The organism is Actinomadura sp. NAK00032 (genome assembly GCF_013364275.1).
Lineage (GTDB): Bacteria > Actinomycetota > Actinomycetes > Streptosporangiales > Streptosporangiaceae > Spirillospora.
Genome location: NZ_CP054932.1, coordinates 4124459 through 4239801, shown reverse-complemented (window position 1 = coordinate 4239801; position 115343 = coordinate 4124459). Strand labels below are relative to the sequence as shown.

The 115343-nt window shown below is 74.2% G+C and carries 89 protein-coding genes (2 of these 89 running past the window's edge); 40 read left to right on the top strand and 49 right to left on the bottom strand.

Going from position 1 to position 115343, the window contains the following annotated elements; all coding sequences use genetic code 11:
• The 3 genes from HUT06_RS19675 to HUT06_RS19665 form a co-directional block, all read left to right on the top strand.
• Positions 1-948: the 3' portion of an MFS transporter gene (locus HUT06_RS19675; RefSeq protein WP_176197078.1), read on the top strand. It extends 735 nt beyond the left edge of the window; 948 of the gene's 1683 nt are visible here — the last part of the coding sequence; its start codon lies beyond the left edge, outside the window; the stop codon is at positions 946-948.
• A 192-nt stretch (positions 949-1140) separates the two neighbouring features.
• The gene (locus HUT06_RS19670) at positions 1141-2418 is read left to right on the top strand and encodes an MFS transporter (RefSeq protein WP_254715278.1); all 1278 of its coding nucleotides are present in this window, start codon (positions 1141-1143) and stop codon (positions 2416-2418) included.
• Between the two features lie 98 nt (positions 2419-2516).
• Complete coding sequence (locus tag HUT06_RS19665; protein WP_176197077.1) at positions 2517-3380, top strand: PHB depolymerase family esterase; 864 nt, start codon at positions 2517-2519, stop codon at positions 3378-3380.
• A gap of 61 nt (positions 3381-3441) precedes the next feature.
• On the opposite strand, the gene HUT06_RS19660 is transcribed toward HUT06_RS19665, so the two are convergent.
• The 4 genes from HUT06_RS19660 to HUT06_RS19645 form a co-directional block, all read right to left on the bottom strand.
• On the bottom strand, positions 3442-3639 hold the full coding sequence (locus tag HUT06_RS19660) for an MbtH family protein (RefSeq protein ID WP_089328070.1): 198 nt from the start codon (positions 3637-3639) through the stop codon (positions 3442-3444).
• A gap of 20 nt (positions 3640-3659) precedes the next feature.
• Positions 3660-4946, bottom strand: a complete 1287-nt coding sequence (locus HUT06_RS19655; protein ID WP_254715277.1) for a lysine N(6)-hydroxylase/L-ornithine N(5)-oxygenase family protein — start codon at positions 4944-4946, stop codon at positions 3660-3662.
• Between the two features lie 14 nt (positions 4947-4960).
• The gene (locus HUT06_RS19650; protein WP_217711348.1) at positions 4961-5980 is read right to left on the bottom strand and encodes an iron-siderophore ABC transporter substrate-binding protein; all 1020 of its coding nucleotides are present in this window, start codon (positions 5978-5980) and stop codon (positions 4961-4963) included.
• A gap of 100 nt (positions 5981-6080) precedes the next feature.
• On the bottom strand, positions 6081-18038 hold the full coding sequence (locus HUT06_RS19645; protein ID WP_176197075.1) for a non-ribosomal peptide synthetase: 11958 nt from the start codon (positions 18036-18038) through the stop codon (positions 6081-6083).
• Positions 18039-18154: 116 nt separating this feature from the next.
• Here HUT06_RS19645 and HUT06_RS19640 point away from each other — a divergent pair, with 116 nt between their 5' ends.
• On the top strand, positions 18155-19450 hold the full coding sequence (locus HUT06_RS19640; protein WP_254715276.1) for a salicylate synthase: 1296 nt from the start codon (positions 18155-18157) through the stop codon (positions 19448-19450).
• A 256-nt stretch (positions 19451-19706) separates the two neighbouring features.
• Here HUT06_RS19640 and HUT06_RS19635 read toward each other — a convergent pair whose 3' ends face one another.
• A complete protein-coding gene (locus tag HUT06_RS19635) occupies positions 19707-20123 on the bottom strand; it encodes an SRPBCC domain-containing protein (protein WP_176197074.1) in 417 nt (138 codons plus the stop codon).
• A gap of 245 nt (positions 20124-20368) precedes the next feature.
• On the opposite strand from HUT06_RS19635, the gene HUT06_RS19630 reads away from it, so the two are divergent.
• Positions 20369-20965 carry an exonuclease gene (locus HUT06_RS19630; RefSeq protein WP_176197073.1) on the top strand — a complete coding sequence of 199 codons (597 nt, stop codon included), beginning with the start codon at positions 20369-20371 and terminating at the stop codon, positions 20963-20965.
• Between the two features lie 313 nt (positions 20966-21278).
• On the opposite strand, the gene HUT06_RS19625 is transcribed toward HUT06_RS19630, so the two are convergent.
• The gene (locus tag HUT06_RS19625) at positions 21279-21779 is read right to left on the bottom strand and encodes a hypothetical protein (RefSeq protein WP_176197072.1); all 501 of its coding nucleotides are present in this window, start codon (positions 21777-21779) and stop codon (positions 21279-21281) included.
• 50 nt (positions 21780-21829) lie between these two features.
• Between HUT06_RS19625 and HUT06_RS19620 the strand changes: the two genes are divergently transcribed.
• The 6 genes from HUT06_RS19620 (at position 21830) to HUT06_RS19595 (ending at position 28829) form a co-directional block, all read left to right on the top strand.
• Complete coding sequence (locus HUT06_RS19620) at positions 21830-22903, top strand: hypothetical protein (protein WP_176197071.1); 1074 nt, start codon at positions 21830-21832, stop codon at positions 22901-22903.
• A gap of 18 nt (positions 22904-22921) precedes the next feature.
• A complete protein-coding gene (locus tag HUT06_RS19615) occupies positions 22922-23368 on the top strand; it encodes a YbaB/EbfC family nucleoid-associated protein (RefSeq protein ID WP_176197070.1) in 447 nt (148 codons plus the stop codon).
• A gap of 427 nt (positions 23369-23795) precedes the next feature.
• Positions 23796-25532: a carbohydrate ABC transporter permease gene (locus tag HUT06_RS19610; RefSeq protein WP_176197069.1), complete on the top strand. Its 1737-nt coding sequence runs from the start codon at positions 23796-23798 to the stop codon at positions 25530-25532.
• A gap of 72 nt (positions 25533-25604) precedes the next feature.
• Complete coding sequence (locus HUT06_RS19605; RefSeq protein WP_176197068.1) at positions 25605-26585, top strand: DUF418 domain-containing protein; 981 nt, start codon at positions 25605-25607, stop codon at positions 26583-26585.
• A 528-nt stretch (positions 26586-27113) separates the two neighbouring features.
• A complete protein-coding gene (locus HUT06_RS19600; protein ID WP_176197067.1) occupies positions 27114-28268 on the top strand; it encodes an RDD family protein in 1155 nt (384 codons plus the stop codon).
• Positions 28269-28286: 18 nt separating this feature from the next.
• Positions 28287-28829 carry a hypothetical protein gene (locus HUT06_RS19595; RefSeq protein ID WP_176197066.1) on the top strand — a complete coding sequence of 181 codons (543 nt, stop codon included), beginning with the start codon at positions 28287-28289 and terminating at the stop codon, positions 28827-28829.
• A gap of 10 nt (positions 28830-28839) precedes the next feature.
• Here the strand turns inward: HUT06_RS19595 and HUT06_RS19590 are convergent, their stop codons facing one another.
• Positions 28840-30414, bottom strand: a complete 1575-nt coding sequence (locus tag HUT06_RS19590; protein WP_176197065.1) for a (2,3-dihydroxybenzoyl)adenylate synthase — start codon at positions 30412-30414, stop codon at positions 28840-28842.
• A 2-nt stretch (positions 30415-30416) separates the two neighbouring features.
• Complete coding sequence (gene panD, locus HUT06_RS19585) at positions 30417-30824, bottom strand: aspartate 1-decarboxylase (protein ID WP_176197064.1); 408 nt, start codon at positions 30822-30824, stop codon at positions 30417-30419.
• 77 nt (positions 30825-30901) lie between these two features.
• Here panD and entS point away from each other — a divergent pair, with 77 nt between their 5' ends.
• Entirely contained in the window at positions 30902-32152 is a 1251-nt protein-coding gene (entS, locus tag HUT06_RS19580; protein WP_176197063.1) for an enterobactin transporter EntS, read from the top strand.
• Here the strand turns inward: entS and HUT06_RS19575 are convergent, their stop codons facing one another.
• The 13 genes from HUT06_RS19575 to HUT06_RS19515 all read right to left on the bottom strand — a co-directional run bounded on the left by HUT06_RS19575 (position 32153) and on the right by HUT06_RS19515 (position 46711).
• Positions 32153-35548 (bottom strand): non-ribosomal peptide synthetase, encoded by a 3396-nt coding sequence (locus HUT06_RS19575; protein WP_176197062.1) that lies wholly within the window; start codon positions 35546-35548, stop codon positions 32153-32155. It lies immediately after the preceding gene.
• A 36-nt stretch (positions 35549-35584) separates the two neighbouring features.
• Positions 35585-36388: an ABC transporter ATP-binding protein gene (locus HUT06_RS19570; RefSeq protein ID WP_176197061.1), complete on the bottom strand. Its 804-nt coding sequence runs from the start codon at positions 36386-36388 to the stop codon at positions 35585-35587.
• Positions 36385-37410 (bottom strand): iron chelate uptake ABC transporter family permease subunit, encoded by a 1026-nt coding sequence (locus tag HUT06_RS19565; RefSeq protein ID WP_176197060.1) that lies wholly within the window; start codon positions 37408-37410, stop codon positions 36385-36387. Before HUT06_RS19565 ends, HUT06_RS19570 begins: the two co-directional genes overlap by 4 nt.
• Entirely contained in the window at positions 37407-38456 is a 1050-nt protein-coding gene (locus tag HUT06_RS19560; protein ID WP_217711347.1) for an iron ABC transporter permease, read from the bottom strand. The genes HUT06_RS19565 and HUT06_RS19560 overlap by 4 nt, the downstream gene beginning before the upstream one ends.
• 89 nt (positions 38457-38545) lie before the next feature.
• Entirely contained in the window at positions 38546-38704 is a 159-nt protein-coding gene (locus HUT06_RS19555; RefSeq protein ID WP_176197059.1) for a hypothetical protein, read from the bottom strand.
• Entirely contained in the window at positions 38701-39720 is a 1020-nt protein-coding gene (locus HUT06_RS19550; protein WP_176197058.1) for an aromatic ring-hydroxylating dioxygenase subunit alpha, read from the bottom strand. Before HUT06_RS19550 ends, HUT06_RS19555 begins: the two co-directional genes overlap by 4 nt.
• A gap of 115 nt (positions 39721-39835) precedes the next feature.
• Positions 39836-40666 (bottom strand): IclR family transcriptional regulator, encoded by an 831-nt coding sequence (locus HUT06_RS19545; protein WP_176197057.1) that lies wholly within the window; start codon positions 40664-40666, stop codon positions 39836-39838.
• Entirely contained in the window at positions 40663-42165 is a 1503-nt protein-coding gene (locus HUT06_RS19540; RefSeq protein ID WP_176197056.1) for a long-chain fatty acid--CoA ligase, read from the bottom strand. Before HUT06_RS19540 ends, HUT06_RS19545 begins: the two co-directional genes overlap by 4 nt.
• A 5-nt stretch (positions 42166-42170) precedes the next feature.
• On the bottom strand, positions 42171-43214 hold the full coding sequence (locus HUT06_RS19535) for a branched-chain amino acid ABC transporter permease (protein WP_176197055.1): 1044 nt from the start codon (positions 43212-43214) through the stop codon (positions 42171-42173).
• Positions 43211-44074 carry a branched-chain amino acid ABC transporter permease gene (locus HUT06_RS19530; RefSeq protein WP_176197054.1) on the bottom strand — a complete coding sequence of 288 codons (864 nt, stop codon included), beginning with the start codon at positions 44072-44074 and terminating at the stop codon, positions 43211-43213. The genes HUT06_RS19535 and HUT06_RS19530 overlap by 4 nt, the downstream gene beginning before the upstream one ends.
• Positions 44071-44766: an ABC transporter ATP-binding protein gene (locus HUT06_RS19525; protein ID WP_254715275.1), complete on the bottom strand. Its 696-nt coding sequence runs from the start codon at positions 44764-44766 to the stop codon at positions 44071-44073. Before HUT06_RS19525 ends, HUT06_RS19530 begins: the two co-directional genes overlap by 4 nt.
• Positions 44763-45530: an ABC transporter ATP-binding protein gene (locus HUT06_RS19520; protein WP_176197053.1), complete on the bottom strand. Its 768-nt coding sequence runs from the start codon at positions 45528-45530 to the stop codon at positions 44763-44765. Before HUT06_RS19520 ends, HUT06_RS19525 begins: the two co-directional genes overlap by 4 nt.
• Positions 45527-46711, bottom strand: coding sequence for an ABC transporter substrate-binding protein (locus tag HUT06_RS19515; RefSeq protein ID WP_176197052.1), 1185 nt, complete (start codon positions 46709-46711; stop codon positions 45527-45529). The genes HUT06_RS19520 and HUT06_RS19515 overlap by 4 nt, the downstream gene beginning before the upstream one ends.
• A 123-nt stretch (positions 46712-46834) precedes the next feature.
• On the opposite strand from HUT06_RS19515, the gene HUT06_RS19510 reads away from it, so the two are divergent.
• The 4 genes from HUT06_RS19510 (at position 46835) to HUT06_RS19495 (ending at position 49818) form a co-directional block, all read left to right on the top strand.
• Positions 46835-47725: a PaaX family transcriptional regulator C-terminal domain-containing protein gene (locus HUT06_RS19510; RefSeq protein ID WP_254715274.1), complete on the top strand. Its 891-nt coding sequence runs from the start codon at positions 46835-46837 to the stop codon at positions 47723-47725.
• Positions 47726-47779: 54 nt separating this feature from the next.
• On the top strand, positions 47780-48175 hold the full coding sequence (locus HUT06_RS19505; RefSeq protein ID WP_176197051.1) for an STAS domain-containing protein: 396 nt from the start codon (positions 47780-47782) through the stop codon (positions 48173-48175).
• Positions 48176-48242: 67 nt separating this feature from the next.
• Positions 48243-49160, top strand: coding sequence for an oxygenase MpaB family protein (locus HUT06_RS19500; protein ID WP_176197050.1), 918 nt, complete (start codon positions 48243-48245; stop codon positions 49158-49160).
• A gap of 13 nt (positions 49161-49173) precedes the next feature.
• Positions 49174-49818, top strand: a complete 645-nt coding sequence (locus HUT06_RS19495; protein WP_176197049.1) for a TetR/AcrR family transcriptional regulator — start codon at positions 49174-49176, stop codon at positions 49816-49818.
• Here HUT06_RS19495 and HUT06_RS19490 read toward each other — a convergent pair.
• The 3 genes from HUT06_RS19490 to HUT06_RS19480 all read right to left on the bottom strand — a co-directional run bounded on the left by HUT06_RS19490 (position 49815) and on the right by HUT06_RS19480 (position 54305).
• Positions 49815-51572 carry an ATP-binding protein gene (locus tag HUT06_RS19490; RefSeq protein WP_176197048.1) on the bottom strand — a complete coding sequence of 586 codons (1758 nt, stop codon included), beginning with the start codon at positions 51570-51572 and terminating at the stop codon, positions 49815-49817. The two genes, HUT06_RS19495 and HUT06_RS19490, sit on opposite strands and share 4 nt — an antisense overlap.
• Before the next feature lie 253 nt (positions 51573-51825).
• A complete protein-coding gene (locus HUT06_RS19485; RefSeq protein WP_176197047.1) occupies positions 51826-52500 on the bottom strand; it encodes a response regulator transcription factor in 675 nt (224 codons plus the stop codon).
• On the bottom strand, positions 52491-54305 hold the full coding sequence (locus HUT06_RS19480) for a sensor histidine kinase (protein ID WP_176197046.1): 1815 nt from the start codon (positions 54303-54305) through the stop codon (positions 52491-52493). Before HUT06_RS19480 ends, HUT06_RS19485 begins: the two co-directional genes overlap by 10 nt.
• A gap of 425 nt (positions 54306-54730) precedes the next feature.
• Here HUT06_RS19480 and HUT06_RS19475 point away from each other — a divergent pair, with 425 nt between their 5' ends.
• The gene (locus HUT06_RS19475; protein WP_176197045.1) at positions 54731-55543 is read left to right on the top strand and encodes a hypothetical protein; all 813 of its coding nucleotides are present in this window, start codon (positions 54731-54733) and stop codon (positions 55541-55543) included.
• Here the strand turns inward: HUT06_RS19475 and HUT06_RS19470 are convergent.
• From HUT06_RS19470 to HUT06_RS19455, 4 genes are all read right to left on the bottom strand, one after another.
• Complete coding sequence (locus HUT06_RS19470) at positions 55512-56312, bottom strand: SAM-dependent methyltransferase (RefSeq protein ID WP_176197044.1); 801 nt, start codon at positions 56310-56312, stop codon at positions 55512-55514. The genes HUT06_RS19475 and HUT06_RS19470 overlap by 32 nt on opposite strands.
• Positions 56313-56413: 101 nt before the next feature.
• Positions 56414-57589: a DNA polymerase IV gene (gene dinB / locus HUT06_RS19465; RefSeq protein ID WP_217711346.1), complete on the bottom strand. Its 1176-nt coding sequence runs from the start codon at positions 57587-57589 to the stop codon at positions 56414-56416.
• Positions 57590-57863: 274 nt separating this feature from the next.
• The gene (locus tag HUT06_RS19460; protein ID WP_254715273.1) at positions 57864-60788 is read right to left on the bottom strand and encodes a glycoside hydrolase family 48 protein; all 2925 of its coding nucleotides are present in this window, start codon (positions 60786-60788) and stop codon (positions 57864-57866) included.
• A gap of 121 nt (positions 60789-60909) precedes the next feature.
• Complete coding sequence (locus tag HUT06_RS19455; RefSeq protein WP_176197041.1) at positions 60910-61944, bottom strand: LacI family DNA-binding transcriptional regulator; 1035 nt, start codon at positions 61942-61944, stop codon at positions 60910-60912.
• Positions 61945-62236: 292 nt separating this feature from the next.
• Here HUT06_RS19455 and HUT06_RS19450 point away from each other — a divergent pair, with 292 nt between their 5' ends.
• Together HUT06_RS19450 and HUT06_RS19445 are read left to right on the top strand one after the other, a co-directional pair.
• On the top strand, positions 62237-63736 hold the full coding sequence (locus tag HUT06_RS19450; RefSeq protein ID WP_176197040.1) for a cellulase family glycosylhydrolase: 1500 nt from the start codon (positions 62237-62239) through the stop codon (positions 63734-63736).
• 49 nt (positions 63737-63785) lie between these two features.
• Entirely contained in the window at positions 63786-65522 is a 1737-nt protein-coding gene (locus HUT06_RS19445; RefSeq protein ID WP_176197039.1) for a glycoside hydrolase family 6 protein, read from the top strand.
• A gap of 206 nt (positions 65523-65728) precedes the next feature.
• Here the strand turns inward: HUT06_RS19445 and HUT06_RS19440 are convergent, their stop codons facing one another.
• The 4 genes from HUT06_RS19440 to HUT06_RS19425 all read right to left on the bottom strand — a co-directional run bounded on the left by HUT06_RS19440 (position 65729) and on the right by HUT06_RS19425 (position 70088).
• On the bottom strand, positions 65729-66805 hold the full coding sequence (locus HUT06_RS19440) for a lytic polysaccharide monooxygenase (protein WP_176197038.1): 1077 nt from the start codon (positions 66803-66805) through the stop codon (positions 65729-65731).
• A 159-nt stretch (positions 66806-66964) separates the two neighbouring features.
• Positions 66965-67807, bottom strand: coding sequence for a carbohydrate ABC transporter permease (locus HUT06_RS19435; RefSeq protein ID WP_176197037.1), 843 nt, complete (start codon positions 67805-67807; stop codon positions 66965-66967).
• Positions 67804-68796, bottom strand: coding sequence for a carbohydrate ABC transporter permease (locus tag HUT06_RS19430; protein WP_176197036.1), 993 nt, complete (start codon positions 68794-68796; stop codon positions 67804-67806). Before HUT06_RS19430 ends, HUT06_RS19435 begins: the two co-directional genes overlap by 4 nt.
• Positions 68793-70088 carry an extracellular solute-binding protein gene (locus tag HUT06_RS19425; protein WP_176197035.1) on the bottom strand — a complete coding sequence of 432 codons (1296 nt, stop codon included), beginning with the start codon at positions 70086-70088 and terminating at the stop codon, positions 68793-68795. Before HUT06_RS19425 ends, HUT06_RS19430 begins: the two co-directional genes overlap by 4 nt.
• Positions 70089-70360: 272 nt before the next feature.
• Between HUT06_RS19425 and HUT06_RS19420 the strand changes: the two genes are divergently transcribed.
• From HUT06_RS19420 to HUT06_RS19410, 3 genes are read left to right on the top strand one after another with little or no spacing between them, the layout of a single operon-like run.
• Positions 70361-71407: a LacI family DNA-binding transcriptional regulator gene (locus tag HUT06_RS19420; protein WP_176201471.1), complete on the top strand. Its 1047-nt coding sequence runs from the start codon at positions 70361-70363 to the stop codon at positions 71405-71407.
• Complete coding sequence (locus HUT06_RS19415) at positions 71404-73725, top strand: beta-glucosidase (RefSeq protein WP_176197034.1); 2322 nt, start codon at positions 71404-71406, stop codon at positions 73723-73725. The genes HUT06_RS19420 and HUT06_RS19415 overlap by 4 nt, the downstream gene beginning before the upstream one ends.
• Entirely contained in the window at positions 73722-75257 is a 1536-nt protein-coding gene (locus tag HUT06_RS19410) for a glycoside hydrolase family 43 protein (RefSeq protein ID WP_176197033.1), read from the top strand. The genes HUT06_RS19415 and HUT06_RS19410 overlap by 4 nt, the downstream gene beginning before the upstream one ends.
• Here the strand turns inward: HUT06_RS19410 and HUT06_RS19405 are convergent.
• Entirely contained in the window at positions 75254-76459 is a 1206-nt protein-coding gene (locus HUT06_RS19405; RefSeq protein WP_176197032.1) for an ROK family transcriptional regulator, read from the bottom strand. The two genes, HUT06_RS19410 and HUT06_RS19405, sit on opposite strands and share 4 nt — an antisense overlap.
• Before the next feature lie 89 nt (positions 76460-76548).
• Between HUT06_RS19405 and xylB the strand changes: the two genes are divergently transcribed.
• The 3 genes from xylB (at position 76549) to HUT06_RS19390 (ending at position 80373) form a co-directional block, all read left to right on the top strand.
• The gene (xylB, locus tag HUT06_RS19400) at positions 76549-77931 is read left to right on the top strand and encodes a xylulokinase (protein ID WP_176197031.1); all 1383 of its coding nucleotides are present in this window, start codon (positions 76549-76551) and stop codon (positions 77929-77931) included.
• A gap of 10 nt (positions 77932-77941) precedes the next feature.
• On the top strand, positions 77942-79102 hold the full coding sequence (gene xylA / locus HUT06_RS19395; protein WP_176197030.1) for a xylose isomerase: 1161 nt from the start codon (positions 77942-77944) through the stop codon (positions 79100-79102).
• Positions 79103-79239: 137 nt separating this feature from the next.
• Positions 79240-80373 (top strand): NAD(P)/FAD-dependent oxidoreductase, encoded by a 1134-nt coding sequence (locus tag HUT06_RS19390; protein ID WP_176197029.1) that lies wholly within the window; start codon positions 79240-79242, stop codon positions 80371-80373.
• Here the strand turns inward: HUT06_RS19390 and HUT06_RS19385 are convergent, their stop codons facing one another.
• The 4 genes from HUT06_RS19385 to HUT06_RS19370 are packed head-to-tail and all read right to left on the bottom strand — an operon-like array spanning position 80374 to position 83823.
• Positions 80374-81573, bottom strand: coding sequence for an ABC transporter permease (locus tag HUT06_RS19385; protein WP_176197028.1), 1200 nt, complete (start codon positions 81571-81573; stop codon positions 80374-80376). It abuts the gene before it with no gap.
• Complete coding sequence (locus HUT06_RS19380) at positions 81570-82259, bottom strand: ABC transporter ATP-binding protein (RefSeq protein ID WP_176197027.1); 690 nt, start codon at positions 82257-82259, stop codon at positions 81570-81572. Before HUT06_RS19380 ends, HUT06_RS19385 begins: the two co-directional genes overlap by 4 nt.
• The gene (locus HUT06_RS19375) at positions 82256-83344 is read right to left on the bottom strand and encodes a peptidoglycan-binding protein (protein WP_176197026.1); all 1089 of its coding nucleotides are present in this window, start codon (positions 83342-83344) and stop codon (positions 82256-82258) included. Before HUT06_RS19375 ends, HUT06_RS19380 begins: the two co-directional genes overlap by 4 nt.
• Positions 83296-83823, bottom strand: coding sequence for a hypothetical protein (locus tag HUT06_RS19370; protein WP_176197025.1), 528 nt, complete (start codon positions 83821-83823; stop codon positions 83296-83298). Before HUT06_RS19370 ends, HUT06_RS19375 begins: the two co-directional genes overlap by 49 nt.
• A 178-nt stretch (positions 83824-84001) precedes the next feature.
• Between HUT06_RS19370 and HUT06_RS19365 the strand changes: the two genes are divergently transcribed.
• From HUT06_RS19365 to HUT06_RS19355, 3 genes are read left to right on the top strand one after another with little or no spacing between them, the layout of a single operon-like run.
• Complete coding sequence (locus HUT06_RS19365) at positions 84002-84658, top strand: response regulator transcription factor (RefSeq protein ID WP_176197024.1); 657 nt, start codon at positions 84002-84004, stop codon at positions 84656-84658.
• Positions 84655-85905, top strand: coding sequence for a HAMP domain-containing sensor histidine kinase (locus HUT06_RS19360; protein ID WP_176197023.1), 1251 nt, complete (start codon positions 84655-84657; stop codon positions 85903-85905). Before HUT06_RS19365 ends, HUT06_RS19360 begins: the two co-directional genes overlap by 4 nt.
• Positions 85906-85915: 10 nt before the next feature.
• On the top strand, positions 85916-86425 hold the full coding sequence (locus HUT06_RS19355) for a DUF664 domain-containing protein (protein ID WP_176197022.1): 510 nt from the start codon (positions 85916-85918) through the stop codon (positions 86423-86425).
• A gap of 32 nt (positions 86426-86457) precedes the next feature.
• Here the strand turns inward: HUT06_RS19355 and HUT06_RS19350 are convergent, their stop codons facing one another.
• From HUT06_RS19350 to HUT06_RS19325, 6 genes are all read right to left on the bottom strand, one after another.
• On the bottom strand, positions 86458-88176 hold the full coding sequence (locus HUT06_RS19350) for a GAF domain-containing sensor histidine kinase (RefSeq protein WP_217711906.1): 1719 nt from the start codon (positions 88174-88176) through the stop codon (positions 86458-86460).
• Positions 88169-89518, bottom strand: a complete 1350-nt coding sequence (locus HUT06_RS19345; RefSeq protein WP_254715272.1) for a glycosyltransferase family 4 protein — start codon at positions 89516-89518, stop codon at positions 88169-88171. Before HUT06_RS19345 ends, HUT06_RS19350 begins: the two co-directional genes overlap by 8 nt.
• 127 nt (positions 89519-89645) lie before the next feature.
• On the bottom strand, positions 89646-90779 hold the full coding sequence (locus HUT06_RS19340; RefSeq protein WP_254715271.1) for an Ig-like domain-containing protein: 1134 nt from the start codon (positions 90777-90779) through the stop codon (positions 89646-89648).
• Between the two features lie 269 nt (positions 90780-91048).
• Positions 91049-92218: an Ig-like domain-containing protein gene (locus tag HUT06_RS19335; RefSeq protein ID WP_176197020.1), complete on the bottom strand. Its 1170-nt coding sequence runs from the start codon at positions 92216-92218 to the stop codon at positions 91049-91051.
• Positions 92219-92325: 107 nt separating this feature from the next.
• On the bottom strand, positions 92326-93051 hold the full coding sequence (locus HUT06_RS19330; protein ID WP_254715270.1) for a VC0807 family protein: 726 nt from the start codon (positions 93049-93051) through the stop codon (positions 92326-92328).
• Between the two features lie 183 nt (positions 93052-93234).
• Complete coding sequence (locus HUT06_RS19325) at positions 93235-94158, bottom strand: LysR family transcriptional regulator (protein WP_176197019.1); 924 nt, start codon at positions 94156-94158, stop codon at positions 93235-93237.
• 158 nt (positions 94159-94316) lie between these two features.
• Here HUT06_RS19325 and HUT06_RS19320 point away from each other — a divergent pair, with 158 nt between their 5' ends.
• Positions 94317-95654 carry a pyridoxal phosphate-dependent aminotransferase gene (locus HUT06_RS19320; RefSeq protein WP_176197018.1) on the top strand — a complete coding sequence of 446 codons (1338 nt, stop codon included), beginning with the start codon at positions 94317-94319 and terminating at the stop codon, positions 95652-95654.
• A 300-nt stretch (positions 95655-95954) separates the two neighbouring features.
• Positions 95955-96527 carry a hypothetical protein gene (locus HUT06_RS19315; RefSeq protein ID WP_176197017.1) on the top strand — a complete coding sequence of 191 codons (573 nt, stop codon included), beginning with the start codon at positions 95955-95957 and terminating at the stop codon, positions 96525-96527.
• A 28-nt stretch (positions 96528-96555) separates the two neighbouring features.
• Here the strand turns inward: HUT06_RS19315 and HUT06_RS19310 are convergent, their stop codons facing one another.
• Complete coding sequence (locus HUT06_RS19310) at positions 96556-98142, bottom strand: Na+/H+ antiporter (protein WP_176197016.1); 1587 nt, start codon at positions 98140-98142, stop codon at positions 96556-96558.
• 222 nt (positions 98143-98364) lie between these two features.
• Here HUT06_RS19310 and HUT06_RS19305 point away from each other — a divergent pair, with 222 nt between their 5' ends.
• Positions 98365-98922 (top strand): CGNR zinc finger domain-containing protein, encoded by a 558-nt coding sequence (locus HUT06_RS19305; RefSeq protein WP_176197015.1) that lies wholly within the window; start codon positions 98365-98367, stop codon positions 98920-98922.
• A gap of 18 nt (positions 98923-98940) precedes the next feature.
• Here the strand turns inward: HUT06_RS19305 and folP are convergent, their stop codons facing one another.
• A complete protein-coding gene (gene folP, locus HUT06_RS19300; RefSeq protein ID WP_176197014.1) occupies positions 98941-99789 on the bottom strand; it encodes a dihydropteroate synthase in 849 nt (282 codons plus the stop codon).
• A 179-nt stretch (positions 99790-99968) separates the two neighbouring features.
• On the opposite strand from folP, the gene HUT06_RS19295 reads away from it, so the two are divergent.
• From HUT06_RS19295 to HUT06_RS19275, 5 genes are all read left to right on the top strand, one after another.
• Positions 99969-101003, top strand: a complete 1035-nt coding sequence (locus tag HUT06_RS19295) for a GDP-mannose 4,6-dehydratase (protein ID WP_176201468.1) — start codon at positions 99969-99971, stop codon at positions 101001-101003.
• A gap of 67 nt (positions 101004-101070) precedes the next feature.
• Positions 101071-101298, top strand: a complete 228-nt coding sequence (locus HUT06_RS19290; RefSeq protein WP_254715269.1) for a UBP-type zinc finger domain-containing protein — start codon at positions 101071-101073, stop codon at positions 101296-101298.
• Positions 101298-102869: an MFS transporter gene (locus tag HUT06_RS19285; protein ID WP_176197012.1), complete on the top strand. Its 1572-nt coding sequence runs from the start codon at positions 101298-101300 to the stop codon at positions 102867-102869. Before HUT06_RS19290 ends, HUT06_RS19285 begins: the two co-directional genes overlap by 1 nt.
• A 72-nt stretch (positions 102870-102941) precedes the next feature.
• Positions 102942-103817, top strand: a complete 876-nt coding sequence (locus HUT06_RS19280) for a LysR family transcriptional regulator (RefSeq protein ID WP_176197011.1) — start codon at positions 102942-102944, stop codon at positions 103815-103817.
• Between the two features lie 65 nt (positions 103818-103882).
• Positions 103883-105475, top strand: coding sequence for a Na+/H+ antiporter (locus tag HUT06_RS19275; RefSeq protein ID WP_254715268.1), 1593 nt, complete (start codon positions 103883-103885; stop codon positions 105473-105475).
• A gap of 63 nt (positions 105476-105538) precedes the next feature.
• On the opposite strand, the gene HUT06_RS19270 is transcribed toward HUT06_RS19275, so the two are convergent.
• Positions 105539-106453, bottom strand: coding sequence for an Lrp/AsnC family transcriptional regulator (locus tag HUT06_RS19270; protein ID WP_176197009.1), 915 nt, complete (start codon positions 106451-106453; stop codon positions 105539-105541).
• Between the two features lie 818 nt (positions 106454-107271).
• On the opposite strand from HUT06_RS19270, the gene HUT06_RS19265 reads away from it, so the two are divergent.
• From HUT06_RS19265 to HUT06_RS19250, 4 genes are all read left to right on the top strand, one after another.
• Positions 107272-108708: a GuaB1 family IMP dehydrogenase-related protein gene (locus HUT06_RS19265; RefSeq protein WP_302931813.1), complete on the top strand. Its 1437-nt coding sequence runs from the start codon at positions 107272-107274 to the stop codon at positions 108706-108708.
• A gap of 189 nt (positions 108709-108897) precedes the next feature.
• The gene (locus HUT06_RS19260) at positions 108898-110388 is read left to right on the top strand and encodes an LCP family protein (RefSeq protein WP_176197007.1); all 1491 of its coding nucleotides are present in this window, start codon (positions 108898-108900) and stop codon (positions 110386-110388) included.
• 62 nt (positions 110389-110450) lie between these two features.
• On the top strand, positions 110451-111509 hold the full coding sequence (locus tag HUT06_RS19255; protein WP_176197006.1) for an enolase C-terminal domain-like protein: 1059 nt from the start codon (positions 110451-110453) through the stop codon (positions 111507-111509).
• A gap of 41 nt (positions 111510-111550) precedes the next feature.
• Complete coding sequence (locus tag HUT06_RS19250) at positions 111551-112141, top strand: AAA family ATPase (protein ID WP_176197005.1); 591 nt, start codon at positions 111551-111553, stop codon at positions 112139-112141.
• Positions 112142-112235: 94 nt separating this feature from the next.
• Here the strand turns inward: HUT06_RS19250 and HUT06_RS19245 are convergent, their stop codons facing one another.
• The 3 genes from HUT06_RS19245 to HUT06_RS19235 form a co-directional block, all read right to left on the bottom strand.
• Positions 112236-112433: a hypothetical protein gene (locus HUT06_RS19245; RefSeq protein WP_176197004.1), complete on the bottom strand. Its 198-nt coding sequence runs from the start codon at positions 112431-112433 to the stop codon at positions 112236-112238.
• Between the two features lie 119 nt (positions 112434-112552).
• Positions 112553-113725: an acyl-CoA dehydrogenase family protein gene (locus tag HUT06_RS19240; protein ID WP_176197003.1), complete on the bottom strand. Its 1173-nt coding sequence runs from the start codon at positions 113723-113725 to the stop codon at positions 112553-112555.
• Positions 113722-115343, bottom strand: partial view of a biotin carboxylase N-terminal domain-containing protein gene (locus HUT06_RS19235; RefSeq protein ID WP_176197002.1) — the 3' portion only. The gene runs 364 nt beyond the window's last position; only the last 1622 of its 1986 coding nucleotides appear in the window; its start codon lies off the right edge, out of view — the gene reads right to left on this strand; the stop codon is at positions 113722-113724. The genes HUT06_RS19240 and HUT06_RS19235 overlap by 4 nt, the downstream gene beginning before the upstream one ends.

The following is a 115343-nucleotide window of genomic DNA, read 5'->3' as shown; positions in this document are numbered from 1 at the left end:
CAGCAGGCGTCGGGCCACTGGCGGGCGATGATGCGGCTGGACGTCGTCGGGTCCGCCTTCGCGATCAGCGTCTACCTGCTGCTGTACTACGCGGCGGTCGGCAACTTCGTCATCTACTTCTCCGCCACGTTCGGCTACAGCGAGCAGCGCACCAACGGGCTCGCGAACTGGTATTGGGCGGCCAACGCCGTCGCGCTGGTGGTGGCGGGGCTGCTGTCGGACAGGCTCGGCGTCCGCAAGCCGCTGATGCTGGTGGGCGGCATCGGCTCGGTCGCCGCCACGGCCTGGTTCGCGCAGCTGGCCGTCCACCCCGACACCGGCTACTACACCTTCGCGTGGCTGTTCATCGCGATCGGCGTGTTCGGCGGCCTGGCGTACGCGCCGTGGATGGCGGGCTTCACCGAGACCGTCGAGAAGCACAACCCGGCGGCGACCGCGACCGGGCTCGCCGTGTGGGGCTGGATCCTGCGGCTCGTCGTGGCGGGGTCGGCGGCGTTCGTCCCGCTCGTGGTGACGTCGGTGACGCCGCTGGTGGAGCACGGGCACGAGGTGCAGGCCGCGTCCAAGGAGGCGGCGCCGGCGCTGGCGATCGTGAACCGGCACCCGCAGCTGTTCGCCGAGCTGGGCAGGTACCCCTCCGGCCAGGCGCCGCCGGAGCTGCAGGCGCGCGCGGCCAAGGAGGTCGGCCTGCCCGGCCTCGCCACCGTGCAGAAGGCGCAGCCGCAGCTGGCGGTGCTCAAGGAGCACGGCGCCGACGTGCGGAAGGCGTCCGAGGAGGGCCCGGGCCAGTGGCGGACGTGGTGGTACGTCTGCCTGGGCGGCCAGCTGGTCTTCCTGCCGTTCATCTTCATCATGACCGGGCGCTGGAGCCCCAAGCGCGCCCGCGAGGACGCCGAGGAGCACCAGCGCGCGATCGAGAAGGAGCTGGCGGCGCTCGCCAAGGAGTGAGCGCCGCCCGCGGGACCACCGCGGAACACGAGCCCCCGGCCGGGTCCTCCCCCCGGCCGGGGGCTCGCCGCGTTCCGGCCGCGTTCCGGCCGACCGACGGCCGCAAGATACTTAGTTTGACTAACATATAAGCCGGTGATAGACCGGACGGCGGTGTCCCCCGCAAACCCGACCGACCACCAGAGAGCACGAATGAAACCAGCCATGCAGGGCGGGGCGGGCGCGCAGAGCCCGTTCCGCCAGCCGAAGGCCGTCTGGGCCGTCGCGTTCGCCTGCGTCATCTCCTTCATGGGCATCGGGCTCGTCGATCCGATCCTGCCCGCGATCTCCGAGGACCTGAACGCCTCCCCCAGCCAGGTCACCCTGCTGTTCACCAGCTACCTGGTGGTGACGGCGGTCGCGATGCTGGTGACCGGCTTCGTGTCCAGCCGCATCGGCGCCAAGCGCACCCTCATCGCGGGCCTGGCCCTGATCGTGGTGTTCAGCGCCCTCGCCGGGACGTCCGGCAGCATCTCCGGGATCATCGGGTTCCGGGCCGGCTGGGGGCTCGGCAACGCGCTGTTCATCGCCACCTCCCTCGCCGTCATCGTGGCGTCGGCGAGCGGCGGGCTCGGCGGCGCGATCATCGCCTACGAGTCCGCGCTCGGCCTCGGCATCGCCGTCGGCCCGCTGCTCGGCGGGGTCCTCGGCGACATCAGCTGGCGCGGCCCGTTCTACGGCGTCGCCGCGCTGATGGCCGCCGCGCTCATCGCCACCCTCGTCCTGGTCGAACCGCAGCCGAGACCGGCGCGCAGGACCTCGATCGCCGATCCGATCAAGGCGCTCCGGCACCGCGGCCTGCTGATCATGAGCCTGACCGCGCTCTGCTACAACTGGGGCTTCTTCACCGTCCTCGGGTACGCGCCGTTCCCGATGGAGCTGAGCGCGATGAGGCTCGGCCTGGTCTTCACCGGCTGGGGGCTGCTCGTCGCGGTGTTCGCGGTGTTCGGCGCACCCCTGCTGCAGCGCAGGTTCGGCCTCGCCCGCACCCTCTACGGCAACCTGGCGCTGTTCGCGGTGAACGTCGCCGTGATCGCGGTCTTCGTGGACTCGCAGTCGGTGCTGATCGTCGCGGTGATCGTCGCGGGGATCTTCATCGGCGTGAACAACACGGTGACCACGCAGGCCGTCATGATGATCGCGCCGGTGGAGCGGCCCGTGGCTTCGGCCGCCTACGGGTTCGTCCGGTTCATCGGCGGCGGCCTCGCGCCCTACGCGGCGGGACGGCTCGTCGAGCACACCAACATCCACGTCCCGTTCGCCATCGGCGCGGGCGTGGTCGCGCTCGGCATCGGGGTCCTCGCCCTGGGGCACCGCGACCTCGCGGCGGCCGAGCGCGGCCAGGCCGGGGTCGACGCGGACGCCGCCCGGGGCGAGGCCGGCGCGGAGATCACCGAGGCAGCGGAGACGGGCTCGGGGTCCGGTTCGTAGCACGGCCGCCCACTACGCACCCGCGCACCAAAAAACGCCGATCCTTTCTGCGCGCGGGTGCGTAGCGGCGCGCGCGCACCGGGCGTTGGATCGAGGCCATGAAGATCGCCGCGCGGGCGGCGACGATCGTGGCAGTGCTCGCCGCGCTCGTCGCCCACCCCCTGCCCGCCGGGGCCTCCGAGGACGCCCCAGGAACATCGGAGCACACCATCGCCATGGGCGGCTGGGACCGCCCCTACCTGCTGCACCTCCCGCCCGGCCGGCCGGCCGGGAAGCCGCTGCCCCTGATCGTGGCGCTGCACGGCGGCCTGAACGACCCCGAGTACGTCCGCAGGCAGAGCGGCCTCGACGCGGTCGCCGACGCGCAGGGCTACGCCGTCGCCTACCCCGAGGGGTTCCTCGGCACCTGGAACGCCGGGGCGTGCTGCTCGTTCGCCCGGTGGGCGGGCATCGACGACATGTCCTTCCTCGACACGCTGATCGGGACGCTGGTGAAGCAGGGCGTCGCCGATCCGCGGCGGGTGTTCATGACCGGCTTCTCCAACGGCGGCGGCATGGCCTACCGGTACGCCTGCCAGCGGGCGGAGCGGCTCGCCGGGATCGCCGTCGTGTCGGGCGCCCTCGCCATCGGCTGCACCCCGGCCAAGCCGGTGTCGGTGCTGGCGTTCCACGGGACGCTCGACCCGTCCGTCCCGTACACGGGCGGCGGGAACATGGACGCCGACGTCCACTTCCCGTTCTTCGCCGTGCAGGTCGTCATGGAGTTCTGGCGCTGGGTGGACAAGCTGCCCGCGCTGTCGTGGCCGGTCCCGGGCGGGCCGGACGGCTGCGTCGGCACCGGGCCCGGCCCGCAGGTGGTCGCGCTGTGCACCGAGCAGGGCGGCGGCCACGAGTGGCCGTCCTACGCGAGCCGGATGATCGGCGAGTTCTTCGCGGCCCGGCCGTCCCTGCCCGCCGGCTGACGGGACGCGGGACCGGCGGGACGCAGGGGCGGGCGGCGCGGGGGACGCCGCCCGCCCCGGGTCAGCCGGCCAGGCTCCGCGGCCGGATGTCCTTCCAGTTGGCCGTGACGTAGCCGATGCACTCCGACCGCGACTCGGGCCCGAAGACCGTCGTCCAGCCGGCCGGCACGTCGGCGAACGCCGGCCACAGCGAGTGCTGGCCCTCGGCGTTGGCGAGGACGCGGAACGTCCCGTCGGGGTCGTCGAACGGATTGGTCATCGCGCCTTCCTCTCTCTCCTTCAGACGGCCGGGGTGACGCCGGCCGAGCGCCGGGCGATGGACCGGACGATCTCCCCGGTGCGGACCGCGGTCATGGACAGCAGCGACGAGGCGATCCCGTGGGTGTGCTCGGTCGCGCCCTGCAGGTAGACGCCCCAGGAGCGGCCGGGGGCGGTGGCGACGCGGTAGTCGCGCTCCACGACGGGCCGCCCGTCCGGGCCGGTGCGGCAGTCGCCGCCCGCCTCGCCGAGCAGGTCGAACGGGTCCCGCTCGCGGTAGCCGGTGGCGTAGACGAGCGCGTCGGCGTCGAGGTCGGCGGCCTCGCCGGTGGGCAGGAAGCCCACCCTGACGCGCACCGCGCCGCCGTCGTCCCGGACGTCCAGCACGCGGGAGGCGTTGAGGATGCGCAGCCGCTCGGCGCCCGCGACCTTCTCGGCGTAGGCGCGCCGGTACAGCTCGTCGATGAGGTCGAGGTCGACCACCGAGTAGTTGGTGTTGCGCGAGTACTCGAACAGCATCCGCTTCACGTCGTCGGGCGCGGCGTAGTAGTGGTCGACGGCGGCGGGGTCGAAGATGCGGTTGGCGAACGCGCTGTCGTCGGCGGGCGAGTACCCGTAGCGGGCGAAGACCGCGCAGACCTCCGTCTGCGGGTAGCTGCGGTGCAGGTACTCGACGGCCTCGGCGGCGCTCTGCCCCGCGCCGACCACGACGACGCGGCGCGGGTTCCAGCCGTCGCGCTCGCCCAGCCGGGTCAGCAGGTCCTCGGTGTGCCAGATCCGCTCCCCCGCCCGGACGCCCTCCGGCAGCACGGGTTCGAGCCCGGCGCCGATGACCACGTTGCGGGCCAGGTGCGTCTCCAGCCGGTCGTCGCGGCGCACCACGACCTCCAGGACCTCGTCGTCGTGCGGGCGGAGCGCGACGACCTCCGTCCCGTAGCGGACGCGGTCGGCGAACGCGGCGGCCGTCCATTCGAGGTAGTCGTGGAACTCCACCCGGGTCGGGAACATCGTCTTGTGGTTGACGAAGTCGACCAGCCGGCCGCGGGCGTGCAGGTAGGCGAGGAAGGAGTACCGGCTCGCGGGGTTGCGCAGCGACACCAGGTCCTTGAGGAAGTGGACCTGCATGGTGGCGCCGTCGATCAGCATCCCCCGGTGCCAGCCGAACCCCGGCTGCTTCTCGAAGAACACCGCGTCCACGCCGGGGCGGTCCGCGTCCCGCCGCTCGTCCTCCTCGGCGAGCGCGACGGCGAGGGCGAGGTTGGACGGGCCGAAGCCGATCCCGACCACGTCGTGGACACGGGGCTGCATGCGCTCCTCCTGCATCAGGCGGACTTCACCTTGCCGGCGGCCTCGGCGATCTTCGGGACGACGTTGTCGACGACGTACGGGACGGCGAGCGGGGTCGGGGTCCGCAGCGGCCAGAACGCCTTCAGGTCGAGCGGCACGTAGGAACCGCGCCTGACGACGGCGAGGTCGGCGAACAGCTTGCCGCCCTCGATCTTCCGCTGCGTCGCGGCGTCGTCGTTGTAGTGGCTGAGCAGGACGTCCACGTCCAGGACGGAGATCTTCTCCATGCTCAGCTCGGCGGCGAAGCCCTCGCCGGGCAGCTTCGCGATCCGCTCGGGCAGCGTCATGCCGAACTGCTCCAGCAGCTTCACGCTGGTGTCGTCCTTGGACTTCATCACGCCGATGTTGCCGTTGGGGAAGACGCTGGTGAACGCGAAGCCCTTGCCGTTCAGCTCGGGGTGCTCGGTCTTCACCGAGGCGATCTTCGCCTCGACGTCGGCGACGAGCTTCCTGCCGTCGGCCTCGCGCCCGACGGCCTTGGCGGTCTGCAGGGTGATCTGCTGCCAGGTGTCCTCGGCCGGGCCGGTCTGGTAGGCGACGGTCGGCGCGAGCTTGGAGAGCTTCTCGTACTCCTTGTCGATGTAGAAGTCGCCGCCCGCGAGGATGAGGTCGGGCCGCAGCGCCGCGATCTCCTCCAGGTTGAACCCGGCCTCGCCCGCCTTCAGCAGCTTCGGCTTGGCACCGGTCAGCTTGGGCGCGGTCCAGGGCGCGAGGCCGTCGGGCTGGACGCCGGTCAGCTCCGCCATGCCCGCGGGGGTGACGCCGAGCGCGAGGAGCGCGTCCTGGTCGACCTCGCCGAGCGCGACGATCCGCTTCGGCGCGGACTCGACCTTCGCGGTCCCGAGCTTGTGGGTGAGGGTGACCGGGAACGCCCCGGCGGGCCCGCCGCCGGAGGAGCCGCCGGCGGGCTCGTCGTCGCCGCCGCACGCCGCGACCGTGCCGACGCTCAGCACGAGCGCGGCGGTGGCGGCCAGGCGCCGCATCATGGTGCGCATAGAGGACCGGTGTCCTTCCAGGTTCTTCGGGGGAATACTGATCAGGGATCTTAGGTTAGGCTCACCTAACCATGCAATGGGCACGCCGGTATGAGGCGCCTCACCCCGGCCCGGCCGGGCCGAGCCGGGCCAGCAGCCCCGCGACGGTCGGCGCCGCCATCAGCGCCGCGACCTTGAGGTCCGCGCAGCCGGGCTCCCTCCTGATCCGCCGGACGAGCCGCATCGCGAGCAGCGAGTGGCCGCCGAGGTCGAAGAAGTCGTCGTCCGGGCCGACCTCCGGGACGCCGAGCTCCGCGGCGAAGATCGCGCACAGCGCCGCCTCCCGGTCGTCGGCCCCCCGCGCCGCCGCCGGGGCGGCCTCCGCCGTCACGGCGCGGGCGGTGAGCACGGCGGGCAGCGCGCCGACCCGCACGCCGGGGTCGGCGGCGACGGCCTCCAGCAGCGCGATCAGCCCGCCCGCCAGCGCCGCGACCGTGCCGCGGTCGAACAGGTCGGCGGAGTAGTCGACGATGAGCCGCAGCCCCTCGCCGTCCTCGCGGAAGATGAAGTCCAGGTCGAACTTGGCCGCGCCCGGCCCGAACAGCGCCTCGCGCTGCTCCAGGCCGGGGAACCGCACGTCGCCGACGCCCTGGTTCTCGTAGCCGACCATCACCTGGAACAGCGGGTTGCGGCCGGGCACGCGGCGCGGGCGCAGCGCCTCCACGACCGCCTCGAACGGCAGGTCCTGGTGGGCGAGCCCGGCGAGGTCGGCCTCCCGGACGCGGGCGAGCAGCTCCGCGAACGACGGGTCGCCGGACACGTCCGCGCGCAGCACGAGCGTGTTGACGAAGAAGCCGACGAGGTCGCGCGCGGCGTCCTCGGTGCGCCCGGCGACGGGGCTGCCGAGCGGGATGTCGTCGCCCGCGCCGGTGCGGTGCAGCAGCGCGGCGACGGCGGCCTGGCAGACCATGAACATGCTGGCGTTCGCGTCCCGCGCGGCCTCGCGCAGCCGGCCGGCCAGGCCGGGCGGCAGCTCGGCGGCGAGGGTGCCGCCGCGCTGCCCGACGGTGCCGGGGCGGGGCCGGTCCACCGGCAGCGGGATCTCCTCGGGCAGGTCCGCGAGCGCGCGGGCCCAGTGGTCGAGCTGCCGCGCGTGGACGCTGCCGGGGTCGAGGGGGTCGCCGAGCAGTTCCCGCTGCCACAGCGCGTGGTCGGCGTACTGGACGGGCGGCGGCTCCCATGCCGGGGCCCTCCCGTCCAGCCGGGCGGCGTACGCCTCGGCGACGTCGCGGGCGAACGGCCCGAACGACCACTCGTCGAAGGCGATGTGGTGGAAGACGGCGAGCAGCAGGTGCTCGCGCTCCCCCTCCGGGAACACCGCGACGCGCAGCGGGATGTCCCTGGACAGGTCGAACGGGCGGGCGATCACGTCCTCCGGCGCGCAGCCGGCGACCTCCAGCACGGGCCGCGCCTCATCCGGCGGAAGGATCCGCTGGTAGGGGGTGCCGTCGTGCTCGGTGAAGACGGTGCGGAGGCTCTCGTGCCGGGCGGTGACGTCCCCGATCGCCGCCTCCAGCGCCGCGCGGTCGAGGTCGCCGCGCAGCCGCACGGCGAGCGGCAGGTGGTAGGCGCCGCGCGGCCCGTCGTCCTCGCGCAGCAGCTGGTCGAGCAGCCACAGGCGGCGCTGCGCGGACGACAGCGGGATCCGCTCGGGCCGTTCCCTCGGCGCCAGCGCGGGCCGGGGCTCCGCGCCGGCGTCGCGGTGCACCCGCTCCGCCAGCTCGGCGACGGTCGGCGCCTCGAACAGGTCGCGGATCGCCAGTTCGGCGCCGAGCACCGCGCGGGCGCGGCCGACGAGCCGCGTCGCGAGCAGCGAGTGGCCGCCGAGGTCGAAGAAGCCGTCGTCGATCCCGGCGCCGGGGGCGTCCAGCACCTCGGCGAACAGCGTGCACAGCAGCCGCTCGACGGGGGTGCGCGGCGGCCTGCCCGCCTTGCGCGGCCCGCCCTGCCCGGGGTCGGGCAGGGCGCGCCGGTCGAGCTTGCCGTTGACGGTGAGCGGGAGCGCGTCCAGCGTCATGACCGCGCTCGGCACCATGTAGCCGGGCAGCCGCGCCTTGAGGCCCTCCCGGACGCGGGCGGCGAGCACGCCGTGGTCGCGCGCCGCGACCGGGTTGTTCGCGTACGACTCGGGGGTTCGGCCCGGCTCCGCCGGGAGGTGCGCCGCTCCCCCGCCGAACACGGCGTCGTAGCGGCCGGGCCGGTCGGAGGGGGTGAGCACGACGTCCGGGAAGAGCGCGTGGAGGGTCTCCGGCTCGATCCCGTCGCGGACGGTCAGCGCCTGCCCGGCCTCGTCCGCCGTTCCGCCGTCGCGGAGCGTCCGCCACGCGGCGGCCTCGCCCGACAGCCGCGGGTCGGGGATCCCCCGCACCCGCAGCGGGCCCTCCGGCCCGGCCTTGAGGTCGTCGAGGGTCGTCCAGTCGATGGCCGGGGTCTGCGGGGCGGCCGGGGCGTCCTTGTACAGGACGACGTCGTAGCGGTGGCGGGTCAGCTCGTTGTGGTGCGTGCCGCGCTTGGTGAGGACGTCGACGCGGGCGGGGCCGTCCAGCGCGGCGAAGAAGGCGGGGTCGAGGAGGAGTTCCTTCTCCATGCGGACGGCGCGTTCGACGGCGTCGAGGTCGCCGCCGCCGCGGCCGAGCTGGATCGCGGCGTGCAGGCAGTGGACGGTCCGCAGGTCGCGGACGTCGCCGACGAACAGCGCCCCGCCGGGGGCGAGGAGCCGCATCGCCTTGGCGATGACGTCCGCGAGGTAGCCGGCGCCGGGGAAGTACTGCACCACCGAGTTGATCACGATGGTGTCGAAGTGCGCCTCGGGGAGGCCGGCGGTGTCGTGGGCGGGCCGGCAGCTCAGCCGGACGCCCGAGTCGTCACCGAGGTCGTGCCTGAGCTTGGCGATGACGGGCTCGGAGAAGTCGGTCCCCCAGTACTCCTCGCTCTCGGGCGCGAGGCGGGTGAGCAGGAGGCCGGCTCCGACGCCGATCTCCAGGACGCGGCGGGGCCGCAGCGCGCGGATGCGGTCGACGGTCGTCTCCCGCCATTCGCGCATGTCGTCGAGCGGGATGGGGGCGCCGTCGTAGCTGCTGTCCCAGCCCGCGAACTCCTCGGTGTGGACGACCGTGCCGACCTCGGTGTACTCGGCGTCGTAGAGCTGCCGCCACTCGGCTAGCTGCTCGTCGGCGGCGCCCTCGCGGGAGCCGTCGGGGACGATGTAGCCGATGAGCCGCTTCACACCGGCCACGCCGGTTTCGGCGGCGACGACCGCCGCCTGGCCGACGCCGGGCTCGGCGGCGAGCGCGGTCTCGATCTCCTCCAGCTCGACCCGGTAGCCGCGGATCTTCACCTGGTCGTCGGTGCGGCCGAGGAAGTCGATGTTGCCGTCGGCGCGGACCCGGACGAGGTCGCCCGTCCGGTACATGCGGCCCCCCGCCGAGGCGTCGGCGTGGAAGGGGTCGGCGACGAAGCGCTCGGCGGTCAGGTCGGCGCGGCCGAGGTACCCGCGCGCCAGGCCGTCGCCCGCGATGTACAGCTCGCCGGGCGCGCCCGGCGGGACGGGCCGCAGCCACGCGTCCAGGACGTAGCCGCGGGTGTTCCAGATCGGCTTGCCGACGGTCGGGGTGGCGCTGTCCTCGGTGCCGCCGCCGAGCGTGTTGATGGTGTACTCGGTCGGCCCGTACAGGTTGTAGCCGAGCACGCCGTCGGCCCGCGCGAGCCGGTCCCACACGGAGGCGGGGACGGCCTCGCCGCCGAGGAGGACGAGCGGCGGGCGGTGCCCGCCGTCCAGGAGCCCCTCGTCGAGGAGCTGCTGGGCGTAGGTCGGGGTCACGTTGATGACGTCGACGCGGTGCCGGCGCAGGTAGGCGGTGAGCGCCTCGGCGTCGCGGCGCAGGTCCTCGTCGCAGACGTGCACCTCGTGGCCCTCGATGAGCCAGAGCAGCTCCTCCCACGACATGTCGAAGGAGAACGAGACGGTGTGCGCGATGCGCAGCCGCCGCCCGGCGGAGGCGACGACGGGGTCGAAGATGCGGGCGCGGTGGTTGAACTGCATGTTGGTGAGGCCGCGGTACGGCGTCACCACGCCCTTGGGGCGTCCGGTGGACCCGGAGGTGTAGATGACGTAGGCGGGGTGGTCGAGCCGTCCGGGGGTGCCGGGGGCGAAGCCGGGCAGCTCGTCCGGGGACGGGTCGGTGCCGGGCAGGGCGGCGAGGGCGCGGGCGGTCCCGGGGTCGTCCAGCGCGAGGGTCGTGCCGGAGAAGGCGAGGCCGGCGGCGATCTCGCGGTGCGAGACCAGGCAGGCGGGGGCGGCGTCGCGCAGCATGAAGTCGAGCCGGTCGGCCGGGTAGTCGAGTTCGAGCGGCAGGTAGGCGGCGCCCGTGCGCAGGACGGCGAACAGCGCGACCACCATCTGCGCGGAGCGCGGCAGCGCGAGCGCGACGACCTTCTCCGGGCCCGCGCCGCTCGCGAGCAGCAGGCGCGCGAGGCGGTTGACCTCGGCGTTCAGCTCCCCGTAGGTGAGGCGGACGTCCGGGAGGGAGACGAGAGCGAGGTCGTCCGGCTGCTCGGCGGCGCGTGCGGCGAGCAGTTCCGCGACCGTCCGCTCGGGGACGGGGTGCCGTGCGTCGTCCCAGTCGCGGCGGAGCCGGTCGTGCTCGTGGGGAAGGAGCAGGTCGAGCCGGTGGCACGGGGTCTGCGGGGCGTCGGCGAGGCGCTGGAGCACCGACACGTACCGGTCGGTGATGCGTTCGGCCTCCGCCTCGGTGAACGCGTCGCCCCGGTACATGACGCGGAGCCCGGCGCCGGGCTCGACGACCATCGTGATCGGGTAGTGGGTGGCGTCGCGGACCTCGCGGCCGAGGACGCGCAGGTCCCCGTCCGGGCCGAAGCCGCGGTCGGTCGGCATGCCGGGGAAGTTCTGGAAGACGAACAGCGTGTCGAACAGCGAGCCGAGGCCGGTGGCGCGCTGGACGTCGGCGAGCGCGACGTAGGAGTGGTCGAACAGCTCGGACTGCGCCGCCTGGACGCGGTCGAGCACGGCGGCGAGCGCGTCCGCCGGGCCCGCCTGCACCCGGACGGGGATGGTGTTGAACAGCAGCCCGACCATGGACTCGACGCCGTCGACGTCCGGGTGGCGGCCGGAGACGGACGCGCCGAAGACGACGTCGTCCCGCCCCGTGAGGCCCATCAGGACCAGGCCCCACGCGGTCTCGAAGAGGGTGCCCGGGGTGACGCCCCGGTCGCGGGCGGCGGCGTCCAGGCGTCCGGCGAGGCCGGGCGGCAGCGGCCGGTGCAGCTCCCCGGCGGCCGACGGGTCGGCGGGCTCGCCGGCCAGCCCGGGGCGGACGAGCGCGGGCTCGTCGAAGCCGTCGAGCGCGCGGCGCCAGGCGTCCACGGCGGCGTCCTTGTCGCGGGTGCCGACCCAGTCGAGGAACGCGCGGAACGGCGCGACGGGACGCGCCCGCTCGGCGGCGGCGTCGGTGTAGGAGTCGAGCAGCGAGGTGACGAGCAGGCCGCCGGACCAGCCGTCCAGCAGGATCAGCTCGGAGGTCAGGACGAGGCGGTGGTCGTCCTCCGCCAGGCTGGCGAGCGCGAACCGGATCAGCGGCGGGCTGCCGGGGTCGAACGGCTCGGCGCGCTGCGCGTCGATGAACGCCTCCAGGCCGTCGCGCGGCACGGCGGCGTGCGTCCACGGCACGTCGAAGCCGTCGGGGACGAACTGCACGGCGCGGTCGCCGTCCGTCCGGAACCCGGCGCGGAGGTTGGGGAACTTGTCCAGCACGGCGCGCGCCGCGTCCGCCATCCGGCCGGGGTCGACGGGCCCGGACAGCGTCACCACGGCCTGCTGGACGTAGATGTCGCGGCCCTCGCCGGCGAGCATCAGGTGGAAGAGCAGCCCTTCCTGGAGCGGCGACAGCGGCAGCTCCCCGGCCGGTTCGGCCGGAAGGCCGGGCGCGGCGCCGGCGGTGGTCCCGGCCGCCCGGGCCAGGGCCTCGACCGTCCGGAGGCGGAACACGTCGCGGACGGTGAACGACAGCCCGGCGCGGCGGGCGCGGGCGACGAGGAGCGCCGCGCTGATGCTGTCGCCGCCGGTGCGGAAGAAGTCGTCGTCGGCGCCGGCGGCGTCGCGGCCGAGGACGCTCGCGGCGAGCCGCGCGAGGACGCGTTCCGGCTCGGTCGCGGGCGCGCGGCCGGCCGCCGGGCGCCCCGGCTCGGGGAGGGCGCGCCGGTCGACCTTGCCGTTCGGGTTGAGGGGCAGCTCGTCCAGGACGACCAGCTCGGACGGGACGAGGTGGCCCGGCAGCAGCCCGCGCAGCGCCGCCCGCACGTCCTCGGGGTCGGCGTCGCCGGTGATGTACCCGACGAGGCGGGAGCCGTGCGCGGCGACGGCGGCCCGCCGCACGCCCGGCCGGGCGGCGAGCGCGGCCTCGACCTCGCCCGGCTCGATCCGGAACCCGCGGATCTTCAGCTGCGCGTCGGCGCGGCCGAGGAAGTCGAGCCGGCCGTCCGGGCGGCGCCGGACGCGGTCGCCGGTCCGGTAGAGGCGGGAGCCGGGCGGGCCGAACGGGTTCGCGACGAACCGCTCGGCGGTGCGGGCCGGGTCGCCGAGGTAGCCGCGCGCCAGCCCGTCGCCCGCCAGGTACAGCTCCCCGGCGGGGACCTCGCGGAGCGCGGCGTCGAGCACGTACGCGCGGGTGTTGGCGATCGGGGCCAGCCCGCCGCCTTCACCGGGCAGGGCGATGAGGCTGTCGCCGGCCGCCTCCGAGCACCCGTACAGGTCGATGACGCGGGCCGGGATCTTCGCGGCGAGCGCGGCGGGCAGCGCCTCGCCGCTGCTGATCCAGGTGGTGACGGACGGGGGCGGCCCCTGCTCCGCGAACGCGGCGAGCAGGCTCGGGACGAGCGTGACGAGCCGGACGCCGTGCCGTTCGACGAACTCCGCCAGCGCGACGGCGTCGGACGCGGTGGCGTCGTCGGCGATGGCGACCGTGTCCCCGGCGGCGAGGCCGCCGAGCAGCTCGGTCGTCCCGTCGATGAACGCGGGCGAGGACTTGGCGACGCGGACGCCCGGCGCGGCGAGGCCCGCGCCCCAGGCGAGCCGGTTGGCGAGGGCGCGCTGGGTGCCGGCGACGGCCTTCGGCGTCCCCGTCGACCCGGACGTGAAGACCACGTACGCGGGGTGGTCGGGGTGCGGGTCCGGCCGGGCGCGGCGGGGCGCGTCGCCCGGCGGCTCGTCGCGGCCGAGGACGAGCAGGGGCCGCACGGCGTCCAGCATCGCCTCGATGCGGGCGGGCGGGTAGGACAGGTCGAGCGGCAGGTAGGCGGCGCCCGTCTTGAGCACGGCGAGCAGCGCGACGGCGAAGTCGTCCGAGCGGGGCAGGGCGAGCGCGACGACCCGCTCGGGACCGGCGCCGGCGGCGGCGAGCCGGTCGGCGAGCGCCTCGGCGCGGCGGTCGAGATCGGCGTAGGTGAGGGCGGTGCCGCCGAAGACGACGGCGGTCCGGTCGGGGGTGCGCGCCGCCTGCTCCTCGATGAGCGCGGCGACCGTCTTCACCGGGAAGTCGCGGGCCGTGTCGGGGTGCTCGACGGGCGCGCCGAGGGTGGACAGCCGCCGTCCGGGGTCCGCGGTGACCTGGTCGATCAGGTCTTCCAGGCCGTCCAGGAGCCCCTCGATGGTGGCGGCGTCGAACAGGTCGGCGGCGAACGCCGCGAACCCCTGGACCTCGTCGTCGCCCTCGGCGAAGTACAGGTCGAGGTCGAACTTCACGCCGCCGGTCTCGGGCAGGAACGGCTCGGCGCGCACGCCCGGCAGCGCGAGCCGCACGTCGTCGAGGCGCTGGTGGACGATCATCACCTGGAACAGCGGGCTGCGGGCCAGCGAGCGCTCCGGTGCGAGCCTGTCCACGACCCGCTCGAACGGGACGTCGGCGCGGGAGAACGCGGCGAGGTCGGCGGCGCGCACCCGCTCCAGCAGTTCGGCGAACGCCGGGTCGCCGGACAGGTCGGTGCGCAGCACGAGCGGGTTGACGAACACCCCGACGAGGCCGGCGAGGTCCTCGTCGGCGCGGCCGGCGATGGGCGAGCCGAGCGCGATGTCGTCGCCGGCGCCGGACCGCTGGAGCAGCGCGGCGACGGCGGCGTGCAGCACCATGAACACGCTGGTCCCGGTGTCGCGGGCGAGCCGCCGCACCCCGGCGGCGGGGAGCCGGAACGGGACGAGCCCGCCCCGGTGGCTCGCCTCCGCCGGGCGCGGCCGGTCGAACGGCAGGACGGTCTCCTCGGGCAGGCCCGCGAGGGTCTGCGCCCAGAAGTCGAGTTGCGGCGCCGCGTCGGGCGCGGCCTCGCGCTGCCAGGCCGCGTAGTCGGCGTACTGGACGGGCAGCGGCTCCCAGGCGGGCGCGCGCCCGTCCCGCCGGGCCTCGTAGGCGTGCGCCAGGTCGGCCAGCAGCGGCGTGAACGACCATTCGTCGGCGGCGGCGTGGTGCAGCAGCAGGATCAGCGACCAGTCGTCCTCGCCGGTCCGGACGAGGGTGCCGCGGACGGGCAGGTCGCGGCCGATGTCGAAGGCGTGCGCGGTGGCGTCCCGCTCGATGGCGGCGAGGCGCTCGGGGGGCTCGCCGCGCGCGTCGACGCGGGCGAGGCGCACGGCGGTGCCCGGTTCGAGGACGCGCTGGACGGGCAGGCCGTCCGGCCCCTCGACGAGCAGCGTGCGCAGCGCCTCGTGGCGGGCGACGACATCGGCCAGCGCCGCGCCCAGCGCGCCGGCGTCCACGGGGCCGTGCAGGCGCAGGCCCAGCGGCAGCGCGTACGACGCGGACGGGCCGCGCAGCCGCTCCTCCAGCCACAGCCCGCGCTGCGCCGCCGACGCCGGCACGACCGCGGGCCGCTCGACGTCGCGGACGCGGACCGCGTCGGTCGCGGTGAGCCGGGGCGCGAGCGCGGCGACGGTCGGGGCCTCGAACACGTCCGCGATGGACAGTTCGGCGCCGAGCACGGCGCGCGCCCTGGCGGCGACGCGGGTGGCGAGCAGGGAGTGCCCGCCGAGCGCGAAGAAGTCGTCGTCGATGCCGACGCCCTCGGCGCCGAGCAGTTCGCCGAAGATCGCGCAGAGCGCGGCCTCGCGGGCGTCGCGCGGCGCGCGTCCGGAGACCTCGGCCTCGGGGGCGGGCAGCGCGGCGCGGTCGAGCTTGCCGTTGACCGTGCGGGGCAGCGCGTCGAGGGCAACGAGGGCGGACGGCACCATGTACTCGGGCAGCGCCCCGGCGAGCGCGTCCCGGAGCGCCGCGGCCCCGGTCTCCTCGCCGGAGGGGACGTAGTAGCCGGTGAGGCGGGGCTCGCCGGGGCGGTCCTCGCGGACCACGACGGCGGCCTGCGCGACGCCCGGCTGCGCGGCGAGCACCGCCTGCGCCTCCGCCGGCTCGATCCGGAACCCGCGGATCTTCACCTGGTCGTCGGTGCGGCCGAGGTACTCCACCGACCCGTCGCGGGCGCGGCGCGCGAGGTCGCCCGTCCGGTACATGCGGGAGCCGGGCGGCCCGAACGGGTCGGCGGTGAACCGCTCCGCCGTGAGGCCGGGGCGGCCGGTGTAGCCGCGGGCGAGCTGCGCGCCCGCCAGGTACAGCTCGCCGGGCACGCCGGGCGGCACCGGGCGCAGCCGTGCGTCCAGGACGTACGCGCGGGTGTTCCAGAACGGGGTGCCGATGCCGGACGCGGGCAGGTCGGCGGACGTCGCCCAGATCGTCGCCTCGGTCGGCCCGTACATGTTGGTGGCGAGCGCCGCCGTCCCCGCCAGCGATTCCGCGAGCGCGGCGGGCAGCGCCTCGCCGCCGACCAGCACCCGAAGGCCCTCCAGCGCGGCCGGGTCGAGCGTGCCGAGCAGCGACGGGGTGCCCTGGACGACCGTGGCGCCCTTGAGCAGCCCGGCGAGCGCGGCGGGGTCGCGGACGTCGGCCCGGCCGGCGAGGACGACGGTCGCGCCGCTGATGAGCGGGGCGAACAGCTCCAGCGCGGCGATGTCGAACGCGATCGTCGTCACCGCGACGAGCCGGTCGCCTTCGCCGAGGCCCAGCCGGTCCCGGGTGAACAGGAGGAGGTTGGCGAGCGCGCCGTGCGGGATCGCCACGCCCTTGGGGCGGCCGGTCGAGCCGGAGGTGTAGATGACGTAGGCGAGCTGGTCGGGACGCGTCGCGGTGGGCGCCGCGCTCGCCGACTCCGGGGGGCCGTCCAGGATGAGCAGGTCCGCGGTGCCGGGGAGGAGACGCGCGGTCTGCGGTGCGGCGATCGTGCAGAGGGGCCGGGCGTCGTCCAGCATGTAGGCGAGCCGGTCGGCGGGGTGGTCGAGGTCGAGCGGCAGGTACGCGGCGCCCGCCTTCAGGACGCCGAGCAGCGCCACGACGAGATCGGGGGTGCGGGGCAGCGCGAGCGCGACGACGCTCTCAGCCCTGGCGCCCCTGGCGCGCAGCTCCGCCGCGAGCGCCGACGACCGCTCGTCCAGCTCGGCGTAGGTGAGCGACTCCGCCCCGGTCTCGACGGCCGTCGCGCCGGGGGTCCGGGCGGCCTGCTCGGCGAACAGCGCCACGACGTCGGTGCCGGGCACGGGATGCCCGGTGGCGTTGGCGTCCTCGATGAGGGCGCGCTCGTCCTCGCCCATGAGGTGCAGGGCGCCGATCGGTCGGTCCGGGTCGGCGACCGCGTCGGCGAGGAGCGTCTCCAGGTGGGCGAGCAGCGCGTCGATGCGCTCGTCGTCGAACAGCTCGCGCCGGAACGTGGCCTCGACCGTCATGCCCTGCGGCCGGACGAACGCCTCCAGTGACAGGTCGAAGTGCGTGGTGCCGTTGTGGACGTGCGTCCAGCTCGACGCGATCCCGGGCAGGTCGAGCTCGCCGATCTCCTGCGCGAGGAACAGCAGCATGGTGTCGAAGAACGCCGACCGGCCCCGTCCCCGCGCGGGGCGCAGATCCTGGACGATCCGGTCGTACGGGAGGGCCTGGTGCGCGAAGCCCTCGGTGACCGTCGCGCCGGTGCGGCGCAGCGCCTCCCGGAACGTCGGCGCGCCCGACAGGTCGGTGCGCATCACCAGCGTGTTGCCGAAGTTGCCGACGAGCCGCTCGGTCTCGGCGTGCTCCCGGTTCATCACCGCCGACCCGACCGCGACGTCCTCGGACCCGGTGTAGCGGTGCAGCAGGACGGCGTACGCGGTGAGCATCACCATGTACGGGGTGAGGTTCTCCTCGGCGGCGAGCCGGCGCATGCCGTCCGTCACCGCGTCGTCGAAGCGGCGCGCCCGGCGCCCGCCGCGCTCGGACGCGGCGGGCCCGCGCGGATGGTCGGCGGGCAGGTCGAGCGGTGCGGGCGGCGGGTCGAGGCGCTCCCGCCAGTAGGCCAGGTCGGCCTCGTCGGCGGGCCGCCGCTGCTCCCACTCGGCGTAGTCGGCGTACTGGACGCCGAGGGCCGGGAGCCCGTCCGGCTCCCCGGTCGCGGCCGCGCGGTACAGGGCCGACAGGTCGCGCGACAGCGAACCCCAGGTCATCCCGTCCCACGCGATGTGGTGGACGACGACGACGAGCGCGTGCGCGTCCTCGCCGAGCTCCAGCAGCTCAAGCCGGATCGGGCGCTCGCCGCGCAGGTCGAACGGCAGCGCGGCCAGCTCCGCCGCCCGCGCGTCGGCGTCGCCGCAGGGGACGGGCGGGAGGTCGAGGGAGTCGTCCTGCGTGACGATCTGGACGGCGGTCTCGCCATCGGCGTCGGCGTACGTGGTGCGCAGGACGGCGTGGCGCCGGATCAGGCCGCGCAGCGCCCGCTGGAGCGCGCCGGTGTCGAGGGGCCCGTCCATGCGGACGAGGAGGCAGACGTTGTAGGTGGGGCTGTCCGGGAAAGTGCGGTGGTGCAGCCACATGCTCTGCTGCGCGTAGGACAGGGGCGCCGGCCCGTCCGAGCCGCGCGGGGCGATGCCGGAGCCCCCCGTCCCCAGGCCGGCCTCGGCCATCATCCGCCGCATCAGTTCGCGTCGCCGCGCCGTCGTCGTCTGCACGCCCGCTCTTTCGTCCGACTCCATGATCGCGGGTTAGGTTAGCCTTGCCTATGGACAACGCACAAGGTTAGCCTTACCTAACTTGATCTTCTCGCCGCGAGAGGGAGTTGGCTGCCTTGTCCATCGGTCTGCGCGCTGATGCGAACCCCACGGAGCTCGTGCTGGAATGCACCGCCGAGCCGCTTGCCGTCATGGCCCGGCTGGCCGGGTCCGGCCTCTTCGGCGACTACGTGGTGTACGAGCGGCCCGGCTCGTGGACGTTCGCGGGCGGCGTGCTCGGCGAGGTCGTCCTCGACGCCGGCACCGTGCACGTCCGCTGGCCGGGGCGCCCGCCGTCCACCGGGCCCTGGTCGGGCCGCCCCGCCGACGCGCTCCGCGACACCTTCGCCGACGCGCCGCTGACCGCCTGGAACGCCTACGGCTGGATCGCGTTCGAGTTCGCCGCGGCCCGTCCCACCGGGCGGCTCGCGCACCTGATCGTCCCGCGCACCGAGGTCCGGGTCGAGGACGGCCGCGCCCGCGTGACCGGCGCCGACGTCCAGCGGGTCGCCGCGCTGCTCGCCGCCGCCGCGCCGGTCGCCGGGACCCCCTCCCCCGTCGACGTCCGCGTCGGCGGCGACGCCTACCGCGCCAAGGTCGCCGCGGCCGTCGCCGAGATCCGCGCGGGCCGCTACCAGAAGGTCATCGTCTCCCGGCGGCTGGACGTCCCGCACCCCGTCGACGTCATCGCGACGTACGCGCGCGGCCGCGAGGCCAACACCCCGGCCCGCTCGTTCCTGCTCGACCTCGGCGGCTTCCAGGCCACCGGGTTCAGCCCCGAGGTCCTCGCGACCGTGGACGCCGCCGGCCGCGTCATGACCCAGCCCCTCGCCGGCACCCGCGCGTTCGGCGCCGGCGCCGAGAACGACGCCCGCACCCGCCGCGAGCTGGAGAACGACCCGAAGGAGATCTTCGAGCACGCCGTCTCCGTCCGGACGTCGCTGGAGGAGCTGCGCCGCGTGTGCGATCCCGCCACCGTCCAGGTGACCGACTTCATGACGGTGAAGGAGCGCGGCAGCGTCCAGCACCTCGGCTCCCGCGCGGCGGGCGTCCTCGCGCCCGGCCGCTCCCCGTGGGACGCCCTGGAGGCCCTCTTCCCCGGTGTCACCGCGTCCGGCATCCCGAAGCCCGCGGCGATCGAGGCGATCACCCGGCTCGAGGACCGCCGGGGCATGTACTCCGGCGCCGTCGTCGCCGTCTCCCACGACGGCTCCCTCGACTCGGCGCTCGTCCTGCGCGCGCTCTACTGCGAGGACGGCCGCGCCTGGCTGCGCGCCGGCGCCGGGATCGTCAGCGCGTCCACCCCCGAGCGCGAGTACGAGGAGACCTGCGAGAAGCTCTCCAGCATCGCCCCCTACGTCGTCCGCCGCTGACCCGCCGCGGGGCGGGTGGGGACCCCGCCATGCCGGAACTCCCCGATGTCGAGGGCTTCCGCCGGGTGCTCGCCGCGCACACCGGCGAGCCGATCCGCGCGGTCACGGTCCTCGACGCGGGCGTCCTGCGCGACGCGCTGTGCGCCGCCGCGTCTCGGGCCGCCGGACCGTCTGGTGCCCGGCCCGCCAGCCCGCGCGATGCGAACGCGGGCGCTGAGCATGCTCAACGCCCGCGCTCACGTGCCGCCGCCGCGGTTCACGCCCCGGCCAGGTACGCGGTCAGGCCGTCGAGCAGCATGTTGCTGCCCTGCTCGGCCTGGTCGCGCTCCTCGGCGCCGTCGAACGTCTGGGACAGGGTGATCTTGGTGCGGTCGCCGTCGGCGGCCAGCTCCATCGTCATCAGGACCTGCTCGCCGCCGCCGGGGACGTCCATCCCCATGACCAGGCGCTCGTTCGGCACGACCTCGGTGTAGACGCCCGTCAGCGGGACGCGGGTGCCGCCCGGGATGACCATGACCGAGCTCCAGGCGCCGCCCGGCCGCACGTCCAGGGAGACGTCCTCCGCGCTGGCCCACTCGCCGTAGACGTCGGAGTCGGTCCAGGCCTTCCAGACCTTCTCGACCGGGGCGTCCAGCGTGCGGGTGATGGCGTAGTCGAAACCGGCGGTACCCATGGCCTGCCTCCTTCTCCGGCCCCCGATCGGCGGGGGCTCAACTGGCACTGACGTTATAGTAACGATCTATGACAGTCAAGAACTATGACTAATTTCCCGTGCGCCACCGGCGCGCACTCGACGAGGACAGCACCCCGGTACGACATTGCGGGAGGATGCCCGGATGACCAGCGAGAACCGCCCGATCCCCACGAGCACCCCGAGGCTCCGGTACCCCGCCGGCCCCGATCATGCGGAGGCCGCCGATGCCCGAGCGTGAGCTGTACATCTCGGTCGACGTCGAGGCCGACGGGCCGATCCCGGGGCCGTACTCCATGCTGAGCTTCGGCATGGCGGCGTGCGGCACCTTCGACGGACGCGCCTTCACGCCGCTCGACCCGGCCGCGTCCACGTTCTACGCGGAACTGAAGCCCATCAGCGACGACTACGTCCCGGACGCACTCGCGGTCAGCGGCCTGGACCGCGAGCGCCTCGCCGCCGAGGCCCGCGACCCGGTCGAGGCGATGAACGCGGCCACCGCCTGGGTGACCGAGGCGACCGCGGCGGCGAACGCCTCACCGGTCCTGGTCGCCTACCCGCTCGGCTTCGACTGGATGTTCCTGTACTGGTACTGGACACGCTTCGCCGACGCCGGCTCCCCGTTCGGCCACTCACGGCACCTGGACCTCAAGAGCCTGTACGCCGCCAAGGCCCGCGCCATGGTCACCCGCTCGACCAAGCGGCAGATGCCACCCGAACTGCTCTCCGGCCGGCCGCACACCCACAACGCTCTGGACGACGCGATAGAACAGGCCGAACTCTTCCAGAACCTCACCCACTGGCCCGGCCGCGCCCAGCCGTGACATCGCCGGACGGCGCCGACACCGCCCCAGTCAGCGCCGCCCGAGCCGAATTATGCACGATGTCGATTCTTCCTATTTGAGCAACCAAAAGAGAAGAATGGGAACCGACCCCCGAACAGGGGTGTCCTTTTCGGTGATCTTGTGTCACGATGCTACGGCCTTGCAAACCGCGGCCTGCGTGGACGGGGACGGGGAGCTTTTGGGGTGCACACAAAAGTGCGGAAAATGTCGCCCGAAAAGAACAGGGCATTCGACGTCCCAACCGTTCCCGTAATGATCGCCGCGAGCAGAGGGCCCTTCGGGCCGCCGCGGGTTACGAGGCCGTCAGCCGCTCCTGCCACTTGCCCTCGCCGTACCGGCGCAGGACGTCCAGGATCTGCTCCGGCTCGGCCGTCATGGCGTCCACACGGCAGAGATGGAACAGGCCGCGCCGCGCCTCCCACACCGGCGCCGGCTTCCTGGTGCGCGGCCGCCCGTATGCGGCCCGCGGTTCCACCGCGATCGTGTGCCGCGCCGGATCGAATCCGATCCGTTCCACCGCGGACCACGGAATCTCGACCACGGAGCCGCGGACCCCCACCCCCAGGCCAGCGGAATCCACGGCGAGGCGATAGCCGTCCTTGACCTGGAGCACCCCGCGGCCGATGCCGGCGGCCGCGACCAATCCCGCCAATCCCAAGATCAGCATGCCCGGGCTCGAGGTCAGGCCCGCGTAGATCCCGCCCGCGCCGACCGCCAGCGAGAACAGCACCGCCGCCAAGCCCACGGGCAGCGTCCTGGCCTTACGGGAGTGGAAGACGACTTTCTCGGACATTGTCCACCCTCTCTATGACGCCGCGATGCTAGCACGCCGGATCGGCAAGATTGGAGATTGTCGCCATGAGTGAAGAGACAAAACACAGCGCCCAGGCGATTAAACGCGCGGCGAGCTTCGTCGCCACCGAGCCGAAAACATATCTCAACGGCGCGAAGACGCTCGTCGAACAGCACACGGACATGTCGCAGATCGCCTTCGGCGTCATCGGAATGCCGGCGATGTCGGCCTACGACGCCGCCCGGCAGAGCCAGACGACCAATCTCCAGGACGGCACCAAGAAGCTCGACGAGATGATCGCCGGAATGCTCGAGGTGGCGGGCCGGTTCGACGCGGCGGAGCGGGCCAGCACGATCGACCCCGCACGCAAGTTCAGCGTCGACACCAGCGCCCCCAAAGAAGGCACGGACGTGTCGGTTCGGGAGGCCGTCGAATCGGGGCCGGCCGCCGCGGGCGTGGGTCTGGGCGCGGCCTTCATGGTCGTGGCGGGCGCCCTCGGCGCGGCGAGCTTCCTCGCCCCCACCGCCCTGGTCGCGGCCACCGCCTGGTGGCTCGTCCGCCCCGACGACAACGAGATCGCCCGCGCCAAGGGCACCTGGGAGAAGGCCTCGGACTACCTGGAGAAATTCAGCCTGGACAATTCGCTGAGCATCCTCGGTGACGAGGAATGGTCCAACTCCAGCGCCAGCAGGCACGCTTTCAACGAATGGGTGAAGGCCTTCGGCACGGAAGCGGGGCAGGCCAAGGGAAACGCCGACTCGATGGCGACCACCATGGAGTCGATCACCAATTCACTGCACAACATGATGGACATGACCGCGGCGATCGCGTTCGCCGCACTGGCCTACCTGATCTACCTGACGCTCTTCGACGCGACCCCGGCGGCCCCCGCGGCGGAGGCCGCCAAGGAGATGCTGGGCACGGTGCTCGGCGTCACCGTCGCCGGCGGGATCGTCGTCACCATCGGCTACTTCCTCTGGCAGGCCTGGGGCGTGCTCAGCACGGCGATGCAGACCGCGCAGGGCTTCAAGAAGCTGGAGATCGGCGTCGGCGGGCCGGACACGACGTTCATCGACCTGAAGGTCGACTGGCAGGACCTCGATATCAAGCCGCCGAACGACTGAGCCCCCGAGGAGCCGGAGATGTCAACGGGAAACCCCGAACTCGACCGCTTCATCTCGACCGCGATGGAGCAGGCCCGCAAGGCGACCGAGGTCCGCGAGCAGATCAGCGAGATCACCGGCGTCGGGGAGGCGTCCAAGGGCCAGGTACGCGTCGAGGTCAAGTCGAGCGGCGCGCTGCGCGGCATCACGATCGACCCGCGCGCGATGCGCATGGGCTCCGAAGCCCTCGGCGAGGCGATCCTGGAAGCCGCGGAGAACGCGTCCAAGGACATCCAGGAGCAGATCTCCCAGCTGATGGAGCCGGTCACGGCCGCCAATCCGCTGCTCCAGAAGGTGATGCGCGGCGAGACCCCGCAGATGCCGGAGGGCCTGGAGGACCTTCCCAACCGGATCGGCCGGTCCGCCGACCCCGTCAAGGAGGTCACCGAGCAACTCGAACGCGTCCGCAAGATGTTCGGCGCCTGACCCGATAGCGTCCGCCCCATGGACATGCCAGACCTGGCGGACCTGGTCTGGCTCAACGGGACGACTACGAGGGCCTGATCCCCCGCTTCACCAACGATCTGGACCCTCTGACCCTGCAGACGAGCCCGTAATCCGCCTCACCTGGAACGTCACACCCACCGGAACCTGGTGGCCCGCACAGGGCGTCGGCGCGGCGCGGCATGGGGTTCCTCAGCGCATTGTGGCCTGAACGCTCACGTGGCGCGCGCCTGCCGGTCGGGAGCGTTTCGCCGTACACTCACCTCTCACCGATCTTCGACCGATCCGCGCCGCCAATCCCCTTTCGGGAGTCGAGATGGTCCCTCCGCCCTCCGCCCCCATGGCTCCTGCACCCTTACCCGGCCCGCCGCGGAAGGCGGGCGGTACGGCACAGGTCGCCCTCGGGCTGGTGCTCCTGGTGCCGGCCGCGTTCTTCACGCTCACGTCCCTGGTCGTCCCCACCGTCCAGACGATCCTGCGCGCCTTTCAGCGGGGCGGGCTGCCGAAGGCGAACGGCGGGGACCTGCTGCCCCGGGGCAGGTTCGTCGGCGTCGACAACTATGCCGACCTGCTCGGCGAGGCCGAGTTCTGGAAGGCCCTGGCGTTCACCGTCTCGCTGGCCGTCATCCCGCTGGTGGTGGCCGTCGTCGTCGCCCCGCTCCTCGCGGCCGCCCTCGACCGTGCCGGGACGTGGCCGCGCCGCGCCGGCCGGGTGCTGATGTCGGTGCCGCTGGTGGTGTTCTCTCCCGTCGCCTTCTCCGCCGCGTGGCTGGTGGGCATGCCGGACGGGGGGCTGGAGACGGCGTTCGGCGAGCTGTCCGACCCCGGCTCGTCGCGGGTCGCGGTGGTGGCCATCAGCGGCCTGACGACGTTCGGCGCGGTGTGCGGGCTCGCGCTGCTCGGATATCTGGCGGTGCTGCGCGACCGCGGGCCCGCGCGGCGGGTGCGGCCGGCGCTCGCGGTCGGGACGATCGCCGCCCTGGCCACGTTCGCGGTGAGCCTGCAGACCTTCTCCTCCGTCTACACCCTGACCCGCGGCGGACCGGGCAGGTCGACGCAGACGCTGTCGCTCTTTCAGTTCAGCGTGTCGTTCGTGTCGCTCAGCCTCGGCCACGGCGCGGCCTTGGCCACGGTGACGGGGTTGATCCTCGGGGTCCTGGGCATCGCGGCCACACTCGTCGCGATCACCACCGCGCTGCGCATCGACCTCGTTCCGGCGGATCCCACGGCCGATCCGGCCGGGCGGCCGGCCGGCCCTGGTCGCGTCGTGGTCGCCGCGGCGGCGTTGCTCGCCGTCCTGGCCGTCGTGCTGGTCGGTGCGTGGCCCTGGCTGTCGGCGCTGTTCTCCTCGCCGGGCCCGCGCGGGGCCGCGTCCCCCGCCGACGCGAGGACGTATGTCAACACGTGGGTGCCGCCGCTGCTGGGCGCGCTGGTCTCGGTCGGCGCCGCGTACCTCGGCGCACTGGGCGTCGGCGGCTTGCGCCCGCGGGGCCGCAGGAGCGAATGGCTGCTGCTGCCGTTCGCGCCGTGGCTGTTCGTCGGCATCGGACCGCTGAGCGTCGCGGGGTTCGAGAACGTCGCCACCCTCGACCTGATCAACTCGTTCGGCGCTCTGATCCCGCCCACGCTGATCAGCGTCCCCGCGCTGGTGGTGCTGACGCTCTTCTGCCGCGGCCGGGCGGCCGCGTGGCAGGCGCGGGTGGCGGCCGGTGCCCCGGCGGCCGGCGGTTTCCTGCGCGTCGTCGCGGTGCCGGCGCTTCCGCTGGCCGTCCTCCTCGGCGGCGCGACGGTCCTGATCAACGCGCAGGACCTGCTCTGGCCACTGCTGGTCGCCACGGACCGCGACAACATGACGGCCCCTGTCGTGCTCGTCAACGAGCTGAACCAGTACTCCAGCGCCGGCGTCTCGTTCGGGTTCGTGACCCCGCTCGCCGTGGTCGTCCTCGCCCTGCTCGTCCTGGCCGCGCTGCAGGTCACGTACCTGGACCGCCTCGCGATCACCATCGACCGGCCGGCCGGGATCCCGGCCCCGGACGCTGCCGCGCCCCGTCCCGTACCACCGTGGACCGGCCCCGCGGCGCCGTCCGCCCCGGCACCACCGCCCGCCCCGGCACCCCGCCCCGAACCGGATCGCCCGCCGGACTGACGGCCGGACTTGCGGCAGAACTGGCGTGCTTCCGAGTGCCGCCGCCGGCTCCCATCGCGGCAGGCGGCCACGGTGGGACTCGCAGAGCGGTCTGACAAGCCCCTGCGCATCACCGAGGTCGATGTTCTCCGCGGCTTCGCGCTGTTCGGCATCACCCTGGTGAACACCGTGGGGATCACGGGGATGCCGACGTCAGGCTCAGCCGGTGGGCTCGGCAGCTGGGTTTACGAGACCTTGCTGCACCAGAGGTTCCTCCCGATCTTCTCGTTCCTGTTCGGCCTGAGTTTCGGGCTGTTCCTGGACGCGGCCCGGGAGCGGACGCGAAGCCCGCGGCTGGTCATGCTGGCCAGGTTGGGGTTCCTGATGCCCTTCGGCGCGCTGCACCGGTTACTGCAACCCCGCGAGGTGCTGCTGACGTACGCCGTCGTCGGCATCGTCGTACTGCTGCCCGCGTCGTTTCTGCCGGGCCGGCGCGTCATCCTGGCCCTCGGCGGTGTCGCCACCGCGCTCGCCGCACCGACCGCCGGCGGCAGCATGCTGATTCCCGGGCTGTTCCTGGTGGGGTTCGGGGCGGCCAGATACGGCGTGGAGAAGCCGCTCAGCCTGCCGACGAGCCGGATCGGTGTCATCGTGGGCATCACCGCCGCCCTCGCCGTTGCCCTGAACGTCCACCAGGTCGGCACGGAGGCAGACCCCAGCTCATGGTCGGCGACGGTCGCGGGGCTGGCGACGGCCGCGACCTACGTTGCGGCCGTCCCGCTGCTGATGCGATCACGGCTTCAGCGAGCGCTGTGCGCGCTGGCGCCCGTCGGCCGACTGGCACTGACGGGTTACGTCGTCGCCACACCGCTGATCCTGGCGGCCGATCACGTGCTGCACATCGGGACGGAAACCAATTACGCAATGGCCCTCTCCGTCGGCGCCGCAGTCTTCGCCATCGAGACGGCGTTCAGCCTGCTGTGGCTACGCCGAGCCCGATACGGCCCTTTGGAATGGCTCTGGCGCTGCCTGACCTGGTGGACGGTCGTCCCCAACTCGTCACGCCGGGGCTAGTGTGCCCCCGCCGTGTGTGCTGAAGGGAGGTCAGAACACGGTCCGGCCATCCGTTCGCGCCACCCTGCGTACCTCGGCGGAGGAGATTCCCGGGCCGACTTCAGGTCGGCGCCCGCCATCCCGGCTCCGCGCAGGTCCAGTCGCGCGAGGTTCTTGCCGTGCGGGTCGATGTCGCGCAGGTCGATCGCATGATGGGGACCGCGCCGTCGGCTGACCGAACACGAATGTCACCGGCCTCGGGCTGAACACGGCTGAGCCTCCCGGGTGGAGCAGCGGCCCCCTCTCGGCGGGCGCCTCGTGAACCCGCCCGACAGGCTTTGGGCTGCTTCAGAGAACGGAGAGTTCGGGCGTAGAAGCGGTGAGCACCGCTGTTAACGAACGTTCGCGCCTCGCACATTCGGCTTTGGCTTCTCCTAAAGCATGTGGGCTCGTTCGATTGAAGACTGTGAGTGGCGCCTTGCTGTGGTTGCATGTGGCCTCATGACCTCTCCTGTGTACCTTCCAGCCGGTACTCCGCCACAGCAGATCGTGGACGAGAACGGGCGTGTCGTTCGGGTGTTGGCGAGTACTCGGCAGCGGGTTGCTGCTCGGGCCGTCGACTTCCTTGTGGCCGTGGTGGTGCTCCTCGTGGCCGTGTCGCCGGTCTATGCGTTCGTCTTTCTGGCTGAGGGCTCCTCCTCTTCGCAGCTGATGTGGGTGGCCGTTCCGGTCATGCTGCTGGCCATGGTGGGACCTGCGTTGTTACGGGTCGGGGGGATCGCGCGGTGGGGGTGCACGGTCGGGCAGCGGGTCGCCGGGATCCGGGTGGTGTGCGCGGAGGACGGGACGCGGGCGCCGGGGTGGCGGCGGTCCTTTCGGCGGTACACGCTCTCCCGGGCGTCCTCGTCCGTTCCGCTGATCACTGATCCGTGGGAGCACCGGAAGGACGAACGGCTCGGCCAGTGCCTGCACGACCGGCGGGCCAAGACGGTCGTCGTTCTGGCGCAGGCGCCGCCCGCGCCGGTGGACAGCGGTGGGCTGGCGGTGCTCGGGTCTTCGGGATCTGGCGCGGTGGGGGTCGAGCATGTGCGGCGCTGGGAGAGGCGGGAGCGGCGGTGGCGTGTTGCGCTCGGTTCTATCGCGGCGGTTCTCGGGGTGACCGTTCTGGGGGCGCCGGTCGCCATCGTGCTTGTGGCCGCCGGGTCCTCTTCCGGCGGCGGTCCGGCGTTCGAGGTGAACACGTTCTACGACGATGACATCCGGTTCGAGAACGCCTTCGGCGGACGCTCGGAGACCTACGAGCGTACGGCGGCCAAGGTGCTGGACGACGAGAAGGGCTGCCGCGCCGGTGCGACCAGTGAGCAGGCCCGTGGTGTCCTGCGGCGGGCCGGGTGCGAGGGGCGGATCGAGATCGCGTTCAGGACCACGGACGGGGTGCTGGTCAGCAGCCACGTGCTCAGGTTCGCCGATGCCGGCGCGGCGGGTGATGCCGCGCGGCGTCTGCGGCATACCGATCTGCGGTTCGTGCCGGGTGGCGATCTGGAGCCTCCGGGCGGTGCTCAGGTCGGGCAGGTGGGGAGCCGGGACCGGTATGTCGTCGCGACGACCGCCGTTTCGCCGGCGCAGCCGGATGCGGCGGGGAAGGCGCAGAATGCCTTCCGGTTCATTCAGGCCCCTACTCTTAACGTCATCCTCTGGCTGTGAGGACGGAAGGGGCGGTCGGTGCGCTCGGATGGTGACAGGCTCGTGTTCGCTGCGCCGCGCAGACCGTGGCGCTGGGTCGTCGTGGCGCTTCTCGTGGTGTCGCTGGTGCTGCTCGTCGTGCTGGCGGTGGCTTCTCCCGATTCGGGGTTCGGAATTGTTCTGGTCGCGCTTTGGGGCGTCTCGCTTTTCGGAACGTTGCTCGCGGCCCTCAGCTGGTTCGTCCAGGTGCGGCAGGGCGGTGCCGGCTCGGTGGCGTGGCTGGACTCGGAGGGCGTCCATGTCACGGGTGGTCAGGGCATCTCGTGGCCGGAAGTGGAGTCCGTCTTCATGCGCCGGGCGGAGACGGGGGATCTGCTGCTCTGCGTCAGGCCGGCGGATGCGGTGGGTTTTGTGGCGCGGGCGCCGCGTGAGCGGCAGGACGGGATGCGGGCGAACCTTGAGATGTACGAGGCGCCGTTCTTCATCAACGTGAGCGCGTTCTGGCAGGGGTCGAGCGAGGAGTTGTCGGCGGGGATCAGCCGTCTCACCGCCGGCCGCCTCTCCCCGGCGGCCGGCGGGTGACGGGGACGCGTCAGGAGGACGTCACTCGGGCCGCCAGGGTCTTTTTGCTGATTTTTCCTACGGGGGTGCGGGGGAAGGCGTCGGCTGTTTCGAGGCGGTCGGGGAATTTGTAGGCGGCCAGGCCTCGGGTGCGGAGGAACTCCTTGACCTCGGGGAGGGTGGGGGCCTTCGCGGCGTCCCTGAGGATGAGGAAGGCGCAGGTCCGCTCCCCCATCATGGGGTCGGGGACGCCCACCACGGCGGCGTCGTGGACGGCGGGGTGGGCCAGGAGGTGGTTCTCCAGTTCCTCGGCGGAGACCTTGTCGCCGCCCCGGTTGATCTGGTCCTTCTCGCGGCCCTCGACGATCAGGTGGCCGGACGGGAGCCGCCGGACGAGGTCGCCGGTCCGGTAGAAGCCGTCCGGGGTGAAGGAGCGGGCGTTGTGCTCGGGGGCGCGGTAGTAGCCGCGCAGGGTGTACGGGCCCCGGGTCAGGAGTTCGCCGACCTCGCCGGGGGCCACCTGCTCGCCGTCCTCGTCGACGATCCGGATCTCGTCGGCGGGTGAGAGCGGGCGGCCCTGGGTCTGTGCGACGAGGTCGCCGGGGTCGTCCAGGCGGGTGTAGTTGAGGAGGCCCTCGGCCATGCCGAAGACCTGCTGGACCTGGCAGCCGAGGGTGCCCGGTACTTCGGCGGCGCGTTCGGCGGCGAGCTTGGCGCCGCCGACCTGGAGGAGTTCCAGGGACGAGATGTCCTCCTCCTGCCAGGACACCGCCTCCAGCCAGAGGAGCGCGATCGGGGGGACGGTCGCGCAGACCGTCGCACGCTCGCGTTCGATGAGGGGGAACGCCTCGTCGGGCGAGCCGGACGGGGACAGGACGACCGTGCCGCCGGTGGCGAAGACGCCGAGGATGCCGGGGCAGGCCAGGGCGAAGTTGTGCGCGGCGGGCAGGACGACCAGGTAGACGGTGGCCGGTGTGAAGCCGCAGACCTCGGCGCTGGCCTCCAGGTTGTAGACGTAGTCGCGGTGCGTCCGGGGGATCAGCTTCGGCAGGCCGGTCGTGCCGCCGGAGAGCAGGAAGACGCCGATGTCGGACGGGGACGGCGGCGTGAGCGCGACGGGGTCGGCGTCCACCGACGAGAGCGGGGTGAACTCCTCCGCGTCGCCGTCCACGATCACGTGGTCGACGGGGAGGGTGCGGGCCATGGCGCGGTAGTCGAAGTCGCCGTCGCGGTCGGCGCAGATGTAGGCGCGGGCCTCCGACAGCTCGCACAGGTAGCGGATCTCGCTCTCGCGGTGCGCGGGCAGGGCCAGGACGGGTACCGCGCCGATGCGGACGAGGGCGAGGAAGGTGACGACGAAGGCGGTCGTGTTCGGGAGCTGGACGACGACGCGGTCGCCCCGGCCGACGCCGAGGGCCAGGTGGCCCGCGGCGGCGCGGGCGGCGCGGGCGTCCAGGTCGGCGTAGGTGAGGCGGTCGCCGCCCGCGATGAGGGCCGTGCGGGACGGGTCGCCGCGCAGGACGTCGCCGAGGAGGCGGTCCTTCCAGTAGCCCTCGGCCGTGTAGCGGGCTTCGAGGTCGGCCGGCCAGGGGGTGAAGCCGTCCATGCTCACCGCCCGGCCAGCTGGGCGGGGGCGCCGGGGACCGGCTCGGCCGGGTCGGAGCCGAGGGCGACGATGCGGTTGGCGGCGTCGACGTGGACGACGCGGGGCTCGTGGCGGTCCCGGGCGGACTCGTCCACGGACGCGTAGGTGATGATGATGACCATGTCGCCGGGCTGGACCCGGCGTGCGGCGGCGCCGTTGATCCCGATGACGCCGCTGCCCGCCTCGCCGGTGATGGCGTAGGTGACGAGACGGGAGCCGTTGGTGATGTCGACGACGTGGACCTGCTCGCCCTCGACGATGTCGGCCGCGGCCATGAGGTCCGCGTCGATCGTCAGGGAGCCCACGTAGTGCAGATCCGCCTGGGTGACGGTCGCGCGGTGGATCTTTCCGTTCATCAGCATCCGCTGCACCGCTTCGTCCTCTTCTCCACGATCAACTAAGGCTAGGCTTACCTTAGCTACTCCCCCGGCAGAGGAGAACCCCGAGGATGCTCCGGCGACTTGCCATGGACATCGGTCCGCTGCGCGACAGCAGGCCGTTCCGCAACGTGTTCATCGCCCGCACGGTCTCGGTCTTCGGGATCGGGATGCTGGCCGTCGCGCTGCCCGTCCAGGTGTACGACCTGACCGGGTCGACCGTCCATGTCGGCGGGGTGTCGGCGGCGGAGGGGTTCGCGCTGCTCGCCGGGTTCCTGTGGGGCGGCACGCTCGCCGACAAGGGCGACCGGCGGCGGCTGCTGCTGCGCGCCCGGACGGCCGCCGGGATCGGGTTCGTGCTGCTGGCGCTGAACGCGTTCCTGCCGTCCCCGTCGCTCGCGGCCCTGTACGCCCTGGCCGCGTGGGACGGCCTGATGACCGGCGTCAGCGTCACCGCGCTGCTCGCCGCGACGCCCGCGCTGGTGGCCGCGGACAAGCTCGTCGCGGCGGGCGCGCTGAACGCGCTGACCGTCCGGCTCGGGTCGATGGCCTCGCCCGCGCTCGGCGGGGTCATCGTGTCGGCGTTCGGCGTCGGCTGGAACTACGCGGCGGCCGCCGCCGGCACCCTCGGCACGATCGGGCTGCTCACGACGCTGCCCGTGCTCAAGCCCGAGACGGCCGAGCCGCCGGGCAACCCGCTGAAGGCCATCGGGGACGGGTTCCGGTTCGTCGCGTCCCACCGGGTCGTGGGGTCGCTGATGCTCCTCGGGCTGCTGTTCATGGTCGCGGGCGGCATCCCCGTGCTGATGCCCGCGTTCGCGGAGCGGAGCCTGGACGGCGGCGCCACCACGGTCGGGCTGCTGTTCGCCGCGCCCGCGTGCGGGGCGGTGCTCGCGTCGGTGACGAGCGGCTGGGCGGGGTCGGCGCGGGCGCCGGGGCTGGCACTGCTCGTCGCGTCCGTGACCGGGTTCGCGGCGCTCGCCTGCCTGGGCCTGGCCCGCCATCCGGCGCTCGCCGTCGCGATCCTGTTCGTGTACGGGTTCGTCCAGTCGATCGAGGAGATCCTGCGGTACGGGCTGATCCAGTCGCACACGCCCGACTCGCATCTGGGACGCGTCAACGCGCTCTGGGCCGCGCAGGAGACGGGCGGCGGCGCGATCGGGTCGCTGGGGGCCGGGGCCCTCGGCCGGTACCTCGCGCCGGGCGCCGCCATCGTCCTGTACGGGACGGTCAGCGCCGTCCTCGCGCTGGCACTGGCGCTGACCCTGACCGGGCTCCGGACGGCGACGATGCGCCCGGAGCCCGAACCCGGGGCCGGCTGATCAGCCGAGGCGGGCGGTGACCTCCTCCTCGGTCATCGCCTCGACCTCCAGCCAGATCGCGGCGACGGCCTCCAGGCGCCCCGGCTCGTCCTCCAGTTCGGTGAAGCGGCGGCAGACGCGCGCGACGGTCCGCTCGGCGAACAGCACCCGGACGGGCAGCGCGGTCGTGTCGAGCGCCTCCCGCAGCCGCGCGACCACCGTGGTCGCGAGGACGGAGTCGCCGCCGAGCGCGAAGAAGTCGGCGTCCGCGCCGACGCGCTCCTCCCCCAGCACGTCGGCGGCGATCCGGGCCAGCACCTTCTCCAGCGGCGTCGACGGCTCGGCGTAGGGCGCCTCGCCCTGCTCGGCGGCGGCGAGCGCGGTGAGGGCCTTGCGGTCGACCTTGCCGTTCGCGGTGAGCGGCAGCTCGTCCACCCGGACGAGCCGTTCCGGCACCATGTGCGGCGGAAGGAGAGCGCGGGCGTGCTCCAGCACTTCGTCGAGGTCGCCGGACGCCACGACGGCGGCGGCCAACTGCCCGCCGGCCAGGAGCGCGACGGCGCGGCCGACCGCCGGATGGTCCTGCAGCGCGGCCTCGACCTCGCCGAGTTCGATGCGGAAGCCGCGCACCTTGACCTGGTGGTCGCGGCGGCCGAGGAATTCCAGGGTGCCGTCGGGGCGGTAGCGGGCCAGGTCGCCCGTCCGGTACCAGCGGACGCCGTCGTGGACGACGAACCGGTCGGCGGTGCGCTCCGGGTCGCCGGCGTAGCCGTCCGCGACGCCTGCGCCGCCGATCCACAGCTCGCCCGCGACCCAGTCGGGGCGGTCGCGGCCGAGGCCGTCCACGACCCGGCACGCGACGCCGCGCAGCGGCACCCCGTACGGGACGGCGTGCCAGTCGGCCGGCACCTCCCCCGCGACCTCCTGCACCGTGGAGTGGATCGCCGTCTCCGTCGTCCCGCCCAGGGCGGCGAAACGGCAGCGCGGCGCACGTTCCGCCAGCAGTGCGGGCAGGTGCGTGCCGACCCAGTCGCCGCCCAGCAGGACGAGCCGCAGACTCTCCGGGCGGCCCGCGTGCAGCAGCATCTCCAGCACGGACGGGACGCAGTTCAGCACGCTCACCGACCAGCGGCGCACCAGTTCGGCCCAGCGGACGGCGTCGCGCCGCTCGTCCTCGTCCGGCAGGACGACCGCGCCGCCCGCCGACCAGGCCGCGAACAGGTCGAACACCGAAAGGTCGAAGTCCAGCGCGGAGATCGCGAAGGTGACGTCGTCCTCCGCGATCGCGAACCGCTCGACCAGGTCGCCGATGGTGTTCATCGCCGCGCCGTGCGAGACCTCGACGCCCTTCGGCTCCCCGGTCGACCCCGACGTGAACAGCACGTAGGCGACCTGGTCGGGACGGACGGCCACCGGTTCCGGCAGCGGCTCGGCCTCGGCGGGCGCGCCGGCGAGCACCGCGCCTCCGACGCTGATCCCGGCCTCGAATTCACTGGCGGGGACCAGGGACGCCGCGACGCCGGCGCTCGCGCGGATCCTCGCGCGGCGGGCGTCCGGCTGCTCGGGGCCGATCGGGACGTACGCGGCACCGGCCGCGAGCACGCCGAGGGCGGCGGTGACCTGCGCCGGGCTCTTGGGCAGCTCGACCGAGACGCGGTCGCCCGGACGCACACCGGCGGCCGCGAGCGCGGACGCGGTGCGCAGGGCGCGGGAGGCCAGTTCGCCGTAGGTGAGGGCGCCGTCGTCGCCCCAGTGCAGGGCGGGGGCGTCCGGGCGGCGGCGGGCGTGCCCGAAGAAGCCCTCGGTGAGCGTGCGCGGCGGCGGGGCGGGGGTCGCGTTCAGCTCGTGCCGGACGCGGAGCCGCGACGCGGGAGCCGCGACGCCGAGCGGCTCCGACCAGTCGGCGCCCGCCGCGCCCAGCCGGGTGATCGCGGAGGTGTACGCCTCGAACATCGCCTCGGCGACGCCGTCCGGGAACGCCGGGACGCGCACGTCCCAGTTCAGCAGCAGCCCGCCGGACACCTCGGTGACCTGCGCGTCCAGCAGCACCTGCGGGCCCTGCGAGATGATCCACTCCGGCTCGCCGAAGTGCTCGCGGACGCGCTCGCCGAACAGCTCCCCGAGGTTCAGCGCGCTGGTGTGGACGATCGGGGCGAGGACCTGCTCGCCGCGCTGCCGCGACAGGTCGCGCAGCACCTCGAGGCCGGAGTAGTCGCTGTGCGCGCCCGCCGTGTGCAGGTTGGCCTGGAGCCCGCGCGCCCGCTCGATGAACGGGAGGTCCTCGCGGAGGTCGGCTTCGAGCATGATGGAGCCGGTGAAGTCGCCGACGACCGCGTCCACGTCCGGGTGGACGGGCTCGCGGTGGAACAGCGGCAGGTTCAGCAGGAAGCGCGGCGTCGCCGACCAGGCCCCGATGACCTCGGCGAACACGGCCGCGAGCGCCATCGCCGGGGTGACGCCCTCGGCGTGGGCGCGCGCGATGAGGCGGGCCTTGTCGCCGGGTGCCAGCCAGTGGTGCCTGCGCTCGACGCGGTCGCCCGGCTCGGGGACGACGGGCAGTTCCGGCGGGCCGGGGAGGTCCGCGAGGCGCTCGGCCCACCACTGGCGGTCCTGCTCGCGCGCGGCGGCGCGCGGGTCGTCGGCGAGGTAGCGGGCGTACCCGTACCGGATCGGCGCGAGCGTCTCGCCCTCGTACAGCGCGGCGAGGTCGGCGAGCATGACGCGGTAGCTCATCGCGTCGGCGGCGACCATGTCGACGTCCAGGTGCAGGCGGGCGGTGCCGCCGGGCAGGAGGCTGAGGCGGGCGTCGAAGACGCGGCCGTCCTCGATCGGGAGGCGCTGCCGCGACATCTCGGCCCGGACGCGTTCGAGTTCGGCGTCCGGTTCGTCCGCCGAGCGCAGATCGTGGACGGTCACGGCGGGCCCCGGACGCTCGGGCAGGATCCGCTGCGTGCCGTCGTCGGACACGGCCACGCGCAGCATCGGGTGCCGTGCGGCCAGGCCGCGGACGGCGCCCTCGAACCGGGCGGGGTCGATGGCGCGGCCGTCCAGCTCGACGTACAGGTGGGCGGCGACGGAGCCGAGCGACTGGCCGGAGTCGCGGCCGATCCAGTACGCGTGCTGCATCAGGGCGAGAGGGAAGGGGCCGTCCGGCTCGATGTCGGCCGGCTCCATCGCGGGCGGTCCGGCGGCGGGCTCCACCTGGCCCTTCGCGGCGAGGAGCTCCCACCATCCGGCGAGCGTGGGGCGCTCGGCCAGTTCGGCGAAGCGGACCTCGATGCCGCGGCGGCGCAGCCGGCCGGTCAGCCGCATCAGCCGGATCGAGTCCATCCCGAGCTCGATGAGGTTGTCGTCGGCTCCCGCGTCCTCGCCCAGCACGTCGGTCAGCGCGGTGTGCAGCTCTTCCCAGGTCAGCACGGAACCCCTTCCAAAATTAGGTAAGGCTAACCTAATTCAGGGGGTTTCGGCCGTCAACGCCCGCCGCCGCCCGGCCGGGACGATCAGCGGCGTCTCGGTCTCCGGGTCCGGGATGACGCGGCACGGGAGCCCGAACACCCGCTCCACCAGACCGGCCGTCACGATCTCGGCGGGCGGCCCCTCGGCGAGCACCTCGCCGTCGCGCATCGCGATCAGGTGGGTGGCGTAGCGGCAGGCGTGGTTGAGGTCGTGCAGCACCGCGACGAGCGTGCGGCCCTCCTCGTGGAGGCGCGCGCACAGGTCGAGGACCTCGATCTGGTGGGCGATGTCCAGGTACGTCGTCGGCTCGTCCAGCAGCAGGATGCCGGTCTGCTGGGCCAGGACGAGCGCGAGCCACACCCGCTGGCGCTGGCCGCCGGACAGCTCGTCCACCACCCGGTCGGCGAGGCCGGTCACGCCGACCGCGTCCATCACCTCGGCGACGACCGCCTCGTCCTCCCGCGACCACTGGCGCAGCAGGCTCTGGTGCGGGTAGCGGCCGCGCGCGACGAGGTCGCGGGCCGTGATGCCCTCCGGGGTGAGCGGCGACTGCGGCAGCAGCCCGAGCCGCCGCGCGAGCCGCTTCGGCGGCAGTGCCGCGATCGGCTCGCCGTCGAGGTAGACCGTGCCGGCGCGGGGGCGCAGCAGCCGGGCGAGGGCGCGCAGCAGCGTCGACTTCCCGCACGCGTTCGGCCCGACGATGACGGTGAACGACCCGTCCGGGATCTCCACGCCGAGCCCTTCGGCGACGACGCGCCTCTCGTAGGCGAGCGTGAGGTCCGCCGCGCGCAGCCGGGTCATGTCGTCCCCTTCCGTCCGGTGGTGGACAGCAGCCAGGCCAGGTACACGCCGCCGAGGACGCCGGTGACGACGCCCACCGGCACCGCGACCGGCAGGTGCAGCGAGATGAGGTCGCCGCAGGCGAGCAGCGCGGCGCCGGTCAGCGCCGCGGGCAGCAGCTGCGCGCCGGGGCGGCGGGTCAGCCGGCGGGCGAGCTGCGGCGCGGCGAGCGCGACGAACGGGACGGGGCCCGCCGCCGCCGTCGCCGCCGCGACGAGGCCGACCCCGGCGACCGTGAGCAGCGCGCGGGTCCGCTGGACCGGCACGCCGAGCGCCTGCGCCGCGTCGTCGCCCAGCTCGCCCATGCCGAGCGGGCGGGCGAGCAGCAGCGCCGCCGGGACGAGCACCGCCAGCGCGAGCGCCAGCGGGACGGCCTGGTCCCAGTCGCGCCCGTTCAGGCTGCCGGTGAGCCAGAACGCGGCCTCGTACGCCTCGCGCAGCTCGGCGCGGGTGATGAGGTAGGAGTTGAACGCCTCCAGCATCGCCGCCGCCGCGACGCCGATCAGCACCAGCCGGACGCCGTGGACGCCGCCGCCGGGCCGGTAGGCGACCAGGTAGACGGCCAGGGCGGTGAGCACCGCGCCCGCGACCGAGGAGACCGTGATCGCGACGGCGCCGCCGCCGAACACCAGGATCTGCAGCAGCGCGCCGGTCGCCGAGCCGGTGGTGAAGCCGATGAGGTCGGGGCTGCCGAGCGGGTTGCGGGAGATGCTCTGGAAGATCGCGCCGCTGAGGCCGAGCGCGAGCCCGGCGAGCAGCCCGGTGACGGCCCGCGGCAGCCGCAGCGTCCGGACGATGAACTCGGTGGCCCGGTCGCCCTGCCCGGCGACGGCGCGGACCACGTCCGGCGGCGAGATCGGGAACTCCCCCGATCCGACGACGAGGACGGCGGCGCAGGCCGCGACCGCCGCCAGCACCCCGCACACCGCCGCCGCCCGCGGCTCCCACCGCAGCGACACGCCGCCCGCGCGCAGCACTCTCATAGGTCGCGCGTCCTCCCCCGCCGGACCATCACCGCGAACAGCGGCGCCCCGAGGAACGCGGTGACGATGCCGGTCTCCAGTTCGCCGGGCGCGACGACCCGGCCGATGATGTCGGCGCCGAGCAGCAGCACGGGCGCGAGCAGCAGCGAGTACGGCAGGACGAGCCGCTGGTCGGGGCCGGCGGCCGCGCGGACGATGAACGGGACGGCGAGCCCGAGGAACCAGATCGGCCCGGCCGCCGCGGTCGCCGAACCGCACAGCAGCACCACGGCGAGCGCGCCGAGCGCCCGCGTCCGGCCGGGGCGGGAGCCGAGGGCGCGGCCCGCCTCGTCGCCCATGCCGAGGGCGTTCAGCGGGCGGGCCAGCAGCAGCGCCAGGACCGCTCCCGCCACCACGAACGGCAGCACCCGGTAGAACACCGCGAGCTCGCGCCCGCCGAGCGAGCCGACCTGCCAGAACCGGAAGCCGTTGAAGTTGGCCGGGGTGAGCAGCATGACCCCGGCCGTCATCGCGCTGAACACGGCGTTGAGGGCCGCGCCGGCGAGCACCAGCCGCGCGGGCGACGCCCCGCCGCGCCCCCGCGCGCCGATCATGTAGACGAGGACCGCCGCGCCCGCCGCGCCGGCGAACGCCGCCCACACGTAGACGAGCGGTTCGCCGGCGTCGGCGAAGCCGATGACGAGCACGACCGCGAAGGCGGCGCCGCCGTTCACGCCGAGCAGCCCCGGCTCGGCGAGCGGGTTGCGGGTGAGGGCCTGCATCACCGCGCCGGCGAGGCCGAGCGCCGCGCCGACGGCGATGCCGAGCAGCGTGCGGGGCAGCCGCAGCTCGTGCACGATCAGCTCCGCCCGGGACCCGTCGTCCGGGGAGAACACGCCCGGGAGCACCCGCCCGAACGGGACGTCCCCGGCGCCGATCGCGAGGCTCGCCACCACCGTCGCCAGCAGCACGGCCGCGAGCAGGGGCAGCCAGATCCGGTGAGCGCCGCGCCGCCCGCCTCCCTTCGCCGGGGATCGCGGCGGGCCGGTTCGCGCGGGGGACAGCACGGTATGAGGCTAGCCTAAGCTAACTACCCGGTGAAGGCGGCTCATCGAGAATATGGCGGTCCCGGCGAGGATCTCGGCGAGTGGGCAGGTCAGGGCACCGGATGGTCCGGATGGGCGAGGAGCCACGCCCAGATCTCGATCGGGTCCTCGGCGGTGTGCTGGGCGCCGCAGTGGCAGCTGCCGGTGAGGGTGTCCGAGCCCGGCGACCACTCGACCCGCAGGCGGCCCGGCGCTGGGCCCGCGCTCATCGGGCCGTCTGCCGCGCCAGGAGGCGGCGGGCGGCGAGGCCGCCGGTGTCGATGTTGATGGACAGCTCCTGGTAGCCCTCCGGCTCGGACGCGATGACCTTCTCCAGGACGTTCAGCGCCTCCACGTCCTGGAGGACGACCGTCCGGTTGCTGCCGGCCAGGAACTGCGACACCTTCTCGTCCTCCAGGGCGAAGTCGCGGGCGACCAGCCAGAAGTCGTGCGTGCTCGTCTCGGTCTCGGGGGTGATGGCGTAGCCGACCTCGACGTGGAACGCCCGCGAGTCGTCGCCGTCCGGGCCCGGCTCCACACCGGTCGGCGCGATGCGGCTGTGCAGGAGGTAGAGGCACGGCGGGTGGTACTCGATGTCCTGCCAGCGGTCGATGCGCCCCTCGATTCCGGTCGACCGCGAATAGAACGGCGGGCACTCCACGTCCTTCATGCGGCGGCTCACGTAGACGATGCCCGCCTCCTCGTCGACCTCCGTGTTGATCGGGGTCTGCGCCACCTCCGGCGTGCCGATGTGGCCCGCGTGCAGGTAGGTCTCGTGGGACAGGTCGAGCAGGTTGTCGACGAGCAGCTCGTAGCGGGCGGCGAGCGGCTCCATCCCGCGGACGGTCGTGTACTCCGGCGAGTCGAACCACGCGGCGCGCGGGATCGCGGACGCGTCGCCCTCGCCGTCGCCGATCCAGACCCAGATGAAGGAGTCCTGCTCGACGACCTGGTAGGCGCGGACACGGGCGGTGCGCGGGACGCGGGCCTGCCCCGGCACGGCGACGCACACGCCGTCGGGGGCGTAGGTGAAGCCGTGGTAGCCGCAGACGATCCGGTCGCCGTCCCGGTTGCTCTCCGAGAGCGGGAAGCGGCGGTGCACGCACCGGTCGGCGAGCGCGACCGCCTCCCCCGCCCGCGTCCGGTACAGGACGAGGGGCTCGCCGCAGATCGTCCGGGCGAGCAGGCCGTCGCCGACCTCCCGGCCGTAGGCGGCCACGTACCACTGGTTGCGCGCGAAGACCATGGGTCGCTCCTCCGTGGATGGCAGAGATGGCAGGGTCACGACGACCATCGCGGCGGGAGGGTGAGCCGGGCCACACCCATTCCGTCCAACGGAAGAAGTCCGGTGGAAGAACAGGTCAGCGGTTGTGCAGCGCCGTCTCGGGCGGGCGCAGGGCGCGGGGCGCGCCGAGCGCGCGGGAGATGCCGCGGGCGCTGGCGCGCACGACCGGGATCAGCGCCCGCGCGTCCCATCCGTCGGACGGCACGACGATCGCGACCGCCGCGACGACGGTGTCGTCCGGGCCGTAGACGGGTGCGCCGACCGACAGGGCGAACGTCTCCACCTGGCCGTCGCTGACCGCGACGCCGGCGCGGCGGACCTCGGCGAGGACGCGGCGCAGCTCCGCGCCGGTGCCGATCGTCCGGTCGGTGAAGCGGCGCAGCGGCGCGGCGATGGCGCGCTCCTGCAGCGCGGGGTCGGCGTGCGCGAGCAGCGCCAGGCCGACGCCCGTCGCGTGGGCGGGCCACCGGCCGCCGACACGGGACAGGACGTGCACGGCGTCGCGGGCGGAGATCCGCTCGATGTAGACGACGTCGAGGCCGTCCAGGACGGCGAGGTGGACGTTCTCGTGCGTCGCCTCGTACAGGTCCTCCAGGAACGGCATCGCGGCGGCGCGCAGCGCGGGGCCGCGGGGCGCGAGGGCCGCGACCTCGAACAGCCGCAGCCCGATCCGGTACAGCCCGCCCGCGTCGCGTTCGAGCGCGCCCCAGCAGGCCAGCTCGCCGACCAGGCGGTGCGCGGTGGACAGCGGCAGGCCCGCGCGCCGGCTGATCTGGGTGATGGTGAGCGCGTCGCGCTCGGCGGAGAACGCCTCCAGGATGTCCAGCACGCGGCTGGTGACCGTCGGCCGGCCGCCGCCGCCCGGGGGCCGCGCGGGGGGCCGCGCGCTCCCGCCGCCCGCCGTCATGGGTCGCCGAACTCCTCCCGCAGCCGCGCCTTCAGGATCTTCCCGGCGGCGTTGCGGGGAAGCTCCGCGGCGACGACCGCCGACTTGGGGACCTTGTAGCGGGCCAGTCTGCCGGACAGCGACGCGATCACCTCCGCCGGGCTCACCTGCGCGCCGGGGCGCGGGACGAGCACGGCGCGGCACGCCTCGCCCCACGCGGGGTCCGGGACGCCGATGACCGCGCACTCGGCCACGCCGGGGTTGGCGGCGAGGATCACGTGCTCGACCTCCGCCGGGTACACGTTCTCGCCGCCGGAGATGATCATGTCCTTGATGCGGTCGACGATGTAGGCGTAGCCGTCGGCGTCGAGGCGGGCGGCGTCGCCGCTGTGGAACCAGCCGTCGCGGAGCACGGCGGCGGTGTCGGCGGGCCGCCCCCAGTAGCCGCTCATGACGTGCGGGCCCTGGACGACGACCTCGCCGGTCTCGCCGGGCGCCGCGTCCGCCAGGTCCGGGCCGACGACGCGCACGTCGCTGAAGAAGTGCGGCACCCCGGCCGACCCGGCCTTCGGCACCGCGTGCTCGGCGTCCAGGAACAGCACGCCGGGGGACGCCTCGGTCATGCCGTAGCCCTGCAGGAACGTCAGGCCCCGCTTCTGGTAGGTCTCGATGAGCGGCGGCGGCACCGGCGCGCCGCCGCAGGTCAGGATGCGCAGCGAGGACAGGTCGGCGGCCTCCCAGCCGGGTTCGCGGGCGACCCGCTCGAACATCGTCGGCACCCCGAACATGAACGTCACCCGGTGCTGCTCGACCAGGGACAGGGTCGCGGCGGGGTCGAACGCGGCGACGAGCACGCACGTCCCGCCCTTGAGCAGCACCGGCAGCGTGAGCATGTTGAGCCCGGCGGTGTGGAACAGCGGCGCCGACACGAGCGCCACCTCGCCCGCGACGAGGTCGTGGTCGATCAGGACGTTGATCGCGTTCCAGGTGATGTTGCCGTGGGTGAGCGTCGCGCCCTTGGCCCGCCCGGTCGTCCCGGACGTGTACATGATCATGCAGGGGTCGCCGAGGGCGACGGGCAGGTCCAGGGGGTCGCCGTCCGCGCCGGCGAGCAGGTCCTCGTACCCGCCGCCGAGCGCGACGCGCTCCCGCACGGGGCCACCGGAGATGCCGTCGGCCAGTGCCGCGTGCGACGCGGCGTGGATGAGGACGGACGCGCCCGAGTCGTCCAGCTGGTAGGCGATCTCCGGCCCGGCGAGCCGGGTGTTCAGCGGGACGAAGATCCCGCCGAGCATCCCGGTCGCGAACAGCGCCTCCAGGAACGACGGGTGGTTGGGGCCGAGGTAGGCGACGCGGTCGCCGGGCCGGACGCCGAGCGCGCGCAGCGCGCGGGCCAGGCGCGCGACGCGGTCGAGCAGGGCGGCGTAGGTGAGCGCGGTGCCCTCGTGGACGAGGGCCGTCGCCCGCGGGGTCTTGCGGGCGCGGCGCGCGGGCCACGACCCCAGTCCTTCGTTGCGCATGCGCGTCACCCCTCCGTCGGTTTCGAGGCCGTGCGGCGATCCCACCACGCGGCGGCGGACGGCACGAGCCCCTTCGGCAGGAACAGCACGACCGCGATGAGCAGCAGCCCGTAGACCGCGTAGGACAGGACGGCGGGCGCCGACGCGGGCATCCCCTCCCGGGTGCCGATGTCGTTGAGCAGCTGGAGCAGCAGGGTGATGGCGGTGGCGCCGGCTAGCGCGCCCCAGATCGTCCCGGCGCCGCCGACAACGACCATCACGACGTACTCGAACGACAGCAGGACGGGGAACGAGCCGGGCGCGACGTAGCCGATGTAGAAGGCGTAGACGCCGCCCGCGAGCCCCGCGAACCCGGCCGACAGGCTGAACACCGCCTGCTTGTACACGGCCACCGGCACCCCGGAGGAGGCGGCGGCGACCTCGCTGGTCGCCAGCGCCCGCAGCCCGCGCCCCGGCCGGGACGTCACGATGTGCCGGGTGACCAACACGACCAGCCCGAGTGCGGCGAGGGCCAGGTAGGCGTAGGAGACCTCACTCGCGAACTCGTACCCGGCGATCCGGAGCCGCGGCACGCCCTGCAGGCCGATGTCGCCGCCCGTCCACTCCTGCCGCCCGACGAGGCTGAGCAGGATCAGCTGGATGGCGAGCGTCGCGAACGCGAGCTGGTGGCCGCGCAGCCGCAGCAGCGGGACGCCGACGAGCGCGGCGCACGCCGCGGCGGCGGCCGGGGCGAGCAGCAGCCCGAGCCAGGTCGGCAGGCCGTGCGTCGCGGTCAGCGCCGCCGTGTACCCGCCGATCATGGTGAAGGACGCCTGGCCGAGCGAGACCTGCCCGGCGTACCCCATCAGCATCGACAGCCCGACGACCACGGTCGCGGACAGCAGCAGCAGGACGTACACCGACACCTGCGTCGCGGGCAGCACCGCGGGGGCCAGCAGCGCGGCGGCGGCGACGGCCGCCGCGGCGAGCGCGCCCGGGCCGGGCCGCCGCCGGGACGCGGGCGCGGCGGCCCCGGCCGCCGGCCGGTTCTTGCGGACGGACACGCTCATCGGGCGGCCTCCTCCTGCAGCGCGGTCCTCCGCGAGGCCCGCACCATCATGATGGCCAGCATCAGCGCCAGCGCGACGACGGTCTGGTAGGACGCCTCGCCGTAGCCCGCGACCATCGCCTCGGCGACGCCGAGGGTCAGCGCGCCGGCGAGCGCGACCACCGGGCGGTTCAGGCCGCCGAGCACCGCCGCCGCGAACCCGTTGGTGATCAGCAGGACGTCGCTGTTGTAGGAGATGGGCTGCAGCGGGGTGAGCAGCACCCCGGCGAGGCCGCCGAGCATCCCGCCGAGCGCGAACGCGACCAGGCCCATCTTCAGCGGGTCGATGCCGAGGGTGCGCGCCGCGTACGGGTTGGACGCGCACGCGCTCAGCGCCTTGCCCGTGTAGGTGCGCCCGAAGAACAGCGCGAGCAGCGCGAACACGGCGGCGGCGACCCCGATGACGAGGAACGACTGCCGCTGGACGTGCGCGCCGAACACGGTCGCGCTGCCGCCCAGCCCGGCGTGCGAGCGCGGATTGTCACCCCAGATCATGATCTCCACCGCGTAGGCGAGGAAGCCGACCCCGAGCGTGACGATCAGCGCCGACTGCGGGGACGTCCCGCGCCTGCCGGTGGCGGCGGCCCCGACCGCGAGCCCGACCGCGCCCGCGACGACGACGGCGGCGGCCTCGGCGGCGCCGTGCGGCAGCCCGGCCCCCAGCAGCGACCCGGCCGCCATCCCGCCGACGACGGCGAACATGCCCTGCGCGAAGTTCACCACCCGGGTCACGCGGTGGATCGCGACCAGGCCGCTCGCCAGCAGCGCGAAGCCGCAGCCGGTGGCGACCCCGGAGATCAGGTACTGCAGGAAGGCGCTCATGTCTCCCCCTCGGTGCCGGCGCGCCCGCCGAGGTAGGCGTCGGCGACGTCGGGCCCGGCCGCGAGGTCGGCGGCGGTGCCCTCGGCGCGGACGCGGCCCGCCTCCAGGACGTAGCCGCGCCCGCACAGGTCCAGCGCGAGCCGCGCGTTCTGCTCGATCAGCAGGACGGCGAGGCCGCGCTCGGCGTTCAGCGCGCGCAGGTGCTCGGCGAGGTCGGCGGTGACGAGCGGGGCGAGGCCGAGCGACAGCTCGTCCACCACGATCGCGTCGGGCTCGGCCATCAGCGCCCGCCCGAACGCGACCATCTGCTGCTGCCCGCCCGACAGCGACCCGGCGCGGCGCCGGCGCAGGTCGGCGAGCTGCGGCAGCACCTCGTACACGCGCGCGGTGTCGCGCGCGCCCTTCGCGCGGCGGCGCCGCCACGCGCCGAGGACGAGGTTGTCCTCGACGGTCAGGTCGTCGAACATCTGCCTCCCCTCGGGGACGAGGGCGACCCGCCCGCGCAGGTCCACCCGTCCCGCCGCCGGGCGCAGCACGCCGAGGACCGCGTTGACGAGCGAGGTCTTGCCCGCCCCGTTCGGGCCGATGAGCGCGACCAGCTCCCCGGCCCCCACGGTCAGCCCGACCCGGTCGAGCGCGGTCGCCGTCCCGTACCGCACGACGAGGTCCTCCACCTCGATCACGGCGCTCACGCGGCCTCACTCCCGAGATAGGCCGTGATGACCGCCGGGTCGTCGCGGATCTCGGCGGGGGTGCCCTCGGCGATGAGGCGGCCGAGGTCCAGGACGGCGACCCGGTCGGCGAGGCGGGAGACGAACGCGACGTCGTGCTCGACGAGCATCATCGTCAGCCCCTCCGCGCGCAGGCCCTCGACCAGCTGCGCGAGGGCCTCCCGCTCGGCGGCGCGCAGGCCGGAGGCGGGCTCGTCCAGCAGCAGGAGCCGGGGGCGGGCGCACAGGGCCCGCGCCACCTGCAGCGACCGCTGCTGGCCGAGCGGCAGGACGTCGGCCGAGCGGTGCGCCCAGTCGCGCAGCCCGACCCGGTCGAGCGCGGCCAGCGCGTCCGCCCTGATCTCGGCCTCCTCGCGGCGGTGCGCGGGCAGCCGGAGGACGGCGGAGGCGAAGCCGTGCCGGGTGCGGGCGTGCGCGCCGACCATGACGTTCTCCAGCGCGGTCATGCCGTGGAACAGCCGGGCGCCCTGGAAAACGATCGCGATCCCCAGCCGGGCGCGCGCGTGCGGCGGCAGCCGGTCGATCCGGCGGCCCGCGTAGGAGAGGGTGCCGTGGTCGGCGGCGAGGTGGCCGCTGATCAGGTTGAACAGGGTGGACTTGCCCGCGCCGTTGGGGCCGATCACGGCGCGGGTCTCGCCCTCGGCGACCGCCATCGCGACGTCGCGGACGGCGTACACGCCGCCGAACGCGCGGCCGACGGCGCCGATGTCCAGCAGGGTCGTCATCCGGCCGCCTTCGCGGTCTCGGCGAGCTGCTTCACCGACCACTCGGTGGGGACGAGCTTGCCGTCCTTCACCTGGTTCATCGAGATGTCGGTGGGCTTCAGGCCGGAGTGGTCGGTCTTGGAGTAGGCGTACTGGCCGCAGGGCGTGACGAGGGTGAGGCTCTCCAGCGCGTCCCGGATCTTCTCCCGGTCGGTGCCGGCCTTGTCGATCGCGGCGGCGAGCAGCTTGACGCCGGCGTAGCCGTCCATCGCGAACTGCGGCGGCTCGTAGCCGTACTTCTGCTTGAACGGCACGGACATCTCCTGGACGGACTGCTTCAGCTTCCCGTCCGGCAGGTGCTCGCCGACGACGCCGATCGCCGACTGGACGTACACGCCCTCGGCGGCCTTGCCGACCGGGTCGAGCCACAGCTTGCTGGCCTGCGAGCCGGTCATGTAGAGCGGCAGCTTCAGCCCGGACGAGGGGTACTGCTTGGCCAGCGTGACACCGGGCGCGCCGCTCGCCCAGGCCACCAGCGCCTGCGCGTCGGAGTCGCGGACGTGGGTGAACAGCGGGCTGAAGTCGGACGCCGTCGTCTCGTAGGTCTCCTCCTTGACGATCTGGACGCCGTACTGGCCCGCGTACTTCTTCATGCCCGCGAACCCGGCCTTGGCGTAGGCGCTCTTGGTGTCGTAGGCGACCGCGACCCTGGTGATCTGGTGCGCCTTGAAGTACCCGAGCATCGCCTGCGCGTAGGTGGAGGAGATCGCCGGGACGACGAAGGTGTACTCGCGGATGGGATCCACCTGCTCGTCGGCCGGGGCCAGCGAGATGTAGGGGATCCGCTCGCGCTCGGCGAGCGGCTCCACCGCGAGGCCGACGTTGGAGAACGTCGAGCCGATGATCGCGGTGACCTTCTCGGACTTGAGCTTGTTGAAGTGCAGCACGCCCTGGTCGGGGGCGGTCTTGTCGTCGAGGGTGATCAGTTCGATCTTCCGGCCGTCGATGCCGCCGGCGCCGTTGAGCTGCTCGACGGCGAGCTCCACGGTCTTCTTGGCCTCGCCGCCGAGCGGCGCGTAGTTGCCGGTCAGCGACTCGATGAAGCCGATCTTGAGGGTGGATCCGGCGCCGGATCCACCGCCCGAGCCGCACGCGGCGGCGGCGAGGACGGTGGCGGCCAGAAGCGGGACGAGTTTGCGCACTGGGGACCTCCCGGGGTGGGCGTGCCCCGAAGTTAGGCGTATTCTTCACGGCAGTCAATGATTTGCCCAACATCAGCGTGACGGCGGTCACCGGGGCCCCGGCGCCGTCGTTACGCTGGCGGGATGACGGGAGCCGAACGGGTGAACGCACAGAGCGCGGCCGGGTCAGTGCCGTCCGACGAGCCGTCCCCGCGGCTCCGGCCGCAGTCGCTGATGCTGACCTACCTCGGCAACTACGTGCTGGGGCGCGACATCGCGGTGTTCTCCGGCAGCTTCATCGACACCTTCGCCCGGCTCGGCGTGGGCGAGCACGCCGTCCGCTCGACGCTGACCCGGATGGTCGGCCGGGGGCTGCTGGCGCGGCACCGCGAGGGCCGCCGCATGCACTTCGGGCTCACCCCCCGCTCGGAGCGGATCCTGCACGACGGCGAGGACCGCGTCTGGCGGCGCGGCGTGCTCAACACCGACTGGGACGGCAGCTGGACCGTCCTCGCGTTCTCCATGCCCGAGTCGTGGCAGCGCGTCCGGCACGACCTGCGCGCCCGGCTGACCTGGGCCGGGTTCGGGTCGCTCGGCAACGGCACCTGGATCGCGCCGTCCCGGGTGGACGTCCGGCCGATCGTGGCCGGGCTCAACCTGAACGGGCACCTGAAGGTGTTCGCGGGCCCGGCCGAGGAGCCGACGGACGTCCCGCACATGCTCCGCGAGGCGTTCGACCTCGACGGCCTCGCCCAGGGCTACCGCGCGTTCCTGGACCGCTGGGACCGCCCCGATCCGCTCCCGCACGGCCCCGACGACCTCGCCCGCTACCTGTGGATGACCACCGAGTGGCTGCAGCTCGTCCGCGCCGACCCGCGGCTGCCGGTCGAGCACCTGCCCGCCGGGTGGCCCGCCGTCCGCGGCCAGCAGGTCCTGCTGGAGCTGCGCGACCGCTACGAGGGCACCGCGCGGCGCCTCGCCGACGCCGCGATCGAGTACGTCGCGGCGGGCCGGCCGGGCGGCGGCACTGCATGATCCGCGCTCTCGCGGGTACGTCGCGTGCCCGGGGATCGACGGAAGGTGATCAGCATGTCTCTCGGGGCCGGTGACACCTCGGACCACGCCGCCGCCGACGCGCTGCACGTCCGCAGCGAGGTGCGCGGCCCCTGCCTGCTCGTCGAGGCGGACGGTGAGCTCACCATCCTCACCGCCGAGCGGCTGCGCGAGCACGTCCTCGCCGAGATGCGGGAGGTGCCGGCCCCGCCGCGGATCGTGCTGGACGCCGGCGGGGTCGGGTTCTGCGACTCCTCCGGCCTCAACGCGCTCATCATCATCTGGAAGGCCGCGCACCGGGCCGGCGGCGAGTTCGTGCTGGCCGACCTGGACCGCCGCTTCCGGACGATCATCGAACGCAGCGGCCTGGACCGGCACCTCGTCGCGCACCCGACCGCCGAGCAGGCCCTCGACGCGCTCGCCGCGGACTAGCCCGGCCGCGCTCTCCGGCATACGATGATACGGATTTCGTATTGTCGTCTCACGAGGGCGAGGGCCCATGCCACACCTCGACACCCCCGCCGACACCCCCACCGGACTCCCCGCAGCCCCTCCCGCCGCCGCGCCGCCCCGTCCCGCCGGCGCCATCCCCGGGCCGTCCTCGCTCACCTGGCGGTACGCGGGCGACTGGCGCGGCGTGTTCGCCGGCCGGGCCACGCTGCTCATGCAGGTCGCGCACCCGGTCGTCGGCGCGGGCGTCGCCGACCACTCCGACTTCCTCAACGACCGGTGGGGGCGCCTGCTGCGCACCATGGAGTCGACGTTCGCCTTCCTCGGCTACCGGGGCGAGGAGCGCGGCCGGGCCGAGACCGACCGGCTCCGCGAGATCCACAAGGGCATCAAGGGCGTGGACGCCGAAGGCCGCCGCTACCACGCGCTGAACCCCGAGGCGTACCTGTGGGTGCACGCGACCTTGTACCACGGCATGGTCGAGACCCAGCGGGTCTTCGGCCGCCCCCTCGGCCCCGTCAAGGAGGCGGCGCTGTTCGGCGAGTGGCGCGACCTCGCGCTGGCCCTCGGCATCACCGAGCGCCACCTCCCGCGCTCCCCCGCCGCGTTCCGCGCCTACTTCGACGGCATGGTCCGGGACCGCCTCGAACGCAACGCGACCGTCGACCTGCTCATCCGCCTGGACCGCGAGCCGCTGCCGCCGCCCCCGAACTGGCCGCTGCCGAAGCCGCTCTGGACGGGGCTCGCGCTCCCGCCGGGCCGGGCGCTCCGCAAGACCGGGATCGCCACGCTCCCGCCCGTCCTGCGGGAGCGGTTCGGGCTCCGCTGGACCTCCGCCGACCAGCGCGGCTTCGACGCCTTCGCGCGCGCCGTCCGGCTCGCCGGCGCGGTGACGCCCGAACCGCTGCGCTACTCCCCCGTCGCCCTGCGCGCCATGCGAGGGGCCCGCCGGGCGGGCGGCGGCTAGAGTCGGCCGCACGATGACCACCGACGACGAACTCCTGCGCAGCCTGCTCACCGAGGGCCCGCGGAGCGAGCCCCAGACCGACCGGATCCTCGACGCCGCCCTGCGCTCCTTCGAGGCCTACGGCCCGCGCCGCACCACGATGGACGACGTCGCCCGCGAGTCCGGGCTCGGCCGCGCCACCATCTACCGGCGCTTCCCCACCAAGGGCGACCTCGTCACCGGCGTGCTGCTGCGGGAGGCGCGGCGCTTCTTCGCCGAGCTGGACGAGGCGGTCGCCGCGCTGCCCACCCTGGAGGAGCGCCTCGTCGAGGGGTTCGCCGTCACGCTGCGGATCAGCCGCGAGCAGCGGCTGATCACCCGTCTGATGGTCGTCGAGCCCGAGCTGATCCTGCCGCACTCCACGGTCAAGGCGGGCCCGCTGCTCGCCGCCGCCCGCGGCTACCTCGCCGGGCGGCTGCGCACCGCGCAGCGCCTCGGCGCCGCCCCCGCCGGCGTCGACCCCGAGCTCGTCGCCGAGATCCTCGTCCGCCTCACCCACTCCCTGGTCCTCACCCCGGATGGGCACATCCCGCTCGACGACGAGGGCGCCCGCGCCTTCGCCCGCCACTACCTGCTGCCCATCGTCCAGACCTCCCCGGACCGCGGCGGCGACGCCTAGCCCGGCAGCGGGAGGGTGATCGTCAGGGTGGTGCCGGCGCCCGGCGGGCTGTCCAGCGCGACCTCGCCGCGCAGGGCGCGGACGCGGTCGGTCAGGCCGGCGAGGCCGCCGTGCGGGGCCGGGGCCGCGCCGCCCGCGCCGTCGTCGCGGACCTCGGCCACCACCCCGCCGCCGGCGGCGCGGACCGTCATCTCCACCGCGTCCGCCCGCGCGTGCTTCACCGCGTTCGCGAGGGCCTCGCAGAGGGCGAAGTAGAGGGTCGTCTCGATCTCCTGCGGGAACCGGGCGGCCGGCAGGTCGAGCCGGACGGGCACGGCGGCGCGGGCGGCCACCAGCTCCATGGCGGGGGCCAGCCCGGCGTCGGCCAGGATCGCCGGGTGCACGCCGCGGGCCAGGCCGTCCAGCTCGGCGACGGCCTCGGCGAGCTCGCGGCGGCAGCCCCGGGCCTGCTCGCGGGCCGCCGGGTCCGCGGCGGCACCCTCCAGCCGGGCGAGGGTCTCCTCCAGTGCGCGGAGCCGGGCGCGGGCGCTGCGCTGCAGGTCCGCGGCGAGCCGCTCGCGCTCGGCGGCCTGGACCCGCACGAGGCGCTCGCGCGCGTCGCGGGCCCGTTCGAGGGCGGCGCGCGCGGCGGCCTGCAGCCGGACGGTCTCCAGCGCCCGGCCGCCGGCCGTCAGCGCCGCCTCGACGAGCGGCCCGTGGTCGCGGAGCGCGGCGGCGAGGTCGACGGTGGCGAGCGGCTCCCCGCCCGAGGTGCGGACCTCGTGCCGCCAGCGCCCCGGGCCCGGGCCGTGCGGCGCGCCCGGCCGCCGCCCGTCCACGCCGACGTAGCCGCCGTCGGCCCACAGCCACAGGTCCAGGGCGGCGTCGCCGAGGACGCCGCGCAGGGCGTCGCGGACCTTCTCCACCGAGACGGGCGCGGTGAGGCGGTGCATCCGCTCGGCGACGGTCAGCTCCGCCAGCCGGGCGCGCAGCGCGGCGAACAGGAAGACGATCGGCAGCGTCGTGGCGCAGAACCCCTGCAGGAAGTAGACGCCGAGGACGTCGTCGAGCGTGACCGCGGTGCCGAGCAGGGCCCCCTGGACGGCCAGGGCCGCGCTGACGCCGACCGTCACGGCCGCCGCGACCGGGACGGTGAACGCCCGGTCCAGCCGCCCGGTCCGCGGCAGCCGCGCGAGGAGGATGACCACCAGCGCCCCGGCGAGCGCGACCATCGCGACCGTCACCGCGCGCTGCGCGCAGCGGAACACCTCCTCGTCGGGACGCACCGAAGGCCACACCGCGGAGGCGGCGAAGCCGTTCCACTCGGGCCGCGACACCGCGCACAGCAGCGCCTGCCCGCCGACCATGACCAGCACGGCCGCGGCCGTCCACAGCCGGGCGGCGGCGCCCGCGGGGCGGCGGCCCGGGTAGATGACGACGCCGACGCCGATCGCGACGAAGAACACCGATTGCGCGAACACCGACACCAGCGGCGCCGCCCCGCCGTTCCAGGCCGCCGACCAGGTCACGGCCCACGCGGCGGCGGCGAACACGAACGCCGCGCCGGTGCGGCGCCCGAGCCGGCCGGCGGCCAGCAGGCCGCCCGCCGCGGCGAAGCCGCCGCAGCACGCCAGCGTGACCGCGGCCGGGACGGGATGCCCGCGCCAGTACGGCCAGCCGCAGGCCAGCGCGGCCGCCGCGATCACGGTGCCCGCGCCCGCGGCGCGGCGGACCCGCGCGCCCAGCCACAGCGGCCAGCGGGGGACGGCCCTCACCGCGTTCCTTCCGTCTCGTCCCGGGGAACCACCGTCCGGGAATGGGGTTTTCCCGGATGTGCGGGGCGGGCGGCACCGGGAGCATGGGAGCGGGCCGGACGCGGCGCCCGGCGGAGCCCGCGGCGCGCCCGGTGGCGTGCGGGGGCCACCACCGGGTCACCCGGCGCGACCCGGCTCCCGCGGCCAGTTTCCCGCACCGCGCACGGCGAGCGGGAGGCTCCGTTACCCGATCGATGCGCGCGGCCGCCTCCGGTCAGCGGGTCTCCGCGGTCCGCAGCCAGGTGAGGACGGCCAGCACCCGCTTGTTGCTGTCCTGCGGGCCGGGCGCCCCGCCCGACGAGGCGATCTTCAGCTTGGTGAAGATCGCCCGGACATGGTCCTCCACGGTCCGCGCGGACAGGTGCAGCCGCTTGCCGATCCCCGCGTTGGAGTGCCCCTCCGCCATCAGCGCCAGGACCTCCCGCTCCCGGCCCGACAGCCGGGACAGCTCCGCCTCGCGGTGCCGGGCCTCGACGAGCCGGCTCACCACGTCCGGGTCGATGACGACCTCGCCGCGCATCACCCGCTCCAGTGCCGAGCGCAGGCTGTCGACGTCGGTGACGTGGTCCTTCAGCAGGTAGCCGACGCCGCGCGGCTGGTCGCGGAACAGCTCCATCGCCTGCGGGGTCTCGTTGAACGCCGACAGCACGAGGACGCCGATGCCGGGGTGGCGCTCCAGCAGCCGGCGGGCCGCGACGACCCCCTCGTTGGTGAACGTCGGCGGCATGTGCAGGTCGACGATCACCACGTCGGGCGGGTCGCCGGCGACGCGGGCGAGCAGCTCCTCGCCGGAGCCCGCCGACGCCACCACCTCGATGCCGACCGTGGTGAGCAGGGTGACCAGCGCCTGCCGGAAGATCCCGCTGTCCTCCGCCACGGCTACTCGCATGGCACGTCCATCCTCACCGTCGTGCCCTCGCCGGGGCCGCCGCCGACTTCCACCGCGCCGCGCAGCGCCCCGATCCGGCCGGACAGCCCGGCGAGGTCGGCGGCGGGATCGCCGGGCCCGCCGCCGTCGCAGACCAGCTCCGCGGCCACCCGGCCGTCCGCGTGGTCCACCCGGACGTGCACCCGCGTCGCGTGCGCGCGGTCCACAGCGTACGACAGCGTCTCGCACAGCACGGAGTAAAGCGTGGACTCGACCTCCCGGGAGAACCGGCGCGTCGTGACGTCCAGCTCGACGCGCACGCCGACCCGCTCGGCGACGACCTCCAGCGCCGGCCCGATGCCGTCCTGGACCAGCAGCGCGGGCCGCACCTCGCGGGCCAGCTCGCGCAGCTCGGCGAGGGCCGCCACCAGCTGCTCGCGGCACGTCCGCGCGTGCTCCTTCACCACCGGGTCGCCCGTGACGGCCTCCAGCGTGCCGAGCATCGCGCCGAGCGCGAGGAGCCGCTGCTGCGCGCCGTCGTGCAGGTCGCGGGCGAGGCGCTCGCGCTCGGCGGTCTCGGCCCGGACGAGGCGGCGGTAGGCGGCGCGGACCTGCTCCAGGCCCGCGTGCACGCTCGCCTGCAGCCGCGCGGTCTCCAGCGCCCGGCCGCCCGCGGCGAGCGCGGCCTCGACCAGGGAGCCGTGGTCGCGCAGCACCGCGCCGAGCTCCACGACCGCGAGCGGCTCGCCCGCCGCGTCCTCGACCCGGCGCCGCCACCGCCCCGCGTCCCCGCCGCCCCGGTCGAGGCCGCCCTCCGCCGGGCCGTCCTCCTGCGGGCCGGGGTCGACGGGGCGCCCGGCGGTGTCGACGTAGGTCCGCTCCGCCGGCGCCCAGAACCACAGCTCCAGCGTCGGGTCGTGCAGGACGTCGCGCAGCGCGTCCCGGACCCGCTCCACCGACACCGGCGCGGTCAGCCGGAGCATCCGGCCGGCGACGGTCAGCTCGGCGATGCGGACCCGCAGCGCGGACGCCAGCAGGGTGAGCGGCACCAGCACGACGACCGCGCCCTGCACGGCGTAGACCCGCAGCAGGTCGTCCAGCGGGATCGAGTCCTCCATGATCGGCCGCTGCGTCAGCGCGGCGGAGATGCCCACGAAGCCGATGGCGACGGTGACGGGGAGGGCGAGCAGCCGCCGCATCCGGCCCATCCGCGGCAGCCGCAGCAGCAGCACGACGGCGAGCGACACCGCCAGCAGGACGTACAGGGTCGCGGAGACCCGCAGGACGGCCCGGAAGACCTCCAGGTCCGGGAACGGCGCGGGCCACCACACCGAGTCGCCGCGGAACGCCGCCCACTCCGGCTTCGAGGTCGTCCACAGCGCGGTCGGGCAGCCCCACAGGACCGCGCACGCCGCGGCCGTCCAGATCCGGTCGGGCAGGTACTCCAGCCGCCCGGAGGGGTACAGCAGGACGCCCACGGCGAGCGCGAGGTAGAAGGTGGCCTGCGCGTACGGCGACAGGATCGGGCCGATGGAGGCGTCCCAGCTCGCCGCCCAGTTGACCGCCCAGCAGACGGACGCGGCCGCGAACAGCAGCCCGGTGCGGCGGGTCCGCGCCCCGGTCGCGAGCAGCACCCCCGCCATGGCGATCGCGGCGCAGCCGGCCAGCGTGATCGCGGCGGCGGCCGGATGGTCCCGCCAGTACGGCCATCCGGCCGGCAGCGCGAGCCCCGCCACCGCCGGCCCGGCGACGAGGGCGCGCCTCGTCTCCGCGCCGAACCACGGGGGCGATCTGCGCCGCCGCGGTGCGGAAATGACCACGACCATCCCCTCCATGCTCGGACCTCGGGCGCGGGTCCTGCCACCGGAAACCCACGGGGCGCCGCCCCGTGCTTTCCCGGATCCCGCGGCGCGCCGCGGGACCGCACCGGAAGTCTCCCCGAGCCCGGGGGCCGCCGTCACGGTGCGTTATGCGATCGATGCGCGCGCCGTTCCGGTGTTTTCGTCCCGATCTTGGCGGACCGGAGTCCCGCCGTCCCGGGAGGATTCGGGACGCGCCTCCCTTGACCCGGGACGGCCCCGCGTCCGGACCCTGGCCCCAGCCGAATCCGGCCCGGCTGAACGGAATTCACATTCACCGGGAAAACACCGCCGCCGGCCCGCGTTCTACTGGGTTGCCGGTGCGGGCGGGGAATGCCAGGATCGTTTCGCGGGGGCAATGGGGGACGCGGGGAGAAAGGGGCGCGGGGGAAATGGATCAGACGACGGCCGTGCGCGAGGCGGGGCCGGGGGCCGGACTGCCGGCGGCCGCGCCGCCGGTGCCCGCCGGCGCGGCGGGGACGGTGGTGCCGTTCCCCGACCGGGCGCGGGTCCGGCCGCGGTACCGGGCGATCCTGGCGGTGGACATCGAGGCCTCGACGGCGCGCACCGACCCAGTGAAGGCCGAACTGCGCCGCACGCTGTACCGGCTGCTGGAGGAGGCGTTCAACCGCGCCGGAATCGGGCGGCGGCACCGCGAGGAGTACGTCGACCGGGGCGACGGCGTCCTCGTTCTGGTGCGCCCTTTCGACGAGGTCCCGAAAACGCTGCTGCTGCACCCGGTCGTGCCGCTGCTGTCCGCGCTGCTCGCCGAATACAATTCGACGCAGACGATCACGCCGGGCGGCGACCGGCGAATTCGGGTACGGGTGGTGGTGCACGCCGGAGAGGTGCACAACGACGGGCACGGCAATTTCGGCGAGGCCCTCGACGTCGCCTTCCGGCTGCTGGACTCGGCGGAGGCGAAGAGCGCCCTGCGGCGCACCCGCGCGCCGCTGGCGCTGGTGGTGTCCGAGGACATCTACCACTCCATCGTCCGGCACGGGTACGAGGGGATCCGCGCCGACTCCTACCTCCCGCTCGTCCGGCTGGAGGTCACCGGCCGCAGCCACCAGGGCTGGGTGCACGACGCCGGCGCCGCCCCGGCGCGCGTCCACCGGCGCACCGCGCGCGACGGCCTGCCCGCGTGGCGGCGCCGGCTGCGCGCCCTCGCGGTCAGCGGCGCCGGCCCACGCCCGCCAGGGTGAAGGCGCGCTCGGGGTGCGCGCTCCCCGGCCCGTCGGGGCGCCACAGCGGGGTGAAGGTCAGGCCGGGCTCCACGAGGTCGAAGCACGAGACGATCTCGAGGATCTCGGCCCGGCCGCGCCCCCAGAAGTGGCCGCTGGTCGGCTTGAACACCCGGCCGACGTCGCCGCCGGACTCGGGCTCGGGCTCCTGCGTGATGTGCGTGAAGACCAGGTGGCTGCCCGGGGCGAGGGCGTCGTGCAGGCGCCGCAGCGCGGCGGCGGCCTCGGCCGCGTCCGGGATGAAGTGCAGAACGCGGTCGAGCACGACCGCCACCGGCCGCTCGAAGTCGATGAGCGCGCGGACCTCGGGGTCGTCGGCGACGGCCTCCGGGCGCTTCGGGTCGCACGGGACGAACGCGGCCCGCCGCGTCCGGGCGAGCAGCGCGCGGGCGTGCGCCAGCACCACGGGGTCGCCGTCGGCGAACACGACGGTCGAGTCGGGCGCGACCTGCGCGGCGACCTCGTGGACGTTCCCGCGCGCGGGCAGCTTGCTGCCGATGTCGATGAACTGCCGGACGCCCTCGCGCGCCAGGTACCGCACCGCGCGGCCGATGAAGGCATGGTTCTCCCGCGCCGCGGCCCGCGCCTCCGGGATGACGGCGAGCAACTGCTCGGCCACCTCCCGGTCCGCCGCGTAATTGTCCTTGCCGCCGAGCAGGTAGTCGTAGATCCGCGCCGTGTTCGGCGTGACCAGATCCACGTCGGCGGGAGTCCACCTCTCATCGGCCATCGCAAAGCTCCGCTCATCCCCGGGCAAATGATCGTCTCATGGAACGCGGAGTGCCCGCACCGGAACCCAGGGTGAGACGGCCCGGCGGCGGCTGAGCCGGCCTAGTCGGGCAGCAGCGGGACCTGCACGCCCTGGTCGCGGTTCAGCAGCACGGCGCGGGTGATGGCGGACGAGCCGAACCGCTCCCGGACGCCGTCCACCGCGCCGTCCACGGCCATGGCCTGGTCGAACGGCAGCGCGAGCTGGACGGCCCGGTCGTCGTGCAGGTTCCCGAGCGAGACGCCGATCAGGGTCAGCCCCCGGCTCTCGACCAGCGGCGCCGCGGCGGCGAGCAGCCCCCGCGCCGCCGCAAGGATCGCGGGGGTCTCGGCGGTCGCCTGCGCCAGCGTGTGCGAGCGGGTGGCGCGGGCGTAGTCGCCGAACCGCAGCCGGAGGGTGACGGTCCGGCAGACGCGCCGGGCCTTGCGCAGCCGCCCGCCGAGCCGGTCGGCGAGTCCGACGAGCATGGCGTCCAGTTCCGCGGGCGACCGGCGGCGCCGCCCGAGGGCGCGCTGCGCGCCCATGGACCGGCGGCGCACGCCCGTCCGCACCGGCCGGGGGTCGCGGTTGAGCGCCAGCGCGCGCAGGTGCCGCCCCGCGCCCGGGCCGAGCAGCGCCACCAACGCGGACTCGGGCATGTCCGCCACGTCGCCCACGGTGGCCGCCCCGTACCCGGCCAGCTTGGCGGCGGTCGCCGGGCCGACGCCCCACAGCCGGCGCACCGGGAGCGGGCGCAGGAACTCCAGTTCGCCGTCCGGCGGCACCACCAGCAGCCCGTCGGGCTTGGCGACGCCGCTGGCGACCTTGGCGAGGAACTTGGTGCGGGCGACCCCGACCGTGATCGGCAGCCCGACCTCCTCGGCGACCTCCCGCCGCAGCCGGGCGGCCACCTCGGCGGGGTCGCGGCGCAGCCCGTCCGCGTCGAGGAACGCCTCGTCGATCGACAGCCCCTCGACGAGCGGCGTGGTGGCCCGGAAGAGGGCGAACACCGCCTTGCTCGCCGCGCTGTAGGCGCTCATCCGCGGCGGCACCACGACCGCGCGGGGGCAGAGCCGCCGCGCCTGCCCGCCGCTCATCGCCGTCCGCACGCCGTGCGCCTTGGCCTCGTAACTGGCGGCCAGCACCACGCCCGTCCCGACGATGACCGGCCGCCCGCGCAGGGCCGGATCGTCGCGCTGCTCGACCGACGCGTAGAACGCGTCCAGGTCGGCATGCAGGATCGAGGCGCGGCCGGACACGAACATATGTTCGCATGCCGCCGCCCCCGCCTCAACGCCGCCTCAACGCCCGCCCTCCCCGGGATCTGCGTCACAAATGTTGGGCCGCAAGGAGCCGAAAGCTCCGCCTTGCTCCACCGCATTCGTCCGACAACGCCTCCAAGCCCCCCGTCGCCCCGGTGCTCGGCCCCGTCACCATCGACGGGCACCCGTTGCGCGGGCCCCGAGTGAGCGCAGGGGCCCGTGGCGGCACCGGCCGCCACGGGCCCCGGCCCGAGTGGTGACTACTGGCTGATCACTCGTTGAAGAGGCGGCCGTAGTCGGCCATGGCCAAGGCGATGTCCGCCTGAGCCCAGAAGCGGTGGTAGGTGAACGTCGGCGCGGTGGAGGTCTCGCCGTTGGCGTAGGCCATGACGCGCTGGTAGTCGGGGTCGCTCTTGTAGAAGGAACGGATGGAGATGAAGGTCGAGTTGGAGTTGACCGGGTCGCCGTTCGGCATGGTGCCCGTCCAGCCGGACGGGACGTAGACCGGGTCGGTGAGGCGGTTGTAGTCGGCCCGGGTCTCCGGCACCGACACGCCCTTGGCGTCGGTGTGCTTCCACATGGCGTCGAGCAGGTCCTTGGCGGCCTGCTTGGCGTCGGCGTCGCCGGACTTGGCGGCGTAGTACGTCAGGGTCTTGGCGTACGCGGCGGCCACGCCGACGTCGCTGGTGTAGTCCTGCACGGTGACGTGCAGGCCGGTGTTGGCCGGCGGCATGCCGCTGGCCGACGACCAGTTCGCGTCCGGCTGCCCGGTCCACTTGAGCGTGGACGGGATCTTGATGCTGCCCGTGGACGGGTCGACGGTCGTCTGCGACAGCGCCCAGGAGACCCACTTGTCGAGGATCGCCTTGGCGTTCGCGTCACCGGTGACCTGGTAGTACTCGGCGACGCGCTCCATCGACCACGCCTGGAAGCCGAACCACTGGTTGCTCGGCGGGTCGTGGTAGACGGGCTGCCAGTCGTAGGCCATGCCGAAGAACTCGGTGAGGCCGGTCGGCGGGGTGCTGTAGCTGCCCTCCCAGCTGTTGGTGACGCCGCCGGCGATCGCGCCCTCGGCGGACTGCAGCCACGTGTAGAGCTGCAGCTGCCGGGTGAGGCTCTTCTCCCAGTCGGCCTTGGCCGTGGCGCCCTTGGGGGCGAGCGCTGCGTCGTTCACCAGCGCGTAGGCGGCCAGGGGGTTCTGGTAGCCGAAGTGCGAGGCGCCGTCGCCGATGCGCCAGGCCCAGCCGGCGCTCGTGTCGGTGGCGCCGCCCCAGGCGTAGTACCAGGACAGCAGGTAGTGCTCGCTGTCCTTGCCCGTTCCGGCCGGGCAGGACGTGGCGGAGTGGCAGTCGCCGATCTTCTTGAAGTACTTGTCGAAGAACGAGTAGCGCAGGTAGTCGCCCATCTTGCCGGCCTTGGCCACGGTGGCGGAGACGTCGCCGGCCTTGCCCTGGTCCTCCGCCCAGGTGTTCGCCCAGTACGCGGCCTGGATGGCGCGCGCGTCGGCGTCCGGGGCGTCGGTGAACTTCCACTGCTCGGCGTAGGACGAGTCCTTGATGAACAGGTCGAGGTAGCCGTTGGTGCCGCCGAACGCGAACTTGTCGCACGTCGGCTGCGGGACGGTCTCGAACACCGACTCCTGGGCGCCGCGCTGGTAGGTGTTGATGTAGGACGGGCCGTCTGCGCCCGGGCCCTCCTCGCAGCCGCCGCCCGGCGTGTTGCCGTAGCCGTACACGTTGTCGACGTCCTGCAGCCAGTGCATGCCGTAGATGTCGTCGGTGCCGTAGGCGGACTTCAGCTCGCTCGCGATCGGGTCCTGCCCGACCGGGACGCTGCCGTCGATCGGCGACGGGTAGTCGCTGACCTCGGGGTGCTCGGCGGCGTAGGTGGCGGGCTTGGCGGCGTTGTAGAAGGAGTTCGTCGGCTGGTCCGCGTGGGTCGGGATCATGTACTTCTCCATCAGCGCCCACGAGGCGTTGAAGGGGTCCCAGTTCTGCGTGACCTTGCCGTACATGGCCTCCAGCCAGATGAGGTAGCTGTAGGCCTCGGACGTGGTCTCGTGCCCGTGGTCGGGCGCCTCGACCATGAAGGTCTCCACCGAGTGGTACGGGATGCCCTCGGGGCTGAAGTAGCCGTTCGCCGGGTCCTTGATCTTGTTGTACTGGTCGAGGAACCGCTGGGTGTAGGTGTCGCCGCCGGTGGCCACCTCGGTCGCGGTGACCGTGGCCGCCGCGTAGCCGGCCGCGGACGAGGTGAACGTCGCCTGGCCCGTGCCGGAGTCGTCCGCCGTGATCGTCACGTTCTGCGCGGCGGACCAGTTCTGCGGCGTGAACGTGAGCGTGCCGCCGCCGGTCACCGACAGGCCGCTGTTGCCCGCGGTGCGGGCGGTCGTGACGCTGACGTTCGAGGACGGCGCCTCCGACAGCTTCACCGCGTAGGTGGCCGTGGAGCCCTGCGCGATGGTCAGCGTCGCCGGGGCGGCCACGACGCTCGCCTCGGCCGCGACCGTGATGCCGACCGGCGCGGACTCGGCCGTGCCGCCGGCGCTGTCGGTCACCTCGGCGTAGAGCGAGTAGTCGCCGGCGGCGGAGGGCGTCCAGTCCAGCGAGTAGGGGGCGGTGGTGTCGGCGGCGCCGAGCGAGCCGTCCTGGTCGAAGAACTCGACCTTGGCGACGGTCGCGCCGGTGCCGGCGGTGGCGGTCGCCGCGAGCGGCACCGCGGCGCCCACCGAGTAGGTGGCCCCGGCGGACGGGCTGGTCAGCGCCACCTTCGGGGCGGACGTGCTGCCGTTGCAGGGCGTCCCGTTGAGCGTGAACGACGCCGGGTCGGTGTTGGTCCCGCTGTAGGTGAACTGCGCGCCGACGCTCACGGTCGCGCCGGACGCCAGCGACCCGTTCCAGCTCTCGTTCTGGACGGTGACGTCCTGGCCGGACTGCGACCACTTGCCCGACCACCCGCCGGCCAGCTTCTGGTTCCCCGCGTAGGAGTACTTCAGCGTCCAGCCGCTCAGCGCGTCGCCCTGGTTGGTGATGTCGATGCTGGTCGTGAAACCGCTGCCCCAGTCGTTCTTCTTGTAGACGACCTTGCACGCGGCCGCCGCGGCGTGCGCCGGTGCCAGCACGCCTAAGCCGCTGCAAAGCAGGGTCAGCGTCGCGCCCACGGCCGTGAACGCGCGCCATCGTTGCCGTCTTCTCACCTTTGTTCCTTCCTGAGTCGCCCGGCGTGCGGGCATGCCGGGCTCCACCGCCGGCGGACTCCGGCGGTGGCGTCTCTTCACGGGGCGCGCCTCGCGGGGCGGGCGCGTCAGGCCGGGGCCGTCAGCCGGACTCCCGGATGATCAACTTGGTGCGCAGCACCACGCGGCGCTCGGTGTTCGGCCGGCCGCCGGTGCAGGCGCGCAGCTCGCGCGCGAGCCGGGCGCCGAGGTCCTCGGCGGGCTGCCGGACGGTGGTGAGCCGGGGCCGCACCTGCCGGGCGACGGGCGCGTCGTCGAAGCCGACGACCGCGACGTCGTCGGGCACCCGCCGGCCGGCCCGGCGCAGCGCGCTGAGCGCGCCGACCGCCATCTGGTCGGACGCGGCGAGCACGGCGTCGACGTCCGGCCGCCGCTCCAGCAGCCGGCGCATCGCGCGCTCGCCGGACAGCCGGCCGAAGTCGCCCTGGCAGACCAGCCCGTTGACGCCCATCCCGGCCTCCCGGGCGGCGAGCCGGTAGCCGGCCAGCCGGTCGACGGCCGCGCCCGTGTCGGCGGGCCCGGCGATCGTGCCGATGCGGCGGCGGCCGGTGGTGAGCAGGTGCCGGACGGCGGCGTGCGCGCCGCCGCGGTTGTCGACGTCGACGTAGGGCAGTGCCACCTCGTCGAGGGGGCGCCCGGCCAGCACCACCGGGGCGCCGGCCGCGGCCTGCACCAGCGGGGCGACCTGGTCGCGGCGGGCGCCGACGAGCAGCACGCCCTCGGCCCGGCCGCCGCGCAGGTAGCCGGTGGTGGCGCGCCACTCGTCCGGCCGGCCGGCCATGAGCACGACGAGCGGCGCGCGGCCGTCCAGCTCGCGCCGCACGCCCCACAGCAGGCGCGCGAAGTAGGGGTCGCCGAGGACGCGGCAGGCGTCCTCGCACACGACGGCCGCGATCGTGCCCGAGGACTCCCGGTCGGGGGAGCCGCCGCGGCGGCGGACGTAGCCGAGCCGCTCGACGGCCGCCTCCACCTGGAGGCGGGCCGTCCGGCTGACCCGGGCCGAGCCGTTGAGCACGCGGGAGGCGGTCGCGGGCGAGACGCCGGCGAGCTCGGCGACGTGGGCGAGGGTCGGGGGCCGGTCGGGAAGAGCGGGGTCTTCGGGGTGGGTGAGGGTCACGCTGAGCACTCCCTTCGGGGGTTCCCGGGCCTTCGCGGGGGTGGGACCGGGTCGGGAGTAGTGGGAGCGCTCCCAAGAATCCGGTCGGACGCCGATTGTGTCAAGGGTCACAGGCCACCCGGATTCATGGAATGGCTCCCCCGCCCCTCACCGCGCGCGCGAACCGCCGTGAAAATTCGTGAAAGGAATGGAACAGGGGTTCCATACCGCGTCCGGCGCGTTCTACGTTCACCGCAGTCCAGGAGTGGGAGCGCTCCCAAGCGAAATGTTCCGACGTGAAAGCCGAGTTCCGATGAGATCGCCTTCCCCGCGCACCGCCGCGGCGGCCGCCCTGACCGGCGCGCTGTGCGCGGCGGGTTCGCTCGCCGCCGCCGGCGGCGTGCTCGGCGCGACGCCGGCCCGTGCCGCCGTCGCCTGCGAGGTCGCCTACACCGTCAACGACTGGGGCACGGGCTTCACGGCCGCCGTCACGATCACCAACCGCGGCCCGGGCGTCACCGGCTGGACGCTGGCGTACTCCTACACGGGGAACCAGCGGCTGGCGAACGGCTGGAACGGCCGCTGGTCGCAGTCCGGCGCGACCGTCACCGTTCAGAACGAGAGCTGGAACGGCTCCCTCGCGACCGGCGCGTCCGTCCAGGCCGGAGCCCAGTTCGCCTACAGCGGCACCAACGCCGACCCCACCGGCTTCGAGGTCAACGGCACGGCCTGCGACGGCGGCACCGGGCCGACCGACCCGCCGACGACGCCGCCCACCACTCCCCCGCCCGGCGGGCCGGCGCCGGAGCTGAAGGTCACCGGCAACGCCTTCACCGACGCCTCCGGGAACACCGTCCGGCTGCGCGGGGTGAACCGGTCCGGCGGCGAGTTCGCCTGCGTCCAGGGCAACGGCATCTGGGACGGACCGATGGACGCGGCCTCGGTCGCCGCCATCCGGGGCTGGAACGCCAACGCCGTCCGGGTGCCGCTGAACTCCGACTGCTGGCTGGGGCTGGACAACGTCGACCCGGCCCACCGCGGCGCCGCGTACCGGAACGCGGTGCACGACTACGTCGGCCTTCTCGAAGAGAACGGCCTCACGCCCATTCTGGAGCTGCATTGGAGCCATGGGCTGTGGACCGGCAATGACAACCATTGTGACACCGCCGCCGCCGAATGCCAGAAACCGATGCCGGACGCCGAATACGCGCCCGAGTTCTGGCGGCAGGTCGCCGCCGCCTACAAGGGCGACACGGCCGTCGTATTCGACCTGTTCAACGAGCCGTATCCGAACAACTTGCAGGTCATGGACTACGCCCAGTCGTGGAAGTGCTGGCGGGACGGCGGCGCGGACTGCACCGGCCTGACCTACGAGGCCGCCGGCATGCAGGACCTCCTCGACGCCGTCCGCTCCACGGGCGCCGCGAACGTCGTGATGGTGGCGGGCAGCAGCTACTCCAACGACCTGTCGCAGTGGCTCGCGCTGAAGCCGTCCGACCCGGCCGGCAACCTCGCGGCGGCCTGGCACTCCTACAACTTCAACTACTGCGCGGACGCGTCCTGCTGGGAGCGGCAGCTCGCGCCCGTCGCCGCCGCGGTGCCGCTCGTCGCCGGCGAGATCGGTGAGAACACCTGCGGCCACGGCTACGTCGACACGCTGATGGCCTGGCTCGACGCGCACGCCGCGTCCTACCTGGGCTGGACGTGGAACACCTGGGACTGCTCCAGCGGCCCCTCCCTGATCAGCTCCTACGACGGCACCCCGACCGCGTACGGAGCCGGGCTCCGCGACCACCTGCGGTCCGCCCCCTGACCCACCGCCCGCAACACGCCCACCCCAACCAGATGGAGGAGAGACCCGCATGAAGCACCCCCCTGCGCGCAGGAGGCCCGGCGCCCGCCGCGGCGCGGCCGCCGGAGCGGCGGCCGTCCTGCTCGCCTCAGGCACGGTCGCGCTGGCCCAGGCCCAGGCCAGCGCGGCCGCCGGCTGCACCGTCGAGTACACCGCCAACGACTGGGGCACCGGCTTCACCGCCAACGTGAAGGTCACCAACCTCGGCGACGCCCTCAGCAACTGGACGCTGGAGTGGGACTTCGCCGGCAACCAGCAGGTGACCAACGGATGGAACGGGACGTTCGCCCAGTCCGGCAAGCACGTCACCGTGAAGAACCCCAGCTGGGGCGGGACGCTGGCCTCGAACGCCTCCGCCACCCCGGGCTTCCAGGGCACCTACTCCGGCTCGAACCAGGCACCCACCCGGTTCACGCTGAACGGCACCGTGTGCGACGGGTCGACGGGCGGCCCCACCGACCCGCCGACGACGCCGACGGACCCGCCGACCGACCCGCCGGCCGGTGACCGCGCCGACAACCCGTACTCGGGGGCGAAGGTCTACGTGAACCCGGAGTGGTCCGCCAACGCCGCCGCCGAGCCCGGCGGGAGCGCGATTTCCGACCAGCCGACCGGCGTGTGGCTGGACCGGATCGCGGCGATCAACGGCGTGAACGGCGGCATGGGCCTGCGCGACCACCTCGACGAGGCGCTGTCCCAGGGCGCCGGGGTGATCCAGCTCGTCGTCTACGACCTGCCCGGCCGCGACTGCTCCGCGCTGGCGTCCAACGGCGAGCTCGGCCCGAACGACCTCGACCGGTACAAGACCGAGTTCATCGACCCGATCGCGGACATCCTCGGCGACGCCAAGTACGCCGACCTGCGGGTCGTCACGGTCGTGGAGATCGACTCGCTGCCGAACCTGATCACCAACGCGGGCGACCGGCCGACCGCCACCGAGAACTGCGACGTCATGAAGGCGAACGGCAACTACGAGAAGGGCATCGCCTACGCGCTGCAGAAGCTCGGCGCGCTGTCGAACGTCTACAACTACATCGACATCGGCCACCACGGCTGGATCGGCTGGGACGACAACTTCGGCCCGACCGCGCAGCTGCTCGCCGACACCGCCGACATGTCCGGCTCGAAGAGCAACGTCGCCGGCTTCATCACCAACACCGCCAACTACGGCGCGCTGAAGGAGCCCTACTTCACGATCAACGACTCGGTGAACGGCACGTCCGTCCGCCAGTCCTCGTGGGTCGACTGGAACCGGTACGTGGACGAGCAGTCCTACGCGCAGGCGTTCCGGCAGGAGCTGATCAGCAAGGGCTTCGACTCCGGCATCGGCATGCTCATCGACACCAGCCGCAACGGCTGGGGCGGCACCGAGCGCCCGACCGGCCCCGGCCCGCAGACGGACGTCAACGCCTACGTCGACGGCGGCCGCATCGACCGCCGCATCCACCTCGGCAACTGGTGCAACCAGGCCGGGGCGGGCCTCGGTGAGCGGCCGAAGGCCGCGCCCGCGGCCGGCATCGACGCGTACGTGTGGATCAAGCCCCCGGGCGAGTCCGACGGCGCCAGCTCGGAGATCCCGAACGACGAGGGCAAGGGCTTCGACCGGATGTGCGACCCGACGTACACCGGCAACCCGCGCAACAACAACCACATGAGCGGCGCCCTGCCGGACGCGCCGCTGTCCGGGCACTGGTTCTCCGCGCAGTTCCAGGAGCTGCTGCGGAACGCCTACCCGCCCGTCCAGTAACCGGCCCCTCCAGGAAAAGGCCCCGTGACCCGCTCCCGGTCACGGGGCCTCTCCTTGTACCGCTCCTTGTACCGCGGAAACCCCTGTGCCGCGGGAACCGCGCGCCGGCCGGAACGGGAGCGGCCCGCGGCGTCCCCTGCCGGACGCCGCGGGCCGTGTTCTGTCGGGAGCGGTGTTCTGTCGGGAGCCTGTTCTGCCGGGAGCCGTCAGGAGGTCATGCAGTGCGGTTCGAGGTCGGTCGCGGAACCGGGAGCGTTCGCGGTGAACCCGAACGTCGTCGAGGCGCCGACGGCCAGCGAGCCGTTCCAGCCCGCGTTCTTCACCGTGACGTCCGGACCGGACTGCGTGTAGGTGCCGTTCCACAGGCTGCCGACCGTCTCGCCGTTGGCGAAGGTGAAGTGGGCCATCCAGCCGTTGAGCGGGAGCGTGCCGGTGTTGGTGACCTTGACCTCGCCCTGGTAGCCGCCGCCCCAGCTGTTGGTGGAGCGGTACTCGGCGGTGCACACCATGCCGGGCGTGCCGGGCGGGTCGGTGGGGTCGGTGGGCGGGTCGGTCGGGTCCCCGTCGCCCTCGCCGACGCCCGTCACCTCGCCGCTGCCGCCGTCGAACACCACGTCGGAGCAGCCGTAGAACGTCTCGTTGCTGTCCGAGCGCTGCCACACCGTGTAGATGATGTGGCGGCCGCTCTTGCCGGACGGGAGCCGGGCGTTCCAGTGGTAGTAGGCGTCCTCGCTGCCGGGCGAGCCGACGCTCGGCGGGTCGGTGGCGCTGTAGAACGGCTGGTCCTCCAGGTCGTCCCAGCTGAGCGGGCGGGTCGGGCTCCAGGTGTCCTTGGTGATGTAGGTGCGGAACGTTCCGGGGTGGGCCGCCCACTTGTTGTACCGGAACTCGATGTCCGCGCCGGACGTCAGGTGCGTGACCGGCCAGTCGTCGCGGGCCAGGTCGTAGCCGCTGAAGTCGTACACGACCGCGCCGCCGCTGCACAGCTCCCCGTCGGGGATGAAGCCGCGGGTGCGGCCCGCGCCGTCCGAGCGGAGCACCGCGAACCAGTTGTACAGCGAGGTGCTGCCGCTCTGCGCGATGGCCGCCGCGCACGCGGGGTTGTGCGGGACGATCTGGCCGGTCGAGGTCAGCCCGTCCTTCCAGCACAGGTACGTGCGGCTGCCCGGCACCATCATCGCACCGTGCGCGGACGCCGGCACGGCCGTGATCAGGGCGCCCGCCAGCATGGCGGGGCCGAGTACCGCCCCCGCCGCCAGCGCTCTTCGTCGTCGCTTTCCCATCGTCCTCCCGTCCACGGGCCGAGGAGAGTCCTGTCCAGGCGGACGCTAGCTCCGCGCCCGCGGGGCCCGGAACGGTCCTTTCACCCTTTCATCGAGGGGGTGCGACGGCAGGACCATACGGCCCGGACGGCGTCGTCCGGGCCGTGCCTCGCTGCGGGGTCAGCCCTTCGTGGCGCCGGCGGTGAGCCCTCCGATCAGCTGCCGCTCGGCGAGCGCGTAGAAGGCGATCGCGGGGACCATCGCCAGCACGATGTAGGCGATGACGAGCGCGTAGTTCGTCGAGTACTGCCCCTGGAACTGCTGGATGCCGACGGGGATCGTCTGCCATTTCGGGTCGGCGAGCACCAGCAGCGGCAGGAAGAAGTTGTTCCAGCTCGTCACGATGGCGAGGACGGACACGGTGCCGAGGGCGGGCCGCGCCATCGGCAGCAGGATGCGCCAGAAGAACCCGAACCGCGAGCAGCCGTCCATGATGGCGGCCTCCTCCAGCTCCCCGGGGATCGTCCGGAAGAAGGACCGCAGGATGATGATCGTGATGGGCAGCGCGAACGCGGCCTGCGGCAGGATGATGCCGAGCGGGTTGTCCAGCAGCCCGAACGAGCGCAGCAGGACGAACAGCGGCAGCACCGCCACCGCGGGCGGGAACATCAGCCCGGCCGCGAACAGCGTGAAGAAGAACTCCCGGCCCCGGAAGGCGTAGCGGGCGAACGCGAACGCCGCCAGCGCCGACACCGCGACCGTGATCACCGTGGTGGCGACGGCGATCAGCACGCTGTTGGCGATCTGCCGCCAGAAGTCGCCGGAGGACAGGATGCCGGTGTAGTTCGACACCTTCCACGGGTGCGGGAGCCCCAGCGGGTCCGCGGTGAGGTCGCCGGTGGTCTTGAAGCCGGAGATCACCGCGTACAGCAGGGGGACGACGACGAACGATCCGAGCACCCACACCAGCGTGTGCCGGGACAGGCTCCGCGCTGCGCCGCGGCCCGCGGTGCCCGCTCTCATCGGCGGCCTCCCGCGTTGGTGACCGCGCCCTGCAGGTCGCGGCGCAGCGCGTAGCGCTGGTACAGCAGGGAGAACACCATGCAGATGAGGAACATGGCGACGCTGATCGCGCTCGCGTAGCCCATCTGGTAGCGCTTGAAGCCGAACTGGAACATGGTGACGGCCATCGTCTCCGTGGAGTGCGTCGGCCCTCCCGTCGTGGTGACCCACACGAGGTCGAACAACTGGAGGGAGCCGATGACGGACAGGAACACGCTGATGCGCAGCGTCGGGCCGAGCAGCGGCAGCGTGACGCTGCGGAACCGCCGCCAGGGGCCGGCCCCGTCGATCGAGGCGGCCTCCAGGACCTCCGTCGGGATGCCCTGCAGCCCGGCGAGGTAGATCATCATGTGGAAGCCGAAGTACTTCCACGTCATGACGGCGAACAGGGTGGGCAGCGCGGTGTCGGGGTCGGCGAACCACCGGCCGGCGAGGTCGCCGAGCAGCGGCAGGTCCCCGACGAGCTTGTCGGCGAGCCCGGTGCCCGGCAGGAAGATGATGCCGAACAGGACGCCCGCGATCACCTCGGACAGGATGTAGGGCGCGAAGAAGATCGCCCGGTAGACCGCCCGGCCGCGCATCCGCTGGTTCAGCAGGACCGCGGTGCCGAGCGCGATCGGCAGCTGGACGGCGATCGAGAACACGATGATCAGCAGGCCGCGCCACAGGTCGCCGCGGAACACGGGGTCGTCGGCCAGCTTGCGGTAGTTGCCGAGGCCGGTGAAGTCCTCGGGCCAGCCGAAGCCGCCCCAGCGGAAGAAGCTCGTGTAGAACGCGACGAAGATCGGGATCAGGACGAAGAGGAAGAACAGCAGCAGGGCGGGCAGGAGGAACCAGGTGCTGGACGCCCAGCCGCGCAGCCGCTCCCCCGCCGACGCCTCCGGGCCCCGCCTGCGCGGGGCCCGAGCGGCGTGCCGCGGCCGGTCGTCGGTCGTGGCGGACAGGGTCATTGGCTCTTGGCCACCTTGGTGACCGACTCCGTGACCTGCTGGGGCGTCTTCTTACCGCCGATCAGCGCCGCCACGCTGTCGTTGACCTCCTGGCCGACCGCGGGCGGGAACGCCTGGTCGAGGTAGAGCTGGAACCCGGTGGAGCTGTTCAGCGCGTCGGCGACCAGCTTGCGGTTCTTGTCCAGCTCGCTCTCGGCGCCCTTCACCACCGGCATGAACGCGCCGGAGGAGACGAGCTTCTTCTCGTTCTCCATGTTCATCAGGAAGCCCAGGAAGTCGAGGGCCTCCTTGGGCGCGTCCTTGCTGAGCGCGTGCCCGTTGCCGCCGCCGAACACCTCGGTCGCCTGGCCCTGGCCGCCCTCCACGCTCGGGAAGGGGAACCAGCCGAGGTCCTCGCCCAGGTCCTTGCCGGAGGCGTCCTTCTGCACCGCGGGCGCCCACTGCCCCATCAGCTCCATGGCGGCCTTGCCGGCGCCCATGGTCGCGGCCTGCCCGCCGGGCGTGTCGTAGCCGGCGTTCTGGAAGCCCTTCTGGAAGGGGTCCAGGTCGGCGAGCTCCTTGAGCTTCTGGCCGGCGGAGACGAAGCCGGCCCCGCCGAAGTCGTTGGCCTTCTCGGCCTGCTGCAGCGCGGGCAGGCCGCCGATGCGCATCGCGAGGTAGGCCCAGTAGTACATCTCGGGCCACTTGTCCTTGCCCGCGACCGCGATGGGGGTGATCCCCGCGGCCTTGAGCTTGCGGACGGCGTCCAGGTACTCGGTCCAGGTCTTGGGGGTGTCCTTGACGCCGGCCTTGCTGAAGAGGGCCTTGTTGTACCAGAAGCCCACGCCGCCCATGTCGTACGGGATGGCGTAGGTCTTGCCGTCGAACTGGTAGGGCTTCTGCGACACCGGCGTCATCGTGTTCAGGATGGCGGAGCCGTCGGAGCCGACGTCCTTGACCAGGCCGGCGTCGATCTGCTGCTTGAGGACCCCGCCGCCCCAGGTGACGAAGATGTCCGGCAGCTTCCCGGAGGCGGTCAGCGCGGTCATCTTCGACTTGAACGCCTCGTTCTCCAGGTTGGAGAGCTTGATCCGCACGTTCGGGTGCGCGGCCTCGTACGCCTTGGCGATCTGCGGGTAGAGCGTCTTGGACGGCTCGGTGGTGGCGATGTCCATCCACTCGATGGTGACCTTGCCGCCGCCCCCCGAGTCGCCGTCGCCGCAGGCGGCGAGGAGGGGCGCGGCGGTGATCGCCACGGTGCCCGCGGAGACGGCGGTCAGGAACGAACGGCGCGACAGGTGCGGAATGCCCATGGTGGCCTCCTGGATCGGGGGTGGGCTTGGCCGGGACCGGCGGGCGGGGGGACCGTCCCGCTTCGAAAGCTTTTCGAAACTCTTCGAGCTTGCCGTTGCCGTGGAACTCTAAGAAAGGGCCACCCCAGGGTCAAGGCTTCGCCGCCCGTTGACCTAAATGAAATCTTGAGAAGTCGCAAGCGGGGGCTAGGACCGAGCGAAACATTGCGATACTGTTCGCAATCGTTTCCCTCGGGGAGGAGTGAAGCGTGCCCGTGCGCACCACCGATGAGATGCCGGACCCGCCGGCCCGGCCCACCCTGGCGCTGATCGCGTCGGAGGCGGGGGTCTCCCCCGCCACGGTCTCCAAGGTCCTGAACGGCCGCACCGACGTGGCCGCCGCGACCCGCGAGCGGGTGGAGGCGCTGCTGCGCACCCACAACTACCCGGGTCCGGGCGGCTCCCGCCGGGCCCGCAGGTCGGGCCTGATCGACCTGGTCCTCGCCGGCCTCGACAGCCCGTGGGCGGTGGAGATCCTGCGCGGCGTGGAGGCCGAGTGCGCCGAGCACGGCACCGGCGTCGTCGTCTCGCTCGTCCGCGACGACGACGCCCGGCCGCCGAGCTGGCAGAACCTGCCCGCGCTGCACCACAGCGACGGGGTCATCCTGGTGACGTCCCGGATGACGCGCCGCCACCGCGAGCAGCTGGAGCGGGCCGGTGTCGGCCTCGTCCTGGTCGACCCGGTGAACCTGCCGGACACCGACATCGCCAGCGTCGGCGCCACCAACTGGGCCGGCGGCCTCGCCGCCACCGAGCACCTGATCGAGCTCGGCCACCGCCGCATCGCGATGGTCGGCGGCCCCGCCGACATGCTCTGCACCCAGGCCCGCGTGGACGGCTACCGGACGGCGCTGGAGCGCGCCGGGATCGAGGTCGACAAGGACCTCGTCCGCTACGGCGACTTCCACCACCAGGGCGGGTTCGCCCGCACCCGCGAGCTGCTGGAGCTGCCCGAGCCGCCGACCGCGGTGTTCGCGGGCAGCGACGAGCAGGCCATGGGCGCCTACCAGGCGGCCCGGCTGGCCGGGCTGCGCATTCCCGAGGACCTCAGCGTCGTCGGCTTCGACGACCTGCCCACCTGCGAGTGGCTCTCGCCGCCGCTGACGACCGTCCGGCAGCCGCTGGAGGAGATGGGCCGCGTCGCGGCCCGCACCCTGCTGCAGCTGCTGGACGGCCGCCCGCCGCTGACCCCGCGCGTGGAGCTGGCCACCGACCTGCGTGTCCGCGCCTCCACCGCGCCGCCGCCCCCCACCCCGCCGGTCCACACGGAGGAACGATGACCGAAGCCGTCCCGGCCGCGAGCGCGACCCGCGAGCCCTGGCAGGACCGCGGATCGCCGGTCGCCGAGCGGGTCGCCGGCCTGCTGGCCCGGATGACGCCGGAGGAGAAGGCGGGGCAGCTCGCCGGGTTCTGGGCGATGCCCGCCGAGCCGGGCGAGCCGGTGGCCCCGATGGAGGACGACTCGCACGAGAGCGCCCCGGCGCTCGCCGAGGTCGTCGACCGGGGCCTCGGCCAGCTCACCCGCGTGTTCGGGACCGCTCCCGTCCCGGCCGCCGAGGGCGCCGCCCGGCTCCGCGAGCTGCAGCGCGCGGTCGCCGCCGGCAACCGGTTCGGCATCCCGGCGATCGCGCACGAGGAGTGCCTCAACGGCTTCATGACGTGGGGCGCGACCGTGTTCCCGAGCCCGCCGGCGTGGGGCGCCTCCTTCGACGCCGACCTGGTCGGCGAGATGGCCGCCGCGATCGGGGCGAGCATGCGCGCGGCGGGCGTCCACCAGGGCCTCGCGCCCGTGCTGGACGTGGTCCGCGACGCGCGCTGGGGCCGGACGGAGGAGTGCATCGGCGAGGACCCGTATCTCGTCGGCGTCCTCGGCACGGCCTACGTGAAGGCCATGGAGCGGGCCGGCGTCGTCACGACGCTGAAGCACTTCGCCGGCTACTCCGCCTCCCGCGCGGGCCGCAACATGGCGCCGGTGGCGATGGGGCCGCGCGAGTTCGCCGACGTCGTCCTCGAACCGTTCGCCATGGCGCTGCGCGAGGGCGGCGCCCGCTCGGTCATGCACTCCTACACCGACGTGGACGGCATGCCCGCCGCCGCCGACGAGCGGCTGCTGACCGGGCTGCTGCGCGGCGAGCTGGGCTTCACCGGCACCGTCGTCGCCGACTACTTCGGCATCTCGTTCCTGGAGACCCGGCACCGGGTGGCCGGGTCGCGGGGCGAGGCCGGCGCCCTGGCGCTGCGCGCCGGGATCGACATGGAGCTGCCGACGGTCCGCTGCTACGGCGAGCCGCTGATCGAGCTGGTCCGGTCGGGGGCCGTCCCCGAGGAGCTGCTGGACCGGGCCGCGGGCCGGGTGCTGGCGATGAAGGCCGAACTCGGCCTGCTGGACGGCCTGCCCGGCGACGGCGACGGCCGGGCCCTGGACCTGGACCCGCCCGAGCACCGGGCGCTCGCGCGGCGGCTGGCCGAGGAGTCGGTGGTGCTGCTGGCCAACGACGGCGTGCTGCCGCTGCGGTCCGGCGACGGCGTCGTCGTGGCGGGGCCGCTCGCGGACGACCCCTTCGGGATGATGGGCTGCTACACCTTCCCGGCCCATGTCGGCCGCCGCCACCCCGAGCTGCCGCTCGGCGTGGAGATCCGCACCGTGGCGGACGCGCTGCGCGCCGAGCTGCCCGGCGTCCGGGTGGCGGGCTCGAAGGACGTGCTCGTCGCCGACGACGCCGACATCCGGGCGGCGGCCGACGCGGCCGCGGACGCCGGGGTGTGCGTGCTCGTGCTCGGCGACCGGGCGGGGCTGTTCGGCCGCGGCACCTCCGGGGAGGGCTGCGACGCCGAGACGCTCGCGCTGCCCGGGCGGCAGGCGGAGCTGGCCGAGGCCGTGCTGGACACCGGCACGCCCACGGTCCTGGTGATGCTGACCGGGCGCCCCTACGCGATCGAGGGCCTCGCCGACCGCGCCGCCGCCGTCGTGCAGGCGTTCTTCCCCGGCGAGGAGGGCGGCCCGGCGGTCGCCGGCGTGCTCGCCGGGCGGGTCGATCCGTCCGGGCGGATGCCGATCAGCGTGCCGCGCCGCGCGTCCGGCCCGCCGGTCACCTACCTGCGGTCGCTGATGGACGGCGGGCACGACTGGAGCGCCGTCGACCCGGTCCCGCTGTACCCGTTCGGCCACGGCCTGACCTGGACGACGTTCGAGTACTCCGGCCTGGAGGTCGGCGAGCGCGCCGCGACGGACGGGGCGGTCACGGTGAGCGCGGTCGTCCGCAACACCGGGGACCGCGCGGGCACGGAGGTCGCCCAGCTGTACCTGTCCGACCCGGTCGCGTCGGTCGTGCGGCCGGTGCGCCGGCTCGCCGGGTGGGCCCGGGTGCGGCTGGAGCCGGGCGAGGCGGCCCGGGTCGCGTTCGAGGTGCACGCCGACCGGACCTCCTTCACGGGGGCCGATCTGCGGCGCGTCGTCGAGCCGGGCGTCGTCGGGGTCGAGGTCGGGCGGTCGAGCGCGGACCTGCCGCTGCGCGGGTCGTTCACGCTGGACGGGCCCGTCCGGGAACCCGGCCCCGACCGGGTCATGACCGTCCCCGTCGAGGTGACGCCGCTGTGACCCGGTTCTCGAACCCGGTGCTGCCGGGGTTCCATCCCGACCCGTCGGTCTGCCGCGTGGGCGGCGACTTCTACCTCGTGACGTCCACGTTCGAGTGGTTCCCCGGGCTGCCGGTGTTCCACAGCCGCGACCTGGTGCACTGGCGGCAGGTCGGGCACGCCCTGGACCGGCCCGACCAGCTGCCGCTGGACGGGGTGCCCGCGTCCGGCGGCCTGTACGCGCCGACCCTGCGCCACCGCGACGGCACCTTCTACCTGGTGTGCACCCTGGTGGACGGGGCCGAGTGGTCCGGGCACTTCGTGATGACCGCGTCCGACCCGGCGGGGCCGTGGTCGGACGCGCACCGGCTGGACGGCGCGGGCATCGACCCGTCGCTGTTCTTCGACGACGACGGCCGCGCCTGGTGCACCGGCACCCGGCTGACCGGGCGGTACGAGGGGCACACCGAGATCTGGCTCCGCGAGTTCGATCCGGAGGCCCTGGCGCTGACCGGTGACGAGCACGTGATCTGGGACGGCGCGGTGAAGGGGTCGATCTGGTCGGAGGGCTCCCACCTCTACAAGATCGACGGGCGGTACCACCTGCTCACCGCGGAGGGCGGCACGGCGCTCGACCACGCGGTGATGATCGCGCGCTCCGACACCGTGACCGGCCCGTACGAGGGGAGCCCGCGCAACCCGGTGCTGACCCACCGGAACTTCGGCACCGGCCACCCGATCGTCGGCACCGGGCACGCCGACCTGGTGGACACGCCGGACGGCGAATGGTGGATGGTGCTGCTGGCGATGCGCCCGCACCGCGGCGACCGCTGCGTCCTCGGACGCGAGACCTTCCTGGCCCCGCTCGCCTGGGAGGACGGCTGGCCCGTCACCGGCGGGCGCGTCGAGCCGAGCCATCCGGTCCCGTCGCTGCCGCCGCATCCGTGGCCGGCCGTGCCGCGCGGCGGGCGGTTCGACGGCCCGGAGCTCGGCCCGGAGTGGAACATGCCGCGGCCGCCGCGCGAGCGGTGGTGGAGCCTGGCCGAGCGGCCGGGGCACCTGCGGCTGCGCGTCCGCCCGGAGGGCCTCGCGGACGTCGCCAACCCCTCCTTCGTCGGCCGCCGCCAGCAGCACCACGACTTCGCGGCCTTCACCGCGCTGGACTTCACCCCGGCGGACGAGGAGTGGGCGGGGCTCGCGCTCGTGCAGAACAACGACTTCCACGTCCTGCTGGTGTCGGCGCCCCAGGGCGTGCTCCTGGTGAAGCGCGAGCAGGGCGTCGAGACGGTGCTCGCCATGGCGCAGCCCGCTCCCGGACGGGTCGGGCTGGGTTTCGAGGCCCACGGGCGCTGGTACCAGGCGTCCTACAGCGCGGAGCCGGGCACCTGGACGCCGCTCGGCGACCCCGTGGACGGCGACATCCTGACCAGCCAGGTCGCGGGCGGCTTCACCGGCGCCTACATCGGCCTCTACGCCACCTCCAACGGGCGGGCGAGCGCAAACCACGCCGACTTCGCCTGGTTCGAGTACACCCCGCTCCAGGGCCCGCTCTAGAGCAGCAGCGCGGGGTCGGCGATCACGCGTTCCACCACCAGGCCGGCGGCGCCGAGGACGGCGGCGCCCTCGGCCAGGCCGGAGACCTCGACCGGCGGGACGCCCCGCCGCAGCGATCCCGAGCCGCCCGCGAGGACGTCCCGCAGCGGGGGCCGCACCCAGTCGGCCAGCGGGGAGAAGACGCCGCCGAGGACGATGGTGTCCGGGTCGATCAGGTTGACGACGGAGGCGAGCGCGCCGCCGAGCGCCCGCCCGGCGCGCGCCACCGCGCCGAGGGCGGCGGCGTCGCCCGCCTCCAGCCGCGCGACGAGCCGGCCGACCGAGCCCCCGGGCCCGCCGGCGGGCCGCGTCGCCGGCAGGCCGGCCGCGCGCAGCATCGCCTCCTGCCCGGCGACCTGCTCCAGGCAGCCTCGCCCGCCGCAGGAGCAGGGCGGGCCGGCCGGCTCGGCGACGAGGTGGCCGAGCTCCCCGGCGAAGCCGTGCGCGCCGCGGAACACCCGCCCGTCCACGACGATGCCGGCGCCGATCCCGATCTCGCCGGAGACGTGCACGTAGTCGCCGAACCGGGCGCCGCCGCCGAACCACAGCTCGCCGAGGGCGGCGAGGTTGGCCTCGTTGTCGTACTCGGCGGGCAGCGGCGCGGCGAGGCCGGGCGCGGCGGTGACGGGGACGTCGGTCCAGCCGAGGTTGGGGGCGTGCCGGACCACGCCGTTCTCGCGGTCGAGCAGGCCGGGCAGCGCCACCGCCGCGCCGGCGACGGCGAGGCCCTGCCCGGCGGCGGCCGCGACCGCCTCGGCGGCGAGCGCGGACAGCGCGGCGAGCACCGCGCCGGGCTCGCGGCCCCGGTTGTCGGCGCTGACCACGTGCCGGTAGCGGACCTGCTTGGCGAGGTCGAGGACGCAGGCGGCGAGGTAGTCCACGTTGACCTCCAGGCCCAGCCCGGCGGCGCCGTCGCCGTGCAGGGAGACGCCCACGCCGGGCCGGCCGCGCTCCCCCTCGTGGACGGGCGCGCCGTCCCGCACCAGCCCGGCGCCCTCCAGCAGGGCGACGAGGTTGGAGACGGTGGTCTTGGTGAAGCCGGTCAGCTCGGCGAGCCGCGCCCTGGTCACGGGCTGGTGGCGGGCGACCCGCTCCAGCACGACGGCGAGGTTCCGCTCGCGCATCGTCGCGTGCCGGACGGGGGCGTTCGCTGACTTTGTCATGAATGAACCCTAAATGAAACGAGACTATAGGCAGGGCCACGGCCCTCTGCTACGTTAATTAGTCCAAGCTCTTTACGAAAGGGGGCGGGATGGCCGAGAGCCTCGTCGCGGGCGTCGACTCCTCCACGCAGTCGACCAAGGTCGTCCTGTGCCGCGCGGCGGACGGCGCCGTGGTCGCGGAGGCGTCCGCGCCGCATCCCGACGGCACCGAGTGCCACCCGGACCACTGGTGGAACGCGCTCTCCCAGACCCGGGAGCTGCTGGAGCGGGCCGACGCGGTCGCCGTCGGCGCCCAGCAGCACGGCATGGTCGCGCTCGACGGCGCCGGCGAGGCCGTCCGGCCCGCGCTGCTGTGGAACGACACCCGCTCGGCGCCGCAGGCCCGCGCCCTCGTCGCGGAGCTCGGCGGTCCGAAGACGTGGGCGGAGCGGACCGGCAGCGTGCCGCTCGCCTCCTTCACCGTCACCAAGCTGCGCTGGATGGCCGAGCACGAGCCGGACAACGCGCGCCGCACCGAGCGGGTCATGCTCCCGCACGACTGGCTGACCCTGCGGCTCGGCGCGGCCGAGCCGGTCACCGACCGGGGCGACGCGTCCGGCACCGGCTACTGGTCCCCCGCGACCGGCGCCTACCTGCCCGACCTGCTGCGCGCCGCGCTCGGCCGCGACGCCGAGCCGCCGCGCGTCGCCGCCCCCGGCGAGACGGTCGGCGAGACCGCCTGGGGCGCCGCCCTCGGGCCCGGCACCGGCGACAACATGGCCGCCGCGCTCGGCCTCGGGCTGCGGCCCGGCGACGTGGTCGTCTCGATCGGCACGTCCGGCACGGCGTTCGCGGTCGCGGACGCGCCCGCCGCCGACCCCTCCGGCCTGGTCGCCGGGTTCGCGGACGCGACCGGCCGGTTCCTGCCGCTCGTCTGCACGCTGAACGCCGCGCGGGTCCTGTCCGCCGCCGCCGCGATGACCGGCGCGTCGCTCGACGAGCTGTCGGCGCTCGCGCTCGCCGCCGAGCCCGGCGCCGGCGGCCTGACCCTGCTGCCCTACCTGGACGGCGAGCGCACCCCCGACCGCCCGGACGCGACCGGCGTCCTCGCGGGGCTGACCACCTCCAACGCGACGCGGGAGAACGTGGCGCGGGCCGCGGTGGAGGCGCTGCTGTGCTCGCTCGCCGACGCCGTCGACCACCTGGCCGCGCAGGGCGTCCGGCCCCGCCGCACGCTGCTGATCGGCGGCGGCGCCCGGTCCGCCGCCGTCCAGGCCCTGGCCCCGGCGATCCTCGGGACGCCGGTGACAGTGCCCGAGCCCGCCGAGTACGTCGCGCTCGGCGCCGCCCGCCAGGCGGCCTGGGCGCTCGCCGGAACGCCGGAGCCCCCGGCGTGGCCGGCGCCGCCCGCGACCGAGCACACGAGCGACCGCACCGGGGCGGCCGTCCGCGAGCGCTACGCGGCGCTGCGCGACCGCGCCCCGGAGATCTGAGGAGGAACCCATGAGCGACTACACGCCCACGCCCGAGGACCGGTTCTCGTTCGGCATCTGGACGGTCGGCTGGCAGGGCGTCGACGTGTTCGGCCCCGGCACCCGGCCGCCGATGCCCGCCGACCGCGCCGTCCGCGAGCTCGCGGAGATCGGCGCCTACGGCGTCAACTTCCACGACAACGACGTGTTCGACTTCGACGCCTCGCCCGGCGAGCGGCAGGAGAAGGTCAACGCGTTCCGCAAGGCCCTCGAGGAGACCGGCCTCGTGGTCACCACCGCCACCACCAACCTGTTCGGGCACCCGGTCTTCAAGGACGGCGCGTTCACCGCCAACGACCGCGACGTCCGCCGGTTCGCGCTCCGCAAGGTCATGGACAACCTCGACCTCGCCGCCGAGCTCGGCGCGAAGACCTACGTGTGCTGGGGCGGGCGCGAGGGCGCCGAGTCGGGCGCCGCCAAGGACGTGCGGGCCGCGCTGGACCGCTACAAGGAGGCGTTCGACGTCCTCGGCGCCTACGTCGCCGACCAGGGCTACGACCTGCGGTTCGCGATCGAGCCGAAGCCGAACGAGCCGCGCGGCGACATCCTGCTGCCCACCATCGGGCACGCGCTCGCGTTCATCCAGACGCTGGAGCGCCCCGAGACCGTCGGCCTGAACCCCGAGGTCGGGCACGAGGAGATGGCCGGCCTCAACTACGCGCACGGCCTCGCCCAGGCGCTGTGGCAGGGCAAGCTGTTCCACATCGACCTGAACGGGCAGCACGGCCCCCGCTACGACCAGGACCTGCGCTTCGGCGCCGGCAACGCGCGCGGCGCGTTCTGGGTCGTCGACCTCATCGACGGCAGCGACTACGACGGCCCGGTCCACTTCGACTTCAAGCCGCCGCGCACCGAGGACGACGCGGGCGTGTGGGAGTCGGCGGCGGCGTGCATGCGCAACTGGCTGATCCTGCGGGAGAAGGTCCGCGCGTTCCGCGCCGACCCCGACGTCCAGGACGCCCTCCGCCAGGCCAAGGTGGAGGAGCTCGCGCGGCCCACCCTCGCCGAGGGCGAGGACTGGCGCTCCGTCCGCGGCGCCACCGCCGACGCCGAGGCCCTCGGCGCCCGCCGCACCGCGTTCGAGCACCTCGACCAGCTCGCCCTGGAGCACCTCTACGGCGTGCGCTCCTGACCGAGCGGCTCGAAGTCCGCCCGGAAGCCCGCCCCGCCTCCCCGGGGGCGGGCTTCCGCCGTGCCGCGGCGACCCCGGTGCGCGGACCGCGGACCCCGCTGAGAGAGTGAAGGGACGCCGTCCCGGGGAGGCCGATCGTGCGGGTTCTCATCATCGGCGCCGGGGTCGGGGGCCTGGCCGCCGCCGCGGCGCTGCTGGCCGACGGCCACGAGGTGCGGGTCGCCGAGGCGGCGGACGCCCCGCGCACCGGCGGCGCGGCGGTGACGCTGTGGAGCAACGGGACCGGCATCCTGCGCGCCCTCGGGGCGGCGCTGGACGGCGCCGGCGCCCCGATCGACGTCATGGAGCAGTACGGCGCGGACGGGCGGCGCCTGGTCTCCATCGACGTCGCGCGGGCGGCGCGGGTGCACGGCCACCCCAACGTCTGCCTGCCGCGCCGCCGCCTCCTCGGACTCCTCGCGGCCCTCCTGCCGGACACGGTGGTCGAGTACGGCCGCGCCTGCACCGGCGTCGTCCAGCAGGGCGGGACGGTGCGGGCCGAGTTCGCCGCCGGGCCGCCCGCCGAGGCCGACCTGCTGATCGGGGCCGACGGGCGGCGCTCGGTCGTCCGGACCCACGTGTGGGGCCGCGACCCCGGCGAGCCCACCGGCTGGGGCACCTGGCAGGGGCTCGGGCCCGTCCCGGTCGCGCTGGCCTCCTCGCGCCGCTGCATGATGATCACGGGCCGGGGCGGGAGCTGCGGGCTCATGCCCGCCGGGGACGGCCTGCTGCAGTGGTGGTTCGACATGCCCTGGTCGCCGGACTGGCCGCCGGACGCGCCGCCGCTCGCCGCGCCGCTGGCGGAGATCCGCCGCCGCTTCGGGCACTGGTGCGCGCCCGTGCCCGACGTCCTGGCCGCGGTCGGGGACCGCGACGTGGAGCTGTTCCCGCACTACCGCCACCGCGTCCCCCGCAGGTGGAGCTCGGGGCGCGTCACGCTCGCCGGCGACTCCGCGCACTCGATGCCGCCGACCCGGGCGCAGGGCGCCAACCAGGCCCTGGAGGACGCCTGGACGCTGGCGGCCGCCCTGCGCGCCGCGCCGGGCGACGTGCCCGCGGCCCTGCGCGCGTACGAGCGCAGGCGCGCACGGAAGGCGGGCATCGTCGCCCGGCACGCCGCCCGCGAGGACATCAACCGGCTGCCCGCGGTCGTCTCCCGCCTCGTCCCCGACGGCCTGACCGGCGTCTACTACACGCGCTGGCTGCGCCGGGTCAGCGACTTCCTGCCCTGACTAGGGCGCCGCCAGCGCCTCGGTCGGGGCGAGGCGGGCCGCCCGGACGGCCGGGTACAGGCCCGCGACCGCGCCGATCAGCAGCGTGGCGAGGACGCCCCCGGCCATCGCCCACACCGGGACGACGGTCGGCCAGCCCTGCGACACCGCGAACACCGCGGTCACGGCGATGCCGATGGCCACGCCGCCGACGCCGCCGAGCGCGGCGAGCAGCTGCGACTCGGTGAGGAACTGCAGCCGGATCTGCCCGCGGGTCGCGCCGAGGGCGCGGCGCAGCCCGATCTCGGCGCGGCGCTCCAGCACCGAGATCACCATCGTGTTGGCGACCCCGACACCGCCGACCAGCAGCGCGACGGCGCCGAGGCCTAGCAGCAGCCCGGTGAACGCCTGGTCGGCGGCGTCCCGCGCGGCGAGCGCGTCGGACGGTCGGCTGACCTCGACCTCGGTCGGCGCCTGCGGGTTCGCGGTGGCGGCGAGCAGGTCGCGCACCTTCTCCACCGCGTCCTCGCGGGCGCGGGTGAAGACGGTGGTGGGGTGGCCGTCGAAGCCGAGGTGCACGGCGGCGGCGTCCCATCCGACGAGCGCGGTGGAGTCCACCTCCGGCACCAGCTCGTTCGGTTCGAGGATGCCGACGACCGTGAACCACTGCGAGCCGAGCCACACCTGGACGCCCGGCGCCGCCACGCCGAGCCGGTCGGCGCTGTCGGCGCCGAGCACCACGGCCGGGTACTTCGCCGTGCCCGCGTTGAGCCAGCCGCCGGCGGCCGTCCGGAGGCCGACGGTGGCCGGCAGGTCCAGGCGCGCCGCGCGGACGGCGATGCCGCCGGTCTGCCCCTCGGGGATGCGGTCGTTGCGGTAGACGCTGACGTCCAGCGTCGCGGTCGCCGACGCCGACTCCACGCCCGGGATCCGGGCCACCATGCCGACCGCCTGCTCCGGCAGTTCCGCGTTCTCGCCGAACAGGTCCTGGCCGGGGCCGACCGTGAGGAGGTTGGTGCCGAGCCGGTCGAGGGCGGCCTGGAGCTGGGCGCGGCTGGAGGTCGAGATGCCGACGACGCCGATCATCGCGGCGATCCCGATCGCGATGCCCAGCGCGGACAGGAACACCCGCGCGGGGCGCGTCCGCAGCCCCGCGGCGCCGACGCGCAGCGCGTCCCCGGGGCCGAGCCGCGCCGGGACGTGCCCGGCCGGGGCGCTCACCGCGCCGCCTCCGCCCGCGCGCCGTCGCGGACGACGCGGCCGTCGCGCATCCCCACCTGGCGGGGCAGCAGCGCGGCGATGTCGCGGTCGTGCGTGATGAGCACGACGGTCGTGCCGGCGCCGGCCAGCTCCCGCAGCAGGTCCAGCACGCCCGCGCCCGAGGCCGAGTCCAGCGCGCCGGTCGGCTCGTCCGCCAGCAGCAGCGCCGGCTCCCCGACGACCGCGCGGGCGATCGCGACCCGCTGCTTCTCCCCGCCGGACAGCTGGTGCGGCCGGTGCCCGAGCCGGTGCCCGAGCCCGACGCGCTCCAGCGCGTGCCGGGCCAGGCGGCGCCGCCGCGCGAGCGGCACGCCCCCGTACAGCAGCCCGTCCGCGACGTTGTCGAGCGCGCTCACCCCGGCGGCGAGGTGGAACTGCTGGAACACGAACCCGATCCGCCGGGCGCGCAGCGCCGACAGCCGCCGGTCCGTCAGCCGCGACACGTCGGTGCCCTCGACCAGGACGGTGCCGGAACTCGGCCGGTCGAGCGTGCCGAGCAGGTGCAGCATCGTCGACTTCCCGGACCCGGACGGCCCGACGATCGCGACCAGCTCCCGCTCCGCGACGGCCAGCGAGACGCCGTCCAGCGCCGTGACTCCGCCCGGATAGGTCTTGGTGACCTCTCTCAGCTCCACGACGGCCGTCACGAGGGCACCCCGACCTTCATGCCCTCGGCCAGCCCGTCCCCCGAGATCTCGACGTCGCCCGCGGTGAACACGCCGGTGGTCACGGGGACCGTCCGGACCCGTCCGTTCTCCACGACCTGGACGGCGTAGCCGCCGTCGCCCTGCGCGAGCAGCGCGCCGATCGGCACGGCGAGGACGCCGCGGCGCCGGCTCGTGGTGAAGCGCACCGTCACCGGCGCCTTGTCGTAGGAGCCGAGCCTCTTCTGGGAGCCGACCGAGATCTCGATCTCGACGGTGGCCGGCTTGTCGTCCCTCACCTGCTTGGCGACCTTACCGACCGAGGAGACCTTCCCCTTGACGGTGTCGCCGGACGGCAGTTCGATCTCGACCTCCGTGTTCTCCTTCACGAGCCGCTGGTAGCGCACGTCCAGGTCGACGCTCACCAGGCGGGTAGTGCCGGTATAGGTGAGGACCGGCCCGCCCATACGGTCGCCGACGTTCGCCTTGCGCTCGGCGACCCGGATCCGGCGCGCCGCGACGACGGCGGAGCCCGGCGCGACCCGGCCGCTCTCGGTCACCCCGAGGTCGTCCTGCCAGCGCTTCACGGCGGCGGCGGTGGAGGCGCCGAACGTCTCGTCGACGGTGAACCCGGTGTAGCCGAGGGCCCGCAGGTTCCGTTCGAGCTGCAGGACGTCGGCGCCCTCGGTCCCCTCGGCGAGGGTCCGGTACAGCGGCAGCCTCCCGTACAGCAGCGGCACGGGCTTGTCGTCGACGCGGTACACGGGCCGGCCCCGGGTGACGACCGAGCCGGGCCCGGCGAGCCAGGTGAGGACGCCGTGGCCGGCGCCGGTGACGGTGCGGGCGCCGCCGTAGCCGAGCGTCCCGTCCACGTCCTGGGTCTCGGCGAGGGTGGTCCGCTGGATCGGCGCGGTCGCGGGCGGCAGGCTCCGGTGCGCGGCGGCCGGCTCGTCGCCGCCGAGCCCGAGGGTCGCGAGGCCCGCGCCCCCGGCCACGGCGACCCCGGTCGCGGTCAGCACGATGGTGCGCTTCCCGACCACTAGTTCGTTCTCGCCGGCTTGGACGGCTCGGGGTTGAACTTGGCGCACGCCTTCTGCGCCTCCTTGAACCGGGTGCTCTCGGGGTCCAGTCCGGTACCGGGGCCGGCCTGCAGCAGCATGGAGCCGTCGGGCTTGGGGTCGGGGAACTTCGTGATGCCGTTGTCGCGCATGCACTGGGAGAACTTGCGCATGCGGGCGATCTCCTGCGGGTCGGGCTTGCGCGGCTTGCCGCCGTTCGGCATCAGGTGCGCGCATTTGCGCTGCGCCGCCTCGGCCTCGCCGGTGTTGCGCGGGCGGCCGGCCTGGCCGGGCTCGGCGGACGAGCGGATCTCGACCTTGCCGTCCTTCGGGTCCGGCATGTCCACCCCGTTGGCGCGCATGCACTGGGCGAACTTCCGCATCTTGTCGTCGTCGCTCGCGCCCTTGGCGGGGCCGCCCGCCCCGGTGCCGCCGTCGCCCCCGCACGCCTGGAGCCCCAGGCCGAGGGCCGGGACGAGCGCCAGCGCCACGAGCATCTGTCGTCGCATCGGTCGATCTCCTCGGTCGTCCGCACCGGACCGGTCGCCCGGCGCCGAGCGCAAGTCCACCGCCGGCGCGATAACCCCGGCGTAACCGGATCGCGTTATGCCGGCGTTACGCCCGCTCCCCCAAGCTGGACCGGGCAGGAGCGGGCAGGGACGGCGGGCGGACAGGGGGACGGCGGACGTGCGGATACTGATCGCCGAGGACGAGCGGATGCTCGCCGATTCGATCGCCGAGGGGCTGCGGGCCGAGGCGCTCGCCGTGGACGTGGTCTACGACGGGGACGCCGCGCTCGAGCGCCTCGGCGTGAACGACTACGACGTGCTCGTCCTGGACCGGGACCTGCCCGTCGTGCACGGCGACGACGTGTGCCGCGCGGTGGTGGAGTCGGGCGCGCTCGTCCGGGTGCTGATGCTGACCGCCGCCGTGGCCGTCCCGGCGCGGGTCGCCGGGCTGCGGCTCGGCGCCGACGACTACCTGACCAAGCCGTTCGCGTTCGAGGAGCTGGTGGCGCGGATCCAGGCGCTCGGCCGGCGGGCCCGCCCGGCCGCGCCGCCGGCGCTGGAGCGCGCCGGGATCCGGCTCGACCCGGCCCGCCGCGAGGTGTACCGCGACGGCCGGTACGTCCACCTGGCGCGCAAGGAGTTCGGGGTGCTCGCCGAGCTGCTGCGCGCGCAGGGCGCGGTGGTGTCCGCCGAGCGGCTGCTGGAGAAGGTCTGGGACGAGCACACCGACCCGTTCACCAACACCGTCCGGGTGACGCTGATGAAGCTGCGCCGCAAGCTCGGCGATCCCCCGGTCATCGAGACCGTCCCGGGAGTGGGGTACCGCATTCCATGACGCACGTCACCGAGCGGCTGCGGCCGACGATCCGGATGCGGCTCACCCTGCTCTACACGGGCCTTTTCCTGTGCGCCGGGATCGTCCTGCTGGGGCTGACCTACCTGCTGTTGAAGAACAGCCTGCCGCAGCAGGCCGACCCGGTGGACGTGAACCAGGTCTTCACGGGCTCCGCCCCGGAGTGGTCGCTCACTCGGCAACCCGACGGGCCGCCGGGGGAGACCACCGTCCGGCGGGTGGAGGGGGTGCTGACCAAGGAGCGCGAGACCTACCGGCGGGAGACGCTGAACGCGCTGCTCACCCAGGGCGGCGTCGCGCTCGGCCTCGTCGCCGCCGCCGGGCTCGGGTTCGGCTGGCTGCTCGCCGACCGGGCGCTGCGCCCCGTCCACACGATCACCGAGACGGCGCGGCGGGTCGCGCGCAGCCACGACCTCACCGAGCGCATCTCCTACCGGGGGCCGCGCGACGACGTCAAGGAGCTGGCCGACACCTTCGACACCATGCTCGGCCGGCTGGCGCGGGCGTTCGACGGGCAGCGGCGCTTCGTCGCGAACGCCTCCCACGAGCTGCGCACCCCGCTCGCCATCAACCGGACCCTCGTGGACGTGGCGGTGCGCCGCCCGGACGCCACCGACGACGTCAAGCGGCTCGGCGAGTCGCTGCTGGTGGTGAACGGCCGGCACGAGCGCCTCATCGACGGCCTGCTCACCCTCGCCGGCTCGGAGAACATCGCGGTGGACGCGGCGCCGCTCGACCTCGCGGAGGTCGCCGGCCACGTCCTGGAGCAGGCCGGCCCGCAGGCCCGGGACCGCGGGCTCACCACCGGCCGCCGGCTCGGCCCGGCGCCCACGGCCGGCGACCCGGTGCTCGTCGAGCGGCTGGTGCAGAACCTGGTCGAGAACGCGGTCCGGCACAACCGCGACGGCGGCGAGCTCGCGGTCGCGACCCGCGGCCGGGACGGGTGGGCGGAGATCACCGTCACCAACACCGGGCCGGTGGTGCCCGGCTACGAGATCGAGACGATCTTCGAGCCGTTCCGGCGGCTCGGCAACGACCGGGTGCGGTCCGACCGCGGCTCCGGGCTGGGCCTGTCGATCGTCCGGGCGACCGCCACCGCGCACGGCGGCACGGTCACCGCGCAGCCGCGTCCCGGCGGCGGCCTCACCGTCACCGTCCGGCTGCCCTCCCGCGTGCCCGCCGCCGAACACGCGGCGCCCGGGACGGGAGAGCCGGCGCGATCGGGGTAGCGTCAGCCCAATGATCAGTGCGCAACTGCTCACCGACGGGTTCGGCAGGATCAGGGAGGTCGTCCACGGCGCGGTCGGCGGGCTCACCGCCGACGAGCTCGCCCACCGGCCGGCGGACGGGGCCAACTCGATCGCGTGGCTCGTCTGGCACCTGACCCGCGTCCAGGACGACCACGTCGCCGGCGCCGCCGGCACCGGCCAGGTGTGGACCGACGACGGCTGGGCCGACCGGTTCGGCCTGCCGCTGGACGTCCTCGACACCGGCTACGGGCACACGCCCGACGACGTCGCGGCGGTCCGGGTCGAGTCGGCGGACCTGCTGACCGGCTACCACGACGCCGTCCACGACCGCACCGCCGAGTACGTGTCCGCGCTGGCCGACGGCGACCTGGACCGCGTCGTCGACCGCTCCTGGGACCCGCCGGTCACGCTCGCCGTGCGGCTGGTCAGCGTGCTCTCCGACGACCTGCAGCACGCCGGCCAGGCCGCCTACGTCCGCGGCCTGCTCGAACAGGGCTGAACGCGGGCGGCCGCCGGCGAACGCGGAGCCGGCTAGGCGTCGCCGAGCGGGACGCGCCAGACGAGGACGGTGCCGCCGCCCGGCCGGTCCCGCGTGGTGAAGGACCCGCCGTGCCCCTCGGCGCGCTCGCGCATGTTGCGCAGGCCGCTGCGGCGGCCGCCCTCGGGGATGCCGCGGCCGTCGTCCTCGACCCGCAGGGTGAGGTCGTCGCCGACGTCGACGACCACGGCGGCCTCACTGGCGCCGGCGTGCCGGGCCACGTTCGACAGGGCCTCCCGGACGACCGCGAGGAGGTCCTCGCCGACCGCGTCGCCGACGGCGGTGTCCAGCAGCCCGGCGAGCCGCACCGACGGCGCGAACCCCAGCCGCTCGGCGGCGGCGTCGACCACCGTGTGCGTCCGGCTGCGCAGCGACTCCTCGTCGGGCGGCGCCTGCAGCGCGAAGATGGTGGAGCGGATCTGCCGGATGGTGTCGTCCAGGTCGTCCACCGCCCGCCGCACCCGCGTCGCCACCTCCGGCCGCTCGGTGATCTTGACGGCGGACATCAGCGTCATCGCGGTCGCGAACAGCCGCTGGATGACGGTGTCGTGCAGGTCCTTGGCGATCCGGTCGCGATCCTCCAGCAGCGTCAGCCGCTCGGTGTCGCGGCGCCGGTCGGCCAGCTCCAGCGCGACGGCCGCCTGCCCGGCGAACGCCTCCAGCAGCCGCCGGGTCTCGTCGGTGAACGGCGCGCCGCCCGGCGGGTCGATCACCACGATCGTGCCGCGCGCGGCGGCGCCGGTGCCGAGCGGCACCACCAGCAGCGGTCCGACCGGCGCCTCCCCCGGCGCCCCGGCCTCCCGCCCCGCCGCGGAGCCGTCGGCCAGCCGCAGCGCCGCGCCCTCGGCGAGGACCCTGCCCGACACCGAGCTCTCCAGCGGCAGCCGCGTCCCCAGCAGGTGCCGGGCGCCGTCGCCGTCGACCGCCTCCACCACGGCCTCGCCGCGCGCCTCGTCCACCAGGGCCACGCCGCTCAGCCGCGCCCCGGCGATCTCCCGGGCGCGCCGCGCGACGAGGTCGATGACCTCGCCGGTGCCGGTGCCCGACAGCAGCGCCGTGGAGATCTCCGCGGACGCCTCCAGCCACCGCTCGCGGCGCCGCGTCTCCTCGTACAGCCGCGCGTTCTCGATCGCCACGCCCGCGGCCGTGGCCAGCGCGGTCACCACGACCTCGTCCTCGGCGTCGAACTCGCCGCCGCCGGCCTTCTCGGTCAGGTACAGGTTGCCGAACACCTCGTCCCGGACGCGGACCGGCACCCCGAGGAACGTGCGCATCGGCGGGTGGTTCGGGGGGAACCCGTAGGAGTCCGGATGCTCCCCGAGGTCGGGCAGCCGGATCGCGTGCGGCTCGCGGATCAGCAGCCCGAGGATGCCGCGGCCGTGCGGCCAGTGCCCGATCGCCTCGGTCTCCGCCTCGCTCACCCCGGCCGTGACGAACCGGGCGAGCCGCTCGCCGTCGTCGCCGATGACGCCGAGGGCGCCGTAGCGCGCGTCGACCAGGGCGGTGGCGGCCTCGGTGATCCGCCGCAGCACGGTCTCCAGGTCGAGTTCGCCGCCGATCGAGACGACCGCCTCCAGCAGCGCGTGCACCCGGTCGCGGGTGGCGCGGGCGGTGTCCAGCCGCGCCTGCAGCTCGGCCAGCAGATCGTCCAGCTTCAGCTCCGGCAGGACGAGCCGTGCGCGCTCCTCCCCCGAGCGGGGCTCCTCACTCACACCGCCCAGTATTCCGGCCGGGTCCCGGACGCCGGATCCAGGGCCGCGGTAACGGCCCGGGGCGCCCGTCCGCGGCGGCGGCGATGAGGCGGGACCACCGGGCGCCGATGTGGTCCAGGTCATGGCGGCGCACCGACCGCAGCGCGCGCTCGCCGAGGCGGTCGCGCAGGGCCGGATCGCTGATCAGCTTGCGCAGTGCCGCGGTGAGCGCGTCGACGTCGCCGTTCGCGACGAGCAGCCCGTCCGCGCCGTCGGCGATCAGCTCGGCGGGCCCGTGCGGGCAGTCGAACGACACGACCGGCAGGCCCATCCCCATGGCCTCGATGACGACCATCGGCATGCCCTCGCGGCGCGACGACAGGGCGTAGACCGACGCGCGCCGCATCTCGGCGGGCAGGTCGGCGGTGCGGGGGCGCAGCTCCACCCGGCCGGTGAGGCCGAGTTCGCCGATCAGCGCGAGCAGCCGGTCCCGCCGGGCGCCCGACCCGAAGATGCGCAGCGTCCAGTCGGGGTACTCGGCGGCGATCGGCGCGAAGGCGCGCATCAGCAGGTCGAAGCCCTTGGTGCGGACGAGCCGTCCGGCGGCGAGCACGACCTTGTCCTCGCGCCGGGAGGGCGGGCCCGGCAGCGGCGGCGCGGCGTTCGGGATCCGCGCGATGCGGACGCCGGTCCCGGCGAGCGCCCGCGCGTAGTCGGTGCGGGCGGCCTCGGTGAGGGTGGCGAGGACGGTCAGCCGCCGGTACCCGCGCACGACCTGGCTCCGGAGCGCGGGCTGGTAGGAGCCGAGGTTCATGTGGTCCTGCCCGATCACGGCGACGCCGCGCGGGGCGAGTTCGGCGGCCAGCAGGACGAGGGAGGGCCGGGTCCCGATGAGGACGTCGGCCGGTGTGCCGTACAGGGCGCGGACGAGCCGGACGTCCGTCCACAGGGTCATGTGGCGGAAGGACGCCTCGTCGGCCGGCACGAGGAGGCTCGGCAGCCGGCCCAGGAGCCGGGCGGGCCGGCCAGGCCGGGCGAACCGGTCGTCGGCGTAGGTGACCGCGACGCCGGCGGGCAGCGGGTAGAACGCCTTCTCGCTGCCCTTCAGCGCGCTGACGATCTCGACGTCGTGGTCGCGGGCCAGGTGGCCGCACAGGTTGAGCACCGTGCGGATCGTGCCGCCGGTGCCGTGCGCGTTCTGCAGCAGGACGCGGACGCGGAGGCGGTCGCCGCGCCGGTGGTCCGCCGCGGGCCGCCGCCACCGCAGCGGGCGCAGCGCCAGGAGCGCCGCGCGGCGCAGGACCCGGTGGGCCCTGCGCCGGACGCGGCGGCGCAGGCGCAGCGGGCGTGCCGGCTCGTTCACCTCGTCCCCGATCGCAGAGGTCCGTTTCCGGCCCTGTGCCCCCTTCGGGACGGGTCAACGCCAACCGGTGGTCAACGCCCTTCCCGGTCATGCCCGGTCATGCCCGGTCATGGTCGGCGAGCGGCGGTCAGCCCGTGGTGACGGTGCGGTTGAGGGCGCCGCCCTTGACCCACCGGTTCCACGACATCTCGTAGTAGCTCCAGCCGTTGTTCCAGTCCAGGCCCCGCTTGCTGCCGGTGATGACCACCGGGTCGCCGCGGTAGGAGAAGTTGTAGAACCAGCGGGCGTCCTTGGGCGGGGAGTTGACGCAGCCGTGGCTGACGTTCTGCCGGCCCTGCGCCCACACCGTGGAGGCCATCGAGTGGACGTACTCGCCGCTGTTGGAGATCCGCACCGCGAACGGGATGACCTCCTTGTAGCCGCCGTTCTTCTTGTCCTTCGGGTCGACGCCCATCCACTCCGACGTCATGATCGCCGGATTCTCCTTGCCCATCGTCAGGTGGATGCCGCTGGTGGTGAGGAAGGTGTCGACGCCGTTGACGACGCGGCCGCCGCGGCCGGCGCTGATGGGCCAGGACCGGACCGTCTTGCCGTTCTCCTTGACGACGGCCTTCTTCTTCTTGGTGCTGATGTGCGTGATGTGCGAGTCGCCGATGCGGAAGGTGCGCGTGAAGTCGGCCATGCCGTAGGTCCGCTTGCCGGACTTGACGCCGGACAGCCGGGCCTTGAGGGCCACCTTCTGGTTGGGCTGCCAGTACGTGCCGTTCTTCGTGCGGAAGACGACGGTGGTGTCGTTCATCCAGTACCACGCGCCGGTGGCGGGCTTGGTGGACTTGACCTCCAGGGCCTTCTCCACGGCCTTCTTGTCGGCGACCGCGCGGTTGAAGACGACCTGGATCGGCATGCCGACCCCGACCTTCTCGTTCTTGCCGGGCGTGACGTCGACGATCTCCAGCTCGTTGGCCGCCTTGGCCGTGGCGAACGAGGCGTTGACCGTGGCCGACTTGCCCTGCGGGCTCTTGGCGACCGCGGTGACCTGGTACTTGGCGCCGGGGCGCAGCGTCCGCGACTTCCAGCTGGTCTTGTCGTCGGCCATCTCGCCGGTCACCGTCTTGCCCTTGAGGGTGACGGTGACCTGCTCCAGCGTGCCGCCCACCGCGGTGACGACGACGCCCGCCTCGGGCTTGGCCTTGGTGTTGCCGTTGCCCGGGTCGATCGTCACCTGCGGGACGCTCGCGTCCCCCTTCTCCCCGACGGTCACGCCGGAGTCCTTCTCACCTCCGCTGCACGCGGTCGTGAACACCAGCACGACCCCCGCGATTCCCGCGCCCGCCCGAACACCTGCGGAAATCCTCCGCTGCACCGCGACCTCCAGTGACCCCGCCGTCTACCACCAGCGACATTAGCGACAAAAGACGAGGATCATGCCACGACTCGGGGTTTTGGCGGGTGTCCGAGATCAAAGCGTTGCATGAGGGGCTCCGGCGTCCAGACGGCTTTCAGGAAACCTCCAGGCCGGTCCCGCGCCCCTCACTGGAGGGCGCTGCCCTCGCGCCACTCGTCGAAGGACAGCTGCCAGAAGCTCCAGCCGTTGTCGTACTCGACCTCGCGGTCGCTGCCGGTCAGCTTGATGATGTCGCCGCGCTGCATGACGTCGTAGTACCACTTGGCGTTGGCGGGGCTGATGTTCAGGCAGCCGTGGCTGACGTTCGCCGACCCCTGCGACCCGACCGACCAGGGCGCCGAGTGGACGTACTCGCCGCTGTTGGAGAAGCGGACCGCGTAGTTGACGACCGTCTTGTAGTAGCCCGGGTCGCCTTCCTTGCGGCCGGGGGCGGTCATCGTGACGGGGTTGCCCTTCTCCATCAGGAGGTGGACGCCGCTGGTGGTGGTGTACTCCCGGGTCTGCCCGTTGCCGGCGCTGAAGGGGATCGTGCGCAGCTTCTTACCGTCCCGCGTCACCGTCATGTGGTGCTCGCCGAGGTCGCCGGTGGTGACCTGCTTTGCGCCGATGCTGATGGCGGCCTGGGCGTCCTTGGCCCCGTACACGCCGCCGCCCGCGTTCACCCCGGCCAGTGCCGCGTGGAAGCGGACCGTCTGGTGCGGCTGCCAGTAGGTCTTGGTGCGGTAGACGGCCTGGTCGGGCGCCAGCCACCGCCACGCGCCCTCGACGGGCTTGTCGGGGGTCACCCGCAGCGTCCGCTCGACGGCGGCCTTGTCGGTGACCGCGCGGTCGAACCGGACGAAGATCGGCATGCCGACGCCGACCTTCTCCCCCTTGACGTTCGGGGTGACGTCCAGGATGGACAGCGTCTTGGCGGGCTTCAGCGTGGTGAACGAGCTGGTCACCGTGCGGGCCTTGCCGCCGTCGCCGGCCTGCGCGGTGACGGTGTAGGACGTGCCGGGCGTCAGGGTGCGGGTGGAGCGCCAGGTCTTGCGCCCCTCGCCGAACGCCCCGGTGATCGCGGCGCCCTCGCCCTGGACGGTGACGTCGCGCAGCTCGGCGCCGGCGGCCTTCACCTCGATGGTGCCGTCCGGCTTGACCTGGGCGGTCCCGTTGGCGGGGGTGATGGTCACCTCGGTGTCGGACCCGCCCGAGGCGAGCGCGCCCTCGCCGCCGATCGCGCAGCCGCTCACGAGCATCGCCACCGCGCCCGCGCCCCCGGCCAGGCCGAGCCCCACACGACCCTTGATCGCCACAAATCCCCCAAATGCTCTTAATTCACCCCGTGTCCGGTGAATCTACCTGCATATGGAGACGCCCCGAACCCGGCGAAGGTTCGGGGCGTGGGCGAGGAAAACGCTGTTCAGGCGGCCGTCCCGGAGGGGGCGGGCTCGCGGTTGATGCGCCGGACGAGGCGCTTGAAGCCCCACACCGACACGGCGATGCCGATCGCGCCCAGCCCGGCGACGATGCCGGTGCGGATCCACAGGTACATGCTGATCGACTCGTTGAACAGCATCCACAGGCTGACGCCGACGTTCGCCAGCAGGACCGCCGACCACAGCAGCGAGATCCGCAGGAAGAACCGGTGGACCCTGTCGTGCTTGTAGAAGGCGTCGGGGATCGGCGCCATGTCCTTGGCGAGCTTCATGGCGAGCGGCTTGCCGAGCGGCACCGAGGCCAGGAACGCCATGCTGACGCAGAGCGTCCCGAGGGTCGGCTGCAGGAAGTAGACGACCGCGCTGTGCGTGGCGGCGGCCAGGCCCGCGCGGACGGTCACGCCGACCGCGGCCAGCATCAGCATCCCCGACACCGGGTGGCCGCGCACGTAGCGGTAGATGATGCCGCCGTAGACCCAGGCGACGGCGGCGATCAGGGCGCCGTTCAGCCCGAGCAGCATGAGCGCGGCGTAGAACACCGCCACCGGGGCGATGACGCCCTCGACGAAGCGCGGGAGCGCGTGCATGAGCAGCGCGGTCACCCGCGGCAGCTCGAACACGTGGTGGCCGGGCTCCGCCGGCGTGGTCGCCGTTCGTTCCATCGAGTACTGTGCTCCCCGGTCGGCGTGCATGAACTCGGATCTGGTCACGATTCGCCCCACCGTACGTGATGATCCGCGCGTGCCTGTCCGTTTTCGAACGATCCGGTCCGCGCGGCTGGTTCCCTCCTTAGTTCGGCCCCCGGCGCCGCGAGGTGCGGGCCCCGGCCGGATGCGGCCAGTGTCGAACCACCGCTCCCGCTTTGTTTCCGACTTTCGGCGTCCCTCACCTCGCTACTCGGCCGGAGTGGGCTGGACGTCCCTGGCGGCGGCGTAAATCGCGCGCAGGGTCACCGCCACCGACGGCCTGCGCACGCTCGCGGTGCGCGTGACGGCGTAGACCTCGCGCGCGAGCGTGCACTCGGGGATGCGCCGCACCGCCACGCCCCGGTCCCCCGCGGCGAGCGCCAGCGCGGGCACCGCGGTGATGCCGATGCCCCGCGCCACCAGGCTGAGGATCGTGTGCAGCCCCTCGAACTCCCAGGGCACCGGGCGGGCGCCGCCGACGGTGTCCATCAGCCGCTCGACGGCCTGCCGGGACGGCTCGCCGGGCGGCGCGGCCATCCAGGCCTCCTCGCGGAGCCGCTCCAGGTCGACCGGGCGGGCCGGGTCCGACATCGGGTGCGACTCCGGCACGACCAGGACCAGCGGATCGCGGCGCAGGTGGAAGAACTCCAGCGCGGCGGGCGCCTGGTCGGGGACCTTGCCCGTCCAGTCGTCGATGAGCGCGATGTCGACCTCGCCGCTCTGCACCTGCCGGATGCCCGTGCCGGGCGCGGTCTGCCGGAGCACGAACGTCAGCCCGGGGTGCTCGCCGAGGCTGCGCGCCAGCGCGGGTGCGAAGGCGACGGCGGCGGTCGGGAACGCGGTGACCGTGATCCGCCCGGAGGGGGCGTCGGCCTGCGCCGACAGCTCCGCCTCGGCCGCCTCGACCATGCCGAGGATCTCCTCGGCGCGCTCGGCGAGCCGGCGCCCCGCATCGGTCAGCTCGGCGCTGCGGGCCGTCCGGTCCAGCAGCGGGACGCGGGCCTCCCGCTCCAGCGCCGCGAGCTGCTGGGAGACCGCGGACGGGGTGAAGCCGAGGGCGCCCGCGGTCGCGGCGATGCTGCCGCGGCGGGCGAATTCGGCGAGAAGCCGCAGGCGGCGCAGTTCGAGCATCAGCTCAGCTTACGGTAACCATCGGTGAGACTCGCTTGTAATGATGCTTGCAGCGGGCAAGAGTGAGTCGAGCCCGGCCGGGCCGTACGCACGGGGATTCACACACGGGGATTCAACGGTTTGCCCACCGTCACTCACGCATGCCCTTTGGAGCATTGATGCCTGCCCAGAACCAGTCCGCATTCGTCCGGCCGCTGTCGTTCGCGCCCCGCCCGGTCCCGCTCTCGGCGACGCTCGCGGTGAACGAGGCGATCGCCCGCAAGCGCAGGGAGGGAGAGCGCGTGCTCCCCCTCGGCTTCGGGGAGGCCGGGATACCGATACATCCCGCCCTGGTCCGCGAGCTGGGGTCGGCCGCGGACCGGGGTGCCTACGGCCCGGTCGCCGGGTCGGCGGCGCTGCGTGCCGCCGCGGCGGGCTACTGGAGCCGCCGGGGGCTGCCCACCGACCCGTCCGCGGTCGTCGCCGGGCCCGGCAGCAAGCCGCTGCTGTACGCCCTGCTGACCTCGCTCGGCGGCGACGTGGTGGTGGCGGCGCCGAGCTGGGTGAGCTACGCCGCGCAGGCGTCGCTGGCGGGCGCCGAGCCGATCCGCGTCGCGACCCCGCCCGGCGAGGGCGGCGTGCCGAGCCCGGCACTGCTGGCCGACGCCGTGGTGCGGGCCCGCGCGCGGGGCCGCGACGTCCGCGCCGTCGTGGTGACGCTGCCCGACAACCCCACCGGGACGCTGGCGTCCGAGGAGACCGTCCGGCGGCTGTGCGCGGTGGCCCGCGAGCACGACCTGGTCGTCATCTCCGACGAGATCTACCGCGACCTGGTGCACGACCCGGCGCGGACGGTGCCGAGCCCCGCGCTGTACGCGCCCGAGCGGACCGTGGTGACGACCGCGCTGAGCAAGAGCCTCGCGGCGGGCGGCTGGCGGCTCGGCGTCGCGCGGCTGCCGGACGGGCCGTTCGGCCGTGCGCTGCGCGACAGCCTGCTCGGGGTGGCGAGCGAGATCTGGTCGAGCGCTCCGGCCCCCATGCAGCACGCCGCCGCCTACGCCTTCGCCGAGCCGCCCGAGCTGGTGGAGCACGTCGACCGCAGCCGGCGGCTGCACGCCGCGGTCGCGGGCGCGGTCGCCGACCGCTTCGCCGCCGCCGGGGCGCTCGTCCGCCGCCCGGAGGCCGCCTTCTACGTCTACCCCGACTTCGGGCCGCTCCGGGACGTCCTGCACGAGAACCACGGCGTCCGCACGGCCGCCGATCTCACGCACCTGCTGCTGGACCGGTACGGGGTCGGCGTGCTGCCCGGCAGCTCGTTCGGGGACGCGCCCGCGGCGCTGCGCATGCGGGTGGCGCCGAGCCTGCTCTACGGGGAGGACGACGAGCAGCGCCGCGCGGCCCTGGCGTCGCCCGCGCCGGCGTCGCTGCCGTGGATCGAGAGCGCCCTGGACCGGCTCGGCGAGGTGCTCGCCGACCTGACCGTGAGCGTGACCGCCGGGGAGCCCGCGCTCACCTGAGGCCGGGGGGATGGGGACGGGCCGCGGGCCGCCGGAGAGGCGGTCCGCGGTCCGCCGTGTGAGGGGCCGGAAACGGACCGTCACCGCGCGGGAAACAGCGGCCGGGAACGGCCGCGCAAAGCTTCCCCGCCCGGTCCGACCGGCACGGATAAGCGTGGTGTAAGGTCCAACGACGCACGGGGCGAACGTCACTAATCGACCAGCGGCGGGGCAACGAGACGCCCGGCCCGCCTCGCCCGTGGTAAACCCAGGACGAGCGCGAAGTCACGTGAGTGATGAAAGAAGGCGAGGGGGCCCGTCATGAGGCATGCACGGGACGGGGCTGCCGCGGCGATGAGCGCCGCCTCCAGGATTCTGGTCGCGCGGGGCAAGAACGAGCCGCAGGAGATGGAGAACCCCGACGTCGCGTGGGGCCAGCGGGCCCGTGACGGGGTCTGGGTGCCGACCAAGGACGGCCAGCGCATCCACCTCGGCATCGACGCCACGGCGGCCGACACGGTCGCGCAGGTGCTGCGCCCCAGCCTGCGGGTGTTCGTCGGCGTGGACGTCGACACCGACATCGTCGCGCAGACCACCGCCGGCGGCGTGCGGCTGCTCACCGTGATCCACGGCCCCGACGCCCCCTCGGAGTTCCGGTTCGCCGTCTCCCTGGCCGACGGGCTGGCCCTGGAGTCGATGCCGTCCGGCGGCTACGACGTCGTCCACCTGCGCTACGGCGCCACCGTGGGCCGCCTCTACAACCCCTGGGCCAGCGACTCGATGTTCCGCCAGGTGAAGGCCGACTACACGCTCGACGGCACGGCCGTCACGATGCGCGTCCAGCACACCGACGCCTACTACCCCGTCGTCGCCGACCCGCACTACGAGCGCTGACCGGCCGGGGCGACGCGGCCGCCGCCGGTCAGGGGCGCGCCCCGGGGGTCGTCGGGTCCTCGAAGTCGAGCTCCCGGCCGATCTCGCGGAGCGTCCCGGCGCCGATCCGGCCGTCGCGGTACAGGGCGCGCAGCTTGCGGCGCTGGGCCCTGACCAGCTCGCCGCGCACCCGCCGCCCGGCGGGCGGGCCCTGCTCCCCCGCGGCGTCCGGCTCCCGGTCCCGCCGGTCCAGGAGGTAGTGGACGCGCTCCAGCCGCAGCTCGAGCATCTGCCGGTACGCCTCGGCGGTCTGCTCGTCCACGGCGTCGTCCTCGGCCAGCTCCGCGAGCCGGGCCAGCGCCGCCTCCAGCCCGGCCTTGCGCGCGACCATCGCCTCGGCGCGCCGCCGGTCCGGCTGCACCAGGCCGAGGCGGCGCAGCAGGACCGGCAGCAGCGGCGCCTGCCCGACCAGCGTGACGAGGACCACCAGCGCGGCGACCAGCACCAGCAGCCCGCGCTCGTCCCCCACCGCGGCGGGCAGCGACAGCGCGATCGCCAGCGAGATCGCGCCGCGCATGCCGCCGAGGCCGATGACGAGGCGCTCCCGCCGGCCGAGTCCCCGCTGGCTGCGCGGCCCGCCGGGCAGCAGCCGGGCGAGCGGCCCGTTCCCGAGCTGCCACAGCACCCGCACGCCGATGACGACGGCGGACACCGCGAAGGTCGCCGCCGCCACCATGCCCCAGGTCTGGCCGCCCGGCTCGCGGAGGATCTCGCGGATCTCCAGGCCGAGCAGCACGAACAGCGCCGACTCCAGCAGGAACGTCAGGATCCGCCAGAACGTCGTGCCGGCCAGCCGCGACGCCGGCTGCAGCACGCCCTCCCCGCGGGTGCCGATGTAGAACCCGGCGGTGACGGTGGCGAGCACCCCGGAGACGCCGACGTGGTCGGCGGGGACGAACGCGATGTAGGGGGTGGCCAGCGACACGATGATCTGGCTGACCGGGTCGCTGATCCAGCGGCGCACCCAGCGGACGGCGAACCCCACGCCGAACCCGTAGGCCACGCCGCCGAGGACGATCTGGAGCACCCGCACCGCGCCGTGCCCGGCGGTGAAGCCGCCGTCGAGCGCCTCCACCGCGAGCATGAAGATCGTGAGGGCGGCGCCGTCGTTGATCAGGCTCTCGCCCTCCAGGATCGTGACCATCCGGGGCGGGGCGCCGAGCCGCTGCATCACCGCGGTCGCGGCCACCGGGTCGGTCGGCGACACCGCCGCGCCGAACGCCAGCGCGGCGGCCCAGCCGGCGCCCGGCACGAGCGCGTGGACGGTCGCGGCGACCGCGACCGTCGTGACGGTGGTGAGCCCGAACGCCAGCGTGAAGATCGGCACGGCGTCGGCGCGGGCCTCGCGCGGCGCGGTGAAGAAGGCCGCGTGGTAGAGCAGCGGCGGCAGGAAGCCGAGCAGGACCAGTTCGGGCGGGACGACGACGCCGGGCAGCGCGGGCACGAACCCCGCGGCCATGCCGAGCAGGACCAGCAGGATCGCGTCCGGCACGCGCAGCCGCTCCGACAGCGCGCGGGCCAGCAGCACGACGACCGCCACGGCCAGGAAGACGATGAAGAGCCGGTCCTCAGCCACGGTCGTGATCCTCACCGGAATGCGGCCGGGTACGCGCGCGGCGGCCGCCGCCGGGTGGAACGTTCCGGCCGGATCGGGCCACCGGGCGCGCCCGCGCGGCGGCCCGGGGCGGGCCCCGACCGGCGCGGGCGGCGTCATATGGTGGACGCCACGGGCCGCGTTCCGGCCCCGGCGACGGCGCCGGGAGCACGACCGCCCCGGTCCCCCGAGACTGGAGTCATCGTGATCTTCACTCATGACACCGAGCACGCGCTCGCCGTCGTCGTCGACCTGATCAACACCGGCGCGGCGACGTCCGGCGCCGAGGAGCTCGGCGGGCTGCCCGGCCTGCGCGCGTTCGTGGAGCGCAACACCTTCAGCGACGTGGACGAGCTCACCGAGGCCGACCTGGTCCGCGTGCTGGACCTGCGCACGCGGTTCCACGAGGTGTTCCGCGCCAGCGGCGTCCCGGCCGCGGTCCGGCTGATCAACGAGATCGTCGGCGAGGTCCGCACCACCCCGCACCTGACCGACCACGACGGCTACGACTGGCACGTGCACTTCTTCGCGCCGGGCGCGCCGCTCGGCGAGCACCTGGCGGCCGACTGCGGCATGGCGCTGGCGTACGTCGTGGCGGCGGGCGAACTGGACCGGCTGCGCACCTGCGAGGCCCCGGACTGCTCGCGCGTGCTCGTCGACCTGTCCCGCAACCGCTGTCGCCGCTACTGCGACAGCCGCACCTGCGGCAACCGCATGCACGTCGCGGCTTACCGCGCCCGCCAGCGCGAAGCCGCGCACTAGGCCCTGGGAGTCGTTCCCCTAGGCCTGCGGGTTCTCCAGTTCGGCGACCGCGGTGAGGGCGCGGCGGGCGGCGGGGACGTCGTGGACACGGAAGACGCGGGCGCCGAGCAGCGCGGACACGCCGAGCACGGCCATGGTCCCGACGCCGCGCCGGTCGACGGGGCGGCCGAGCGTCTCGCCGATGAAGTCCTTGTTGGACACCGCGACCAGTACCGGCCAGCCGGTGGCGGCCAGCTCGCCGAGCCGCCGGGTGATCTCCAGTGACTGGCGGGTGTTCTTGCCGAAGTCGTGGGCGGGGTCGATGAGGATCGCCTCGCGCCGCACCCCGAGCGCGGCGGCGCGCTCGGCCTCGGCGGTCACGTGCGCGACGACGTCGGCCACGACGTCGTCGTAGCCGACCCGGTGCGGGCGGGTGCGGGGCTCCAGGGCGCCGGCGTGCGCGCAGACCAGGCCGATGCCGTGCGCGGCGGCGACCTCGGCCAGCCGCGGGTCGGGCCCGCCCCAGGTGTCGTTGAGCAGATCGGCGCCGGCCCGGGCGACCGCCTCGCCGACCTCGGCGCGCCAGGTGTCGACGCTGATCACGACGCGGGGGTGCCGGTCGCGGACGGCGGCGACGAGGTCCACCACGCGGCGCAACTCCTCGGCGACGCCGACGTCCTCGCCCGGCCCGGCCTTCACGCCGCCGATGTCGACGATGTCGGCGCCGTCGGCGACGGCCCGGTCGACGGCCTCCAGCGCCGCGCCGAAGCCGTAGGTGGCGCCCCGGTCGAAGAACGAGTCGGGCGTGCGGTTCACCACCGCCATGATCGCGCGGGGTCCGACCTCGCGCCCGTTCAGCCGCAGCGGCGGCGCGTCCGGAGAGCTCATGATGGGTCTCACCGTGGCATACGGGCGGCCCGGCGGGCGAACCAGAAGTGAATTCGGTTCAAACGGTGCCCTCCCTCGTCATCGCCCCGCCGTGGTCGGTAATCTCATAAATCACGCTCGTTACGGGTTCCACCCGTGGTGGGCCCCACATCGGACCTATTTCAGCCATGGAGGATCCGCTGTCCAGGCGAGCACTCATCACCGGCATCACCGGACAGGACGGCTCGTACCTGGCCGAGCATCTGCTTGAGCTGGGATACGAGGTCTGGGGCCTGGTGCGGGGGCAGGCGAACCCCCATGTGTCGCGGCTGCGCAAGCACATCGGCGACGTGCAGATCACCACCGGCGACCTGCTGGACCAGGGCAGCCTGATCTCGGCGGTGGAGCGGGTGCGGCCCGACGAGGTCTACAACCTGGGCGCGATCTCCTACGTGCCGATGTCGTGGCAGCAGGCCGAGCTCACCGCCGAGGTCACCGGGATGGGCGTGCTGCGCATGCTGGAGGCCATCCGCGTGGTGTCGGGCATCAGCCCGTCGCGCACGCCGGGCCGCGAGCAGATCCGCTTCTACCAGGCCTCGTCCTCGGAGATGTTCGGGATGGTCCGGGAGACGCCGCAGAACGAGCGGACCCCGTTCCACCCGCGCAGCCCCTACGGGGTCGCGAAGAGCTACGGGCACTACATCACCCAGAACTACCGCGAGTCCTACGGGATGTTCGCGGTCAGCGGCATCCTGTTCAACCACGAGTCGCCGCGCCGCGGCGCCGAGTTCGTGACGCGGAAGGTGTCGCTGGGCGCGGCCCGCATCAAGCTGGGGCTGGCCGAGGAGCTGCGCCTGGGCAACCTCGACGCGCGGCGCGACTGGGGCTACGCGGGCGACTACGCCCGCGCGATGCGGCTGATGCTCGCGCAGGACGCCCCGGAGGACTTCGTCATCGGAACGGGCCAGACCCAGTCGGTGCGCGAGCTGGTGGAGTTCGCGTTCCGCACGGCGGGCCTGAACTGGGAGGACCACGTCGTCCTGGACGCCAAGTACACCCGTCCCGCCGAGGTCGACCTGCTGTGCGCGGACCCGAAGAAGGCCCGCGAGCAGCTCGGCTGGGAGCCGGAGGTCACGTTCGAGGGCCTGGTGACGATGATGGTCGAGTCGGACCTGCGGCTGCTGTCGCGGTCCGCGCGTCCGGAGGACGAGCCGTTCAGCCCGGACCACTGGTAAGCATCTGATGCACGCGTGGCACGATGCTGATATGGCCACTTGTGAGCATGTGCAGACCCTTCCGGCGGTGGATCCGTCACCGAACACCCCGCAGGGGTGCCAGGAGTGCCTGGAGGAGGGCACGCGCTGGGTGCATCTGCGGCTGTGCCTGGCCTGCGGGCACGTGGGCTGCTGCGACTCGTCCCCGATGCGGCACGCGACCGGGCACTTCCACAAGGAGGGGCATCCGATCGTCCGGTCGTTCGAGCCGGGCGAGGACTGGCGCTGGTGCTTCGCCGATGAACTGATCGTCTGATGCCGGACGTCCCCCTGCGCAGCGGGCCGGGACGGTGGATCCTGCTCGCGACCGTGCTGGGGTCGGGCATCGCGCTGCTCGACTCCACGGTCGTGAACGTGGCGCTCCCGGCCCTGGCGCGCGACCTGCACGCCGACATCGCCGGCCTGCAGTGGACGGTGAACGCCTACACGCTGACCCTCGCGGGCTTCATCCTGCTCGGCGGGTCGCTGGGCGACCGGTTCGGGCGGCGCCGGGTCTTCCTGGTCGGCGTGGTGTGGTTCGCGGTCGCCTCCGTGCTGTGCGGGCTGGCGCCGAACATCGAGACGCTGATCCTGTCGCGGGCGCTGCAGGGCGTCGGCGGGGCGCTGCTCACCCCGGGCTCGCTGGCGATCATCCAGGCGTCGTTCGCCGCCGACGACCGGCCCCGCGCGGTCGGCGCCTGGTCGGGGCTCGGCGGCGTCGCGAGCGCGATCGGGCCGTTCGCGGGCGGCTGGCTGGTCGAGGCGGCCGGATGGCGGTGGGTGTTCCTGCTGAACGTGCCGCTGGCCGCCGTGGTGGTGCTGGTCGCGGTGCGGCACGTCCCGGAGAGCGTCGACCCGGACGCGCGCGGCCGCTTCGACGTGCTCGGCGCCGTGCTGGCGGCGCTCGCGCTGGCCGGCACGACCTACGCGCTCACCGAGGCGCCGGGCGGGAACGCCGCGCCGCCGGTGATCGGCACCGCCGCCGTCCTCGGCATCGCGGCCGCCGCCGCCTTCGTCCTGGTCGAGCGGATGCGCGGCAGGGGCCGGCACCTGCCGGGCCTGCGGCGGGGGCGGGCGGTGCCGCAGCCGATGCTGCCGCTCGGCGTGTTCTCCTCCCGGCAGTTCTCGGCCGTCAACGTCGTCACGTTCCTCATGTACGGCGGGATGGGCGTGATGTTCTTCCTGGTCGTCGTGAACCTCCAGGTCGTGTCCGGGTTCTCGCCGATCGCGGCGGGCACGGCGCTGCTGCCGGTGACCGTGCTGATGCTGCTGCTGTCGGCGCGGGCGGGCGCGGTCGCCCAGAAGATCGGCCCGCGGCTGCCGATGACCGCGGGGCTGGTGGTCGCCGCGATCGGGATGCTGCTCGTCGGGCGGCTCGGCGAGGGCGCCTCCTACGTCCGGGACGTGCTGCCCGCCGTGGTGGTGTTCGGGCTGGGGCTGTCGGCGGTGGTCGCGCCGCTCACCGCCACCGTCCTCGCGACCGCCGACGTCCGGCACGCGGGAGTGGCCAGCGGCGTCAACAACGCGGTCGCGCGGGCCGCCGGGCTGCTGACGGTCGCGGCGATCCCGCCGCTGGCCGGGCTGACCGGCGACGCCTACGACGACCCGGCGGACTTCTCCCACGGATTCCAGATCGCGATGGCGGCGAGCGCCGTGCTGCTGGCTGCCGGCGCCGTGCTCAGCTTCCTCACCATCGAGAAGGACGCGCTGCGCACCCCGTCCGGGGCGGCGGTGGAGCCGGAGGGCCGCAGCCACTGCGCGGTGGGCGCGCCGCCGCTGCAGCCGGAGCCGGACACCGTCGCGTCCGGGAAGCCCGCCGGCGGCGCGCCGCCGGGCGCGCGGAGCTGACCGCGGGGCGATTCCCCGGGCCGATTCCGGCATGTCCGGGACCGGAGCTGTTCGTTGGCATACGGTCGGCTCATGAATCTGCGGCAGCTGCGCTATGTCGTGGCGACCGCCGACCACGGCACGATGACGTCGGCGGCCCAGGCTCTCTACGTGGCCCAGCCCGCGCTCTCGCGGGCGGTCCGCGAGCTGGAGCGCGAACTCGGCGTGGAGCTGTTCGCCCGCTCCGGCCGCGGCGTGGCCCTCACCCCCGAGGGCGAGCTGGTCGTCCGGCAGGCCCGCATCGCGCTCGGCGCCGTCGAGGCGATCGAGGGGCTGTCGGTCGCCCGGGCCAACGGGCGCGGCACCGAGCTGCGCATCGCGGTCACCGCGTCGCTGGAGCCGGAGCTGACCGGCCGGCTCGTGCCCGGCTTCGCCCGCCGCCAGCCGGCCGTCCGGGTCCGGGTGGTGCGCTGCGCGGACCGCGACGCGGTCGCCGGCGCGCTGCGCGCGGCCCGCGCCGACCTCGGGCTCACCGACCTGCCGGTGCCCGGCGACATGTCCGCGCACCCGTTCGAGCAGCGCGAGGTGGTGCTGGTCTCGCCGCCCGGGCTGCGGGTCCGCGAGCCGGTGCCGCCGGCCGCGCTGGACGGCATGCGGCTCGTCCTGCCGGCCCCCGGCGGCCCCCGCCGCGCCGAGATCGACGCGGTGCTGCGCCGCGTCGGCGCGACCCCGGTCGCCGCGGTCGAGTCCGACGAGCGGGGCGCGTGGCTCGGCTGGGTCCGCGCGGGGATGGGCTCCCTGCTCTGGTACCGCAACCAGCTCGAGGACACCGAGGGCGTGGCGGTCCGCTCGTTCATGCCGCCGATCACCCGCATGATCGGGCTCGTCCACGCGCACCGCAGGCTGCCGCCCACCGCGCGCGACTTCCTCGCCTTCGCCAAGGAGGCGGGCCGCGACGCCCACCGCTGACCGGCGGCGTCCCCGGCGGCCGTCCCCGGCGGGCGGGGGCCGCCGGACATGCCATGATCTGGCGGGTGGAGACGACGCACGCACTCTGGCTGCTGGCCATTCCGGTCGGGGCACTGGTGGTGGCCGCCGGGGCGCGGCGCGCCGGGCTGCCCGCCCCGCTGATCCTGGTGATCGCGGGCCTGGGGTTCTCGTTCGTCCCCGGAGTCCCCGAGTTCGAGCTCGACCCGGAGTTCGTGCTGTACGTGTTCCTGCCGCCGCTGCTGTTCGCGGCGGCCTGGCAGAGCTCCTTCAGCAACCTGCGCGACGACGTCTGGTCGATCGGGCTGCTGTCGGTGGGCCTGGTGCTGTTCACCGTGTTCGCCGTGGGCTACACGGCGCACCTGCTCGTCCCCGGCCTGCCGCTGTCCGCGGCGTTCGTGCTCGGCGCGATCGTGGCGCCGCCGGACGCGGTCGCGGCGGTGAGCGTCGCGCAGCGCCTCGGCCTGCCCCGCCGCACGACGACGGTGCTGGTCGGGGAGAGCCTGTTCAACGACGCGACGGCGCTGACGGCGTTCCGGGTGGCGCTGATCGCGGCGACGGGCGCCGGGTTCACGCTGCTGGAGGGCGTCGGGCGGTTCCTGTTCGCCGCGGCCGTCGGCGCGGCGGTCGGGCTGCTGCTCGGCCCGCCGCTGCACTGGCTGCGGACCCGGCTGAACGACCCGCTCGTGGAGAACGGCATCGCGCTCGTGGCGCCGTTCGCCGCCTACCTGCTCGCCGAGACCGTGCACGCCTCGGGGGTGATCGCGGTGGTCGTCAGCGGCCTGTACCTCGGCCACCGGGCCACCGAGTCGGCGGCGGTGACGCGGCTGATCGGCCACTCGTTCTGGAAGATCATGGTCTTCCTGCTGGAGTCGGTGGTCTTCCTGCTCATCGGGCTGCAGCTGCCGCCGGTCGTGCACGGCCTGTCGGACCGGAGCTGGCAGCAGCTCGCCTGGTGGGCGGTCGCGGTCTTCGGAGTCACCGTGGCCGCGCGCTTCGCGTGGGTGTTCCCCGCCTCCCGGATCCCCCGGCTGCTGTCGCGGCGGGAGCGGGAGGGCGAGGACCCGGGCTGGCGCGGCCTCACGGTCGTGTCGTGGGCGGGGATGCGCGGGGTGGTGTCGCTCGCGGCGGCGTTCGCGATCCCGTTCACCGCGTCCGGCGAGCCGTTCCCCGGCCGCGACCTGATCCTGTTCCTGACGTTCACGACCGTCCTCGGGACCCTGCTCGTGCAGGGGCTGACGTTCCCGGCGCTCATCCGGCTGCTGCGCATCGGCGGGGACCGCGAGCGCTACACCGACACCGTCGCCGAGGCCGGCGCCCAGCACGCGGCGGCGCGGGCGGCGCTGGAGCGGCTGGAGGAGCTGAACGCCGCCGAGCCGCTGGACGCGGGGGTGGTGGAGCGGCTCCGGCAGCTCGCCGAGCACCGGCAGCTGCGCGCCTGGGAGCGGCTCGGCGGCGGGACGGGCCCGGCGGGCGAGGAGGTGCCGACGGCGACGTACCGGCGGCTGCGGCGGGAGATGCTGGCGGCCGAGCGGGAGGTGTTCGTCCGGATGCGGGACGAGCGGCGCATCGACGACGAGGTGCTGACCCGCGTCATGCACGAGCTCGACCTGGAGGAGGTCGCGCTCGACCGCGACTGAGCGGCCGGCGCGGGGGGCCGCCCCGGCCGCGGCGGGCACCGCGGCCGGGACGCGGGGGTCCGGTCAGGACGCCCCGTTGAGGGGCTGCTCGGGCAGCTCGACGGCGTAGGACTCCTTCACCACGTCCAGGTGGTGCCAGGACTCCCGCACCGTCGCGCCGGGGACCGAGCGGACGGCGTCGAGCACGGCCACCAGCTCGCGGCGCGACGCCGCCTCGGCCTGCCCGACGATGTCGTACCGGCCGAAGCCGGTCGCCAGGTAGCGGACTCCGTCCTGGGCGGCAACGGCGTCCGCGACCTTCCGCAGCCCGCCGCTCACCACCAGGCCGAACCCGCCGAGCTCGGCGGCGCCGAGGGCGAGCGGGTCGGCCAGCCCGGTGACCTGGATGACGCCGGTGCGCATGAGCCGGACCACCCGGGCCCGGGTGGCGGCCTGCGACAGCCCGATGACGTGCGCGAGCCGGGTGTAGGGGGCCCGCCCGTCCCGCTGCAGCTCGTGCAGGAGCCGCCAGTCGATGTCGTCGAGGGTGACCTCGCCGAGCTCGCGCACCACCGAGTGCTTGTCGCGCACGGTGGACACCGACCGGAACACCTCCGCCGCGCGCACCCCGGGGACGGACCGGATCTGGTCCACCTCGGCCGCGAGCGCGGCGTCGTCGCGCGTCCGCACCTGGGCGACCGCGTCGTAGGGGCCGGCGGTCAGCGCGGCGAAGCAGACGGCGGGCCGCTCGGCGACGGCCTCGGCCACCTCCCGGGCGGAGCCGTCCACGGTGACCGAGACGTGCCCGATCGCCTCCGCTCCGACGACGGCCGCGTGCACGATGCCCACGACGCGGACGACCTGCGTTTCGAGAAGGTGCTGCACCCGTGCCCGCACGGCCGTGCGGGAAAGCCCGACGCGATCGGCGAGCGCCTGGAACGTCGCCCTGCCATCCCGCTGGAGCTCGCGGACGAGCACGGCGTCGACCGCATCCAGCACGGCTCTCCTCCTCGACGTGTAATGAATCGGTTTGTCGGCAACTGCAAGATCATTCCATTTCAGGACGGTAGGACGTCAAATATTGATCTTGCTCGTGTTCGCCATGCCCGGCGGCCGTCGAAGCGTCGGCGACCCGTTCGGCACGGCGACGTTTCCGGCGCCGTTTAAACCGGTACGGCAGCGCAACGCTGCCCGGCCGGCGCACGGCGGGCCCGGACCGGGCGGGGGGCGCGCGGGGTGGTGCCGGTCACTCCGGAAGGCCGCCCCGCGCGCGGCGGTGCGGACGGCGGTGCGGACGGCGGTGCGGACGGCGGAACGCGCGGCGGGGCGGGCGCGGCGCGGCGGGGGCGCGACGGCGCGCGGGCGCGGTTCGCGGCGCGGGCGGGGCGGTTCGCGGCGCGGGCGGGCATGGCCGACCGGGGCCAAGTGCGTGACCTGCATGCGCTTCTCCCGGGGGTTCTGCCGTCACGCCCCATTTACGGCGGGTCCGCCGCCGTCCGCGTGAGACACATGTAAAAAAAGTGCATCGTGGGCGCAGTTACGTCAAGAGGTAACTTTACAGAGAGCCAAGCCCCACGTTGCACCGTTTTCCACCGGGTCAGGCGTTTCACTTTCGTCCTGCCTGGAAGAGCGCGGGAACATCGCCGGGGCGCGGCCGGTCGCACTTCGGGGACACACAGTCATCACCCCTGGGTAGCGGGTGGGTGGCGGGCCGCCGCGGGCCCCGCGGCACGGCTTGGCCGGACCACCGCCGGGTATGGCCGAGAATGTACGGTGGCCCAGCCACCCCGGATCCGCGATTGGTGTGTAGTACAGCCGTGCACCTGCTGAACGGTGAGCGTTCCGCTCACGACCTGACCTACAACGACGTCTTCATGGTCCCGCGCCGCTCCGCGGTCGGGTCCCGCCTGGAGGTCGACCTGTCGACCGCCGACGGCAGCGGCACGACGATCCCGCTCGTGGTGGCGAACATGACGGCCGTGTCCGGCCGCCGGATGGCCGAGACCGTCGCCCGGCGCGGCGCGCTCGCGGTGCTCCCGCAGGACATCCCGGCCGACGTCGTGGCGGAGGTGATCGGCTGGGTCAAGGGCCGCGACCTGGTCGTGGACACCCCGATCCGGCTGGATCCGGGCAGCACCGCCGGCGACGCGCTCGCGCTGCTGCCCAAGCGGGCGCACAACGCCGTGATCGTGGTCGAGGACGACCGCCCCGTCGGCGTGGTCACCGAGGCCGACTGCCAGGGCGTCGACCGGTTCGCGCAGCTCCGCGACATCATGTCCCGCGACCTGGTGACGCTGCCGGCCGGCGCGGACCCGCGCGAGGCGTTCGACCGGCTGCACGAGCGCGGCCACCGGCTCGCCCCGGTCGTCGACGCCGACGGGCGGCTCACCGGCGTCCTCACCCGCACCGGCGCGCTGCGCGCCACCCTCTACCGGCCCGCGGTGGACGCCGCGGGCCGGCTCCGCATCGCCGCCGCGGTCGGCGTGAACGGCGACGTCGCGGGCAAGGCCAAGGCGCTGCTGGAGGCGGGCGCCGACCTGCTCGTCGTCGACACCGCGCACGGGCACCAGGACAAGATGCTGAGCGCGCTGGCCGCCGTCCGCGGCCTCGACCCGGCCGTCCCGGTGGTGGCGGGCAACGTGGTGACCGCCGAGGGCACCCGCGACCTGATCGAGGCGGGCGCCGACATCGTCAAGGTCGGCGTGGGCCCCGGCGCGATGTGCACGACCCGGATGATGACCGGCGTCGGCCGCCCCCAGTTCTCCGCCGTGCTGGAGTGCGCCGCCGAGGCGCGCCGCCTCGGCCGGCACGTGTGGGCGGACGGCGGCGTCCGGCACCCGCGCGACGTGGCCCTGGCACTCGCCGCCGGCGCCGCGAACGTCATGGTCGGATCCTGGTTCGCCGGCACCTACGAGTCGCCCGGCGACCTGCAGCGCACCGCCGACGGCCGGCTCTACAAGGAGAGCTTCGGGATGGCGTCCGCGCGGGCGGTGCGGCTGCGCACCGCCGAGGACTCCCCGTTCGACCGGGCCCGCAAGGCCCTGTTCGAGGAGGGGATCTCCACCTCCCGGATGTTCCTGGACCCGCACCGCCCCGGCGTGGAGGACCTCGTCGACCAGATCGTGGCCGGGCTGCGCAGCTCGTGCACCTACGCGGGCGCGCGCACGCTGGAGGAGTTCCACGAGCGGGCCACGGTCGGGATCCAGAACACCTCCGGCTTCGCCGAGGGAATGCCGCTGTCCACCAGCTGGTAGGGCCTCCGGAGCACCGATGATCGCGTCGGGCTCCCCAAAAGGGGGTCCGATTCCCTATCCTGATCATCAGCTGCACCAGAGGCCACACCCGCTCGCATTCGGTCGACTCCCACGCAACCTTTGCCCGGTTCCGCGCGTCCATCATGTGAGCCGGGGCTTAAATCACCGTGGGTGGGAATCGGAGCGTACATGGGTCGGTCGTCGAGTCGGCACGCCCGGGACGGGGGCGGGGACGGCCCCTCCGGCGGGGCGCGGGGTCTCCCGCGCGCGCTCGCGCTGACCCTCGTGTCCGCCCTGGTCTGGGGCGTCGCCCACGTCGTCACCGGGCGCCGGATCGCCGGCTCCCTGCTGCTCGCCCTGTGGGCGGCGGTCGCCGCCACGCTGGCCGCGGCCGCCACCGTGTACCGGTCCGACCTGCTGCACCTGGCCGTCCAGCCGGACGTCGTGCAGCGGGTGGCGGCCGCGCTCGTCGCGTTCGGCGTGCTGTGGATCCTCGTCGTGATCCGCTCGTACCAGATCCTGCGGCCGCTGGGGATGCCGATCAGCGCCAGGACGCTCGGCGCCGCGTCCGTCGCGGTGATGTGCTTCGCGGTCGGCGTCCCGGTGGCGTGGTCGGCGCACAGCACCTACGTCTACCGGGACGCGCTGACCAGCATCTTCCGCACCGGCAGCGAGAACGGCAGGAAGGTCGACACCGAGGACCCGTTCAACGGGCAGGCCCGCGTCAACATCCTGCTGCTCGGCGGCGACGCCGCCGAGAACCGCACCGGCGTGCGCACCGACAGCATGACGCTCGCCAGCGTGGACACCGAGACCGGCGACACGGTGCTGCTGAGCCTGCCCCGCAACCTGGAGCGCTTCGAGATGCCGCCGGGCCCCGCCCGGGACCGGTTCCCCTACGGTTTCACCGGCGACGGCCCGCTGAACCCGGGCCTGCTGAACGAGGTGTACGAGTACGCCGAGCAGCACCCGGACGTGGTGCCCGGCGTCCCGAAGGACCACCGCGGCCCCGAGCTGCTGAAGGCCACGATCGCGGGCATCCTCGGACTGCGCGTCGACTACTACATCCTCGTCGACATGTTCGGCTTCGCCGACATCATCGACGCCATGGGCGGCGTCAAGCTCAAGATCACCGAGCCGATCCCGTACGGGCAGCAGGGCGCCGTCCTGCAGCCCGGCTACCGCAGGCTCGGCGGTAAGGAGGCCCTGTGGTACGGGCGCTCCCGCACCAACAGCAGCGACTACGTCCGGATGGGCCGGCAGAAGTGCCTGCTGCGCGCGATCGCCGAGCAGGCCGACCCGCAGACCGTCCTGACCAGCTTCGACAAGCTCGCCGCCGCCGCCAAGCGCACCCTGGCGACCGACATCCCGCAGGAGCTGCTGCCCGCGCTGGTGAAGCTGTCCAACGAGGTCAAGGACGGCGCCGAGATCCGCAGCCTGCAGTTCGTGCCGCCGCTGATCTACACCGGCAACCCCGACTTCAAGCTGATCCGCAAGCTGGCGTCCGAGGCCGTCAACAGCGACCCCCGCGCGGTGAGCGCGCCCACGAGCGGCGCCGCGAGCGGCTCCCCGAGCGCCTCGCCGAGCGGGCCGGAGAGCCCCTCGCAGGGCTCGCCGGGCACGTCGTCGTCCCCCAAGCCGGACACCAAGCCGGTGTCGCTGGAGGACAGCTGCCCGTGACCGGCCGCGTCCGCGCGGGTGGATCATAGAGGGAGACGACCTCGGCGAAAGGGCGGGTGAGGGTGCCTTCGATCCAGGGCTGCGACGCCTTCCAGGTGGCGATGCCGCGCGGGCGGCGGCCGCAGAGCGTGCTGGTCCGGCTCGCCGGCGGCGACGCGGTCGGCTGGGGCGAGATGGCCGTGCCGGGCGGCGGCGCGGGCGGGGACGCGGCGTGGGCCGACATCGAGACGCGGATGGCCCCGGCCCTCATCGGGCTCGACTGGGACCGGCCCGAGGACGTGTCCGCCGCCGCCGACCTCGGCGCCAGCGAGGCCGCCGCGGCCGTGGACACCGCCTGCTGGGACCTGTGGTGCCGGACGCGGGGCCTGCCGCTCGCGCACGCGCTCGGCGGCACCCGCACGTCCATCGTGACGGGCGCGCGGATCTCCCCCGAGCCGGCGCTCGACACGGTCTCGGCCCGCGTCAACAAGGCGGTCGGCGCCGGCCACACCCGCGTCACGCTGGACATCCGCCCGGGCTGGGACATCGAGCCCGTCCGGGTGATCCGGCAGGCGTACCCGGCACTGGCCCTCGTCGCCGACGCGGGGCACGCCTACACCGAGTCGCCCGAGCACCTGGCGGTGCTGGAGGCGCTGGACGCCTACGGCCTGGCGGCGGTCGAGCGCCCGTTCCCGGCCGGCGACCTGGCCGCGCACGCCCGGCTGCAGCTGCGGCTCGGCACCGCGGTCGCGCCGGCGGTCGGCGACCTGGAGATCCTGGACGCGGCGCTGTCGGCGGGGGCGGGCCGGGCCCTGCACCTGCGGCCGGACCGGTTCGGCGGGCTCACCGCGGCGCGCAGCGCCCACGACCTGGCGTACGCGGCGGGCTGGGACGTGTGGTGCAGCGGGACCGGCGCGTTCGGGATCGGGCAGGCCGCCGCGGTGGCGCTCGCCGCGCTGCCGGGCTGCACGCTGCCGAGCGACGTGTCCGACCCGGCGGGCGGGCCGGTGTTCGTGACGCCGCCCGTCCGCTCGTCCGGCGGCGTCGTCGGCGTCCCGCTCACCCAGCCGGGCCTCGGCCACGAGATCGACGAGGCGCGCATCGAGCGGCTCGCGACGCGCCGCATGCGGCTGACCGCGTGACGGATGCGGGCGGTGCGACGGCTACGGGCGCCATGACGGCTATGGGCGGTGAGGCGGCGCCCGCCGCGGTCTGGGTGGTGGCGGGCGCGCCGGGCGCCGGGAAGACGACCGTGGCGGAGCTGCTGCTGCGGCGGCTGCGGCCGGTGCCCGCGCTGCTGGACAAGGACACCGTGTACGGGGCGTTCGTGGCGGCCGTCCTCGCCGCGGCCTCCCGCGACCCCGGTGAGCGGGAGGGCCCCTGGTACGACGAGCACGTCAAGCCGCACGAGTACGCCGGCTTGACCGCCACGGCCCGGGAGATCCGCTCGCACGGGTGCCCGGTGCTGCTGAGCGCGCCGTTCACCGGGCAGATCCGGGACACGTCCCGGTGGGCGGAGTGGGTCGCGGCGCTGGGCGGGGCGCCCGTCCGGCTGGTGTGGATCCGGTCGGACGCGCGGACGCTCCGCCACCGGCTGGAGGCGCGCGGCTCGTCCCGCGACACCGCCAAGCTGGCCGCGTTCGAGGCGTTCACCGCGCGGATGCGCCCGGCGGAGCCGCCGCCGGTGCCGCACCTCGCCGTGGACAACCGCCTCGGCGCCGCGGTGCCGCTGGAGGCCCAGCTGGACGGCCTGCTGGGCGGCCGGCCAGGGTGAGCGTCCGGCGGAGCGCCGGGGCAATGCGACTGGCGGAGGCCGCACGGACCTCCGCCAGCACCGGCCGGGCCGCCGTTGCGGCGGCCGGCCGGGATCAGACGTTGATGTTGATGTTGGTGTTGGTGTTGTCGTCGTCGTGGTGGTGACCGCAGCAGCCGCATCCGCAGTGGTCCATGGCCGGCGCGTGGACCGCGGGCGCGGCCGGGGCGGCCGAGGCCGCCGCCGCCATGCCGAAGACTCCGGCCATCGTCGTGCCGGCCGTCAGGACCAGAACCGAGAGAAACCTGCTCATTGATCGTTCCTTTCGCCCTTCCGATACTTCCTCCGCGATCCTCTCCGAGGAAGTACTTAGAGTGGTCAGATCACTACTCTAAGTAAGGCAAAGGATGGGCGCCCGTCCGGTCGGCCGGCTCAGTACGACTTGGGCAGGCCCAGGGTGTGCTGGGCGACGAAGTTGAGGATCATCTCCCGGCTGACGGGGGCGATGCGCATGAGGCGGACGACGCCGGCGAGCATCCCGACGCCGTACTCGGTGGTGAGGCCGTTGCCGCCGTGCGTCTGGATGGCCTGGTCGACGCAGTGGATCGCGGCCTCCGCGGTCGCGTACTTGGCCATGTTCGCGGCCTCGCCCGCGCCCGCGTCGTCGCCCTCGTCGTACAGCCAGGCGGCCTTCTGCCCCATCAGCCGGGCCAGCTCCAGCTCGATCTTGGCGGCGGCGAGCGGGTGCGCGAGGCCCTGGTGGGCGCCGATGGGCGTCTTGAAGACCTGCCGGTCCCTGGCGTAGGCCGTGGCCTTGCCGAGCGCGAGCCGGCCGATGCCGGCGCCCATCGCGGACGCCATGATCCGCTCGGGGTTGAGGCCGGCGAACAGCTGCAGCAGCCCGCCGTCCTCGTCGCCGACGAGCGCGTCGTAGGGCAGCCGGACGTCGTCGAGGTGGCAGACGAACTGCTTCTCCGGCGACACGATCTCCATGTCGATGGGCGTGCAGGTGAAGCCCGCCGCGTCCGTCGGGACGATGAACAGCGAGGGCCGCAGGTTGCCCTTCTGGTCCTGCGAGCGGGCGACGAACAGGACGGCGTCCGACTCGTCCACGCCGGAGATGAACGTCTTCTGCCCCGTCAGCACCCACCCGCCCGCCTCCCCTGCCCCCTTCACGTCCCGGCGGGCCGTGGTGGTGATGCGGTGGGAGTTGGAGCCGGCGTCGGGCTCGGTGATCGCGAACGCCATCTTCACCGACCCGTCGGCGAAGCGGGGCAGCCAGTGCGCGCGCTGCTCCGCGGTGCCGGACCGCGCGATGATCGTCGCGCAGATCGCCGGGGACACGACCATCAGCAGCAGCGGGCACCCGGCGGCGGCCAGTTCCTCGCACACGGCGGCGAGGTCGCCGATCCCGCCGCCCCCGCCGCCGTACTCCTCCGGCACGTTGACGCCGAGGTACCCGAGCCGCCCGGCCTCGGCCCACAGCTCGTCGGTCTTCTGCCCGGCCCTGGCCTTCTCCACGTAGTAGGACGGCCCGTACTTCGCGCCCAGTTCGGCGACGGCCGCGCGCAGCGCCCGCCGCTCCTCGGTCTCGACGAAGCTCATGCGGGGGTCCCTTCGGTGGCGGCCTCGGTTGCGGCCTCGATGACGGCGAGGACGGCGCCGGACTCGACCTGCCGTCCGGCGGCGACGTTCAGTTCCGCGACCGTCCCGGCGGACGGGGCGGTGATGCGGTGCTCCATCTTCATGGCCTCCAGGACCACGAGGACCTGCCCCTCGGCGACCCGCGCGCCCGCCTCGGCCTCGACGCGGACGACGGTCCCGGGCATGGGGGCGAGCAGGGAGCCGGGGGCGAGCCGGCCGCTCGGGTCGGCGAACCGCGGGACGGCGGTGAGCGCCACCGGCCCGAGGCGGGAGTCGACGTGCACCGCGTCCCCGGCCGCGGTGACGGCGAAGGTCTCGCGGAGGCCGCCGCGGTCGAGGACGACCCGGTCCGGCGCGGCGCTGACCAGGGCGGTGCCCGGGCACAGCTCGGAGGCGAGGCCGTCCCTGTGCAGCAGGTAGTCGACGTCGACCGTCCCGTAGGGGCCCTCGAACGTCCTGCGCTGCGGCTGCGACCGCACGTTGCGCCATCCGGACGGCAGCCGGCCGAGCACGGGCGCCGCCGACCGGTTCGCGGCGGCCAGCGCGAGGGCGGCGGCCAGCGCCGAGACCCGCACCGCGGCCTCGTCCGCCAGCGGCGCCGCCAGGGCGGCGAGGCCGACGCGGTCGAGGTAGCCGGTGTCGGTGTCGCCGTCCAGGAAGCCCGGTTCCTCCAGGATCCGGACGAGCAGGTCCCGGTTCGTGGTGAGGCCGTGGACGCGGGCGCCGCGCAGCCCGGCGGCGAGCCGCCGGGCTGCGGCGGACCGGGTCGGGGCCCAGGCGATCACCTTGGCGAGCATCGGGTCGTAGTGGACGCCGACCTCCGCGCCGCTCTCCACGCCGCTGTCGAGCCGCAGCCCGTGCGCCGCCGGGACGGCGAACTCGGCGTCCGCGCCCGGCACCTCGAAGGTGTGCAGGGTGCCGCTGGCGGGGCGCCAGTCGTGCGCGGGGTCCTCCGCGTACAGGCGGACCTCGATCGCGTGGCCGCGCGGCTCCGGCGGCGAAGCGGGCAGGCGGGCGCCTTCGGCCACCTCGATCTGCAGCCGGACGAGGTCCACCCCGTACACGCATTCGGTGACCGGGTGCTCGACCTGCAGGCGGGTGTTGACCTCGAGGAAGAAGAAGCGGCCGTCGCGGGCGAGCATGAACTCGACCGTCCCGGCGCCGGTGTAGCCGATGGCGCGGGCCGCGTCCGCCGCCGCCGCGCACAGCTCGGCGCGCAGCTCCGGGCCGACGGCGGGCGACGGCGCCTCCTCGACGATCTTCTGGTGGCGGCGCTGGATCGAGCACTCGCGCTCGCCGAGGGTCCAGACGGTGCCGTGGGCGTCGGCGAGGACCTGCACCTCGATGTGCCGGGCGTCCTCCAGCAGCGGCTCGCAGAACACGGCCGGGTCGCCGAACGCCGACTCCGCCTCGCGGCGCGCCCCCGCCACGGCGTCCTGGAGGCCGTCCGGCGCCCGGACGATCCGCATGCCGCGCCCGCCGCCGCCCGCGGACGCCTTGACCAGCAGCGGGAAGTCGGCGGCCGTCGCGGCGGCCGGGTCCAGCTCCGGCAGCACCGGGACGCCGGCGGCGGCCATCA

What these genes read in the sequence shown, in the direction of transcription:
- HUT06_RS19670 (WP_254715278.1), top strand. Translation starts at nt 1,141, where the DNA reads ATGAAACCAGCCATGCAGGGCGGGGCGGGCGCGCAGAGCCCGTTCCGC.
- HUT06_RS19665 (WP_176197077.1), top strand. Translation starts at nt 2,517, where the DNA reads ATGAAGATCGCCGCGCGGGCGGCGACGATCGTGGCAGTGCTCGCCGCG.
- HUT06_RS19660 (WP_089328070.1), bottom strand. Translation starts at nt 3,639, where the DNA reads ATGACCAATCCGTTCGACGACCCCGACGGGACGTTCCGCGTCCTCGCC.
- HUT06_RS19655 (WP_254715277.1), bottom strand. Translation starts at nt 4,946, where the DNA reads ATGCAGCCCCGTGTCCACGACGTGGTCGGGATCGGCTTCGGCCCGTCC.
- HUT06_RS19650 (WP_217711348.1), bottom strand. Translation starts at nt 5,980, where the DNA reads ATGCGCACCATGATGCGGCGCCTGGCCGCCACCGCCGCGCTCGTGCTG.
- HUT06_RS19635 (WP_176197074.1), bottom strand. Translation starts at nt 20,123, where the DNA reads ATGGGTACCGCCGGTTTCGACTACGCCATCACCCGCACGCTGGACGCC.
- HUT06_RS19630 (WP_176197073.1), top strand. Translation starts at nt 20,369, where the DNA reads ATGCCCGAGCGTGAGCTGTACATCTCGGTCGACGTCGAGGCCGACGGG.
- HUT06_RS19625 (WP_176197072.1), bottom strand. Translation starts at nt 21,779, where the DNA reads ATGTCCGAGAAAGTCGTCTTCCACTCCCGTAAGGCCAGGACGCTGCCC.
- HUT06_RS19615 (WP_176197070.1), top strand. Translation starts at nt 22,922, where the DNA reads ATGTCAACGGGAAACCCCGAACTCGACCGCTTCATCTCGACCGCGATG.
- HUT06_RS19590 (WP_176197065.1), bottom strand. Translation starts at nt 30,414, where the DNA reads ATGGACGGCTTCACCCCCTGGCCGGCCGACCTCGAAGCCCGCTACACG.
- entS (WP_176197063.1), top strand. Translation starts at nt 30,902, where the DNA reads ATGCTCCGGCGACTTGCCATGGACATCGGTCCGCTGCGCGACAGCAGG.
- HUT06_RS19570 (WP_176197061.1), bottom strand. Translation starts at nt 36,388, where the DNA reads ATGACCCGGCTGCGCGCGGCGGACCTCACGCTCGCCTACGAGAGGCGC.
- HUT06_RS19565 (WP_176197060.1), bottom strand. Translation starts at nt 37,410, where the DNA reads ATGAGAGTGCTGCGCGCGGGCGGCGTGTCGCTGCGGTGGGAGCCGCGG.
- HUT06_RS19555 (WP_176197059.1), bottom strand. Translation starts at nt 38,704, where the DNA reads ATGAGCGCGGGCCCAGCGCCGGGCCGCCTGCGGGTCGAGTGGTCGCCG.
- HUT06_RS19550 (WP_176197058.1), bottom strand. Translation starts at nt 39,720, where the DNA reads ATGGTCTTCGCGCGCAACCAGTGGTACGTGGCCGCCTACGGCCGGGAG.
- HUT06_RS19545 (WP_176197057.1), bottom strand. Translation starts at nt 40,666, where the DNA reads ATGACGGCGGGCGGCGGGAGCGCGCGGCCCCCCGCGCGGCCCCCGGGC.
- HUT06_RS19540 (WP_176197056.1), bottom strand. Translation starts at nt 42,165, where the DNA reads ATGCGCAACGAAGGACTGGGGTCGTGGCCCGCGCGCCGCGCCCGCAAG.
- HUT06_RS19535 (WP_176197055.1), bottom strand. Translation starts at nt 43,214, where the DNA reads ATGAGCGTGTCCGTCCGCAAGAACCGGCCGGCGGCCGGGGCCGCCGCG.
- HUT06_RS19530 (WP_176197054.1), bottom strand. Translation starts at nt 44,074, where the DNA reads ATGAGCGCCTTCCTGCAGTACCTGATCTCCGGGGTCGCCACCGGCTGC.
- HUT06_RS19520 (WP_176197053.1), bottom strand. Translation starts at nt 45,530, where the DNA reads ATGACGACCCTGCTGGACATCGGCGCCGTCGGCCGCGCGTTCGGCGGC.
- HUT06_RS19510 (WP_254715274.1), top strand. Translation starts at nt 46,835, where the DNA reads ATGACGGGAGCCGAACGGGTGAACGCACAGAGCGCGGCCGGGTCAGTG.
- HUT06_RS19505 (WP_176197051.1), top strand. Translation starts at nt 47,780, where the DNA reads ATGTCTCTCGGGGCCGGTGACACCTCGGACCACGCCGCCGCCGACGCG.
- HUT06_RS19500 (WP_176197050.1), top strand. Translation starts at nt 48,243, where the DNA reads ATGCCACACCTCGACACCCCCGCCGACACCCCCACCGGACTCCCCGCA.
- HUT06_RS19495 (WP_176197049.1), top strand. Translation starts at nt 49,174, where the DNA reads ATGACCACCGACGACGAACTCCTGCGCAGCCTGCTCACCGAGGGCCCG.
- HUT06_RS19485 (WP_176197047.1), bottom strand. Translation starts at nt 52,500, where the DNA reads ATGCGAGTAGCCGTGGCGGAGGACAGCGGGATCTTCCGGCAGGCGCTG.
- HUT06_RS19480 (WP_176197046.1), bottom strand. Translation starts at nt 54,305, where the DNA reads ATGGTCGTGGTCATTTCCGCACCGCGGCGGCGCAGATCGCCCCCGTGG.
- HUT06_RS19475 (WP_176197045.1), top strand. Translation starts at nt 54,731, where the DNA reads ATGGATCAGACGACGGCCGTGCGCGAGGCGGGGCCGGGGGCCGGACTG.
- HUT06_RS19470 (WP_176197044.1), bottom strand. Translation starts at nt 56,312, where the DNA reads ATGGCCGATGAGAGGTGGACTCCCGCCGACGTGGATCTGGTCACGCCG.
- HUT06_RS19450 (WP_176197040.1), top strand. Translation starts at nt 62,237, where the DNA reads ATGAGATCGCCTTCCCCGCGCACCGCCGCGGCGGCCGCCCTGACCGGC.
- HUT06_RS19445 (WP_176197039.1), top strand. Translation starts at nt 63,786, where the DNA reads ATGAAGCACCCCCCTGCGCGCAGGAGGCCCGGCGCCCGCCGCGGCGCG.
- HUT06_RS19440 (WP_176197038.1), bottom strand. Translation starts at nt 66,805, where the DNA reads ATGGGAAAGCGACGACGAAGAGCGCTGGCGGCGGGGGCGGTACTCGGC.
- HUT06_RS19435 (WP_176197037.1), bottom strand. Translation starts at nt 67,807, where the DNA reads ATGAGAGCGGGCACCGCGGGCCGCGGCGCAGCGCGGAGCCTGTCCCGG.
- HUT06_RS19430 (WP_176197036.1), bottom strand. Translation starts at nt 68,796, where the DNA reads ATGACCCTGTCCGCCACGACCGACGACCGGCCGCGGCACGCCGCTCGG.
- HUT06_RS19425 (WP_176197035.1), bottom strand. Translation starts at nt 70,088, where the DNA reads ATGGGCATTCCGCACCTGTCGCGCCGTTCGTTCCTGACCGCCGTCTCC.
- HUT06_RS19420 (WP_176201471.1), top strand. Translation starts at nt 70,361, where the DNA reads ATGCCGGACCCGCCGGCCCGGCCCACCCTGGCGCTGATCGCGTCGGAG.
- HUT06_RS19415 (WP_176197034.1), top strand. Translation starts at nt 71,404, where the DNA reads ATGACCGAAGCCGTCCCGGCCGCGAGCGCGACCCGCGAGCCCTGGCAG.
- HUT06_RS19405 (WP_176197032.1), bottom strand. Translation starts at nt 76,459, where the DNA reads ATGACAAAGTCAGCGAACGCCCCCGTCCGGCACGCGACGATGCGCGAG.
- xylB (WP_176197031.1), top strand. Translation starts at nt 76,549, where the DNA reads ATGGCCGAGAGCCTCGTCGCGGGCGTCGACTCCTCCACGCAGTCGACC.
- xylA (WP_176197030.1), top strand. Translation starts at nt 77,942, where the DNA reads ATGAGCGACTACACGCCCACGCCCGAGGACCGGTTCTCGTTCGGCATC.
- HUT06_RS19370 (WP_176197025.1), bottom strand. Translation starts at nt 83,823, where the DNA reads ATGCGACGACAGATGCTCGTGGCGCTGGCGCTCGTCCCGGCCCTCGGC.
- HUT06_RS19360 (WP_176197023.1), top strand. Translation starts at nt 84,655, where the DNA reads ATGACGCACGTCACCGAGCGGCTGCGGCCGACGATCCGGATGCGGCTC.
- HUT06_RS19355 (WP_176197022.1), top strand. Translation starts at nt 85,916, where the DNA reads ATGATCAGTGCGCAACTGCTCACCGACGGGTTCGGCAGGATCAGGGAG.
- HUT06_RS19325 (WP_176197019.1), bottom strand. Translation starts at nt 94,158, where the DNA reads ATGCTCGAACTGCGCCGCCTGCGGCTTCTCGCCGAATTCGCCCGCCGC.
- HUT06_RS19320 (WP_176197018.1), top strand. Translation starts at nt 94,317, where the DNA reads ATGCCTGCCCAGAACCAGTCCGCATTCGTCCGGCCGCTGTCGTTCGCG.
- HUT06_RS19315 (WP_176197017.1), top strand. Translation starts at nt 95,955, where the DNA reads ATGAGGCATGCACGGGACGGGGCTGCCGCGGCGATGAGCGCCGCCTCC.
- folP (WP_176197014.1), bottom strand. Translation starts at nt 99,789, where the DNA reads ATGAGCTCTCCGGACGCGCCGCCGCTGCGGCTGAACGGGCGCGAGGTC.
- HUT06_RS19285 (WP_176197012.1), top strand. Translation starts at nt 101,298, where the DNA reads ATGCCGGACGTCCCCCTGCGCAGCGGGCCGGGACGGTGGATCCTGCTC.
- HUT06_RS19280 (WP_176197011.1), top strand. Translation starts at nt 102,942, where the DNA reads ATGAATCTGCGGCAGCTGCGCTATGTCGTGGCGACCGCCGACCACGGC.
- HUT06_RS19260 (WP_176197007.1), top strand. Translation starts at nt 108,898, where the DNA reads ATGGGTCGGTCGTCGAGTCGGCACGCCCGGGACGGGGGCGGGGACGGC.
- HUT06_RS19250 (WP_176197005.1), top strand. Translation starts at nt 111,551, where the DNA reads ATGGGCGGTGAGGCGGCGCCCGCCGCGGTCTGGGTGGTGGCGGGCGCG.
- HUT06_RS19245 (WP_176197004.1), bottom strand. Translation starts at nt 112,433, where the DNA reads ATGAGCAGGTTTCTCTCGGTTCTGGTCCTGACGGCCGGCACGACGATG.
- HUT06_RS19240 (WP_176197003.1), bottom strand. Translation starts at nt 113,725, where the DNA reads ATGAGCTTCGTCGAGACCGAGGAGCGGCGGGCGCTGCGCGCGGCCGTC.